Source organism: Novispirillum itersonii (genome assembly GCF_014205675.1).
In the GTDB taxonomy this organism is placed as follows: domain Bacteria; phylum Pseudomonadota; class Alphaproteobacteria; order Rhodospirillales; family Rhodospirillaceae; genus Novispirillum; species Novispirillum itersonii_A.
The window spans coordinates 1-114828 of record NZ_JACIIX010000014.1 but is presented as its reverse complement, the minus strand read 5'-3'; the positions used below and the strand labels follow the sequence as shown (position 1 = coordinate 114828).

General features: G+C 64.4%; 103 protein-coding genes and 2 tRNA genes (1 of these 105 only partly in view). 51 read left to right on the top strand and 54 right to left on the bottom strand.

All coding sequences use genetic code 11. The features are described 5' to 3' along the window. The 7 genes from FHS48_RS16615 to FHS48_RS16585 all read left to right on the top strand — a co-directional run. On the top strand, window positions 1-926 hold the 3' portion of the coding sequence (locus tag FHS48_RS16615) for a cytochrome ubiquinol oxidase subunit I (RefSeq protein WP_184265076.1). Its footprint begins 421 nt before the window's first position; 926 of the gene's 1347 nt are visible here — the last part of the coding sequence; its start codon lies off the left edge, out of view; the stop codon is at window positions 924-926. 19 nt (window positions 927-945) lie between these two features. Then, the gene (locus FHS48_RS16610) at window positions 946-1953 is read left to right on the top strand and encodes a cytochrome d ubiquinol oxidase subunit II (RefSeq protein ID WP_184265074.1); all 1008 of its coding nucleotides are present in this window, start codon (window positions 946-948) and stop codon (window positions 1951-1953) included. Between the two features lie 237 nt (window positions 1954-2190). Next, the gene (locus FHS48_RS16605; RefSeq protein ID WP_184265072.1) at window positions 2191-3939 is read left to right on the top strand and encodes an acyl-CoA dehydrogenase; all 1749 of its coding nucleotides are present in this window, start codon (window positions 2191-2193) and stop codon (window positions 3937-3939) included. A gap of 289 nt (window positions 3940-4228) precedes the next feature. Beyond that, window positions 4229-4690 (top strand): hypothetical protein, encoded by a 462-nt coding sequence (locus FHS48_RS16600; RefSeq protein WP_184265070.1) that lies wholly within the window; start codon window positions 4229-4231, stop codon window positions 4688-4690. 187 nt (window positions 4691-4877) lie between these two features. Further along, on the top strand, window positions 4878-6641 hold the full coding sequence (locus tag FHS48_RS16595) for an SLC13 family permease (protein ID WP_184265067.1): 1764 nt from the start codon (window positions 4878-4880) through the stop codon (window positions 6639-6641). A 91-nt stretch (window positions 6642-6732) separates the two neighbouring features. After that, window positions 6733-6809: transfer RNA gene (locus FHS48_RS16590), tRNA-Met, on the top strand. Window positions 6810-6968: 159 nt separating this feature from the next. After that, window positions 6969-7045: transfer RNA gene (locus tag FHS48_RS16585), tRNA-Met, on the top strand. 67 nt (window positions 7046-7112) lie between these two features. On the opposite strand, the gene FHS48_RS16580 is transcribed toward FHS48_RS16585, so the two are convergent. Genes FHS48_RS16580 through FHS48_RS16570 form a run of 3 tightly spaced genes read right to left on the bottom strand, consistent with a single transcriptional unit; the run spans window position 7113 to window position 10283 of the window. After that, window positions 7113-8231, bottom strand: coding sequence for an ABC transporter substrate-binding protein (locus FHS48_RS16580; RefSeq protein WP_184265065.1), 1119 nt, complete (start codon window positions 8229-8231; stop codon window positions 7113-7115). After that, window positions 8231-9622, bottom strand: coding sequence for a sensor histidine kinase (locus FHS48_RS16575; RefSeq protein WP_184265063.1), 1392 nt, complete (start codon window positions 9620-9622; stop codon window positions 8231-8233). Before FHS48_RS16575 ends, FHS48_RS16580 begins: the two co-directional genes overlap by 1 nt. Then, a complete protein-coding gene (locus FHS48_RS16570) occupies window positions 9609-10283 on the bottom strand; it encodes a response regulator transcription factor (protein WP_184265061.1) in 675 nt (224 codons plus the stop codon). The genes FHS48_RS16575 and FHS48_RS16570 overlap by 14 nt, the downstream gene beginning before the upstream one ends. Window positions 10284-10508: 225 nt before the next feature. Between FHS48_RS16570 and FHS48_RS16565 the strand changes: the two genes are divergently transcribed. From FHS48_RS16565 to FHS48_RS16555, 3 genes are all read left to right on the top strand, one after another. Further along, window positions 10509-11480: a Bug family tripartite tricarboxylate transporter substrate binding protein gene (locus tag FHS48_RS16565; protein WP_184265058.1), complete on the top strand. Its 972-nt coding sequence runs from the start codon at window positions 10509-10511 to the stop codon at window positions 11478-11480. A gap of 255 nt (window positions 11481-11735) precedes the next feature. Continuing rightward, window positions 11736-12194 carry a tripartite tricarboxylate transporter TctB family protein gene (locus tag FHS48_RS16560; protein WP_184265056.1) on the top strand — a complete coding sequence of 153 codons (459 nt, stop codon included), beginning with the start codon at window positions 11736-11738 and terminating at the stop codon, window positions 12192-12194. A gap of 36 nt (window positions 12195-12230) precedes the next feature. Next, the gene (locus tag FHS48_RS16555) at window positions 12231-13751 is read left to right on the top strand and encodes a tripartite tricarboxylate transporter permease (protein ID WP_184265053.1); all 1521 of its coding nucleotides are present in this window, start codon (window positions 12231-12233) and stop codon (window positions 13749-13751) included. An 83-nt stretch (window positions 13752-13834) separates the two neighbouring features. Here the strand turns inward: FHS48_RS16555 and FHS48_RS20525 are convergent, their stop codons facing one another. Continuing rightward, on the bottom strand, window positions 13835-19678 hold the full coding sequence (locus tag FHS48_RS20525; protein WP_184265051.1) for an ATP-binding protein: 5844 nt from the start codon (window positions 19676-19678) through the stop codon (window positions 13835-13837). A gap of 382 nt (window positions 19679-20060) precedes the next feature. Between FHS48_RS20525 and FHS48_RS16545 the strand changes: the two genes are divergently transcribed. After that, window positions 20061-20309, top strand: coding sequence for a hypothetical protein (locus tag FHS48_RS16545; protein ID WP_184265049.1), 249 nt, complete (start codon window positions 20061-20063; stop codon window positions 20307-20309). A 223-nt stretch (window positions 20310-20532) separates the two neighbouring features. Here the strand turns inward: FHS48_RS16545 and FHS48_RS16540 are convergent, their stop codons facing one another. The 18 genes from FHS48_RS16540 to FHS48_RS16455 all read right to left on the bottom strand — a co-directional run bounded on the left by FHS48_RS16540 (window position 20533) and on the right by FHS48_RS16455 (window position 39211). Continuing rightward, window positions 20533-21621: a BMP family ABC transporter substrate-binding protein gene (locus FHS48_RS16540; RefSeq protein ID WP_184265047.1), complete on the bottom strand. Its 1089-nt coding sequence runs from the start codon at window positions 21619-21621 to the stop codon at window positions 20533-20535. A 103-nt stretch (window positions 21622-21724) separates the two neighbouring features. Beyond that, the gene (locus tag FHS48_RS16535) at window positions 21725-22615 is read right to left on the bottom strand and encodes an ABC transporter permease (protein ID WP_184265088.1); all 891 of its coding nucleotides are present in this window, start codon (window positions 22613-22615) and stop codon (window positions 21725-21727) included. Between the two features lie 41 nt (window positions 22616-22656). Beyond that, window positions 22657-23754 (bottom strand): ABC transporter permease, encoded by a 1098-nt coding sequence (locus tag FHS48_RS16530; protein WP_260402536.1) that lies wholly within the window; start codon window positions 23752-23754, stop codon window positions 22657-22659. Continuing rightward, window positions 23744-25300, bottom strand: a complete 1557-nt coding sequence (locus FHS48_RS16525; RefSeq protein WP_184265046.1) for an ABC transporter ATP-binding protein — start codon at window positions 25298-25300, stop codon at window positions 23744-23746. Before FHS48_RS16525 ends, FHS48_RS16530 begins: the two co-directional genes overlap by 11 nt. Window positions 25301-25507: 207 nt before the next feature. Further along, entirely contained in the window at window positions 25508-26566 is a 1059-nt protein-coding gene (gene folP, locus FHS48_RS16520) for a dihydropteroate synthase (protein WP_260402535.1), read from the bottom strand. A 58-nt stretch (window positions 26567-26624) separates the two neighbouring features. Further along, window positions 26625-28550, bottom strand: a complete 1926-nt coding sequence (gene ftsH, locus FHS48_RS16515; RefSeq protein ID WP_184265042.1) for an ATP-dependent zinc metalloprotease FtsH — start codon at window positions 28548-28550, stop codon at window positions 26625-26627. 151 nt (window positions 28551-28701) lie between these two features. After that, the gene (tilS, locus tag FHS48_RS16510; protein ID WP_184265039.1) at window positions 28702-30051 is read right to left on the bottom strand and encodes a tRNA lysidine(34) synthetase TilS; all 1350 of its coding nucleotides are present in this window, start codon (window positions 30049-30051) and stop codon (window positions 28702-28704) included. Continuing rightward, a complete protein-coding gene (gene ybgF / locus FHS48_RS16505) occupies window positions 30036-30977 on the bottom strand; it encodes a tol-pal system protein YbgF (RefSeq protein WP_184265037.1) in 942 nt (313 codons plus the stop codon). The genes tilS and ybgF overlap by 16 nt, the downstream gene beginning before the upstream one ends. Window positions 30978-31451: 474 nt before the next feature. Beyond that, window positions 31452-31943 (bottom strand): peptidoglycan-associated lipoprotein Pal, encoded by a 492-nt coding sequence (gene pal, locus FHS48_RS16500; protein WP_184265035.1) that lies wholly within the window; start codon window positions 31941-31943, stop codon window positions 31452-31454. 176 nt (window positions 31944-32119) lie between these two features. After that, window positions 32120-33451, bottom strand: coding sequence for a Tol-Pal system beta propeller repeat protein TolB (gene tolB / locus FHS48_RS16495; protein WP_416046521.1), 1332 nt, complete (start codon window positions 33449-33451; stop codon window positions 32120-32122). A 115-nt stretch (window positions 33452-33566) separates the two neighbouring features. After that, window positions 33567-34529 (bottom strand): cell envelope integrity TolA family protein, encoded by a 963-nt coding sequence (locus FHS48_RS20520; RefSeq protein WP_184265031.1) that lies wholly within the window; start codon window positions 34527-34529, stop codon window positions 33567-33569. Window positions 34530-34542: 13 nt separating this feature from the next. Continuing rightward, window positions 34543-34989 carry an ExbD/TolR family protein gene (locus FHS48_RS16485; RefSeq protein ID WP_184265029.1) on the bottom strand — a complete coding sequence of 149 codons (447 nt, stop codon included), beginning with the start codon at window positions 34987-34989 and terminating at the stop codon, window positions 34543-34545. A gap of 32 nt (window positions 34990-35021) precedes the next feature. Beyond that, a complete protein-coding gene (gene tolQ / locus FHS48_RS16480) occupies window positions 35022-35732 on the bottom strand; it encodes a protein TolQ (RefSeq protein ID WP_184265027.1) in 711 nt (236 codons plus the stop codon). 18 nt (window positions 35733-35750) lie between these two features. Beyond that, the gene (ybgC, locus tag FHS48_RS16475) at window positions 35751-36233 is read right to left on the bottom strand and encodes a tol-pal system-associated acyl-CoA thioesterase (RefSeq protein ID WP_184265025.1); all 483 of its coding nucleotides are present in this window, start codon (window positions 36231-36233) and stop codon (window positions 35751-35753) included. Further along, the gene (gene ruvB, locus FHS48_RS16470) at window positions 36230-37273 is read right to left on the bottom strand and encodes a Holliday junction branch migration DNA helicase RuvB (protein WP_184265084.1); all 1044 of its coding nucleotides are present in this window, start codon (window positions 37271-37273) and stop codon (window positions 36230-36232) included. Before ruvB ends, ybgC begins: the two co-directional genes overlap by 4 nt. 21 nt (window positions 37274-37294) lie before the next feature. After that, entirely contained in the window at window positions 37295-37921 is a 627-nt protein-coding gene (gene ruvA, locus FHS48_RS16465) for a Holliday junction branch migration protein RuvA (protein ID WP_184265023.1), read from the bottom strand. Then, window positions 37918-38460 carry a crossover junction endodeoxyribonuclease RuvC gene (gene ruvC, locus FHS48_RS16460; RefSeq protein WP_184265021.1) on the bottom strand — a complete coding sequence of 181 codons (543 nt, stop codon included), beginning with the start codon at window positions 38458-38460 and terminating at the stop codon, window positions 37918-37920. Before ruvC ends, ruvA begins: the two co-directional genes overlap by 4 nt. Before the next feature lie 13 nt (window positions 38461-38473). Then, window positions 38474-39211: a YebC/PmpR family DNA-binding transcriptional regulator gene (locus tag FHS48_RS16455; RefSeq protein WP_184265019.1), complete on the bottom strand. Its 738-nt coding sequence runs from the start codon at window positions 39209-39211 to the stop codon at window positions 38474-38476. Window positions 39212-39830: 619 nt separating this feature from the next. On the opposite strand from FHS48_RS16455, the gene FHS48_RS16450 reads away from it, so the two are divergent. Next, window positions 39831-41975 carry a methyl-accepting chemotaxis protein gene (locus FHS48_RS16450; RefSeq protein ID WP_184265017.1) on the top strand — a complete coding sequence of 715 codons (2145 nt, stop codon included), beginning with the start codon at window positions 39831-39833 and terminating at the stop codon, window positions 41973-41975. 65 nt (window positions 41976-42040) lie between these two features. Here the strand turns inward: FHS48_RS16450 and FHS48_RS16445 are convergent, their stop codons facing one another. Further along, window positions 42041-43903 (bottom strand): ABC transporter ATP-binding protein/permease, encoded by a 1863-nt coding sequence (locus tag FHS48_RS16445; protein ID WP_184265015.1) that lies wholly within the window; start codon window positions 43901-43903, stop codon window positions 42041-42043. 509 nt (window positions 43904-44412) lie between these two features. Between FHS48_RS16445 and FHS48_RS16440 the strand changes: the two genes are divergently transcribed. Together FHS48_RS16440 and FHS48_RS16435 are read left to right on the top strand one after the other, a co-directional pair. Further along, complete coding sequence (locus FHS48_RS16440) at window positions 44413-45000, top strand: methyl-accepting chemotaxis domain-containing protein (protein WP_184265013.1); 588 nt, start codon at window positions 44413-44415, stop codon at window positions 44998-45000. A 252-nt stretch (window positions 45001-45252) separates the two neighbouring features. After that, window positions 45253-46119 (top strand): branched-chain amino acid aminotransferase, encoded by an 867-nt coding sequence (locus FHS48_RS16435; protein WP_184265011.1) that lies wholly within the window; start codon window positions 45253-45255, stop codon window positions 46117-46119. Between the two features lie 81 nt (window positions 46120-46200). Here the strand turns inward: FHS48_RS16435 and purN are convergent, their stop codons facing one another. Continuing rightward, entirely contained in the window at window positions 46201-46857 is a 657-nt protein-coding gene (purN, locus tag FHS48_RS16430; RefSeq protein WP_184265009.1) for a phosphoribosylglycinamide formyltransferase, read from the bottom strand. Then, complete coding sequence (purM, locus tag FHS48_RS16425; RefSeq protein ID WP_184265008.1) at window positions 46857-47936, bottom strand: phosphoribosylformylglycinamidine cyclo-ligase; 1080 nt, start codon at window positions 47934-47936, stop codon at window positions 46857-46859. Before purM ends, purN begins: the two co-directional genes overlap by 1 nt. On the opposite strand from purM, the gene FHS48_RS16420 reads away from it, so the two are divergent. The 3 genes from FHS48_RS16420 to FHS48_RS16410 all read left to right on the top strand — a co-directional run bounded on the left by FHS48_RS16420 (window position 47936) and on the right by FHS48_RS16410 (window position 51234). Beyond that, entirely contained in the window at window positions 47936-49240 is a 1305-nt protein-coding gene (locus tag FHS48_RS16420; RefSeq protein WP_184265006.1) for a DUF2066 domain-containing protein, read from the top strand. The genes purM and FHS48_RS16420 overlap by 1 nt on opposite strands. Window positions 49241-49384: 144 nt before the next feature. Next, on the top strand, window positions 49385-50566 hold the full coding sequence (locus FHS48_RS16415) for an AI-2E family transporter (protein ID WP_260402534.1): 1182 nt from the start codon (window positions 49385-49387) through the stop codon (window positions 50564-50566). Next, window positions 50563-51234 (top strand): HdaA/DnaA family protein, encoded by a 672-nt coding sequence (locus FHS48_RS16410; RefSeq protein WP_184265003.1) that lies wholly within the window; start codon window positions 50563-50565, stop codon window positions 51232-51234. Before FHS48_RS16415 ends, FHS48_RS16410 begins: the two co-directional genes overlap by 4 nt. A 54-nt stretch (window positions 51235-51288) precedes the next feature. Here the strand turns inward: FHS48_RS16410 and FHS48_RS16405 are convergent, their stop codons facing one another. The 6 genes from FHS48_RS16405 to FHS48_RS16380 all read right to left on the bottom strand — a co-directional run bounded on the left by FHS48_RS16405 (window position 51289) and on the right by FHS48_RS16380 (window position 58918). Further along, a complete protein-coding gene (locus FHS48_RS16405; protein WP_184265082.1) occupies window positions 51289-51618 on the bottom strand; it encodes a DHCW motif cupin fold protein in 330 nt (109 codons plus the stop codon). A gap of 125 nt (window positions 51619-51743) precedes the next feature. Beyond that, window positions 51744-53135: a phosphoglucomutase/phosphomannomutase PgmG gene (gene pgmG / locus FHS48_RS16400; protein WP_184265001.1), complete on the bottom strand. Its 1392-nt coding sequence runs from the start codon at window positions 53133-53135 to the stop codon at window positions 51744-51746. A gap of 10 nt (window positions 53136-53145) precedes the next feature. Further along, window positions 53146-54774 carry an alpha-D-glucose phosphate-specific phosphoglucomutase gene (locus FHS48_RS16395; protein WP_184264999.1) on the bottom strand — a complete coding sequence of 543 codons (1629 nt, stop codon included), beginning with the start codon at window positions 54772-54774 and terminating at the stop codon, window positions 53146-53148. 208 nt (window positions 54775-54982) lie between these two features. Next, on the bottom strand, window positions 54983-56299 hold the full coding sequence (locus FHS48_RS16390) for a UDP-glucose dehydrogenase family protein (RefSeq protein ID WP_184264997.1): 1317 nt from the start codon (window positions 56297-56299) through the stop codon (window positions 54983-54985). Window positions 56300-56422: 123 nt separating this feature from the next. After that, window positions 56423-57304 (bottom strand): UTP--glucose-1-phosphate uridylyltransferase, encoded by an 882-nt coding sequence (locus FHS48_RS16385; protein WP_184264995.1) that lies wholly within the window; start codon window positions 57302-57304, stop codon window positions 56423-56425. A 234-nt stretch (window positions 57305-57538) separates the two neighbouring features. Next, window positions 57539-58918 carry a hypothetical protein gene (locus FHS48_RS16380; protein WP_184264993.1) on the bottom strand — a complete coding sequence of 460 codons (1380 nt, stop codon included), beginning with the start codon at window positions 58916-58918 and terminating at the stop codon, window positions 57539-57541. A gap of 429 nt (window positions 58919-59347) precedes the next feature. Here FHS48_RS16380 and FHS48_RS16375 point away from each other — a divergent pair, with 429 nt between their 5' ends. From FHS48_RS16375 to FHS48_RS16330, 10 genes are all read left to right on the top strand, one after another. Next, a complete protein-coding gene (locus FHS48_RS16375; protein ID WP_184264991.1) occupies window positions 59348-60511 on the top strand; it encodes an isovaleryl-CoA dehydrogenase in 1164 nt (387 codons plus the stop codon). Window positions 60512-60543: 32 nt separating this feature from the next. Continuing rightward, the gene (locus FHS48_RS16370; RefSeq protein ID WP_184264989.1) at window positions 60544-61734 is read left to right on the top strand and encodes an acetyl-CoA C-acyltransferase; all 1191 of its coding nucleotides are present in this window, start codon (window positions 60544-60546) and stop codon (window positions 61732-61734) included. Window positions 61735-61835: 101 nt separating this feature from the next. Further along, complete coding sequence (locus tag FHS48_RS16365; protein WP_184264988.1) at window positions 61836-62444, top strand: carbonic anhydrase; 609 nt, start codon at window positions 61836-61838, stop codon at window positions 62442-62444. A 149-nt stretch (window positions 62445-62593) separates the two neighbouring features. After that, the gene (locus FHS48_RS16360) at window positions 62594-63733 is read left to right on the top strand and encodes an acyl-CoA dehydrogenase (RefSeq protein ID WP_184264987.1); all 1140 of its coding nucleotides are present in this window, start codon (window positions 62594-62596) and stop codon (window positions 63731-63733) included. A 35-nt stretch (window positions 63734-63768) separates the two neighbouring features. Further along, window positions 63769-64377: a 2-hydroxychromene-2-carboxylate isomerase gene (locus tag FHS48_RS16355; protein WP_184264986.1), complete on the top strand. Its 609-nt coding sequence runs from the start codon at window positions 63769-63771 to the stop codon at window positions 64375-64377. Between the two features lie 13 nt (window positions 64378-64390). After that, a complete protein-coding gene (locus FHS48_RS16350; RefSeq protein ID WP_184264985.1) occupies window positions 64391-64789 on the top strand; it encodes a rhodanese-like domain-containing protein in 399 nt (132 codons plus the stop codon). 140 nt (window positions 64790-64929) lie between these two features. Further along, a complete protein-coding gene (locus FHS48_RS16345; protein WP_184264984.1) occupies window positions 64930-66540 on the top strand; it encodes a carboxyl transferase domain-containing protein in 1611 nt (536 codons plus the stop codon). Between the two features lie 17 nt (window positions 66541-66557). After that, complete coding sequence (locus FHS48_RS16340) at window positions 66558-67349, top strand: enoyl-CoA hydratase/isomerase family protein (protein ID WP_184264983.1); 792 nt, start codon at window positions 66558-66560, stop codon at window positions 67347-67349. A gap of 4 nt (window positions 67350-67353) precedes the next feature. Beyond that, window positions 67354-69360, top strand: coding sequence for an acetyl-CoA carboxylase biotin carboxylase subunit (locus FHS48_RS16335; RefSeq protein ID WP_184264982.1), 2007 nt, complete (start codon window positions 67354-67356; stop codon window positions 69358-69360). Further along, window positions 69357-70277, top strand: coding sequence for a hydroxymethylglutaryl-CoA lyase (locus tag FHS48_RS16330; protein ID WP_184264981.1), 921 nt, complete (start codon window positions 69357-69359; stop codon window positions 70275-70277). Before FHS48_RS16335 ends, FHS48_RS16330 begins: the two co-directional genes overlap by 4 nt. A gap of 77 nt (window positions 70278-70354) precedes the next feature. On the opposite strand, the gene FHS48_RS16325 is transcribed toward FHS48_RS16330, so the two are convergent. The 8 genes from FHS48_RS16325 to deoC form a co-directional block, all read right to left on the bottom strand. After that, a complete protein-coding gene (locus FHS48_RS16325) occupies window positions 70355-71986 on the bottom strand; it encodes an FGGY-family carbohydrate kinase (protein ID WP_184264980.1) in 1632 nt (543 codons plus the stop codon). A 22-nt stretch (window positions 71987-72008) separates the two neighbouring features. Beyond that, the gene (gene rbsK, locus FHS48_RS16320) at window positions 72009-72935 is read right to left on the bottom strand and encodes a ribokinase (protein WP_184264979.1); all 927 of its coding nucleotides are present in this window, start codon (window positions 72933-72935) and stop codon (window positions 72009-72011) included. A 39-nt stretch (window positions 72936-72974) separates the two neighbouring features. Continuing rightward, a complete protein-coding gene (locus FHS48_RS16315; protein WP_184264978.1) occupies window positions 72975-74060 on the bottom strand; it encodes an aldose 1-epimerase family protein in 1086 nt (361 codons plus the stop codon). A gap of 56 nt (window positions 74061-74116) precedes the next feature. Beyond that, window positions 74117-75133 (bottom strand): ABC transporter permease, encoded by a 1017-nt coding sequence (locus FHS48_RS16310; protein WP_184264977.1) that lies wholly within the window; start codon window positions 75131-75133, stop codon window positions 74117-74119. Between the two features lie 11 nt (window positions 75134-75144). Continuing rightward, complete coding sequence (locus FHS48_RS16305) at window positions 75145-76122, bottom strand: ABC transporter permease (protein ID WP_184264976.1); 978 nt, start codon at window positions 76120-76122, stop codon at window positions 75145-75147. 11 nt (window positions 76123-76133) lie between these two features. Then, entirely contained in the window at window positions 76134-77636 is a 1503-nt protein-coding gene (locus tag FHS48_RS16300; RefSeq protein WP_184264975.1) for a sugar ABC transporter ATP-binding protein, read from the bottom strand. Window positions 77637-77807: 171 nt separating this feature from the next. Beyond that, window positions 77808-78854 (bottom strand): autoinducer 2 ABC transporter substrate-binding protein, encoded by a 1047-nt coding sequence (locus tag FHS48_RS16295; protein WP_184264974.1) that lies wholly within the window; start codon window positions 78852-78854, stop codon window positions 77808-77810. Between the two features lie 138 nt (window positions 78855-78992). Further along, window positions 78993-79667, bottom strand: a complete 675-nt coding sequence (gene deoC, locus FHS48_RS16290; protein ID WP_184264973.1) for a deoxyribose-phosphate aldolase — start codon at window positions 79665-79667, stop codon at window positions 78993-78995. A 313-nt stretch (window positions 79668-79980) separates the two neighbouring features. Between deoC and FHS48_RS16285 the strand changes: the two genes are divergently transcribed. Continuing rightward, on the top strand, window positions 79981-80748 hold the full coding sequence (locus FHS48_RS16285; RefSeq protein ID WP_184264971.1) for a DeoR/GlpR family DNA-binding transcription regulator: 768 nt from the start codon (window positions 79981-79983) through the stop codon (window positions 80746-80748). Between the two features lie 8 nt (window positions 80749-80756). Here FHS48_RS16285 and FHS48_RS16280 read toward each other — a convergent pair whose 3' ends face one another. Beyond that, complete coding sequence (locus tag FHS48_RS16280) at window positions 80757-81227, bottom strand: DMT family transporter (protein ID WP_184264969.1); 471 nt, start codon at window positions 81225-81227, stop codon at window positions 80757-80759. Between the two features lie 311 nt (window positions 81228-81538). Between FHS48_RS16280 and FHS48_RS16275 the strand changes: the two genes are divergently transcribed. The 5 genes from FHS48_RS16275 to FHS48_RS16255 all read left to right on the top strand — a co-directional run bounded on the left by FHS48_RS16275 (window position 81539) and on the right by FHS48_RS16255 (window position 86151). Further along, entirely contained in the window at window positions 81539-82504 is a 966-nt protein-coding gene (locus FHS48_RS16275; protein WP_184264967.1) for an amino acid ABC transporter permease, read from the top strand. 14 nt (window positions 82505-82518) lie between these two features. Then, a complete protein-coding gene (locus tag FHS48_RS16270) occupies window positions 82519-83313 on the top strand; it encodes an amino acid ABC transporter ATP-binding protein (RefSeq protein WP_184264965.1) in 795 nt (264 codons plus the stop codon). Window positions 83314-83430: 117 nt separating this feature from the next. After that, window positions 83431-84255: a transporter substrate-binding domain-containing protein gene (locus tag FHS48_RS16265; RefSeq protein WP_184264963.1), complete on the top strand. Its 825-nt coding sequence runs from the start codon at window positions 83431-83433 to the stop codon at window positions 84253-84255. Between the two features lie 84 nt (window positions 84256-84339). Then, window positions 84340-85635 carry an NAD(P)/FAD-dependent oxidoreductase gene (locus FHS48_RS16260; protein ID WP_184264960.1) on the top strand — a complete coding sequence of 432 codons (1296 nt, stop codon included), beginning with the start codon at window positions 84340-84342 and terminating at the stop codon, window positions 85633-85635. Between the two features lie 24 nt (window positions 85636-85659). Beyond that, complete coding sequence (locus tag FHS48_RS16255; protein ID WP_184264958.1) at window positions 85660-86151, top strand: Lrp/AsnC family transcriptional regulator; 492 nt, start codon at window positions 85660-85662, stop codon at window positions 86149-86151. A 3-nt stretch (window positions 86152-86154) separates the two neighbouring features. Here the strand turns inward: FHS48_RS16255 and FHS48_RS16250 are convergent, their stop codons facing one another. Continuing rightward, window positions 86155-86613, bottom strand: coding sequence for a L,D-transpeptidase family protein (locus FHS48_RS16250; RefSeq protein WP_184264956.1), 459 nt, complete (start codon window positions 86611-86613; stop codon window positions 86155-86157). A gap of 135 nt (window positions 86614-86748) precedes the next feature. Here FHS48_RS16250 and FHS48_RS16245 point away from each other — a divergent pair, with 135 nt between their 5' ends. The 6 genes from FHS48_RS16245 to FHS48_RS16220 all read left to right on the top strand — a co-directional run bounded on the left by FHS48_RS16245 (window position 86749) and on the right by FHS48_RS16220 (window position 90865). Then, on the top strand, window positions 86749-87216 hold the full coding sequence (locus FHS48_RS16245) for a DUF1203 domain-containing protein (RefSeq protein WP_184264954.1): 468 nt from the start codon (window positions 86749-86751) through the stop codon (window positions 87214-87216). A gap of 101 nt (window positions 87217-87317) precedes the next feature. After that, window positions 87318-87800, top strand: a complete 483-nt coding sequence (locus FHS48_RS16240) for a hypothetical protein (RefSeq protein WP_184264952.1) — start codon at window positions 87318-87320, stop codon at window positions 87798-87800. Beyond that, window positions 87790-88533 (top strand): response regulator transcription factor, encoded by a 744-nt coding sequence (locus FHS48_RS16235; RefSeq protein ID WP_184264950.1) that lies wholly within the window; start codon window positions 87790-87792, stop codon window positions 88531-88533. The genes FHS48_RS16240 and FHS48_RS16235 overlap by 11 nt, the downstream gene beginning before the upstream one ends. Then, a complete protein-coding gene (locus FHS48_RS16230; protein WP_184264948.1) occupies window positions 88520-90022 on the top strand; it encodes a sensor histidine kinase in 1503 nt (500 codons plus the stop codon). The genes FHS48_RS16235 and FHS48_RS16230 overlap by 14 nt, the downstream gene beginning before the upstream one ends. Before the next feature lie 143 nt (window positions 90023-90165). Next, window positions 90166-90390, top strand: coding sequence for a hypothetical protein (locus FHS48_RS16225; RefSeq protein ID WP_184264946.1), 225 nt, complete (start codon window positions 90166-90168; stop codon window positions 90388-90390). A gap of 154 nt (window positions 90391-90544) precedes the next feature. Next, a complete protein-coding gene (locus FHS48_RS16220) occupies window positions 90545-90865 on the top strand; it encodes a hypothetical protein (protein ID WP_184264944.1) in 321 nt (106 codons plus the stop codon). Window positions 90866-90951: 86 nt separating this feature from the next. Here the strand turns inward: FHS48_RS16220 and FHS48_RS16215 are convergent, their stop codons facing one another. The 12 genes from FHS48_RS16215 to FHS48_RS16160 form a co-directional block, all read right to left on the bottom strand. Next, entirely contained in the window at window positions 90952-91902 is a 951-nt protein-coding gene (locus FHS48_RS16215; protein WP_184264942.1) for an ornithine cyclodeaminase family protein, read from the bottom strand. Window positions 91903-91906: 4 nt separating this feature from the next. Next, window positions 91907-93049, bottom strand: coding sequence for an aminotransferase class I/II-fold pyridoxal phosphate-dependent enzyme (locus FHS48_RS16210; protein ID WP_184264940.1), 1143 nt, complete (start codon window positions 93047-93049; stop codon window positions 91907-91909). Then, window positions 93042-93701, bottom strand: a complete 660-nt coding sequence (locus tag FHS48_RS16205) for a helix-turn-helix transcriptional regulator (protein ID WP_184264938.1) — start codon at window positions 93699-93701, stop codon at window positions 93042-93044. The genes FHS48_RS16210 and FHS48_RS16205 overlap by 8 nt, the downstream gene beginning before the upstream one ends. 201 nt (window positions 93702-93902) lie before the next feature. Next, the gene (locus FHS48_RS16200) at window positions 93903-95030 is read right to left on the bottom strand and encodes an NAD(P)/FAD-dependent oxidoreductase (RefSeq protein WP_184264936.1); all 1128 of its coding nucleotides are present in this window, start codon (window positions 95028-95030) and stop codon (window positions 93903-93905) included. 34 nt (window positions 95031-95064) lie between these two features. Then, window positions 95065-96018, bottom strand: coding sequence for an agmatinase (gene speB / locus FHS48_RS16195; RefSeq protein WP_184264934.1), 954 nt, complete (start codon window positions 96016-96018; stop codon window positions 95065-95067). Next, window positions 96015-97538 (bottom strand): M81 family metallopeptidase, encoded by a 1524-nt coding sequence (locus FHS48_RS16190; RefSeq protein ID WP_184264932.1) that lies wholly within the window; start codon window positions 97536-97538, stop codon window positions 96015-96017. The genes speB and FHS48_RS16190 overlap by 4 nt, the downstream gene beginning before the upstream one ends. After that, window positions 97528-98556: an ABC transporter ATP-binding protein gene (locus FHS48_RS16185; protein WP_184264930.1), complete on the bottom strand. Its 1029-nt coding sequence runs from the start codon at window positions 98554-98556 to the stop codon at window positions 97528-97530. Before FHS48_RS16185 ends, FHS48_RS16190 begins: the two co-directional genes overlap by 11 nt. Next, a complete protein-coding gene (locus FHS48_RS16180) occupies window positions 98553-99518 on the bottom strand; it encodes an ABC transporter ATP-binding protein (protein WP_184264928.1) in 966 nt (321 codons plus the stop codon). The genes FHS48_RS16185 and FHS48_RS16180 overlap by 4 nt, the downstream gene beginning before the upstream one ends. A gap of 3 nt (window positions 99519-99521) precedes the next feature. Continuing rightward, a complete protein-coding gene (locus FHS48_RS16175) occupies window positions 99522-100394 on the bottom strand; it encodes an ABC transporter permease (RefSeq protein WP_184264926.1) in 873 nt (290 codons plus the stop codon). Next, window positions 100394-101320, bottom strand: coding sequence for an ABC transporter permease (locus tag FHS48_RS16170; protein WP_184264924.1), 927 nt, complete (start codon window positions 101318-101320; stop codon window positions 100394-100396). Before FHS48_RS16170 ends, FHS48_RS16175 begins: the two co-directional genes overlap by 1 nt. Before the next feature lie 106 nt (window positions 101321-101426). After that, window positions 101427-103019 (bottom strand): ABC transporter substrate-binding protein, encoded by a 1593-nt coding sequence (locus FHS48_RS16165; protein WP_184264922.1) that lies wholly within the window; start codon window positions 103017-103019, stop codon window positions 101427-101429. A 122-nt stretch (window positions 103020-103141) separates the two neighbouring features. After that, the gene (locus FHS48_RS16160; protein ID WP_184264920.1) at window positions 103142-104008 is read right to left on the bottom strand and encodes a MurR/RpiR family transcriptional regulator; all 867 of its coding nucleotides are present in this window, start codon (window positions 104006-104008) and stop codon (window positions 103142-103144) included. A gap of 344 nt (window positions 104009-104352) precedes the next feature. Here FHS48_RS16160 and FHS48_RS20625 point away from each other — a divergent pair, with 344 nt between their 5' ends. The 10 genes from FHS48_RS20625 to FHS48_RS16110 all read left to right on the top strand — a co-directional run bounded on the left by FHS48_RS20625 (window position 104353) and on the right by FHS48_RS16110 (window position 112796). After that, window positions 104353-104769, top strand: a complete 417-nt coding sequence (locus FHS48_RS20625) for a lasso peptide biosynthesis B2 protein (protein WP_184264918.1) — start codon at window positions 104353-104355, stop codon at window positions 104767-104769. Between the two features lie 239 nt (window positions 104770-105008). Then, window positions 105009-105404 (top strand): hypothetical protein, encoded by a 396-nt coding sequence (locus tag FHS48_RS16150; protein ID WP_184264916.1) that lies wholly within the window; start codon window positions 105009-105011, stop codon window positions 105402-105404. Continuing rightward, window positions 105401-107386 carry a type I DNA topoisomerase gene (topA, locus tag FHS48_RS16145; RefSeq protein WP_184264915.1) on the top strand — a complete coding sequence of 662 codons (1986 nt, stop codon included), beginning with the start codon at window positions 105401-105403 and terminating at the stop codon, window positions 107384-107386. The genes FHS48_RS16150 and topA overlap by 4 nt, the downstream gene beginning before the upstream one ends. 4 nt (window positions 107387-107390) lie before the next feature. Next, window positions 107391-108131: a P-loop NTPase family protein gene (locus FHS48_RS16140; protein ID WP_184264913.1), complete on the top strand. Its 741-nt coding sequence runs from the start codon at window positions 107391-107393 to the stop codon at window positions 108129-108131. Between the two features lie 13 nt (window positions 108132-108144). Beyond that, window positions 108145-108363 (top strand): hypothetical protein, encoded by a 219-nt coding sequence (locus tag FHS48_RS16135; RefSeq protein ID WP_184264911.1) that lies wholly within the window; start codon window positions 108145-108147, stop codon window positions 108361-108363. Next, the gene (locus FHS48_RS16130) at window positions 108363-108914 is read left to right on the top strand and encodes a hypothetical protein (protein WP_184264909.1); all 552 of its coding nucleotides are present in this window, start codon (window positions 108363-108365) and stop codon (window positions 108912-108914) included. Before FHS48_RS16135 ends, FHS48_RS16130 begins: the two co-directional genes overlap by 1 nt. 13 nt (window positions 108915-108927) lie before the next feature. Further along, window positions 108928-109248 (top strand): TrbC/VirB2 family protein, encoded by a 321-nt coding sequence (locus FHS48_RS16125; RefSeq protein ID WP_184264907.1) that lies wholly within the window; start codon window positions 108928-108930, stop codon window positions 109246-109248. Continuing rightward, window positions 109248-109580, top strand: coding sequence for a hypothetical protein (locus FHS48_RS16120; RefSeq protein WP_184264905.1), 333 nt, complete (start codon window positions 109248-109250; stop codon window positions 109578-109580). The genes FHS48_RS16125 and FHS48_RS16120 overlap by 1 nt, the downstream gene beginning before the upstream one ends. Continuing rightward, on the top strand, window positions 109570-111945 hold the full coding sequence (locus FHS48_RS16115; RefSeq protein WP_184264903.1) for a VirB4 family type IV secretion system protein: 2376 nt from the start codon (window positions 109570-109572) through the stop codon (window positions 111943-111945). Before FHS48_RS16120 ends, FHS48_RS16115 begins: the two co-directional genes overlap by 11 nt. Further along, window positions 111927-112796 (top strand): hypothetical protein, encoded by an 870-nt coding sequence (locus FHS48_RS16110; RefSeq protein WP_184264901.1) that lies wholly within the window; start codon window positions 111927-111929, stop codon window positions 112794-112796. Before FHS48_RS16115 ends, FHS48_RS16110 begins: the two co-directional genes overlap by 19 nt. Before the next feature lie 11 nt (window positions 112797-112807). On the opposite strand, the gene FHS48_RS16105 is transcribed toward FHS48_RS16110, so the two are convergent. Then, a complete protein-coding gene (locus FHS48_RS16105) occupies window positions 112808-113401 on the bottom strand; it encodes a hypothetical protein (protein WP_184264899.1) in 594 nt (197 codons plus the stop codon). Between FHS48_RS16105 and FHS48_RS16100 the strand changes: the two genes are divergently transcribed. Both FHS48_RS16100 and FHS48_RS16095 read left to right on the top strand, forming a co-directional pair. After that, window positions 113364-114521: a hypothetical protein gene (locus FHS48_RS16100; RefSeq protein ID WP_184264897.1), complete on the top strand. Its 1158-nt coding sequence runs from the start codon at window positions 113364-113366 to the stop codon at window positions 114519-114521. The genes FHS48_RS16105 and FHS48_RS16100 overlap by 38 nt on opposite strands. A 62-nt stretch (window positions 114522-114583) precedes the next feature. After that, on the top strand, window positions 114584-114787 hold the full coding sequence (locus FHS48_RS16095; RefSeq protein ID WP_184264895.1) for a hypothetical protein: 204 nt from the start codon (window positions 114584-114586) through the stop codon (window positions 114785-114787). Window positions 114788-114828: the final 41 nt, after the last annotated feature.

Here is a 114828-nt window from a genome sequence, read left to right as displayed (position 1 = left end):
TCTGGATCCTGTCGGCCAATTCGTGGATGCAGACCCCGCAGGGCCATGAAATCCGAGATGGCGTCGCCCATGTCGCCGACTGGATGCAGGTGATCTTCAATCCGTCATTCCCCTACCGTCTGGCGCATATGCTGCTGGCCAGCTTCCTGACCGGGGCCTTCCTGATCGCCGGTCTGTCGGCGTGGCGCTGGCTGAAGGGCGACCGGTCCGATGCCGTCCGCACCGCCCTGAAAACCGGGCTGGTCCTTGGCGCGGTGCTGATGCCGGTACAGATTGTCGCCGGAGACATGCACGGCCTGAACACGCTGGAACACCAGCCGCAGAAGGTCGCGGCCATGGAAGGCAACTGGGAAACCGGCAGCAAGGTTCCGCTGCTGCTGTTCGCGCTGCCTGATGAGGCCAGCCGCAGCAACCGCTTTGAAATCGGCCTGCCGGGAGTCGCCAGCCTGATCCTGAAGCATGACCCCAACGGGGTGGTGCCCGGCCTGAATGACTACGTCGGCAATCATCCGCCGGTGGCCCCTGTCTTCTGGTCATTCCGGGTGATGGTCGGCACCGGCATGGCGATGCTGCTGGTGTCATGGGCAACGCTGTGGCACCTGCGCCGCCGCCGGGGCGACCTCTCCGGCCTGATGGCGAAGGTTCTGGTCGGCATGACCTTCTCCGGCTGGGTGGCAACACTGGCGGGCTGGTATGTCACCGAAATCGGCCGCCAGCCGTGGCTGGTGACCGGGGTGCTGCGCACCGCCGAGGCGGCCTCCGCCGTGCCACCCGCCCATATCGGGCTCAGTCTGGCGGTCTATCTGCTGACCTATGCCGGGTTGCTGGTGGCCTATATCGGCACCCTGTTCCATCTGGCCGGAAAAGCCGCACAGCCGGGCTCCGCCGCCCCGTCCCCCACCCTTGCGCCGCTGCCGGCGGAATAACCGGACGGAGGATCTGACCATGGATACCTTTCTGAACGCCCACAGCCTGCCGCTGATCTTCACCGCCCTGATGGCGGTGGCGGTTCTGGCCTATGTGATTCTCGATGGCTACGATCTTGGCATCGGCATCCTGCTAGGGCTGGCCCCCGATGCCGAAAAGGATGTGATGATTGCCGCCATCGGTCCGTTCTGGGATGCCAACGAAACCTGGCTGGTGCTGGCGGTCGGGCTGCTGCTGGTGGCCTTTCCGATGGCGCAGGGGGCGATCCTCGGCACCCTGTATCTGCCGGTTCTTGTGCTGCTGATCGGCCTGATCCTGCGCGGTGTTGCCTTTGATTTCCGCACCAAGGCCCGGGCCGGGCACAAGCAGCGCTGGAACCGCCTGTTCGCGGTGGGGTCCATCGCCGCCACACTGGCGCAGGGCTACATGCTGGGGCGCTTCATCACCGGCCTGACATCATCAGCTACCGCCGAAGCCTTCTCGGCCCTGACCGCGGTCTGCCTGCTCGCCGCCTACGCCCTTCTCGGGGCCGGATGGCTGATCCTGAAGACCGAGGGCCCGCTGCAACGTCGGGCGCTGGGCTGGGCCCGCCCGGCCCTGATCCTCAGCGCCATCGGACTGGCTGCGGTTTCGGTGGTGACGCCGCTGGTCAACCCGATGGTGGCGGACCGCTGGTTCAGCCTGCCGGAATTTCTGCTGCTGGCCCCGGTACCGCTGATGGCGGCGGCCCTCTGTCTCGGGCTGTTCCTGCTGCTGCCGCGCCTGCCCCGGCAGGATGACCGCTGGTGCTGGCTGCCCTTTGCCCTGACGGTCGGGATCATCGCCCTCGGTTTTCTCGGGATCGCCTACAGCTTTTTCCCGTGGATCGTGCCGGGACGGATGACCGTCTGGCAGGCTGCCAGCTCGCCGGAAGCCCTGATGGCCATTCTGGTGGTGGCCGCCCCGATCCTGCCGGTGATTCTGGTCTACTCGCTGTTTTCCTATCGGGTGTTCTGGGGAAAGACCGGAGCCTTGCGCTACGATTGATCCCGCCGGGCCTGCCTGCCCGGCCCACCCGATGCACGCCGCCCGATCCCCCATCGGGCGGCGTGTCTGCTTTTGTCTGTATCTGCTTTTCTGGACCCCATGCGGAATACACCTGCCGGGATTGCGGCAATGTCACTTGCGCAATGCAGCATATTCCCGCACTGTGGAGACGGGTTAAAGAGCACTTAAACATACCGTGCCTGCCCCTTGCGCCACACCCGTCCTGGAGGAAACACCATGGCGACCTACGCCGCCCCCCTGAAAGATATCCAGCTTGCCATGCAGATCGCCGGTCTGAAGACCGTCGCCGCCCTGCCCGGCTATGAAGAAGCCACCGACGACCTGATCGCGGCGGTGCTGGAGGAAGCCGGACGTCTGGGTGCGCAGGAACTGGCCCCCCTGAACAAGGACAGCGACAGCTTCGGCGTGAAGCTGGACAACGGTGCCGTCACCGTGCATCCGGCCCTGAAGGACTTCTACACCCAGCAGTATCTGGAAGGCGGCTGGAACGCCCTGCCGTTCTCCCCCGATTACGGCGGGCAGGGCCTGCCGTGGCTGGTCGCCGCCGCCGTTCAGGAAATCTGGCAGTCCGCCAACATGGCCTTCGGCCTGTGCCCGATGCTCAATCAGGGCGCGGTGGACCTGCTGACCGAACATGGATCGGACGAACAGAAAGCCCTGTACCTGCCGAAGATGATCTCCGGCGAGTGGACCGGCACCATGAACCTGACCGAGCCGCAGGCCGGGTCCGACCTGTCTCAGGTCAAGACCCGCGCGGTGCGCGACGGCGATCATTACCGCATCACCGGCACCAAGATCTTCATCACCTATGGGGATCACGATCTGACCGACAACATCATCCACATGGTTCTTGCCCGCCTGCCGGATGCGCCGGAGGGGGTGAAGGGGATCTCCCTGTTCATCGTGCCGAAGGTGCTGGTCAACGCCGATGGCAGCCTTGGTGCCCGCAACGATGTGGTCTGCGCCAGCCTTGAACACAAGCTGGGCATCCATGCCAGCCCGACGGCGGTGATGAGCTTCGGCGAAACCGACGGGGCGATCGGCTATCTGGTCGGCGAGGAGAACAAGGGCCTCGCCTATATGTTCACCATGATGAACAACGCCCGCCTCAACGTCGGCCTTCAGGGCTATGCGGTGGCGGAACGCGCCACCCAGCATGCGGTGTCCTACGCCAAGGAGCGGATCCAGTCGCGTCCGGTGGTCGGGGCCTTCTCCGGCGGCGCGCCGATCATCAACCACCCGGACGTGCGGCGCATGCTGATCAGCATGAAGGCACAGGTGCAGGCCGCCCGCCTGCTGACCTATACCGCCATCGCCACCCTCGACGTATCGATCAAGGCTGCCGATGCCGAAACCGCCAGCCGTGCCGCCAACCGCGTCGCCCTGCTGACCCCGCTGGTCAAGCTGTGGGGCACCGAAATCGGCGTCTCCGTCGCCAGTGAAGGGGTGCAGGTGTTCGGCGGCATGGGCTTCATCGAGGAAACCGGGGCCGCCCAGTTCTACCGCGATGCCCGCATTGCCCCGATCTATGAAGGCACCAACGGCATTCAGGCGGCGGACTTTGTCGGCCGCAAGGTGCAGAAGGACAAGGGCGCGGAACTGCTGGCGCTGGTGGCCGATCTGCGCGCCGGACTGACCGGCCTTGACGCCGGGCTGACCGCCGCCCTCAACGCTGCCCTTGACCGGGTGGAGCGTACCGCCGCCTTCATCACCGCTGCGGCCCCGGCGGATGCCTATGCCGCCTCGGTTCCATTCTCCCGCCTTGCCGCCATGGCGGTCGGGGGCTGCCTGCTCCTACAGGCCGCCGACGCCGCCAAGGCCGACAGCGACCCGCTGTATGCGCAGGAAAAGCAGGTGGTGGCCCAGTACTTCATCCGGCATCTGCTGCCGCAGACTGCGGCGCTGGAAGCGGAAGTTCTGGCCGGGGGTGACGCGGTGATGGCCCTGCCGGTCGATGCCTTCTGATCCATCGGATCCCCGTCTCTGACCGGAAAGGGCTCTTCAGGAGCCCTTTCTGCTGTTCAGCCGGGCGGCATCCACACTCCTCTGTTGCTCCTGACCGAACAATCCACAGCGTTCCGACACAATCGGCGGGGAAATCCCCTGCCGGTGTTGAGAATGCTTGCAAGCTACCGCAGCGCACACCATGATCCGCTCTCAGGCTGCTGCCCTTCCTCCGCCGCTCCGCCCCCTCTGAGCTGGCCTGTCTGGGGAAGACAGCCCTTTCTCTGCCCCACAGACCGAGTTTCCGATCATGTCCCTGTCTCCGTCCCGCATGACCCGTGGCACCCGGCTGCTGCTGATCAGCCTGCTCGCGACCCTGATCGTCCTGACCGGCGGTGGAACCAAGGTTGCGCTGGACCTGCGCGACCGGAACGCCCGGATCACCGCCCTTGAGGCGGAGCTGGAGCAGACCCGGCAGCGGCTGGCCGCCACCGAGGTTTCCCTGAGCGAACGCAGCACCCAGCTGGCGGTGACGGAGAAAGAAAAGGCAGACCTGACCAAAAAGCTGGACGCCAGCTATGCGGCGGTCAGCGTCGGCGGCCGGGTTGATTTTCCGGTGCTGCGTGGCATGGCCCGCGAGGGTGATACCGTCGCCACCTTCGCCAAGCGGGAAGGCACCACCCCGGACGTGGTACTGGCCCTGAATCCGTGGCTGAAGGGCCACAAGGGGCCGCTGGCTGACCGTGCCTCGCTGTGGATCCCCAAGCGCTGAGTCCCCATCGCCGGTTGTTGTGAAAACTTTAATTATAAGCCTGATCAAACCCTTCCATAGTCTGGCCTTATGGTTTCATTTGCCAAGCCGGGCACGGATGCGTTAAGCCGGTTATGACACGCCCGTGCCGCCCCGTGCGGCACCCCGCGGGGGGATGGGGGCAACCGTCCGTAACCGGGAGAACCGGATGACATTGACTCAGGGTCTGGCCCTTGCCGTTCTGGCAGTTACCATCGGCCTGTTCATCTGGGACCGTCTGCGCTACGACGTTGTAGCGATGCTGTCCCTTCTGGCCGGAATTGCCACCGGCATCGTACCGATGAAGTCCGCCTTCAGCGGCTTTGCCGATCAGGTGGTGATCGTCATGGCCTCGGCTCTGGTGGTCAGCACCGCCCTCGCCCGCTCCGGCATTGTCGAACGGCTGACCCGCCCCCTGCAAAGCCGCCTGACCACCCCGGATACCCAGGCGGCGGTTCTGGTCGGGGCGGTGACCTTCCTGTCCGCCTTCATGAAGAACATCGGGGCGCTGGCCCTGTTCATTCCGGTTGCCCTGCGCCTGTCGAAACGGGCGGGATTTTCCCCGTCTCTGCTGCTGATGCCACTGGCCTTCGGGTCCCTGATCGGCGGCCTGATCACCCTGATCGGCACCTCCCCCAACATCGTGATCTCCCGCATCCGCGGCGAAGTGACCGGCCAGCCGTTCTCGATGTTTGATTACGCCCCGGTCGGCCTTGGCATTGCCGTTCTGGGCGTGGTGTTCCTGACCTTCGGCTGGCGGCTGCTGCCGAAGGAGCGTCAGGCCCGGGCCTCCGCCGAGGACCAGTTCCAGATCGAGGATTATCTGGCTGAGGTGCAGATTCAGCCGGGGTCAGCCCTGATCGGCAGCACGGTCTCCGATATTGAGCGGCTGTTTTCCGAAGGGGCAATCACGGTTGCCGCCATCATCCGCGATCAGGGCCAACGCTATATCCCCGGCGAACACTGGGAGTTCTCGGAAGGCGATATCGTGGTGCTGGAAGGGGATCCGGTTGCCCTGAAGTCCTTCCTGTCCAACGCCGGTCTGTCGCTGCTGGAACAGGCGGAGGGCCGCCCGGCCAAGTCCTCCTTCGTCTTGCAGGAAGCGGTGATCAGCCCACATTCTCTTCTGGTCGGCACCAATCAGGAGAAAGTGCATATCCGCTCCCGCTTCGGGGTCAATGTGCTGGCGGTCAGCCGGGGCGGACGGCATCTGGTCTCCCGCCTGCGGCAGCTGGAGTTTCAGGTCGGCGACGTCCTGATGATCGAAGGGCCGGAACAGACCGTTCCCACCGCCCTTCAGGCCATGGGCCTGCTGCCGCTGGCCCAGCGCAATCTGGCGATGGAACGCAAACCGGCCCTGATGCCGCTGCTGATTCTGGCGGTGGCGATGGTGGCGATGGCGCTGGAAGTGGTGCCGGTCGCGGTCGGCTTCTTTGCCACCGCCGTGGCAATGATCGTCACCGGCTCCATCACCCCCCGCGAAGCCTACGAGGCGGTCGACTGGTCACTGGTGGTGATGCTGGGGGCGCTGATCCCGGTCTCAGACGCCGTGCAGGGCACCGGAGCCTCCGACCTGATCGCCGGTGGTCTGGCGCAGGTGGCACACATGCTGCCCTCCATCGGTGTCATCGGCCTGATGATGCTGACTGCCATGGCCCTGACCCCGTTCCTGAACAACGCCGCCACCGCGCTGGTGATGGGGCCGATCGCCGCCAGTCTGGCCATTCAGCTTGGCATCAATCCCGATGCGGTGCTGATGGCGGTGGCGGTCGGGGCCGCCTGCGACTTCCTGACCCCGATCGGGCACCAGTGCAACACGCTGGTGATGGGCCCCGGTGGCTACCGTTTCGGCGATTACTGGCGTCTGGGATTGCCCCTGACCTGTCTGGTTCTGGTGGTCGGGACCATGCTGATTGATCTGGTCTGGACCTGACAGACGGCAAAATCAAACTGTCACTTTTCGGTCTTGACACTGGTTTTTGCCCCGATTATAAGGGCGCTCCCACCACGGTGGGGCCGGTTACGGCGGAGTAGCTCAGTTGGTTAGAGCACGGGAATCATAATCCTGGGGTCGGGGGTTCAAATCCCTCCTCCGCTACCAAATATAAAAAGCAGGTCTTCGGGCCTGCTTTTTTCTTTTCAGCCCTTCCACGACCCGCCACCGACGAAACACCGGAAGACTCCGGCCGTGAATTTTTCGTCTTTACAGCACGATAGGGAGCGATTATAAGGGCGCTCCCACCACGGTGGGGCCGGTTATGGCGGAGTAGCTCAGTTGGTTAGAGCACGGGAATCATAATCCTGGGGTCGGGGGTTCAAATCCCTCCTCCGCTACCAAACACAAAAAAGCAGGTCTTCGGACCTGCTTTTTTGTGTTTCAGGCCCGGCCCATCTGGGCCACCCCTCATTCATAATTGGACCATACAGGCCCGGCCTGAAGCGACCGTGAGTCCACCATGATCGCGGTCCAGTCGGCGATAAAGCGGTCCCGCCCCAACTTATCCTGCGTCACCAGCAAGGATGGCCCGATCCTGATCGGCCGCCCGACCCCCGACCCCAGCGGTGACGGCGGTAGCGTAATGCCAGAAACCTGAGGATCCTCCCACGGAAAAGAAATACCCTCCTTCTCCGCCGTCGCCTTCCCCTGCGGGGACAACAGATAATCGAGAAACCGCCCGCCCAGATCCCCTGATCCCGCATATTTCGGCAGCATGGCCCCCCGGCTGAGAATATGGGTGTAGTCCCGCATCACGCTGATCCGCAGCTTAGGATTCCGCCGCTGTGCCGCGTAGGCGTAGGAGCCAAGAATATTGTAGCCGATGAACAGCCGCCCGGCCTCAACCTCGCGCAAGACCTCGGAGTTACAGCAGTACAGACCGGCCTCAACCCGGCTCATGCTTTCAACCAACCGCCCATAGATCGTCGGGGCCAGCTGAGAATCCAGATAGGCCAGCAGATAGCCGATACCCGATGCCCGCAGGTCATAGGTGCCGATCCGGCGGAAAAACACCGTCGGTTTACGGCGCAGCAAGTCTGCCAGATCGGCATGGGACCGCGGCACATCTTCCGGATCAACAAAATCACTGTGGTAAATCAGCACCGCCGGTTCATGCGTGAAGCCGTACACCTCGTTCCGCCACTGCATCCAGTCCGGCACCGGATCGGTCAGGGCCGAACGGTGCGGGCGGGCACAGCCATCATTGGCCAGCCGGACCAGATGATCGACCGAGGACGACACCAGAACATCGGCGATACTCTCCCCCCGACGGCAGGCGGCATCGGCCTCTTCATACAGGTCGTTGGTGACGTAATCGGAATACTCCACCGAGACGCCGGGGTTCTCGGCCTGAAACCCATTGATCAGCGGCAGGATCGCCGTCGTATCCATCGCTCCGATAATCTTCAGGCGTCCGCTCTCCTTCCCCGGTGCCGGAAAGGACGATGTCACCCCTTCAGCAGCGGAGGCCGACAGCGGGGCGGCCATCATCAGGCCGAACGCGGCCCACAGAACCGGAAGGCGCATCAGTCCCGCTCCTCCTGCCACAATGGAATCGTCAGCAACACGCTGAAACAGCGGTCCGGCAGCTTCTCGCGGAAGCCGATCTCGCCGCCATGGGCGGTGGCGACCTCCACGGCGATGGAAAACCCCAGACCGGTACTGCCTTCGCTGGCCTTGGTGGTCATGAAGCGCTTGACCACCAGCGGCCATTTTTCCGGCGGAATCCCCGGCCCGTCATCGGTGATCTCCACCTGTGCCCGGCCTTCAGCCACCCCGACCCGCACCGCCAGCAGGGCCACGCTGCCATGGCACAACGCGTTGGAGATCAGATTGACAATCGCTTCCCGCAGGCTGACCACATCGCCTGCCACCCACAGCTGCGGCTGGTCAGCTTCAAACGACACCACGATATCCGGGTTGACGGTGATCGGGATCGCCGTGCGGTACGCCTGCCGGGCAATCAGCACCAGATCAACCTTCTCCAGATTCACCGTACTGGCCCGGTGAATCACCATGGCATGGCTGAGCAGCTGACCGGTCAGGCGGGAGAGTTCATTGGTGCGGGTGCGGATCCGTTCCACCGACTGCAACCCTGCCGGAGACACCTCCCGCTCATCCAGCATATCAATCTGGGCCGACAGCGCCGTCAGCGGGGTGCGGATCTGGTGGGCCGCGTCGGCGATAAAGCGTTGCAGCAGGACCACCCGCTGATCCAGACGCTCCATAAAATGGTTGATCGACCCCAGAAACGGCCGCAACTCCTTCGGGGCATTCAAAGTCAGCGGTGTCAGGTCCTGCGGATCGCGGCGGGAAATCATCTCGCCCAGCGCGGTGATCGGCTGAAGTGAGTAGCGGACCGCCAGAATCGTCGCCGCCAGCGCCAGCGCACTCATCAACGCCACCAGCAGCATGGCCCGCCCGGTGATTTCCTGCGTCAGCTCGCTGCGGGCAGCGGTGGTCTGCGCCACCAGCACATAAGCCCAGCCGGACAGCGGCGGGTCTGACAGCACCCGGGAGACCACCACCAGCCGCACCGGGGTGCCGCGGTACTCGTCATTCAGGAACACCGGTTTCTGGCGGGCGGCGGTGTAATCAATATACCCGGCCAGATCGCCGTAGCCGGTCAGGGTCTGCCCTTCGGTATCAATCAGGCGGTAGAAAATCCGGTCTTCCGGGGCCAGACCCAGCATCTCAAACGCCGACTGCGGCAGGCTGGCGGTCAGCTTCCCGTCTTCAATCGACAGGCTGCCCGCCATCTGTAATGCCGCCCCCAGCAGCAGGTGATCAAAAGTCTGGTTGGCGGCACTGCGCCCGTAATACCACGCGGCGGAAATCATCAGCGCCGCCCCGAACGACAGGATCAGCGTCACCCGCAGCGCCAGACGGCTGAACAGCGATGTTTCATGCCGTATCATCGGGCACCATCTGATAACCGATGCCCCGGTGGGTGATGATCCGCACCCGGGCCCCCTCGATCTTTTTGCGCAGACGGCTGACATACAGCTCGATCGCATTGCTGTTGACGGTTTCGTCAAAGCCATAGAGCTGATCCATCAGATCCGCCTTACTGAACATCCGCCCCGGCCGCGACGCCAGAATCTCCAGAATGGTGATCTCCCGCCGCTTCAGCTGAATTTCCCGGTTGCCGACCCGCACTGACCGGCTCTGACGGTCAAGGATCAGGTCTCCGCAGGCAATCACGTTGGTGGCATCGCCGCCCCGGCGGCGCAGCAGCACCCGGACCCGGGCTTCCAGCTCGCGGAAATCAAAGGGCTTCACCAGATAATCATCAGCCCCGAGATCCAGCGCCCCCACCCGGTCCTCCACCTCCGACCGTGCGGTCAGGATCAGCACCGGCATGGTTTTCCGCGAGGCCCGGATCCGCTTCAGGATCCCAAAACCATCCAGCCCCGGCAGCATGACATCCAGAATCACCAGATCGTAATCGGTGAAATCGAGAATATCCGCTGCCGCCTGCCCGTCGGTTTCCCAGTCAATGACATGACCGGTGGTTTCCAGACGGCGCCGGATTGCCTCCCCGACATCGCGGGTATCTTCGACCAAGAGAATGCGCATGCCCCGACCATAGAGCAAAGATCCACCGTCCGGCAAGACCGCCATCCGCATAACGCTTACCTGTCATGCGACAGGGGCATAGGTGACAGCATGATGACAGGTTCGGGGGGCAGTCTTTTTTCCAGCGTTGATCCGCTGCCCCGATGACGGGGCACAGACCAAAACGTTCAGGCCGGTCAACACCGGCTCAACCCGGATCTACCGGGATCATTCGGGAGTGAAACCATGAAGCGTTCTATTATCGGACTTCTGGCGATTGCCGGTGCCTTTGCCGCCGTGACCCTGCCCGCGCAGGCCGAACCGGCCAAGCCGGAATGTCTGGCCGGAGCCAAGCCGGGCGGCGGCTTTGACCTGACCTGCCGCCTTGCTGCCAACTCCATGCTGGAAACCAAGATCATTTCCAAGCCGATGGCCGTGACCTACATGGAAGGCGGCGTCGGGGCGATTGCCTACAACCACGTTATCGGCAAGCGCAACACGGACGGCAACCTGATCACCGCCGCCTCCAGCGGCTCCGCCCTGCTGATCGCACAGGGCAAGTTCGGCCAGTATGACGAAACTGCCGTGCGCTGGCTGGGTGCGGTCGGTGCCGATTACGGCGTTCTGGTGGTGGCTGCCGACTCGCCGTACAAGACCCTTGCCGACCTGATCGCCGCCTATAAGGAAAACCCGACCCAGTTCGCCATCGCCGGCGGTGGTGCCGTCGGATCGCAGGACTGGATGAAGGGCGCCCTGCTGGCCAAGGCTGCCGGTCAGGAAGCCAAACAGATGCGTTACGTCGCCCTGGAAGGCGGCGGCGCGGTGCTGACCGCGCTGGAAGGCGGCCATGTCAAGGTCGGTGCCGGTGATGCCGCCGAAATGGCCCAGCACCATGCCGCCGGAAAGGTCCGTGTTCTGGCGGTGATGTCGCCGAAGCGCCTGCCGGGGTCCCTGCAAGATGTTCCGACCGCCCGCGAGCAGGGCATGAACATCGACTGGCCGGTGTGGCGTGGTTACTACGTCGGCAAGAATGTCTCTGATGCCGATTACAAGTGGTGGGCCGCCGCCCTGTCGAAGCTGGCCCAGACCCCGGAATTCGCCAAGGAACGCGAAGCCCGTGGCCTGTTTGAATACACCATGATCGGCGAGCCGTTCGAAGAACAGGTCAAGGCCGATGTCGTCCGCTTCAAGACCATGATCAAGGAAGCCGGGCTGTAAGCTCCGCCCCGGTCCTTGTTAATCCTGCGATGGCCGGAGTGTCTGCTCCGGCCATCATGGTCTGCCTTACGGTCGGCGCAGGGTTTTCCCTGCCGGATCCGCAGACGGCCCTCTCTCCTTTTCTGTCAAGACCGACAGCACCGGCCCGGTGACGCCTGATGCGGAGACCGGTACCCCGGTCTGCCGGTCTCTCCCGTTCACATCATGCACCGTCCTGCCCGTGCCCGGGCGCCGGAGTGTGCGGAAGGAACAGTCATGTCCCATCTTTCTACTCATCCCAGACGAACCGGTCTGATCGGCGCCGCCTGCCTGCTGCTTCTGGCGCTGGCCTATGGCATCGGCGGCAGCACCATTACCTATGCCTTCGCCTCCGATCCCCTCGGCCCCCGGGTGTTTCCGGTCATCCTTGCCATCGCGCTGGCCGTGCTGTGCATCTTTTATGCCCGCACCCCCGGTGATGCCGAGGAATTCCCGCGCGGCCTGACCATGGTCCGCATCATGGCGATCCCGGTGACCCTGATCGTCTTCTGCCTGCTGATGGAAACCATCGGCTTCCCGATCATGGTGTTCTGCATCGTCACCATCATCAGTGCCCTGTTCGGGGCCTCCTTCGTGTTGTCCGCCATCGGCGGAGTCATTCAGGCGGCCCTGTGGTGGTTTATCTTCTCCTATCTGCTTGAAGTCTATCTGCCCGTCGGCAGCCTGTTCGGCTGACGTCCAGCCCACCCCGGGACATAAAGAGTCACATCCATGAATCTCGATTATCTCTGGAGCGGGTTTGCCGTCGCACTGTCGGCACAGAACCTGCTGATCGGCCTGATCGGTGCCTTTATCGGCACCATGGTCGGCGCCCTGCCCGCCATCGGCCCCATCAACGGCATCGCCCTGCTGCTGCCGATCGCCTATACCATGGGCCTGCCGCCGGAAAGCACCATGATCCTGCTGGCTGCCGTTTATTGCGGCGCGGAATACGGCGGACGCATTTCCTCGATCCTGCTCAACGTGCCGGGGGATGCCGGAGCGGTGATGACGGCGATGGACGGCAACCCGATGGCCCGTCAGGGCCGCGCCGGGGAAGCCCTGATGCTGTCCGGGATCGCTTCTTTTGCCGGTGGCATGATCGGGGCAACCGGTCTTGCCCTGTTTGCCCCGTTGCTGGCCAGCATTGCCATCGGTTTCGGTCCGGCTGAATACTTTGTGCTGATGGTCTTTGCCTTCGCCACCCTGGGGTCGATGGTCGGCAGCGCCCCGGCCAAAACCCTGATCGGCTGTGTGCTGGGCCTGATGCTGGCCACCGTTGGCCTTGACGCCACCTCCGGGGCCTACCGCTTTACGTTCAATGAACCGGAACTGGGCGATGGCATCGAATTTGTGGTGCTGGTGATCGGCCTGTTCTCCATCTCTGAAGCGCTGCTGATTCTGGAAAACCAGACCAAGGGCCACACCGTCATCCGCGAAATGGGGCGGATGCTGGCCCGCTGGAGCGACATCGTCAAGATCACCGGGGCCACCCTGCGTGGATCGATCATCGGTTTCGTGGTCGGTGTTCTGCCGGGAACCGGGGCATCGGTGTCCAGCTCGGTGTCCTACACCACCGAAAAGCGCATATCCAACAGCCACGACACCTTCGGCAAGGGCGACGTGCGCGGTCTGGCCGCCCCGGAATCGGCGAACAACGCCACTGCCTGCGGTGCCTTCGTACCGATGCTGACCCTCGGCGTGCCGGGGTCCGGGACCACGGCGGTGATGCTGGGCGCGCTGATGCTCTACAACATCCAGCCCGGCCCGATGCTGATCGCCGAGCGGCCGGAAATCGTCGGCGGCCTGATCGCCTCCCTGTTCATCGGCAACATCCTGCTGCTGGTTCTCAACCTGCCGCTGGTGAACATCTTCGCCCGCATCCTGACCCTGCCGAACTGGATTCTGGTGCCCGGCATCCTGACCCTGTCGGTGGTCGGGGTTTACTCCACCCATTCCTCCATTTTCTCAGTCATACTGATGCTGGGGATCGGGATGGTCGGCTGGCTGCTGCGCAAGGGCGGCTTTGACATGGCCCCGATCATTCTGGGCTTCGTGCTGGGCCGGGTGATGGAAGTGAACCTGCGCAACGCACTGGCCATCAGCGGCGGGGATATCGGCATCCTGTTCCAGAGCAAGATTTCCCTGATCCTGTGGGCCATGGCCATCGGTATCGCCTTTGTCCCGGTCCTGCTGGCCCGCCGCGCTAAAAAACGCCGGATCGCCGCCGAACAGGTGGAGCAGTCCGCTTAAGACACTCCGTTCTATGGTTCCCTTGACCCTGCTGACCGCCGGTCTGCCTGTGTGCAGACCGGCGGTTTCCGTTTGCGGCCCCCTCAGACCGGCTCCACCGGCGCGGAGTCTGCGGCCACCTGTTCCGTAATCACCGGAACCACAGCCACCGGCACCCGCACCACCATCCGCGTGCCGCCACCGGGGTTTTCCTCGCTGACCACAGACCCGTGCAGCAGGCCGGTCACCAGATTGAAGACAATATGCAGACCGAGGCCACTGCCGCCGACCCCACGCCGGGTGGTGAAGAACGGATCAAAGATCCGGTTGCGGACATCGGCGGGAATCCCCCGGCCATCATCGGAATAGACCATCTCGACAATCCCCGGCTGGGGCATCGACACCACCACCCGCAGCCGCCCGTGCTGGCCCGGCAAAAAGGCATGGTCAATCGAGTTGGTGACGAAATTGGTCAATATCTGCGACCACGCCCCGGGATAACTTTCCACCACCAACCGCTGCGGGCACGACAGGCTGAGGGTATGGCCCGCCTTGCGCAGCATCGGCGTAAAGCTGCGGATCACTTCCCACAGATAGTCCTCAACATTAAAGCGGCGACGGTCGCCGCTGCTCTGGTCCACGGCGATCTGCTTGAAGCTGGTGATCAGGTCAGCCGCCCGGCGGATATTGGTTTCCATCAGCGCGGTGGTTTCCGCCGCCTGCTCCACATACTGCTGCAACTGCGACCGCCGCAGGACATCAGAGGTCAGCGCGGTTGACAGTTCCCGCGTCCGTTCGGACAGGAAGGAGGCCGCCGTCAGGGTAATCCCCACCGGCGTGTTGATCTCATGCGCCACCCCGGCGACCAGCTCCCCGAGGGAGGCCATTTTTTCCGCCTGAATCAGACTGTCCTGCGCGCTGCGCAGATCCTCCAGCGCCGCCTCGGCATCGCGCCGGGCCTGCATCAGTTCCCGCTCGCGGCGGCGTTCTTCGGTGACATCCAGATAAATCTGCACTTCCCCGCCATCTGCCATAAAGCGGCGGCGCACCTGTATGTGCAGATCCCCGGCCAGCTCCACCTCCGCCGCCAGCTTATCCGGATAGACTGACCGCCCGGCCGCCGCCCGTTCCATCAGGATTCCGGCCAGCCGTTCCGACAGCACGCCGGAAGCAATGGTTGAGGAAATCAGCGCCGCCTGCGACACCCCCCGGCGCTGCAACGCCGGAGGAAACCCGAACAGCTCCATCGCCCGGTTGTTCCACACCATCATCCGGCCTTCAGCGTCAAACAGGATCAGGCCGTCGCTCATATTATCCAGCGTCGCTTCCAGCAGCCGGGTTTTTTCCGTCGCCTCCCGCGACCGTTCCTCCACCTGCCGTTCCAGATCCCGGTTCAGTGCCGCCATGTTTTCGTAGAACTGCGAATTTTCCAGCGACACCATCACCTGTGCCGCCAGCAGGCGCAGCACCTCCAGCCGGTCGGTGGTGAACAGCCCGGTGACGAGATTGTTCTCCAGATACAGCACGCCGGTCAGATCCCCCCGCTGATACAGCGGCATCGCCAGCACCGACAGCGGACGGACCCGGGTCACATAGGGATCCGCCGTAAAATCCCCGCCCCGGACCGCGTTCTCCAGCACCACGGTTTCCCCGGAGCGGATGACAAAGTTAAAAATCCCCCGCGAAAACGGCAGAAAGTCAGCCGGAAGGTCATCGTTGACCGGAATTTGCATGCGGTGGACCAGAAAACGGTCGCTTTCCGCCTCGCCATCCACCTCAATCACCCAGCCGGAGGCCCCTTTCAGCAGCAGGACGCCGCGCTGCGCCCCCACCGCCCCCATGGTGATCCGCATCAGCCGTTCCAGAAGGTCCGGCCGGTGAATTTCCCCGGAAATCGCCTGAGCCGCCCGGACCACCGCCATCAGATCCGTCTGCCCGGCGGCCCGGCGCTGGGCCGGGGTCCCGGCCGGGGAAGCCCCGCCCCAGGCCGCCGCCGATGCCATACCCCGCCACAGGCCATCCGGCGTTTCCCGCCAGCTGGTGCGCAGGCGCTCGGACAGTCCGGCCGCCCCCCAGACATCCAGCGTCTCAAACACCTGCCGCCGCAGCATCCCTGCCACCGCCGTCCGCAGCCCCTGCTCATGGAAAGCTGCCGCCGCGCACAACACCAGCACCTCTTCCCCGGTATTGCCGTTATCCCGCGCCGCCTGTAGGGCCCGGGCATAGAGATCGGAGGCATCCTGACTGTCGCTGATGCGGGCATCCTCGGCCCGCAGCAGAAGCAGCCGGTGCAGGTGCTGCACCGGGCATTCCGCCGTCCAGACCTCAAACTGCCGGATCGCCTGCCGCAGACGGCGACGGCGGCGGCGCAGACCGCTGCGGTCAGCCAGACGTGTGCCGACAAAGGCACCATAAAACACCTGCACGGAGCGGGACACCGTCCCTTCCGCCCGGGCTGACAGTGGATCCGCCGCGGCCAGCGCCTCCATCGCCTGCGGAAAGGCTTCCGCCGCCGTCAGGACGATCACCGTCAACAGCAGGGTCCCATAGGCGACCAGCGGATTCCCCGCCGCCAGCAGAGAGCGGATATCCTCCTGCGTCTCGGTCCAGACCACCACCGGATCCGCCAGAGCGCCGGGCTCCGTCAGCCGGACCAGAAACCGGCTGACCGCCCCCACATAAGCCCCGGCAATCGCATTGGGGTACCGGCGCAGAAACACGGCCGCCCGCGTCGCCTCCATCCCCAGATCCCGCAGGGACACGCCGGAGAAAACCCCCTGCTCCAGTGCCGCCGCCAACGCATAGGCGGCGGTTTCCGTATCCCCGGTCTCCATCGCCAGACGGTGGCAGTCCAGCAGGCCGCGCCGGGTCTGCTGTAACGGCTCCTGCCAGTGCAGACCAAGGTAATAGAGCGGCAGCAAGGCCCGCGCCTTCAGGGCCGCCCCCGGACTCTCCCGCAGCAGGGTGATCCCCCGGGAGGCCAGACGGAACGCCTGCTCGCGGTCCCCGCGGGAGGCACAGACCGAGGTCAGCATGGCATGGGCATAGCCCAGATGCAGACAATCCCCAATCCGCAGCGCCAGCTCGATCACCCGCAGGGCATAGACCGGAGCCAGATCCGGACGGCTGATATGCCGGGCGGCGGAAACCGCCAGCAACAGGCGCAAGGCAGCCTCAGCCCGGGGGTTGTCGGCCCGGGATTTCCGGCCGGGGGCATCCGCCAGAAAACGCTCCGTCAGCCGCAGGCGGATCAGCGCCGCCAGACGGCAGAAGCCGCCGAGGCGGGACGAAACCGGATAACCGAGCGCGGTCGCCCCCCGCAGGGCCGCATCAACCGCCGCCGCCGGGTCGGTGCGTGCCGACAGCGACAACACCCGCAGCTCAGTCGCCCGGGTGGTGTCCAGAGGATCAAGGGGCTGCGCCAGAACCCTGTCCAGACTGCGGTCCAGATCCGCCCATTCCCGCAGGACATAGGCCGCTTCCGCCGCCACGACGTGCAGGTCAAGGCACAGGGCAGGCTGATGCTGCCAGGCCTCCGCACCCAGAAAGCCAATCCCGCTGCGGGCATAGCTGAGTGCCGACGAAAACCCGGCGGAGGCCATCGCCGTCCGGGCCGCCTGTAGGTTCAGACGGGCCATCCGATCCTGCTCCGCCGGATCATAGACCTCTGCCGCAGCGGCGTTGATCTGGTCGAGAGCCCGGAACAGAGAGGGGCCGGACGGCGCCTCCCCCAAAGCCGCCAGCCGTATCCTGCCGAGGCTGGCATGGCGACGGGCGCGGCTGTCCTCCGTATCCGTCGCCCCGACCATATCGCGGATGCGGTCATGCTGAAACCGGAACCGCCCCCCGGCGGCGGCAGTCGGTTCGGCCCCCTCCTCGGGGTCATGTCCGCCTTCGCCCAGCGGCATCACCAACCCTCCGGCAACGGTTTCCCGCAGGGCTCCCTCAACCGCCCCCGCCTGCACCTCCAGAGCCTGCCGGATCTCCTCCGGGTCGAAAACCATGCCGATACAGGCCGCCACCTGTAGGACCGTCCGGGTAAAAGGCGAAATCTCCCGCAGGGACTGCGCCAGAAAGCCGATCAGGCTCTCCGGGGCCGGAAGGTGGGGGACCATCGCCGGATCCCACCGCCACAGATCGGCCCCACCATCAAACCGCAGCACCCGCCGTTCGTGCAGCGTTGCGATGAACCGTTGCAGGAACAGAGGATTGCCGAAGGTGCGGCGGATGCACAGCTCTGCCAGCTGCGGGCCGTTTTCCAGTGCCGGAACGAACGACCGCTCCAGCAGGGTCAGCGCATCCGCCGCAGTCAGGGGACCGGGGCAGAGCGTGCGGACCGGAATGGCAGCCTGTTCGACCGCCTCGAGAAAAGCCGCCACAGCGGGGCTGTCCTGCTCGACAGTGCCGTCAGGGAGGGACGCCACCACAACCACCGCACGCAGCGCCTGTTCCTGCAGCACATACAACAACAGATCAAGCGTGGACCGGTCCGCATGATGCAGATCATCAAGGATCAGCAGCAGGACCTGCCCCGGCTCCAGCAGGGCCTGTAAAAACCGCACGAAGACCGCCCGGAAAGCGTCCCCCGGAAGGTCTCCGCCCTGCCCGGACGGTGCCTGATGGTGCCCGATCAGGACGGACAGCGGCGGCATCGCCGCCGTCAGCATCCACACCGGGCCGCTGTCGTCGCGCCCCAGCGCCGCTTCCAGACGGGTGCGGACAGACCTCAGATCCCGCTCTCCCCCGGCCAGATTCTGCCGCAGGATCCGGGAGAAGGCCGTCATGATCACCCCAAAGGGAACATGGCCCTGCTGACTGTCAAACTGCCCGCGCACCACCAGCGCCGAAGAGGCCGCATCACAGCGGCTGACCGCCTCCAGCAATGCAGACTTTCCGCCCCCGGAGGCGGCGCGGATCAGCTGAAGAGAGCCCCGCCCCTTCATCGCATGCAGCAGGGCATCCCGGAGGCTGTCCTGCTCTGACCGGCGGCCCGGCAGATCTCCGGCCGGATCCGTTTCCACCGTGCGGTGCCGCCGGGGAGCAACAGAGGGGACGGAAGGCTCGCGAAGAGAACCGAGACAGTGTTCCAGAGCGCTGCGGATCTCGCTGCCCCGCTGATACCTGCGGTCAGGATCCTTCTCCAGAAGGCGCATGACCACCTGCGCGGTTTCCGCCGATATCCGGGAATCCAGCACATCCGGGGCTTCCGGTGTGCGCCCCAGATGAGCATGCAGAAGATCCTGCGGATCCGTGTCGCCGAATGGCAGGCGCCCGGTCAGCAGCGCATAGAGCAGAACACCGCTGCTGTAGTAATCCGCCCGTAGATCAACCGGCCGCTGTAGAAATCCGGTCAGTTCCGGCGCAACGCAGGAGGAATCAGGTGGATCGCCGTAACGCTGCCACAGCTCTCCCGCCGGGGCCGCCGCTCCCTGCCCGATCAGCCGCACCTGTCCGTCAGGATCAAGCAGAACATGGGAAGGATGCAGGCCGCCAAGAACCAGTCCGCTCCGATGCAGCGGCCCCAGAGCCGTCATCAGCCCGATGCCGAACCGCAGGGCCGCCGCCTCATCCCAGTGTCCGGGCGGCCCCTTGTCGCCGGAGCTGAACGGCAACCGCAGCACCCGGGCCCCGGTATCCGCCATCACCAGAACCGGCCCGCCCCCCCGGACCGGGGTACCATTGGCCATCAAAACCCCAAAGGAAGAGGTTTCCAGTGCCAATACCGGCGGTGCCCCGGCACCGGACAACTGCCAGAGCACATCATGCTGCCGCGACAGCTGGGCCGTCAGCTCGGACAGGGTTTCCTCCGGGTCAACCGTCAGCACCGCCGCATCAGCCGGAAGCTTCAGAATCACCGGGCGCCCCGGCCCGTCATCGGCGCGCAGCCAGCCGCGCCAGACCGCAAACCGTCCACCCACATGCAGGCATTCATCAAAAACATATGGCATTATGGTGACGGACCCTGTTTACCCCGGACGGTGTACCCCCAGAGGACGCACCCACAGAGGACGCACCCACAGAGTCAGAAAATCCAGCCCTTTTGGCAAGCCACCTGTTACAGATTGGACAAAACCAGCCACAATACGCACCCTGCCCCTACAGCACCGCCAGAATCGGCAAATCCCGCAGGCAAGTGACCGGTCCGCACAGGCCAGCCCCCCTGCGCTAGCCTGACCGTTGCACTTAAAATCATTTTCAAAACTTAAGGTTCCAAACTCAAGTTTTCTCTCCCCCCACGCGGCAGAACCCTTTAATATTGCATCATTGGGGGGATGTACCGGGGAAACGTCGGGTTTCCGGCGCATGTGGCAGTCATATATCGAGGATAAAATGGCACGCAAAACCGTTGAGCTTGGGCAGCGTTTTCAGGATGTGGGCAATCCGCGCGTGCTTTGGGAAGTTGAATTCCTGTATACCGACGGCCATGGAGTTCCCCATGCCCGTCTGCGCAATGTACAGACCCGGGTTGATGCCCGCACCTACAGCTGTGCGGTCCTGAACGACCCGCGCCGCTTCAAGCTGGTGGCGTCTGTCCCCACTGCGGCACAGCCCCCCGTGGCGGCTGCCCCCGAGGCCTGAGCCCGGGAAAGACTGCCACCGGGTTCCTGCGGCCTGAGACAGGTTTTCTGAGAGACAGATCAAAGGCCGCCCGCCGGGGCGGCCTTTGGCTTTGGGGCTCCGGGATTTTTCCGCCGGAGTCTTTTTCCGCAGTCCTTCCCTCACCATACTGAAAAAGCCGCTCCGGATCGTCTCCGGAGCGGCTTTTCCCTCTGGCTATCCTGCCCGGCGGGCTGGATAGGGCTTACTTCGGCAGTTTGCCCTGCACGCCTTCGACGTACCAATCCATCGACAGCAGGTCCTTGTCGGTCAGGGCCGCACCGGCCTTAACCCGTTCCTTACCGTCCTGATCCTTGATCGGACCGGCAAACGGATCCAGGGTCCCGCCCTCAATCCCGGTCTTCACGTCCATCGCCGCCTTCTGCACGTCCGCCGGGATCGCCGGGTTCAGCGCGCCAAGCTTAACCATCCCGGCCTTGAAGCCGCCCCAGGTGGTCTCAGCCTTCCACTTGCCGTCCATCACCGCCTGAACGCGGGAGATGTAATAGCCCGACCAGTCATCAATGATGGAGGTCAGCAGGCGCTTCGGGCCGAACTTGGCCATGTCAGAGGCCTGACCGAAGGCCCAGACACCCTTTTCTTCCGCCACCTGCACCGCAGCCGGGCTGTCGGTGTGCTGGGTGATGATGTCAGCCCCCTGCGCGATCAGGGTCTCGGCGGCTTCGCGTTCCTTGCCCGGATCATACCAGGAGTTGACCCAGATCACCTTGACCTGAACGTTCGGGTTCACCTTGCGGGCGGCCAGCGTGACGGCATTGATGCCACGCACCACTTCCGGAATCGGGAAGGAACCGATGTAGCCGATGACGTTGGTCTTGGTCATGTGACCGGCAATGGTGCCGATCACCGCCCGGCCTTCATGGAAGCGGGCGTCGTAGATGCCAAGGTTGTCAGCGGTCTTGTAGCCGGTGGCGTGTTCAAACTTGGTCTTCGGGAACTTCTTCGCCACCTTGAGGGTCGGATTCATGAACCCGAAGGAGGTGGTGAACACCAGATCATAGCCCTGCTGGCCGAACTGGGCGATCACGCGTTCCGCATCAGCGCCTTCCGCCACGTCTTCGACATAGGCGGTCTTGATCTTGTCGCCGAAGTGGGCTTCCAGCGCCTTGCGGCCAACATCGTGCTGATACGACCAGCCGAGGTCACCGACCGGACCGACGTAGACGAAACCGACCTTCAGCGGATCAGCCGCCTGCGCGGTGGCAGCGCCGCCCAGCAGGCCCGCCAGAACGGCAGCAACAGCCGCCAGACGGGTTCCCTTGAACATTCCCATTCCTCACGCTCCTGTCAGCGGGCCTGCCAGCGGACGGGACTTTCCCCCGTGGCATCAGCCGGAAAACATCACGACACACCCCATCCGGGCCAGGATTTCCCCCTTAGCCTTCCGGATGAAATACCTTGCCGATACTGGCCGGTGCGTTCAGGCGGATCCGCGTACTGTCGCGGGAAATCAGCACCAGCACCACAATGGTCGCCAGATACGGCAGCATCGACAGCACCTGCGACGGCAGATCGACCCCCATCCCCTGCACATGCAGCTGAATGATGGTGATACCACCGAACAGCCAGGCCCCCAGCAGGGCGCGCCACGGCCGCCAGGTGGCGAACACCACCAGCGCCAGTGCGATCCAGCCGCGCCCGGCGGTCATCCCTTCCACCCACATCGGGGTATAAACCAGCGACAGGTAGGCCCCGGCCAGACCGCAGCAGGCACCGCCGAACAGCACCGCCCCCAGACGGATCAGCCGCACCGGATAGCCGATGGCATGGGCGGCATGCGGGCTTTCCCCCACCGCGCGCACCACCAGACCGGCCCGGGCCCGGGCGAAAAACCACCAGATGACCCCGGTCAGAGCCAGCGTCAGGTAGACCATCGGATCCTGCCCGAACACCAGTTTGCCGATCAGCGGAATCTGCGACAGGGCGCCCAGTGATACCGCCGCCATCGGCTCCACCGTCTGGCCGACAAACCCCTGCCCGACGAATGCCGACAGGCCGATCCCGAAAATGGTCAGGGCCAGCCCGGTCGCCACCTGATTGGTCAGCAGATACAGGGTCAGGAAGCCAAACAGCAGGGCCATCGCCATCCCGGCCAGCATCGCCGCCAGCAGACCGAAGGTCATCGAGCCGGTGGAGACCGTTGCCGCAAACGCCGCCACCGCGCCGGTCAGCATCATCCCTTCAACGCCGAGGTTCAGCACACCGGACTTTTCCGTCACCAGTTCCCCCAGCGCCGCCAGCGCCAGCGGCACGGCGGCCCGCATCATCGCCACCAGCAGCAGGGCGGTGGCATCCAGCAGTTCAATACTCACGCCTTCGCCTCCTGCTGCGGGCGGCCGAAGCGCACCCGGTACCGGATCAGAACATCAGACGCCAGCAGGAAGAACAGCAGCATCCCCTGAAACACCCCGGTGACAGCCAGCGGCAGGCCCATGCCGATCTGGACGGCCTCGCCCCCCAGATAGGACAGTGCCATCAGCAGCGCTGCCAGCAGGATCCCCACCGGATGCAGGCGGCCGAGAAAGGCGACGATGATCGCGGTAAACCCGTACCCCGGCGACACCGTCGGCTGAAGCTGCCCGATCGGTCCGGCCACTTCCGACACCCCGGCCAGACCCGCCAGCGCCCCGGACACCAGAAACGACAGCCACACCACCTTGCGCTGGCTGAATCCGGCATAGCCCCCGGCGGCAGGCGTCAGGCCCATCACCTTGATCTGGAAGCCGACAAAGGTGCGGGCAATGATGAACCAGCCACCGACCACCGCCGCCAGCGCAAACAGCGCGCCGAAGTGCAGGCGGGTTTCCGCCAGCAGCACCGGCAGCAGGGCCGAATCACTGAATATCCGCGATTCCGGGAAGTTGAACCCCTCCGGATCGCGCCACGGGCCATGCACCAGCAGGCTGAGAATCAGGGTCGCCACATAGGTCAGCATCAGGCTGACCAGAATTTCCGAAGCGTGGAACCGGGTCTTCAGGAAGGCCGGAATAGCCCCCCACAGCATGCCGCCAACCATTCCGGCCACGACCATCAGCGGCAGGATCCACCAGCCTTCCATGTCGTAGCAGGCCAGCGCCACACCCCCACCGAAAATCGCCCCGAAGGTCAGCTGCCCTTCGGCCCCGATGTTCCAGACGTTGCCCCGGAACCCCAGCGCCAGACCGATGGCACACAGGGCCAGCGGCGTGGCTTTCACCACCAGTTCCCCCAGCCCGTAGGCCGTGGTCAGCGGCGAGATAAAGAACGTATACAGCGCTTCCGGCGCATTGAAGCCCAGCACCTGAAACAGCAGGCCCCCGGCCAGCAGGGTCACCACCAGCGCCAGCAGCGGTGTCAGATACACCATCGACGGAGAGGCATGCCCACGCGGTTCCAGACGCGGCATGAACGACGGCTTATGCGCCATGATCGTCCTCCCACTCGTCAGCAGAGTCAAACAGGCCGCCCATCAGCAGCCCCACCTGCTCCACCGTGGTTTCCCGGGCGGCACGCAGGGACGACAGGCGGCCATGGCACATCACCGCAATGCGGTCGGCGATGGTGAACAGCTCATCCAGATCCTGACTGACCACCAGCACCGCCGCCCCCTGATCGCGCAGATCGAGCAGCGCCTGATGGATCTGCGCGGCCGCCCCGGCATCCACCCCCCAGGTCGGCTGGGCGCAGATCAGCAGTTTCGGCTTTTGCAGGATTTCGCGGCCAATGATGAATTTTTGCAGGTTGCCGCCGGACAGTGACCGCGCTTCCGCCCGCCGCCCGTGGGTGCGGACGTTGAAGGCCTGAATAATGCGGTCCGCGTAGGCATTAACCTTGCGGAAGGAGATCAGCCCCCGGCTGACCAACGCCTGCCGCCCATAGCCGGACAGCAGGGCATTGTCGGCCAGCGACAGATCCGGGACCGCCCCCCGGCCCAGACGTTCTTCCGGCACAAAACCCATGCCGAGATCACGGCGGCGCTTCGGCCCGAGACGCCCCACCGGCTGCCCATTGATATGGATGGCATCGTGGTCGGCACTGCGGTGTTCGCCGGAGAGGGCGGCCATCAGCTCGTTCTGGCCATTGCCTGCCACCCCGGCGATACCGACGATCTCACCGCTGTGCACCGACAGCGAGATGTCCTTCAGGTCAACCCCGAACGGCTGAAGAGAGCCGAGGCTGAGGTTAGTCACCTGAAGCCGCGCCTCGCCCCGGCGGGTGCCGGAAATGCTGCTGCGGGCGGTTTTCAGCTCGGTCCCGATCATCATCTGCGCCAGTGCCCGGGCGCTGTTTTCGCGCGGATCGCAGGATCCCACCACGTCCCCGGCGCGCAGAACCGTCGCCTGAGAGCACAGGGCGCGGATTTCTTCCAGCTTGTGGGAAATGTAGAGGATGGTACAGCCCTCGTCGCGCAGGCGGCGCAGGGTCTCAAACAGGGTATCGGCCTCCTGCGGGGTCAGCACCGAGGTCGGCTCATCCATGATCAGCAGGCGCGGATTCTGCAACAGGCAGCGGGTGATCTCCACCCGCTGGCGTTCCCCCACCGACAGATCATGCACATGGCGCTGCGGATCCAGCGGCAGGCCATAGCGCTGCGACACTTCGGCAATCCGGGTTGCCAGATCCTCCAGCGGTTCCCTGGCATTGATACCAAGGGCAATATTCTCGGTGACGGTCAGCGACTCAAACAGCGAAAAATGCTGGAACACCATGCCGATGCCAAGGGCACGCGCCTGTGCCGGGCTGCCGATGTGCACCGGCTGGCCATCCCACAGGATCTCGCCGCTGTCAGCCTGCTGAACGCCGTAGACGATTTTGACCAGAGTCGACTTGCCAGCCCCATTTTCCCCGAGCAGGGCATGGATTTCCCCCGGCTGCAAGGTCAGAGAGACCGCCTTGTTGGCGTGACAGCCGGGAAAACGCTTGTCAATGCGCCGCAGCTGTAGGCGCGGCGGGGGAAGCTGATCCGTCTGCACTCGTTGAAACCGTCTGCAAAGATCGAAAAAACGGACGCCGCCCCTGCTCTTTTCCGAGAAGGACGGCGATCCCTGACGACACGCGTCACATGAAGCTGTTGTGACATGCGAAAAATAAAAGACAGCCTGCATGCCGTCCAGAGGATTCACATGCCGGGGACGGGGATTTTTTGCAGCAGCGAACCCCCGCCCTCCCGTCAGCGAAAATCAGGCCTGCCAGACTCGCAGCGCCTGCACGGTTTCCCCGACATCATGCACACGCACGATCTGCACCCCTTGCTCCCAGCCACGGATGGCCGCCGTCAGCGACCCCGGCAGGCGGTCCTTCGGCAGAGGGACTCCGGCAAGGCGCCCGATGAAGCTTTTGCGGGACGCCCCCAGCAGGACCGGACAGCCCAGACCGTGCAACATGCCAAGGCTGCGCATCAGCGCCGCGTTGTGCTCCACGGTCTTCCCGAAACCGATCCCGGGATCGACGCACAGATCCTGCCGGGCGATTCCCGCCGCCAGACAGGCCTCCACCCGCGCCGCCAGCGACTCGAAGACCGCCACCGGCGCATGCGGGTAGGACGGATCCGCCTGCATGGTCCGGGGGTCTTCCCCCTGCATGTGCATCAACATCACCGGTTTGCCGAGGCGGACCGCCATCGGCAGGCTGTCCGGGTCCCCCAGCAGGGCAGTGACATCGTTCAGGATCGCCGCCCCGGCAGCCACCGCCGCCTGCATCACCACGGCGTGGCGGGTATCAATCGACACCACCGCCCCCCGGTTGGCCAGTTCGCGGATCACCGGCACCACCCGGGCGATCTCCTCCTGCGGCGACACCGGATCAGCCCCCGGCCGGGTCGATTCGCCACCGACATCAAGGATCGTCGCCCCGGCGTCCAGCATGGCGAGACCCCGGCTGACGGCGACCGCAGAATCGGCGTGGTCTCCGCCGTCCGAGAAACTGTCCGGGGTGACATTGACAATCCCCATCACATGGGGCCGTGCCATATCCAGCCCGGCGAAGGCCGGACGCAGCCCTTCAGTCGCCGACAGGCGGCGCTTGACCGTCGCCCACAGCGCTTCCCCGCCCTCCCGCGCCCAGCCGGTCAGGCTGTCACGGGTGCAGTCCACCTGCGTGATCTCCGCCGGGCCGGTTTGCAGCCACACCCGCCACGCCAGAATTGCCCGCCCGGACGCAGGAACCCCGCCCCCCAGCGGCACCAGCCACAGCGGCGGAACACCGGCAGCCGCCAAAGACTGATCTCCGGCGGCTGTCATGGAAAAACCCCGCGGCAAGGCGGGGTTTTCCACAACCGTAAAGGTCGACGTCATCCGGTTACTGCCCCGGCTGCGGTTCCGGTCCCGACACCGGCGGAACCGAAGTCGGCACCGAGGACTTGCGCGGCGCGGCAGTGTCTCCGCCGGTGCTGCCGGTGCTGGAGCCATTGCCATCCCGCACCACCGGCTCGCCGTTCATCACCGCCCGCAGTTCCTTCCCGGAGAGGGTTTCGTACTCCAGCAGGGCCTGTGCGATCCGCTCCAGCTGGTCGCGGTTCTCCGTGATGATGTCGTAGGCGCGCTTGTAACCCTTTTCGACCAAACGGCGGATTTCCAGATCAACCTCACGGGCGGTCTGCTCGGAAATGTTCTTGTGGGTGGTCACAGAATGACCAAGGAACACTTCCCCTTCCGGTTCGCCGTACGCGATCGGGCCGAGAGATTCCGACATCCCCCATTCCGTCACCATGCGGCGGGCCCGGTCGGTCGCCATCTTGATATCCTGCGCGGCACCGCTGGTCACCTTATCCGCACCGAACACCACTTCTTCGGCAATCCGACCCGCCATGGCGATGGCAAGGAAGGATTCGAGATAGGCCCGGTTGGCGGAATAACGGTCCCGTTCCGGCAGGCTCTGCACCAGACCCAGCGCCCGGCCACGCGGCACGATGGTCGCCTTGTGAATCGGGTCATAATCCGGGGAATGCAGGGTCACCAGCGCATGGCCGCCTTCATGGTAGGCCGTCAGCTTCTTTTCATCTTCGGTCATGACCATGGAACGGCGTTCCGCCCCCATCAGGACCTTATCCTTGGCTTCTTCAAAATCGGACTGCGACACCACGCGCTTGCCCTTACGGGCGGCGAGCAGCGCAGCTTCATTGACCAAATTCGACAGATCCGCACCGGAGAACCCGGGGGTGCCACGGGCAATCACCCGCACATCCACATCCGGCCCCAGCGGGGTCTTACGGGTATGCACCTTCAGGATCTTTTCACGGCCGCCCACATCGGGATTCGGCACCACCACCTGACGGTCGAAACGGCCGGGGCGCAGCAGCGCCGGATCCAGCACATCCGGGCGGTTGGTGGCCGCCACAAGGATCACGCCCTCGTTGGCCTCGAAACCATCCATTTCCACCAGCAGCTGGTTCAGGGTCTGCTCCCGCTCATCATTCCCGCCGCCGAGACCGGCACCACGGTGGCGGCCCACCGCGTCGATTTCGTCGATGAAAATGATACACGGCGCATTCTTCTTGCCCTGATCGAACATGTCGCGGACACGGCTGGCACCGACACCGACAAACATTTCCACGAAATCAGAGCCGGAGATGGTGAAGAACGGCACATTGGCTTCCCCGGCGATGGCACGGGCCAGCAGGGTCTTACCGGTACCCGGGGGGCCGACCAGCAGCACGCCCTTCGGGATCTTGCCGCCAAGACGCTGGAACTTCTGCGGATCGCGCAGGAATTCCACGACCTCTTCCAGTTCCTGCTTGGCTTCGTCGATGCCCGCCACGTCTTCAAAGGTGACGCGGCCGGATTTCTCGGTCAGCAGCCGGGCCTTGGACTTCCCGAAGCCCATGGCCCCGCGTGAGCCGCCCTGCATCTGACGCATGAAGAAAATCCACACGCCGATCAACAGCAGCATCGGGAACCACGAGATCAGGATCCCCCAGAAGGTCGGGGATTCATCATCCCGCGGCATCGCGTTGATGCGCACATTGTGATCCCGCAGGGAGCTGACGATGTTCGCCCCTTCCGGCACATACACCGAGAAGGTCTGCCCGGTCTGCATCTGCCCGGTCACCCGGTCACCCTGAATGGTGACACTGGAGATATCGTTGCGGTCCACGTGCTCCATGAATTCGGAGAACGCCAGCGACGAGGCGTTGGTACGCGGCGTCGAGGTCTGGAACAGGTTGAACAGCGCCACCAGAAGCACGGCGATGATCACCCACAGCAGCAGATTCTTGCTGAAATTCAAGGGACAGCCCTTCCGTACCAAAAGCCGGGCCGGGATCGTGACCGGTCGGCGGACAAACTTATAACTCTTCACATAAGACGGGCCTGCGCGGACGCAAGGATTCCGTCATATCTGTCAACCGCTGTGACCAAAACGCCACAGCAATCCCAATTCAGGGGACCGCCCGCCGGATCAATCCGGCCGGGCTGACCGGATGCACCGGGGCAAACCGGACCTCCGGCAACGCGAAGGACCCCCTGTCCTGAAACTCCTGCCCTATGGAATAGCCCAGATGCGGCACCGATACCAGTATCCGATCGGACCATAAGGAGGGAAGAGTGGGCAGTGAACGCCGGGGCAGGCCCACAGCGTCCCCCGGTGCGCAGGCAGCACGGCGCACAGCCTGCACTCCCCCCTGCCCCAGAGGGCGCAGGATCAGCGAAACGGCCGGAGCTGATTCGCGACTCGCCTGAGGCCATGACACGCGAAACCGCCGGTCCCAGACCACAGACTCGCCCCATCGCAGAACCTGAGGACGGACCGACCGCATCTCCCGCCAGATCCACAGGCAGCCCCGTTCCGCGACAATCCGGCAGCCACCCAGCGTCATGTCCTGCCCCCAGCAGGACAAAGCCCGCTCCAGACGCTCAGCCCGGGGCGGATAGACCTGACCGCCAACACAGGCCAGAAGGCCCGACAGAGCCCGCAGGCTGACCTCTTCCGGCTGATCGCGCCAACGGGCTGGAGCGGTGATGCAGGCAACGCCCGATGGGAACAGGCTCACCGTTTCAGCAAGCAGCCGCACGGACAGCGCATCAAGCCCTTCCCGGCTGCGGGCCAGTGTCCGCGCCGTTTCAGCAAGCCGCCCCGGCGTCAGACCTTCACCCGAGAGGGCCGGGAGCAGTTTCCGCATCCGCACACGGGCATAAGCCACGGAGTCGTTCGACGGATCACAGATCCAGTCCTGTCCGCAGGAGTGCAGTGTGGCCACCAGCCGGGCCTTAGGAAGGGGCAGCAGCGGACGCAAAATCCGGCACTCCGCCGTGTGCGTGACCGCCGCCATTGCACTCAGGCCACTGACCCCACTGCCCCGGGCCAGACGCAGCAGCAGGGTTTCAGCCTGATCTTCCCGGTGATGGGCCAGCAGCAGATGCAGAATGCCATGGGCGGCGCACCAGTCCTGCAACAGCGCATAGCGATTCCGCCGGGCCCAGTGCTGGATATCCCCTTGGGGGGCGGGAGCCGTAACGGTCAGGATGCGATGCGGAATACCGTAACCCGCCAGCCAGCGCCCGACCTGAACCGCCTCCTCTACGGCCTCAGCGCGGAGTCCGTGGTTAACGGTCAGCGCCGTCACCGTCCCCCCCTGCCGCCGCGCCCAGCGGTCCGCCAGAAGACACAGGGCAAGGCTGTCCGCGCCCCCGGAAACGGCAATGGCCAGACCGGGTGCCGTTTCAAACGGACCCAGTCCAGCCATCAGAGCCGAAAAGTCGCTGTCGCTGACCGTCAGGTCTTCGGGCACTTCAGGCGGTCCCGTTCCGATTCCGCCCGGCGCTTGGTCACATCCGACGCCGTCGGATATTCCTTCGGGATCCGGGTCAGCGCCGCACAGGCCTCTTTGGTCTGGTTCAGGGCGCCCATCGACAGGCCAAGCTTCAGCAGATTATCCGGAGCCTTGTTGTTCTTCGGATAATTCCGGTACCCATCAAGGAAGGCCACGGCAGCGTTCTTGAAGTCCTGACGGACGTAGAAAGTCTCGCCCAGCCAATACTGGGCGTTTCCGGCCAGATCATGCTTGGGGTTCTGCTTCACGAACGCCTCAAGCGCATTCTGGGCCCCGGCATAATCGCCGTTGCGCAGCAGCGTGGAGGCGTAATTGTACTGCTGCTCCGGGCTTCCTGCCGGAAGACCGGCCGGGGCCGCCTGCGGTGCCGCGGGCTTGTTGGCCGCCGACTGCGGCAGCACACCGAAAACGCCGGGCTGCCCACCGGTCGCCGCCGGGGCCGGAGTGGACGGAGCCCCGGCTGCCGGAGCCGCCGCTGGGGCTGCGGCCTGTGCCCCGCCGCCATGCTGTTCCAGCTGTTGCAGGCGGAAATCCATGTCCTTGGAAATATTATCGACCCGGGTGTTGACCCGCGCCACCGAATGCTGAGTTTCCTCCATCCGGCCGGTCAGGTCGGCCATCTGCCGCTCAACCTCGGCCAGACGCAGCATCAGCTGAGACGCGGCATCGCCCCCCATCGCGGCACCGCCACCGGCCGGAACGGCAATGCCATTGCCGCCGGACTGGCGCTGTAGCATCGAAAGGTCACGCTCCAGCTTCTGGATCCGTTCCGCCATGTCGCTGATATCCTGCGCACCGGCTGCGGTCGGCAGAACCGTCAGGCACAGGACAAGGCCAGACACCGCAGACGCCATGCGCCCACGGGCCGACAGGATAGGAAGCATCTGAGCGACACCCATTCTCTTCACCCGCTGCAAGTTTCACACCGTTTCCGGCCTATTTCAGGGCCGCAGACTTCCGGACCGGCAACGGCCCGCCCCCGGCTGTCAGGCCGGAAGCTGTCTTACGGCGCCGACAATGACATGGGGATTACTTTTTTTCTATGAACCCGTGCCGGATTTCGGTGCAGAAATTCCACACCGGACGGCAGAAAAACCACACAGACGGATCTCCGTCACCGGATCGCGACCGCGCTGGCAAAGATTTACCGTCTCAGCCAACCAGTACAGCATGGCAAAACCATGACGCCCTCCGGGACAACCGATAAGTCGCGGGCAGATCATCCGGCAGACCGTAAAAACGGCGACGCCTGCGTCTGTCCACCTTCCCGGTCGGGAGAGCGGACGGACGCAGGCGCCATGATGCCGTTTCCGTCAATCAGTCCTGTACCGCATCAAGCGGTACGGCGCTGCTCCGGATTACTGCAGGACGGAAACGCCACGGCGGTTCTTGGCCCAGCAGGCTTCGGTGGAGTCACCGCATTCCGGACGTTCCTTACCGTAGGAAACGACCTTCAGACGGTCAGCCTTGACACCCTGAGCGCCCAGGAACGCCTTCACGGCGTTGGCACGGCGTTCGCCCAGAGCAAGGTTGTATTCGCGGGTGCCGCGTTCGTCAGCGTGGCCTTCGACGACGACAGCGTACTTGGTGTACTTGTTCAGCCAAGCAGCCTGGTTCTTCAGGACAGCCTGACCTTCAGCGCTCAGGTTGTACTGGTCGAAGCCGAACAGGACGCGGTCACCGACCACAACCTTGAATTCTTCGACGGAACCCGGAGCCGGGGCAGTCTTGCCAGCGGTGGTCGGGGCGGTGTTGCCGGTGGCGGACTTGCTACCAGCATCTTCAGAGGCGGTCGAGCACGCAGCGAGCAGCGCAGCAGCAGCGACGACAGGCAGCAGACGGAACTTCATCTTATTTCCCCTCGACTTCTTTAGCATGGGGTTTGAGTTCATTATGCGCAGTCGGGAGAGCAAGGCTCCGGCTGCGCCAAAGCGACGGGCACCTTCCTACCGGTGCCCATCGCGTGGCTTATATAGCCTTTTTGCGGCAGCGTACAGAGGGTCTTTACAGCTTTTTTATTCTGATATCAGGGAAGAAGGGGCGACCACGCCGGATCCGAGGAACCCTGCGGGGTCACAAGGCGCCGTTCGTTGAATCCGGTCAGGTCAATGCTGAACAGTTGCGGTGCAGCACCGTTGGCTTCCTGACGGTAGTACATCAGCACGCGGCCATTGGGGGCCCAGGTCGGGCCTTCCATCAGGAACCCATTGGAAAGCATACGTTCCCCGGTCCCATCAGGACGCATCACACCGATGTAGAACTCCCCGCCCTTCATCTTGGTGAAGGCAATCAGATCCCCGCGCGGCGACCACACCGGAGTGGCGTAGCGGCCATCGCCGAAGGAGATGCGGCGGACGTTATTGCCCTGCGAGTCCATCACATAAAGCTGCTGGGCACCGCCCCGGTCAGAGTTGAAAACAATCTGCTGACCGTCCGGCGAATAGCTCGGCGAGGTGTCGATCGCCGGGTGGTTGGTCAGGCGGGAGGTGCGCCGAGTCCGCAGATCCATGTCATACAGCTCGGAGTTCCCGTCCTTGGCCATCGACATCACGACCTTGTTGCCGTCCGGCGAGAAGCGCGGGGCAAAGGTCATCCCCGGGAAGTCCCCGAGCAGTTCCTGACGGCCGGTGTCGATATTGAGCAGATACACGCGGGGCGACCCGTTGTAATAGCTCATATAGGTGATTTCCTGCGCCGTCGGCGAGAAGCGCGGGGTCAGCACGATGTTGGAGCCATCGGACAGATAATGATGGTTTGCGCCGTCCTGATCCATGATCGCCAGACGCTTGACGCGCTTGGTGGCCGGGCCGGTTTCGGAGACATAGACAACACGGGTATCAAAGTAGCCGTCCTCGCCGGTGACCCGCTTATAGATCTCGTCGGCGATGATGTGAGAGACGCGGCGCCAGTTTTCCGGCTGGGTCACATAGGCCTGCCCCTTCATCTGTTCGCCGCCGTAGATATCCCACAGGCGGAAGGCCAGACGCAGGCGGCCGTCAGGCTGCGGCTCCACCACGCCCTGCACCAGAAGCTGGGCGTTGATGGTGCGCCAGTCGGTGAAGCGCGGCTGGGTGTCCAGCGACGGCAGATCCTGAATGAACGCCGCCTTGTTGATCGGCGCAAACAGGCCGGACCGTTCAAGGTCGGCGCTGATGACGGTGGCGACATCACCGCCGAATCGACCGGCATCACCGGGACCGGCAAAGTCCGGAATGGCGATCGGCATCGGCTCGACCTTGCCGCGGGTGATATCGATCTTCACCTCGGCACGGGCAGTGTGCGGGGCAACAGCCGCCGCCAGGGCGACGCCCGCGACGGCCAGCCCAAACAGCGCCGCACCCATGCGGCGCAGAGACATCTGACGGACACTCTTCATCATCGCTGCGCTGGTCCTCTCACATCGCCCCGGAAGCAGGGCCTTACGAACACGGGCGCCTGACCGTGGCAGGCGCACCCTTGACATCTTTACACGGTCACAACCGGTCCCGGGGAGCGAAACTCAGCTCAAGGACCTTGAATTCCTCGTACTTCTGGTTCGGATACTTCAACGGCTGCGACTTCAGGACCGCCCGCTTGGCGGTATCGGCCATCGCCCGGTATCCCGAGTCGGTGTTGTACCGCACGGTATCGGCAACATCCACCTTCGAAACCGTCCCATCGGGGTTCATGTAAACCCGCAGCACGATCACCATGGACTCGATGCCCTTGGCACCGACGTCAAAGACCCAGTTCTGTTCAATCTGGGCACGGATGGCATCCTTCTCGCTCATCGTCGCCCGATCGGCGACCGGAGCATTGAGGATGCGCGGAGAATTGGCCGAATTCGTGGCCCCCTGAGTCGGGGCCGACGGCGCGGCCTGCGACGGCGGCGGCGTACTGGCCTTCGGCTGCTGGCGGTACTTCTCGACGTTCTTCATCAGGTCCTTGAACGGATCCTCCTCCACCGGTTTTTTCGGCGGGGTTTTCTCCGGCTCAGGCTTCGGCGGCTTCGGCGGCTCGGGCTTGGGATCCGGCTTTTTCGGTTCCGGCGGCAAGGTCGGGTCAACCTGTTCCGATTTCGGCGGCTCAGGCTTCGGCGGTTCCGGTTTCGGCGGCTGTGGCTGCGGCTTTGGCGGCTCCACCGGCTTGGGCGGTTCCGGCTTCGGCGGCTCGGGCTTCGGCGGCTCCGGTTTCGGGGGTTCGGGCTTCGGCTCCACCTTCGGCGGCTCCGGCTTGGGCTCCACCTTCTGGGCCACCTGCTCTTTCTGCTTGGCGCTCGGCGGCGGCGCAGCGGTCCGCTCAGCGATTTCCACCAGATCAATCACAATCGGCGCGTCCTCAACCGGCATGTCGCGGCTGAGGAACGGCAGCCCCAGATAAGACAGGGCACCGACCAGCACGTGCACACTGACCGAAAGGATCAGGCTACGGCGCAGTCCGGAGTCGTGGTCGGACACGGGCCCCTACTCCTTACTTCTTGGCTTTGGCGCTGGCGGGCTGGGTAATCAGGGCGGCCTTGGTAAAGCCACCCGCATACAGGGCCCCCAGGGCCTGCATCACCACGCCGTACTGGCTGGCGGCATCCCCGCGCACATAGATCCGCACATCCGGATTGGATCCGGCGATGGCCTTCACCTTCTCCGGCAGCTGTTCCAGCGTCACCGGGCTGTCGTTCAGGAACAGCTTGCCGTCCCCCTGCACGGTAACGTAGAGCGGCTTGTTATCCTGCTCATTCATGGCCGGGGCCTTGGCCTTGGGCAGATCAACGGTCACCCCGGTGGTCACCAGCGGCGCGGTGACCATGAAGATCACCAGCAGCACCAGCATCACGTCGACCATCGGTGTGACGTTGATATCCCCCATCGGCCTGCGTTTGCGGCGCCCGCCACGGCCACCGCCACCCACATTCATGCCCATGCCTGCGGTCTCCTGCTCGTCAGATCAGCGGTTCAGCCACGCTCATCGAGCTGACGGGACAGAATCGCCCCGAACTCGCCGGCGAAGTTTTCCAGACGCTGGGCAAAACGGTCCATGTCGGAGGAAATCTTGTTGTAGGCCAGCACAGCCGGAATCGCCGCCACCAGACCGATGGCGGTGGCGAACAGGGCTTCGGCGATCCCCGGCGCAACGGTGGCCAGGCTGGTATCCTTGCTGGCACCGATGGCGGCGAAGGAATTCATGATCCCCCACACCGTGCCGAACAGCCCGATGAACGGGGCCACCGACCCGGTGGAGGCCAGAAAACCGACCCGTTTTTCCAGCCCTTCCATCTCGCGGGTGACGGTGATGTGCATCACCCGTTCCAGCCGCTGGGCCAGACGGACCCGCATGGTGACATCCCCGGCGGTATTGCGGCCGGAGGAGCGCCGCCATTCCCGCATCGCGGCAACGAAAACCGCTGACATCGGATCCAGCGGCCGGTTGCCGATCCGCTCGAACAGGTCTTCCAGCGAACCGCCGGACCAGAACCGTTCCTCGAAATCGTCAGCCAGCGTCACAACGCGGCGCATTTTCATCGCCTTGTCGATAATGATCGCCCAACTCCAGACCGAGGCCCCCACCAGGGAGAGCATCACCATCTTGACGATGATGTCCGCCTGAAGGAACAGGCCGATCATCGACAGATCGTGCGAGGCAGCAGGAAGAGACGAGGCATCCATGGTGATGTTTCCGAGCCTTCAAAGAGTCTGTGATTCGGAGGGTTCTACTACAGGAACAGCCGGTCTGACCAGCAGCGCCCGCACAGCGGCGGGAATTCTGGCCGGGCGGCCATCAGCCACCCCGCCGACCCGCATACAGGCCAGCGTGACCTGAACCCGGACAAGGGTTTCCCCGTTCAGGGTGATATCCTGCCCGATAACAAGGGTTGCCCCGGTGACATCCGCGACCTGGCTGACCACCACCAGTGCATCATCCAGACGCGCCGGGCGGCGGTAATCGGCAGTGCAGTGCCGCACGGCAAAGGCCACACCGTCCTGCTCCAGCATCCGCCGCTGCTCGATCCCCAGCAGGCGGACCATCTCGGAGCGGGCGCGTTCGGCAAACTTCAGGTAATTGGCGTAATAGACAATCCCCGCCGTATCGGTGTCTTCGTAATAGACCCGCAGCGGGTACAGGTGCGTTCCGTCGGCCAACCGGCCGGAGGTGGGAAGAACGATCATGCCCCCTCCTGATCCGGGTCAAGCAGGTCAAGCTGGCTTTTGGCCGCTTTCGGAACGGACAGCCCCAGATGACCAAACCCCGAGTCCGTCAGCATCCGCCCGCGCGGTGTGCGCTGGATCAGGCCCTGCTGCAACAGAAACGGCTCGATCACTTCTTCCAGTGTGTCACGTTCCTCAGACAGCGCCGCCGCCAACGTATCCACCCCGACCGGACCGCCGCCGTAATTCTCGGCAATGCACTTCAGGTACCGGCGGTCCATGGCATCCAGCCCGCGCTTATCCACTTCCAGCCGCCCCAGCGCCGCATCGGCGATGAAGGCGTTGACCGGCAGACGCTTCGCCACCACGGCAAAGTCACGCACCCGGCGCAGCAGACGCCCGGCCACACGCGGCGTGCCGCGGGACCGCCGCGCCACTTCCAGCGCACCGTCATCGGTGATCGGCAGATCAAGAATGGCAGCGGCACGGCGCACGATGGCGAGCAACTCCTCCGGTTCATAAAAATTCAGCCGCAGCGGAATCCCGAACCGGTCCCGCAGCGGAGTCGTCAGCAGTCCGGAGCGGGTGGTGGCCCCGACCAGCGTAAACGGCTGAAGGTCAATCCGCACACTGCGGGCAGACGGTCCATCCCCGATAATCAGATCGAGCTGGAAATCCTCCATCGCCGGATACAACACTTCCTCTATGGCAGGATTAAGGCGATGGATTTCGTCGATGAAAAGAACGTCATTGCGCTCCAGATTTGTCAGAAGCGCTGCCAGATCCCCGGCTTTGGCAATCATCGGGCCGGAGGTGGCGCGGAAACCAACCCCAAGCTCCCGCGACACAATCTGCGCCAGCGTGGTCTTGCCCAGCCCCGGCGGGCCGAACAGCAGCACATGGTCCATCGCCTCGCCCCGGGCGCGGGCCGCCTGCACGAACACCGACAGGTTCTCGCAGACCTGCCGCTGCCCGATGAAATCCTCCAGCCGCTGCGGCCGGATGTGGCTGTCATCGCCTTCCTGCTTACCGGCGGCGATCAGGCGGTCAGACCCGGCCATCTCATCGGTGCGGGCCATCGGTTATGCCCCCTTACCGAGATCGCGCAGGGCCGCCCCGATCAGGACCGAGACCGCAGCCCCCTGCCCCAGCGTCGCAGCCGCCCGGCCAACCGCCGCAAAGGCATCGAGACGGGCATACCCCAGATTGACCAAGGCCGACACCGCATCTTCCAGCACCGACGGTTCGGCAATCGCCTCCTTCGGTGTGGTCATCACCACACCGGCCACCGGCGCGCCCAGCGACAGGCTGGAGACCTTGTCCTTCAGCTCGGAGGCAATCCGCGCCGCCAGCTTCGGCCCGACCCCCGCCGCCCGGCTGAGGGTCGCCTTATCCTGTGCGGCAATCGCCTGTGACAGCTGGGTGATATCGCCGACCGACAGCAGCGCCAGCGCCACCTTGGCCCCCACCCCCTGCACCGTCAGCAGCAGCCGGAAGAACGACCGTTCCGCCTCGCTGATAAAGCCATAAAGGTGGATATGATCTTCCCGGACGTGGGTTTCGACCACCAGCGCCGCCGCCTCCCCTGCCGCAGGCAGCCGCGACAGGGTCCGGGCGGAACAGAACACCAGATAGCCGACGCCGTTAACGTCCAGCACCACCCAGTCATCGCCGCTGCTGTCCACCAGCCCTTTGAGTTTGGCAATCATCGGCGCCGCTTCCCCGCCTGTTTAAGCTCTGCCTGCAAGATGGCCTGCCCCAAAGTCTGCGCCGAAGCCCGGTGATGGGCATGGCAGACCGCCACCGCCAACGCGTCAGCCGCATCCGGCGAGGCAATCATGCAGCCCGGCAACAGGGTGCGGATCATCATCTGCACCTGTTCCTTCGCCGCTGCGCCGGTACCGACCACCGCTTTCTTCACCTGCGACGGCTGATATTCCGCCACCGGCAGACCATGGCGGGCCGGAACCAGCAGGGATACCCCGCGCGCCTGCCCCAGCTTCAGGGTCGACAGCGGGTTGCGGTTGACGAAAGTCTCCTCAACCGCCGCCTCGTCCGGGGCGTAAGCGGCGATCACCTGCGCCACCCCGTCATACAGCTGGGACAGCCGCTCGGCTAAAGACAACGTATCGTCGGACCGCACCACTCCATCGGCAATCACCCGCAGGCGGTTGCCATCCGCCTCAATCACGCCCCAGCCGGTATTGCGCAGACCGGGATCAAGGCCAAGGATACGGACCGACGCCACGCTCTGCCCTTACTCAGCCCAGCTTTTCGAGGATCTCGTCAGAGATCTCTTCGTTGGAGAACACACGCTGAACGTCATCATTGTCTTCCAGCGCATCGAGGAACTTGAACAGGCTGCGGGCGGCATCTTCATCCAGCGCGGCGGTGTTCAGGGCCTTCCAGTCCAGACGGGCGGTCTGGGCTTCGCCGAGCGAGGCTTCCAGCGCCGACCGCACTTCGCCCAGCATATCCGGGCCGCAGTAGATGGCGTGTTCTTCATCATTGGTGACAACGTCGTCGGCACCGGCCTCAATGGCGGCTTCCAGCACCGCATCGGCCGATCCGGCGGCCAGCGGATAGGAGATGTAGCCGACCCGCTCATAGTTGAACTGCACCGGGGTCAGCGAGCCACCGGCCTTGGAGAAGATCGAGCGCACTTCCGAAGCGGTGCGGTTGCGGTTGTCGGTCAGCGCCTCGACGATCACCGCCACGTTGCCCGGGCCCATACCCTCGTAGCGGATTTCTTCGTAATCCTCACCTTCGCCACCGGCCTGCGCCTTCTTCAGGGCGCGCTCGATATTATCCTTCGGCACGGAATTGCGGCGGGCTTCCAGAATGGCTGCACGCAGGCGCGGGTTGCCTTCAGGTTCCGGGCCGCCGGTCTTGGCGGCAACGTAGATTTCCTTGGCCAGCTTGGTGAACAGCTTGGCACGCTTGGCATCCTGCGCACCCTTGCGGTGCATGATGTTCTTAAATTTGGAATGACCAGCCATAACTCACGATCCCTGCTGAGGGCGCCGACGGAGGGCAGAAGTTTCAGAAATTCCGGCATCGGAACCGGGGCAGGAAGCCCCGCATCCCGAACGGAGAAACCCGGCGCAACGCACTCCCGCCCCACCCTGTACGGGCGGCGCTGTGGGAGATCATCAGACCGGGTCCCGGAAAAAGCGCTGCACTATGGCAGCATCGCCCCGCCGATGGCAAGAGCGGCGATGGATCGCCGAGAACAATTGCGGAACCCCGGACATTCTTCTTACCGCTCCCGGAGATGTGAAGGGCCACAGTCTGATCAGGCTGTTACCGTCAGATCACCCCACCCGGCGCCGCAGCCCCGGTAACACCCTGACCTATACGGCAGTAGCAGAGACGCTGCCGGAAGGTATACGAATGCACTGGGGTATTTCTTCTTCTTCCCGGCCCCGTTTGGCCCGGGATTGGCGTAAGGCATACAGTGCCGACAAACAGAACTGTCACATTAGGGTTTCTTGCAAAACCCACGACAGACAGGCCGAATTAAGGCCACGGCAGGGAGAAAGGATACGGGCCTGCTCAGGCCCACGTCTGAATAAGTCACTCTGGATCGACGACAGGAATGATTACGGAACCCCGCGCATGACCCTGACCCGCATTTCCACCCGCCTACCGGGCCTGATCAGCCTGCTGACCCTGATCGCCGTGATTGTCACCAGCGTCGTCGCTTATCTCCAGCAGTCGGCGGAACTGGCCCGGCAGGCCGATTTGCGCCTGAGCGGCCAGCTGAACACCATCGTCCGGGCACTGGATGACACCCTTGACGGCATCCACGATGACGCCGTCCTGCTGTCAACCAATCCGGCGATTGCCAACGCCCTGCTGGAAATGTCGGAAAGCTTCTCCAGCGTCGGGTCCAATCCGGGGGAAACCCTGCGCGGGCTGTATGTGACCAAAAACCCCAACGCCGACGGCGAGAAGGAAAAGCTGAACAAAGCCAGCGATGGCTCGTCCTACTCCATGGCGCATGATAAATGGCACCCATGGTACCGCCATGCCCGTACCGAACGTGGCTATGCTGACATCCTGCTGATTGATCCCAACGGCACCATTGTTTACAGCGTCATCAAGGGGGCGGACTACGCCACCTCCCTGAAGGCAGGCCCGGCCAGCACCTCGGCCCTCGCCAGCCTGTTCAAGGAGATTGAGGCCAACCCGAAAACCGGGGAGGTTTCCTATACCGACTTCACCCTGTATGCCCCCGCCAAAGGGGCACCGATGGCCTTTGTCGGCGCCCCGGTGATTGACGGTTTCGGGGAATTCCTCGGTGCCCTCGTGTTTGCCGTGCCTGCCGCAACAGTGGAAAGCGTCCTGCGCAGTGCCTCCGGCATGGGGGAAACCGGGGACATCTATCTGGTCGGCGCCGACCACAAAATGCGCAGCGAAAGCCGGTTCTCCAAGGAACCGCAGATCCTGAGCCGGATGGTGGAAAACAAGGCCGTCACCGAAGCTCTTGCCGGGCACAACGGCATGACCACTGCCGAAAATGCCGCCGGAACCGAGGTGATCGCCGCCTATGCCCCGCTGTCGGTGCTGGGCACCACCTATGCGGTGATCGCGGAAATTGCCCATGATGAGATCCTTGAACCGGTGATGGCGATGCGCCGGACCCTGACCCTGTCCGGCGGCCTGATCGGCCTGCTGGTGGTCGGCATCGGCGTTCTGTTCTCGCTGTCGATCACCCGGCCGCTGGTGCGGATGACCGGGGCGATGAACGCGCTGGCCACCGGCGCTCTGGAGACCGCAATCCCCGACCGCAGCCGCCGCGATGAAATCGGTGACATGGCGGCCTCCATGCAGGTGTTCAAGGAGAACATGCAGCAGGTGGAACGCCTGAAGGCCGAGGAAGAAAGCAACAAGGCCCGGGCGGAACAGCAGCGGAAAGCGGATATGCACGCCCTCGCCGATGCCTTCGAGGCCAAGGTCCGCAGCGTGGTGGATACCGTCAGCGATGCCGCCGCACTGATGAACGGACAGGCCACCGCCCTCAGCGGGATGGCCGCCCAGACCCAGAGCCAGTCCGCCGCCGTTGCCGCCGCCACCGAGGAAGCCTCGGCCAATGTGCAGACCGTCGCCGCCGGGGCTGAAGAGCTGTCAGCCTCGATCGGCGAAATCGCCCGGCAGGTGGAGCAGTCGCGGCTGGCGGCCGATAACGCCACCCGGCAGGCACAGGATGCGCAGGACATGGTGCAGGCAATGGTCCGCACCTCGGAAAGCATCGGAGAAGTGCTGACCCTGATCGGCACCATTGCCGGTCAGACCAACCTGCTGGCCCTGAACGCTACCATCGAAGCCGCCCGCGCCGGAGACGCCGGGAAAGGGTTTGCCGTGGTTGCCAACGAGGTGAAGGCGCTGGCCAACCAAACTGCCTCCGCCACCGAGGAAATCGCCCGCCAGATTGCCGGAGTGCAGGACCAGACCCGCACCGCCGTGCAGATGATTGATTCGATTGCCGTCGCCGTCCGGTCGATGAGCGAGGTGTCGGCGGTGATTGCCGCCGCCGTCGAGCAGCAGAACGCCGCCACGCTGGAAATCGCCCGCAACACCCAGCAGGCCTCAGCGGGAACGTCGGAGGTGACACAGCACATTCAGGGGGTGACGCAGGCCGCCTCGGAAACCGGGGCTGCGGCTGAACAGGTGTCCTCCGCCGCTGCGGACGTCAACCGTCAGTCCGAGATCCTGCGGCAGGAAGTGGACGGCTTTATCACCAATATCCGGAACAGTTAAGGGCTCCGCTCCCTTCCGGCAGATCCCCCGGCCCCGCCTGTGCGGGGCCGTCTGCTTTTCAGGGCTTATTGCCCGAACGGCACCGTCTGCACCACCGGGGTCTCCGCCACCTCTGCATGGCTGTTGACCCGGCTGATAGTCAGGATCCGGTCGAAACCGCCATCAAACGGCACCGGCCGCCCCATGATCAGAATTCCGGCGGAAGCAAAATCGCGCTGTAAGATCCGCAACATGGCGTGCTCATCTTCCGGGATCAGGCCATCGGTGGCATCCTGCAGGCAGATCCAGCGCGGCTGGGTCAGCAGTAGACGGGCAAACCCAAGGCGCTGCTGATCCCCCACCGGCAGCACGTTTTCCCACGTTGCCTCGGCCTCCAGAGACGGGATCAGATCCTCCAGCCCCACCCGCTTCAGCACGGCAACGATCTGTTCATCGCCATAATGCTCCGGCGGCATCGGGTAACAGACCACCGCCCGCAGATCGCCGATCGGCAGATAGGGGCGCTGCGGCATGAAGAACAGGTCTTCCCGCTGCGGCAGATCCAGACGCCCGCTGCCCCACGGCCACAGGCGGGCAACCACCTTGAACAGCTTGTTGACCATCGCCGGGTCGCCGGTGATCAGCATTTTCTGGCCTGCGGAGATCTGCCCGTCAAAGGGGGCGATCACCAGCGTCCCGTCCGGCTCCAGAACCTGAAGCCGGGAGAACCCGAACACCGGATCAGACGTCCGCCGCAGGGCAATGGTCGGACCCTCCGACACCATATTGCGGCGCGACAGCGCCAGCATGGCATCGTGCAGGCCCAGCACACGCTCCACCGATGCCCGCCATTCCGCCACTTTCGACAGGTTATCGATCGGCCATGACAGCGCGGCGATCATCTGCTGGAACGCCTGCGCCGTCTGCATCAACCCGCCGAGGGTAATCGCCCCGGAGATATAGCGCGGGGCCGCGATAAGCACCGGAAACACCTGCGATAACACCGACCAGCTGGCGGTGAAGAAGAAAATATTGGTCAGCGCCCCGGTCTGACGGTCCCACGCCCGCGATACCCCCCGGAACAGAAGGTTCAGGCGGCGGCGCTCATCCGGTTCGCCATGCAGAACGGCAATCGCCAGCGAATTTTCCCGGGCGTGGACCAGACCGAAGCGGAAATTCGCCTCATCGGTCTGACGGCGGTTGACCGCCCGCACCAGCGGCCGGCCCAGAAAGAACGCCACCGAGGTGCCGATGGTCGCATAGATCAGCGCCACCCAGACCAGATGCCCCGGCAGATAGAGATCAACACCAAACAGGGTAATCTCCGGCGATCCCGACAGGGTCCACAGAATTTGCGTGAAGCTGATCAGGATCAGCACCGCATACAGCAGGGAATGGGCCAGATCGACCGCATATTCCGTGGCAATGCGGATATCTTCGGCAATGCGGCCATCGGGGTTGTCATGCTCCCCTTCAATCAGGGTGGCCTGATAATGGCGGCCTGCGGCCATCCATTCATCCAGCAACCGCCGCGACAGCCAGCCGCGCCAAGCCACCTGAAGGCGGCGCTTGGTGCGCAGGTGAACGGCAACGATCATCACATTGCCGCCGATAATCACCAGCAGCGCTCCGATCAGGGTCATGAACATCGGGAACGCCCGCTGCTCCAGCGCATCAAACAGGCGTTCACTCCACACATTCAGGGCCACCGGAACGGAAACCTGCCCGATGGTCAGAATCACCAGCGCCACGGTCCAGCCAATGGCTTTCCAGCGGTCGCGGGACCGCCAGTAAGGACCGGCCAGAGCCAGAATATCGCGGAACAGGGACCGCCAGCTGCGCATGGCCGGTCCGGAACGGCGCCCTGACCCGCCGGGAGCCCCGGCAGTCTGTCCGTCGGAGCCGTCCGTTTCCGGGGTCTCCGCCGGAGTATCCGTCTGTGATGTCATCGGCGCTCCGGCACCCGTTCTTCCCCTGTGGCCCGGCGGCTTCTCCGGCATTCCGGCGGACTCCGGGAGACCGGTCTTCCTGCGGAACACATTCTGGGCCGCGCTCGGCGCGTATCTCTCTGATTACCTTTGTCCCACACCCCGGTCAATCAAACGTTCACAATGAGAGCTGAGGGCAAACGTTCATAATGAGAGCAGACAGGCGGGGAGAGCAGACAGGCGGGCACGGGACTGAGCCGGAAGAACCAGTCGGCAAAGATTCATCGGCTTGCCCTGTCATTTGTGTTGCGTTGCCATGGCGGCAGATTATTCTTCATGAAGCAGGGGTTATCCGACCCATAGGGAAGGGCTGCGGCATCCGGTCAGAAAGACCGGTTTACCGACGGAGCTGCCTGCCACAGAACGCTTGGCCAACTGTAAAGCCTGCCGATCGGGACAGATCCGTCTCCGGCGGCCGCCATCAAAAAAACTGGGGTGGTACTGGAATGCATGACACTCAAGACACTGTAATGACTGCGCAGGCCGTTTCGACCACCGCACAGTCCCGCTTTGACAGTGCTGTCGCCGACATGTTTACCCAGTGCGACACCGCCCTTCATGCGTTTGTCCGGCTGCGGGAACTGTCGGAAGACATGCGGATCCTGTCGCTGAACGCCGAACTGGCCGCCGGCCGCGCCGGGACTGCCGGGGTCGCGGTGCGCGCCCTGACCCAGTACACCCGCCAGCTGGTCAGCCAGCTGAACCGGGTGCAGGAAGACATGCATTCCCTTCAGGGCAAGGCGCAGGAACTGGCCAAGGGTGCCAGCGCCGAAAGCGATACTGACGATGATGTTGTCGGATCGCTGGCCGAACATGCCAAGCAGATTTCCGTTCACGCCCAGACCATCCGCCGGATTGCCGAACAGTCCAACGGGATCGCCACCAACATCGCCATCGAGGCGGCCGGTGCCGGGCGTTACGAGCCGGAATTCCGCACTGTGGCGAACACCATGAAGCGCTACATCACCGATCTGCGGGCGATGGTCGATGACTCTGACCGTGCCGTGAAGACGGTTCTGGATGCGGCGGAACGGCTGAGCATGCGCCGTAAGGGCTGATCTTACCCGCTTCTGAGACTGCCGTCAGACGCCCCGCCCTGTGCGGGGCGTCTGCCTTTTCACCCCATCCCGAAAGCCCCGGCGAACAGACAGGGGCCGGAAAACATCCGGCTCAGAAAGGACTGGTTCTTCAGCAGGATTGGACAAAGGGCAGCCGCCCTGCTTATCCTGAAACCTCTCCTCTCCGATGTGGTTTCCCGGTTCATCCGCTGACCCGGCCACATCCAAAAAATCCAGCAAGGCAGGTGTCCGATGTCCGGTGTTTCCCCTTCCTCCGCGCCGCTGCTTGTCTATGCCGACGGTCATTGGCATCTTGGCAACCCCGGCCTGCTGGGTCCGCACAGCCACGCCGTCTGGCTTGGCTCGTCGGTCTTTGACGGAGCCCGCTATTTTGAAGGAATGGCCCCGGACCTGCTGCTGCACTGCGAGCGCGCCGTGCGCTCCGCCCGTGTTCTCGGCCTGCAACCGATGCTGACCGGAGCCGAAATCGCCGAGCTGGCGTGGGAAGGGATCCGCCGCTGCGGGCTGGACAGCACCCTGTACATCAAGCCGGTGTTCTGGGGCGAAGACGGGATGCTGGTCCCCAATCCGGCCTCCACCCGCTTTGCCCTGTGCCTGTTTGATGCGCCGATGCCGCCGGAGGACGCCGGATTCTCCGCCTGCCTGTCCAGCTTCCGCCGCCCGGCCCGCGACATGGCCCCGACCGAAGCCAAAGCGGCCTGCCTGTACCCCAACGTCACCCGCTGCGTGGTGGAAGCCCACAACAAGGGCTTCGACACCGCCGTGGTGCCGGACCCGTCGGGTAACGTGGCGGAGTTTGCCTATACCAACCTGTTCTTCACCAAGAACGGCGTCGTCCACACTCCGGTACCGAACGGGACCTTCCTGAACGGTCTGACCCGTCAGCGCATCATCACCCTGTTCCGGCAGGTCGGGGTTGAGGTGCAGGAACGCTCTGTCACCTTCACCGAGGTGCTTCAGGCCGACGAAGTGTTCTCCACCGGCAACTATGCCAAGGTCCAGCCCTGCCTGCGGGTTGAGGACCGGGGCTACGCCATCGGCCCGCTGTACCGCAAGGCGCGGGAACTGTACTGGGCCTTCGCCCGCAGCAGTGCCTGAGCGGGAGCGCCCTGAAAAAACAGCAGGCCCTGCCGGAGGTCTTCCGGCAGGGCCTGTATCACATCTGAAAGGAACCGGCCGTTACTGCGGCAACGGATTGGCCAGCGCCCCACCGGCAGCAGCACCGGTGATGCGGACGATGTCGCCGTCGATCACCGCTTTTCCTTCGGCGATCAGCCGCAGGGCCAGCGGATACAGCCGGTGTTCCTGCTCCAGCACCCGGGCCGCCAGCGTGTCCGGGGTATCTTCCGGCAGAACCGGCACCGCCGCCTGCGCCAGAATCGGGCCGTCATCCAGCGCCGGGCGGACGAAATGCACGGTACAGCCGTGCAGTTTCACCCCGGCGGTCAGGGCCTGTTCATGGGTATGCAGCCCCTTGAAGGACGGCAGCAGCGACGGGTGGATGTTGATCATCCGCCCCTCCCATCCCCGGACAAAGCCTTCTGACAGCAGGCGCATGAACCCGGCCAGACAGACGAAACCCACCCCGGCATCGCGCAGGCGGGCATCGACGGCAGCGTCAAACGCTTCCCGGCTCGGATAGTCCTTATGCCGGATCAGCGAGGTCGGGATCCCGGCCTGTTCCGCCCGTTCCAGCGCATAGGCCCCGGCACTGTTCGACAGGACATGGACGATCTCGACCGGGAACGACGGGTCGGCACAGGCATCAATCAGGGCCTGAAGATTGGATCCCCGCCCCGACGCCAGAACCCCGACCCGCAGTTTCCGATCCGTCATCAGAGACCCCACGCCCCGGCCAGACCGTCCATCCGGACCGCCTCGCCATCGTTGCGGTCCGCCAGACGGCCAATCACCCGGGCGGTTTCCCCATGTTCGGCGAACACCGCCAGTGCGGCTTCGGCCCGGTCGGCCGGAACCACGACGACCATACCGATGCCGCAGTTGAAGGTGCGGGCCATTTCCGGGGCAGAGATGCCACCGGTTTCGGCCAGCCAGCGGAACACCGGCGGCAGCGGCAGCGCCGCCACGTCGAGATCAGCGGCAATCGCATCCGGCAGCACACGCGGAATGTTTTCCGTGTAGCCACCGCCGGTGATGTGGGCCAGCGCCTTGACGTGACCGGCGCGGATCGCGGCCAGACAGCTCTTCACATAAATCCGGGTCGGGGTCAGCAGGGCTTCGCCCAGCGACTTTTCCGGGGCGAACGGGGCCGGAGCCTCATAGGACAGCCCGGACCGCTCCACGATGCGGCGCACCAGCGAATAGCCGTTGGAGTGCACCCCGGTGGAGGCCAGACCGATCAGCACGTCACCGGCGGCACAGGTGGTGCCGTCGATCATTTCGCCGCGCTCGGCAGCCCCGACGGCAAACCCGGCCAGATCGTAATCCCCGGACTTGTACATGCCCGGCATTTCAGCGGTTTCGCCGCCGATCAGGGCGCAGCCCGCCTGAAGGCAGCCTTCGCTGATCCCGGCGATCACGTCGCGCGCCTGCGCCACATCCAGCTTGCCGGTGGCAAAGTAGTCGAGGAAGAACAGCGGTTCCGCCCCCTGCACCACCAGATCATTGACACACATCGCCACCAGGTCGATACCAACGGTATCGTGGCGGTTGGCATCAATCGCCACTTTCAGCTTGGTGCCGACGCCATCGTTGGCGGCGCACAGAATCGGGTCTTTGAAACCCGCCGCCTTCAGGTCGAACAGACCGCCGAACCCCCCGAGGGCCGAATCGGCCCCGGAGCGGGCGGTTGCTTTGGCGAGCGGCTTGATGGCTTGCACAAGAGCGTTTCCGGCGTCAATGTCAACGCCAGCATCCTTGTAGCTAAGTCCGGTGGTCTTGGAAGGAGTAGACAATGGCGCCCTCGCGCTGGTTCGGTGATTTGAAGATGGGAGGCATGGCCTTCTCGGGTGGGAACATACTGCAACGCTCCGGCATTGCAACGCCCGTTGCCATGTCTCCGCGCCGGATGGCTGCGCTGGCAGGCATTTTTGTCGCAGTTTCCGCGCTCTCCGTCGCGGTGGACGGCCCGGCGGCACAGGCCCAGACCCCGGCGCTGGCGGCGTCCGCCAGTGCTTCCGCCGATCTGATGGGCGTTTACACCATCACCGGAGTCCCGGTGGATGCCACCGCCGGAAATGCGGTGCAGGCCCGGGAACGGGCGGTGGCGGACGGCCAGAAAGCCGCCTTCCGGCAGCTGGCAGCCCGCCTGTCCGGCCCGGCAGCCCGCGACTCCGTAAGTCTGCCGACAGATGCCGAACTGCCCTCGCTGGTGCTGGGTGTGGCTGTGGAGACTGAAAAGACCTCCTCCGTCCGCTATTTTGGCACCATCAGTGTCAGCTTCTTCCCCGATACCGCCAAAAAGCGGTTGCAGGCCGCCGGTCTGCCGGTGTTTGACACCCCGGCCAGACCGATGGTGGTGCTGCCGATCTTTCAGGCGGCCCCGGATGCCCCGCCGCAGCTGTTTGACGACCGCAGCCCGTGGAAGACCGTGTGGTCGGGGCGCCCGCGCTCCGGCCTGACCCCGCTGATCGTTCCGTCAGGCGACCTCAGTGATAGTGCCGCCCTTGATGCCACCAAGGCGCTGGCGCTGGATCAGGCCGGGCTGACCACCCTGATGCGCCGTTACCACACCGAAGATGCGGTGGTGGTGAAAGCGGTGCTGACCGGCGACGGCGCCAACCGCCGCATCGACCTGTCCCTCGCCCGGCCGGGCGGACAGTTCCAGCCGCTGAACGGGGTCCCGGCCCCGACCAGCAGCAGCCTGACCGCCGCCCTTGATGCCGCCAGCGATGCCATTGCCGACTGGCTGGATGGCCAGTGGCGGTCTCAGGCCGGATCGGCGGTGTCGCTGGTCGGGTCGGGCAGCATGTCCATCACCGTGCCCCTGCCCGGCGGCCTTCCCGACTGGCTGAGCGTCCGTCAGGCCCTGTCACAGCAGGTGGTCAGCAGCTGGACCCTGCAAAGCCTGAGCAGCCGCGAGGCGATGATTTCCCTGACCCACCGGGGGGCCGCATCCGATCTGGTTCAGGCCATGGCCCAGAATGGCCTGACGCTGGCCGATGACGGCACCGGGCACTGGGTGCTGAGCAAGGGGGTACCGCCTGCCGCCGGGCAAAGTGCCGCTCCCGGCCAGCCGCCAACCGTGGTGATCCAGTAACCGGCCACCACAGGCCCAAGATGCTTTTCCGGCCCGGAGTTTGCCAGTAAGCTGCCGGGCCGGAAGCATTTTCCGGCCCTGACAGGGCGATACGCCCCATATTCCACGGCCCCCACGGCCCCAGCAAACCGGTGTGCCCCGATCATGACTGCCCCGTCTCCCGCCTCACCGGATCCGACCGACCCGGACTCTCCGCTCCCCTCTCCCCTGCCGAGCATTGAACGGCACGCCCTGTTCTGGGCATCGGTCATCATCGGCACCCTGATCGGGGTTTATCTGCTGCGGTCTGTGCTGCTGCCGTTCGTTGCCGGGGCGGCAGTCGCCTATTTTCTGGATCCGGTTGCCGATGTGCTGGAACGGCGGGGGCTGTCGCGCACACTGGCCACCGCCACCATCACCGCCCTGTTCCTGCTGCTGGTCGCCGGGGTGCTTCTGGTTCTGGCTCCGGCCATCGAGTCGCAGGTGGTCGGCTTCCTGCACCGGGTGCCGGATTATCTGCATGCGATCGAAGACCGCATTGCCCCCCTGTGGGCGCAGGCGGCAAAAATCCTGCCCAAGGCCCAGATCCAGAGCCTGACCGACAGTGCCAAGGGCATGATCGGTCAGGGGGCCTCATGGTTCCTCGGGCTGATCGGTAAGGTGCTCACCAGCGGTCTGGCGCTGGTTAACCTGCTGTCGCTGCTGGTGATTGCCCCGGTGGTGTCGTTTTACCTGCTGCGCGACTGGGACCGGATCGTCAGCCAGATTGACTCCCTGCTGCCGCGCCGCCACGCCGGAACCATCCGCACGCTGGCAGCGGAGGCCGACAGCGTGCTGGCCGGATTTGTCCGTGGGCAGGCAACGGTCTGTCTGGCCCTCGGCACGTTTTATGCCGTCGGCCTGACGCTGGTCGGGCTGGATCTCGGGCTGGTGGTCGGGCTGTCGGCGGGGCTGATCTCGTTCATTCCCTATGTCGGGACCGTCCTTGGTTTTGTGGTGTCGATGGGGCTGGCGCTGGCCCAGTTTTCCGACACCCTGCCGATTGTTCTGGTCGGGGCGGTGTTTGTCAGCGGGCAGTTCCTTGAAGGCAATTTCCTGTCACCATGGCTGGTGGGGGAACGGGTTGGCCTGCATCCGGTGTGGATGATCTTCGCCCTGCTGTCCGGCGGCACCCTGTTCGGCTTTGTCGGCATTCTGCTGGCGGTGCCGGTGGCGGCGGTGATCGGGGTTCTGGTCCGGCATTTTCTGAAACGCTACCGGGACAGCGCCTACTACCACGGCGGCCGGTCGCCAGAGACGCATGAAGGCCCCGAAAACGATGACGGTGTGGAGGCCGCCGGAGGATGACGCAAATTCAGCTTCCCCTGCCGTTCGGCCATCGCCCGGCCTTGGGCCGGGACGATTTTCTGGTTGCCGACCACAGCGCCGTGGCCCTCGGCTGGCTGGACCGCTGGCCGGACTGGCCCGCCCCGGCCCTGCTGCTGTGGGGGCCGCCCGGCTGTGGCAAGACCCACCTCGCCCATGTCTTCGCCACCGCCAGCGGAGCCTGCATTGTCACCGGCGATCCCGGCCTGCGGCTGGATCCGCCATTCCTGCTGACCGCCCCGGCGGTGGTGATTGATGATGCCGACCGGGTCAGCGACGAAACCGGCCTGTTCCACCTTTACAATGCCGCCCGCGATGCCGGGAAATTCATTCTGCTGACCGCCCGCACCCCGGCCAGCCGCTGGAACATCGCCCTGCCGGATCTGCGCAGCCGCCTACAGGCAGCCCCGGTGGCGGAAATCGGTTCGCCGGATGATCCGGTGATTGCCGGGGTGTTGGTCAAGCTGTTTGCCGACCGCCAGATCAAGATCGGTGCCGAGGTGATCGACTATCTGCTGCGCCATATGGACCGCAGCTTTGAAGCCGCCTACCGCACGGTTGCCGCCGCCGACGCGCTGTCTCTGGCGGAAAAGCGCCCGGTGACCGTCCCCCTGCTGCGGCGGATTTTGCAGGATAGCGACCCCTCCTGACAGCAAAAACCCCGGCGGAGAGGATCCACCGGGGTTTTTGCTGACACAACGGGATCAGTCGACGATGAACAGCCGGGCTCCGGTTTCCGTACGGGAGCGGTGGGCCTCGGCGTTATCAGCAACCTGATAGCTCATCCCCGGCCCCAGCGTGATCACCCGGCCATCGTCCAGTTCCGTCACCAGTTCGCCATCCATGACAAACAGCACATGCCCCTTCGAGCACCAATGGTCAGCAAGGTAGCCCGGCGAATAATCCACCATCCGGACGCGGATCTCGCCGAACTGGCGGGTTCGCCAGCGGGCAAACCCCTGTTCCCCCGGATGGATCGTCGCCTCAACCTGTAGCCAGTCCACGGTTGCGAACGGGATGTTACTGATTTTCATCATGTCCTCTCGGCTATCAGGGCACCCTGGTCTCAGGGCACCCGCTCAAGGACATCATCGTAAACAGGAAGCGGCATCAGACCGTCACGGTAATTTCTCAACCGCAGGCCAACGCAGGATTGGCCTCAGACCGGCAGATCCGGCGCCCGCACCCCGGCCCGCTCCAACGCCGAAGTCAGCGCCGCCATCAGGCGGGATAACCCGGCCTGATCCGGGGCTTCCGCCCGCGCCACCAGCACCGCCTGGGTGTTGGAAGCCCGCAGCAGCCACCAGCCATCGGGAGTGCTGACCCGCACCCCATCGACCAGCGACATCTCCGCCCCTTCAGCCTCTAACGCTGCCTGAACCGCTGTCATCACCGCGAATTTCTGCTCATCCGGACAGTCAAAGCGCAGCTCCGGGGTGTTCACCCAGCGCGGCATCCGGTCAAACCGCGCCGTCAGCGGCTCCGACAGCCGGGCGATGATCCCCAGAAAGCGGACAGCCGCATACAGGGCATCATCAAAGCCATACCAGCGGTCAGCAAAGAAGATATGCCCGCTCATCTCCCCGGCCAGCACCGCCCCGGTTTCCGCCAGTTTGGTCTTGATCAGGGAGTGACCGGTCTTCCACATCACCGGCTGCCCGCCCATGCGGCGGACTTCGTCAAACAGGGCCTGACTGGCTTTGACATCGGCAATCACCGTGGCCCCGGGCCGCTGACGGAGGACGTCTTCGGCCAGAATTTGCAGGATCTGATCCCCCCACAGGATCCGCCCCAGCCCATCGACCACGCCGATGCGGTCACCGTCGCCGTCAAAGGCAATGCCGAGATCAGCCCCCTCATCCCGCACCACCGCAATCAACTGTTCCAGCGTGTGCGGGTCGGTCGGATCGGGATGATGGGCCGGGAACGTGCCGTTAATCGTCGCGTTCAGCAGGATATGCCGTCCGGGCAAGCGCGCCGAAAGGGCGGTCATCACCTGCCCCGCCGCGCCGTTCCCGGCATCCCACACCACGGTCAGGGGGCGCCCCCCGCCATCCCAGTCCTGTACCAGACGGTCGGTATAGTCGGCAAACACCGGCCAGTCTGAAACCGTCCCGCTGCTGGCGTTCTCCGGAAATCCGGCGGCGGCCAGCGCCCCGATCCGGCGGATCTCAGCGCCAAACAGCGGCTTTCCCGCCCGCATCATCTTGAAGCCGTTATGGTCCGGCGGATTATGCGATCCGGTGACCATCACCGCCACCGCCGTGCCGGAAACCGTCGCGGCGTAATACAGCATCGGCGACGGACCACAGCCAATCCGGCGCACCGCACAACCACTGTCCATGAGGCCGCGCACGACCTCCGCTTCCAGCTCCGGGCTGGACAGACGGCCATCCCGGCCGACCACGGCGGTCTTCTCCCCGGTTTCGGCCGCCAGAACGCCCAGCGCCCGGCCGATGGCATAGGCATCCGCCGGGAACAGGGTGTGGCCGACAATCCCGCGGATATCGTATTCCCGCAGGATCGTCGGATGGAACTGATGCGCGGTCACGCCGGGCCGGTCAGGTGATCACCGTCGGGGCATCCCGACCGGTGCGGGCGACAATACCGGCCACATCATCGGCCAGCGCGATCAGGTCAGCCAGAGCCTCCTGCGTCGGCTGGTCATGCCGGGTGGCATCGGCCTCATAACGCTCAACATACAGGCGCAGCGTCGCCCCGCTGGTGCCGGTCCCCGACAGGCGGAACACCACCCGCGAACCGTCGGTGAACAGGACGCGGATGCCCTGCGCCGTCGAGACCGATCCGTCCACCGGATCGGTATAAGCAAAATCATCACACAGGGCGACGGTGTAGCCCCGCAGCACCGTTCCGGCCAGACCGGGGGCGGCGGCCCGCAGATGCGCCATCAGGCCATTGGCGGCATCGCTGTCGACACCTTCATAGTCATGGCGGGAGTAATAGTTGCGCCCATACTCCGCCCAGTGGTGACGGACAATCGCCTCAACACTGTCCTTGCGGCTGGCCAGCACGTTCAGCCACATCAGCACCGCCCACAGCCCGTCTTTCTCGCGGACGTGATCAGACCCGGTGCCAAAGCTTTCCTCGCCACACAGGGTGACCTTCCCGGCATCCAGCAGATTGCCGAAGAACTTCCAGCCGGTCGGGGTCTCGAAGCACGGCACCCCCAGCCGGGCAGCCACCCGGTCCGCCGCCCCGGAGGTCGGCATCGACCGTGCCACCCCGGCAATCCCCCTGGCGTAGGCCGGGCACAGGGTGGCATTGGCCGCCAGCACGGCCAGACTGTCCGACGGGGTGACAAAGAAGTTGCGGCCCAGCACCATGTTGCGGTCGCCGTCGCCGTCAGACGCCGCCCCGAAATCCGGGGCATTGGCGCCAAACATCTCCGCCACCAGCTCCTCGGCGTAGACCAGATTCGGGTCCGGGTGCCCGCCGCCAAAATCTTCCAGCGGCATACCGTTGATGACGGTCCCGGCGGGAGCCCCCAGCCGCTTTTCCAGAATTTCCCGGGCATAGGGGCCGGTCACGGCGTGCATCGCATCAAACCGCAGCCGGAAGCCCCCGGCGATCAGGGAGCGGATCGCCGCAAAATCAAACAGGCTTTCCATCAGGTCAGCATAATCAGCCACCGGGTCAATCACCTGCACGGTCAGACCGTCGACCTGCGTTTCGCCGAGGGTGTCCAGATCCACATCCGGGGCATCGACCAGACGGTATTCAGTCAGGCTGCGGGTGCGGGCATAGACCGCATCGGTCAGGGCTTCCGGGGCGGGTCCCCCGTTCCCGGCGTTGTACTTGATGCCGAAATCTTCCTCCGGGCCACCCGGATTGTGGCTGGCGGACAGGATCAGCCCACCAAAAGCCTGATACTTGCGGATAATGCAGGAGGCCGCCGGAGTGGACAGAATACCACCCTGCCCGACCAGTGCCCGGCTGAAGCCATGGGCCGCCGCCATCTTCAGGATGGTCTGGATCGCCGTGCGGTTATGGTAGCGGCCATCGCCGCCGACCACCAGCACCGCCCCCGCCGGAACCGGCCCCAGAGTATCAAACACCGCCTGCACAAAGTTTTCCAGATAGTGCGGCTGGGCAAACACCTTGACCTTCTTGCGCAGGCCGGAAGTTCCCGGCTTCTGGCCGTCAAACGGAGTGGTGGCGACGATACGCATGGGCTGTTTCCTGTGTCCCGAAGGTTTGGCCTGCGTCTGCGGCAGGCCTGATAACCCTAATGGAAATACGAGATAAAAGGAAAGATCGCGGTGCCGGAGGCACGGCAGAAAGGCGACAGGCAAACGGGGGCCACCGGAGTCCCCGGACCGGCCCCCGTCCGCAGATCAGACAGGCAAGGATCTGTGCGCCCCGATCCGTACGCCCGGATCAGCGCGGCTTGACCGGACGGCCGATGCTTTCGTAACGGAACCCGGCTGCGGCCATATCCTGCGGCGAATAAACGTTGCGCAGGTCAATCAGCGCCGGTTCCTTCAGCAGGGCTTTCACCTTGGCAAGGTTGAGATTGCGGAACTGGTTCCATTCAGTCACCAGCGCCGCAACATCGGCCCCGTCCATCGCCTCGTAGGCATCCTTGCAGTAGACCACGCCCGGCAGCAGCCTGGCCGCCTCGTGCATCCCTTCCGGATCAAAGGCGCGGACCGTCGCCCCGGCCGCCTGAAGGGCCGGGACAATATCCAGCGACGGGGAATCGCGCATGTCATCGGTGTTGGGCTTAAAGGTCAGGCCCAGCACGGCAATGGTCTTCCCCGCCACATCGCCCCCGGCAAAGGCGATGATACGGTCAGCCATCTGACGCTTGCGTTTGGCGTTGATGTCAACCACGGTCTCGATGATCCGCAGCGGCGCCCCGACATCCTGCGCGGTCTGCACCAGCGCCATAGTGTCCTTCGGGAAGCAGGACCCGCCGTAGCCCGGACCGGGGTGCAGGAACTTCTTGCCGATACGGCCATCCAGCCCGATGCCCTTGGCGACATCATGAACGTTGGCCCCAACCTTCTCGCACAGATCGGCGATCTCGTTGATGAAGGTGATCTTCATCGCCAGGAAGGTGTTGGCGGCATACTTGGTCAGCTCGCTGGTTTCCAGCGAGGTGAACATGATCGGGGTTTCGATCAGGAACAGGGCGCGGTAGAGCTGACGCATCGCCTCGCGGGAGCGGTCGGTTTCCGCCCCGATCACCACGCGGTCCGGCCGCATGAAATCCTCGATCGCCGAGCCTTCGCGCAGGAATTCCGGGTTCGACACCACATCGAAATCCGCATCAGGGCGGGTTTCGCGGATCACCCGTTCCACCTCGCGGCCGGTGCCGACCGGGACGGTCGACTTGGTGACAATCACGGTGTAGCCCTCGATCGCCTCGGCAATCTCGCGGGCAGCGGCATAGACATAAGACAGATCGGCATGGCCGCCGCCCCGGCGGGTCGGCGTGCCGACGGCGATAAACACCGCATCGGCATCCTTCACCGCCGCCTTCAGGTCGGTGGTGAAGCTCAGGCGTCCGGCCTCGACATTGCGGGCCACCAGATCATCCAGACCCGGCTCGTAAATCGGGATCTCGTTGCGATGCAGCCGTTCGATCTTGCTGCTGTCCTTATCCACACACACCACTTCGGTGCCGAATTCGGAGAAACAGGCCCCGGACACCAGCCCGACGTAGCCCGTGCCGATCATGGCAATACGCATACGAAACGTCCCTGAAGATCAGAAAAACAAAGCCCGCCGGGTTCTTGCCCCAGCAGAAACCACGCCCATGAAGGAAGGCCCGGCCTGAGCGCTTATAGCACAGAAGGCCGGGCCGTGTCCCCCTTACAGCTTGGTCGAATAGTCCTTGATGACCTCGGTCAGGCGACCGCGCATCGAGGACCGCTGAAGACCGAAGGCGATATTGGCTTCGATGAAGCCAACCTTGTCACCACAGTCAAACCGGGTGCCGTCGAAACGGTAGCCATGCAGCGGCACCTTGCCGATGGTGGCGGCGATGGCGTCGGTCAGCTGGATTTCGCCACCGGCCCCCTTCGGGGTGTTTTCCAGAGTGCGCATCACCAGCGGATCCAGCACATAGCGGCCGATCACCGCCAGATTGGACGGCGCGTTCTCCGGCTTCGGCTTTTCCACCATGCCCTTGGCGACGGCCAGACGGCCATTGTCAGAGGCAATATCGAGGATGCCGTACTTGTCGGTCTTGTCGTGCGGCACTTCTTCCACGGCCAGCATGTTGCCGCCACCGGTTTCCTGCCACGCCTCGATCAGCTGGCCGATGCACGGGCGGTCAGCCATCACCAGATCGTCCGGCAGGATGACGGCAAAGGGCTCATCACCGACAAAGGAGCGGGCACACCACACGGCATGACCCAGACCCAGCGGTTCCTGCTGGCGGGTGGAAACGATGGTCCCCGGCTCCGGCAGGCCGCCCAGCAGTTCGTCCAGCGGTTCCGTCTTGCCGCGTTCCCGCAGCAGGCTTTCCAGTTCCGGGGCGTGGTCAAAATGATCGACCAGCACCGCCTTCCCGCGGCCGGTGACAAAGATGCAGTATTCGATACCAGCCTTCCGCGCCTCTTCCACCGCGTACTGGATCAGCGGCTTATCGACGATCGGCAGCATTTCCTTGGCCACCAGCTTGGTGGCAGGCAGGAAGCGCGTCCCCAGACCGGCGACAGGGAACACCGCCTTACGAACACGACGAGTCATAATGTCCTTTCGCGGATCAGCGTCCGCACCTGATTATGCGTTGCAGGTTCCCCGTCAGGCGGCCGATGCCGCCGGAGCCCCCGGTATTTTATCGTCCTGATGCCCGGCCTTGACGGCACCTTCCACTGCCAGCCGGACACCCTGATTATCTTCTGCCATGGTGGCGAAACCGTGGCAACAGATGTTGTTTTTCAAGGGACCGGCGCCACGGGAACGCCGCAATGCAGCATCGGATCAGCGGAACTTGATGTACTGGACGATATGCTTGTCCAGCATGTCGGAGTTCTGCACCAGCGTCCGGATTTCCGGCTCCGCCTTCAGCTGGCCGCTGCGGCGCATGTCCTCGACATCCTTGCGCAGGTTGTTCAGCGCCCGCACCCCTTCCGGCGTCTTCAGGGCCTCTTCAAAGAACCTGCGGCCGACACCGGGCTTGGAGAACAGCCCTTCACAGATAAACAGCGCCTGCCCGAAGCTGCCGGGGCGCGGCCCCGACAGCCCGAGTGCCCGGAAGACATCCGGGGTCATAAATTCCAGATAGCGGTCAAGGAACAGCCGGACCTCATCAATGCGGTGCTTGCGCTCCACCTTCTCGCTGCGGCGGATGTCAGCGACAACCCTGCCGATGCCTTCAATGATATCCGGCGGCTCCGACATCAGGGAGGTGAAGTAGGACCCGAAAATTTTATCCGCAGCGGCAATATCGGTTTCGAATCGGTTGCCCGCCACCTTGGGCTCGCCGCGCGATGCCCGTTCTTCATTGATGCGGTCGGTAATGTCGCGGATTTCCCAGGAGCCGATCGCCGCCATCGATTCCGCACTGGTGACAACGCCAAGGGCCTCGCCGAGATCCAGCATCTGCTCGACACAGGTAAAGGTGGTGCCGATCGACCGGATCACGCCGGGATCCCACTTGACGATATTCTTGAACCCGGCCCGGAACACCTGCCGCAGCGCCCGCAGATGAAAGGCCTTCAGGGTCGCCAGCGCATAGATCTGTTCGTTTTCCAGACTGCCAAGGATCTGCCCCATGGAACTGCCAAAGCCCATGGTCAGTTCGGTCAGCGCCAGCATATCAAAATGCGACAGCAGCCGGACCTTCACCATCATCTGCGGATCGGTGATCGACCCAATCATCCGCCGCTGAACCTTGGGGTTGGAGGCAAAAATCTGCACCAGCGCCAGATTGATGAAGTAGGTCATGCCCTGCTCCACCGTCAGGCCACAGGCCCCCATCGCCGTCTTGACCTTCTCCGGCGGGATCGCCTTGCCCTGATCATCCAGCAGACGGAAGACGTTGGACTTCCACGCCGACAGAAACAGCCGCAGGCCCCGCTCAATCGCCTCATCGGAACTAAGCGCGTCTTCGAAAGACAGCCCGGCCAGACGCTTTTCAGCATCGGCCACAGCCCTGTCCTCAAGGCGTTGCAGCAGCGGATAGAACTGCGCCGCGACCCGCACCAGACGGTTGATGCGCTGGGCTTCCATCCGGTTCTGCGCGCCACGGATCATGCCCCGCAGCGGCGGCGGAATCAGGCGCAGCAGCGGGCCATCGCCTTCGCTGTCACCGACAACCAGCACCGCCGTGTCGAGCCGGGCCCTCGCTTCTGTTTCCACTGTGTGCCTGCTCCCGTCGTTAGTGTCCCTGCCTGAATCCGGCACATTCTATCCGGTACAGGGTTAACCCCCTGTTACCACACCGCCCTCCTGTTATCACACCATGGCGGCTGCGGTCGCCCCCCGCAATCACACCCCCGGCCAGAAAGTGCGGCAGGCCGGTGCACAGACAGCAGACCCATAGTAGGATTATCACAGATACCACAGCCGCCCGGCCCCGGTCATGCATGGGGGGCAGCCCGACGCGACAAAATAACGCTGCTGCCCGTCGGCATTATTGACGTTTACGTAAACGGAAAGTAGGATTGCCGCCATCGGAGCCGACGGATAACAAGAAGGGTCATTCTGCGCCCCACCCCACGGCTTCTCTCAGGAAACGTCTGCCCCCGGCCCCGCTCCGGGCGGCATCCAGAAAGGGACCGCACAGCCATGACCCTGCCGAGCCTGAATTTTGATCTGGGTGAATCCGCCGACATGATCCGCGACTCCGTGCGGAAATTCTCGGACGCGGAAATTGCCCCGCGCGCGGCGGAGATCGACCGCACCAACCAGTTCCCGATGGACCTGTGGCGCAAGTTCGGTGACCTCGGCGTGCTCGGCATCACGGTCGAGGAAGAATACGGCGGTGCCGGTCTCGGCTATCTGGAGCATGTGGTGGCGATGGAGGAAATCTCCCGCGCCTCGGCCTCGGTCGGCCTGTCCTACGGCGCCCACTCCAACCTGTGCGTCAACCAGATCCGCCGCAACGGCAACGCCGATCAGAAGCAGCGCTACCTGCCGAAACTGATCTCCGGCGAACACGTCGGCGCGCTGGCGATGTCGGAACCGGGATCGGGGTCTGACGTGGTGTCGATGAAGCTGCGCGCCGAGAAGAAGGGCGACCGCTACGTCCTGAACGGCAACAAGATGTGGATCACCAACGGCCCGGATGCCGATACGCTGGTGGTCTACGCCAAGACCGACATCAACGCCGGGCCGAAAGGCATCACCGCCTTCCTGATCGAAAAGGGCTTCAAGGGCTTTTCCACCGCCCAGAAGCTGGACAAGCTGGGCATGCGCGGGTCCAACACCTGTGAACTGGTGTTTGAGGACTGCGAAGTGCCGGAAGAAAACGTGCTGGGGGCTGTCAACGGCGGCGTGCGCGTGCTGATGTCCGGCCTTGATTACGAACGCGCCGTGCTGGCCGCCGGTCCGACCGGCATCATGATGGCCTGCATGGATATCGTTGTGCCCTATATCCACGAACGCAAGCAGTTCGGGCAGGCCATCGGCGAATTCCAGCTGATGCAGGGCAAGATCGCCGACATGTACACCACCATGAACGCCTGCCGGTCCTATGTGTACATGGTGGCCAAGGCCTGCGACCGTGGCGAAACCACCCGCAAGGATGCCGCCGGGGTGATCCTTTACGCCGCCGAAAAGGCGACGTGGATGGCGCTGGAGGCGATCCAGACTCTGGGCGGCAACGGCTACATCAACGAATACGCCACCGGCCGCCTGCTGCGTGATGCCAAGCTGTACGAGATCGGGGCCGGAACCAGCGAAATCCGCCGCATGCTGATCGGCCGCGAACTGTTCGCCGAAACCGCCTGATCCTTCCGCCCCCGACTTCAAGGATTTTGACCATGAGCGTTTCTGATCCGATCGTGATCGTCGGTGCCGCCCGCACGCCGATGGGCGGTTTTCAGGGGGAACTGGCACCCCTGCGCTGCCCGGAGCTGGGCAGCATTGCCATCCGTGCCGCCCTGTCCCGTGCCGGAGTTTCCGGCGACAGCATTGATGAGGTGGTGATGGGCTGCGTTCTGCCCGCCGGTCAGGGGCAGGCCCCGGCCCGGCAGGCCTCCCGCGGGGCCGGGGTGCATGATGCCGCCGGCTGCACCACCATCAACAAGATGTGCGGCTCCGGCATGCGGGCCGCCATGTTCGCCCACGACATGCTGCTGGCCGGTTCGGCCACTGTCATGGTGGCGGGCGGCATGGAAAGCATGACCAACGCCCCTTACCTGCTGGATAAGGCCCGTGGCGGCTATCGCATGGGCCACGGCGCGGTGCTGGACCACATGTTCCTCGACGGGCTGGAAGATGCCTATGACCGCGGCCGCCTGATGGGCACCTTCGCCGAGGATACCGCCGGGCACTACGGCTTCACCCGCGAACAGCAGGATGCCTTCGCCATTGCCAGTCTGGAACGGGCGCAGAAGGCCACCGCCTCCGGGGCCGCTGCCGCCGAAATCGAGGCTGTCACCGTGTCCTCCCGCAAGGGCGACGTGGTGATCAGCACCGACGAGCAGCCGCGCAATGCCAAAATCGACAAAATCCCGACCCTGAAGCCCGCCTTCCGCAAGGATGGCACCGTCACCGCCGCCAATTCCTCCTCCATCTCCGACGGGGCGGCGGCGCTGGTGCTGATGCGGCGCTCGGAAGCGGAAAAGCGCGGCCTGACCCCGCTGGCGGCGATCACCGGCCATGCCACCGATGCCCGGGAACCGCGCTGGTTCACCACCGCCCCGGTCGGGTCGATCCAGAAGGTGCTGGCCAAAACCGGCTGGACCACCAAGGACGTGGACCTGTGGGAAATCAACGAGGCCTTCGCCGTGGTAACCATGGTCGCCATGCACGACCTGAAGCTGGCGCATGACACCGTCAATATCTATGGCGGGGCCTGCGCGCTGGGCCACCCGATCGGCGCGTCCGGGGCGCGGATTCTGGTGACCCTGATCAACGCCCTGAAGCAGAACGGCCTGAAGCGCGGTGTGGCATCCCTGTGCATCGGCGGCGGCGAAGCCACCGCCGTGGCGCTGGAACTGGTCGGCTGATGCGGTGCGGCCCGGTCCGGCACCCCCGGACCGGGCGCTATGCTGCGGAGCGGAAAACGGTTACTGTACGGCCGTTTTCTGGTTCTGACGGAGAGAGAAGCGTGTTGAAGACCATTGACCGGATGATTGCCGGATTCCGCAGCTTCAAGGCCGCTTATTACGAACAGCGCCCGGAACGGGTGATGACGCTGGTGGAAGGGTCGCAGAGCCCGGAAGTCGTGCTGATCGCCTGCTCCGACAGCCGTGTTGACCCGGCGATCCTGACCAATGCCGAGCCGGGGGAACTGTTCGTTGTCCGCAACGTCGCCGCACTGGTGCCGCCGTTTGAAAACGATGGCCGCTACCACGGCACCTCGGCGGCGCTGGAATATGCGGTGCGGGATCTGAAGGTCTCTGACGCGGTGATTCTCTCCCATTCCAACTGTGGTGGCGTCAAGGCGCTGGTGGCGGCCCGGAACGGCAGTGTCTCCGACCGCACCTTCATCAATCCGTGGATGTCGCTGATGGGCGAATGTGCCACCGACGCCGACCCCGACGTGGTGAGCAAGGAATCCCTGAAGCGGTCGCTGGCCAACCTGCGGACCTTCCCGTTCGTGCAGGCTGCCGAAGCGGCCGGCTACCTGCGCCTGCACGGCTGGTGGTTTGATATGAAAGCCGGGGTTCTGTACGCCCTGAATGAGAAGACCGGGGAGTTTGAAGCGCGGGCCTGATCCTGCCCTGCGCCTCCCCCGGTGTTTTGAGTCTGTTTTTTTGCTGCGTATCCGGTGCCCCGGCCCCTGACGGACCGGGGATGGACCCAAGAAAACGCCGCCCGCCCGTATCAGGGCCGGAACCGGCATCAAACTCTGGTGGAGGACCAATGCATCTCGATGAACAGCATCTGATGGTGCGGGAAACGGCCCGTGCCTTCGCGCAGGCCGAACTTGCCCCCCATGCCGAGGCCTGGGGCCGCGAACACCGCTTCCCCAAAGAAGCCATCGCCCAACTGGGGGAGCTGGGCTTCATGGGGATGGTGGTGCCGGAGGAATGGGGCGGCGCCGGGATGGACAACGTCTCCTATGCGCTGGCGCTGGAAGAAATCGCCGCCGGATGCGGCGCGGTCTCAACCATCATGAGCGTGCACAACTCCGTCGGCTGCATGCCGATCCTCAAGTTCGGCACCGATGCCCAGAAGGAACAGTGGCTCAAGCCGCTGGCCGCCGGAAACATGCTGGGGGCCTTCTGCCTGACCGAACCGCAGGCCGGATCCGATGCCGCTGACCTGAAGACCCGGGCGGTGCGCGACGGTGACCACTGGGTGCTGAACGGCACCAAGATGTTCATCACCTCCGGGCAGAATGCCGATGTTGCCATCGTTTTTGCCGTCACCGATCCGGCGGCGGGCAAAAAGGGCATCTCCGCCTTCATCGTGCCGACCGCCACCCCCGGCTGGGAGGTGGTGCGGGTGGAACAGAAGCTCGGCCAGCATGCCTCCGACACCTGCCAGATTGCTTTCAACGACCTGCGGATTCCGCACGGCCTGATGCTGGGCAAGGAAGGCGAAGGCTACCGGATCGCACTGGCCAATCTGGAAGGCGGACGGATCGGCATTGCCATGCAGTCGGTCGGCATGGCCCGCGCCGCCTATGAATTCGCCCGCGAGTACGCCAAGGAGCGCAAAACCTTCGGCAAGCCGATCATCGAACATCAGGCGGTGGCCTTCCGGCTGGCCGACATGAAGGTGAAGATCGAGGCCGCCCGCCATCTGGTGCTGGAAGCCGCCCGCCTGCGCGACGCCGGGGAACCCTGCCTGACCGAAGCCTGCATGGCCAAGCTCTACGCCTCGGAAATGGCGGAACAGGTCTGCTCGGCAGCAATCCAGACCCTCGGCGGATACGGCTATGTGGCTGATTATCCGGTGGAACGCATTTACCGCGACGTCCGCGTCTGTCAGATCTATGAAGGCACCAGCGACGTGCAGCGCATGGTCATTGCCCGCGCCATCGCCGCTGAAGCCTGATCTGACCCCCACGCCCAAAGGACGGACACCGCACCATGGCGAAGAAAACCCCGATCGAGTTCTGGTTCGATTTCTCCAGCCCCTATGCCTATCTGGCGGCGATGCAGATTGCCGACATGGCGGAAGAGCATGACCGCACCGTGGTGTGGCGGCCGTTCCTGCTGGGGGTGGTGTTTAAGGAAAACGGCTCGGCCCCGCTGACCAAGCAGCCGATGAAGGCCGCCTACATGAACCATGATGTCGAGCGGTTCGCCCGCCTGTACGACATCGACTTCAAGTGGCCGGGCACCTTCCCGCTGCCGACGCAGGCCGCCGCCCGCGCCTACTACTGGCTGGAACAGCAGAACCCCGCTCTCGCCGCCGACTTTGTGGCGGTGGTGTTTGATGCCCTGTTCGCCCGCAACCGCGACATCAGCGACCCCGCCACCGTGCTGGACATCGCCGAAAAAATGGGGGCCGACCGCGCCGCCCTTGCCGCCGCGCTGGACGACGACGCGGTGAAGGACAAGCTGAAGGCCGTCTGCGCCGAAGCGGTGGAACGCGGCATTTTCGGTGCCCCGATGACCATCGTTGACGGCGAGATGTTCTGGGGGGCCGACCGCCTGTGGATGGTCGAGGAATGGCTGGAAAGCGGCGGCTGGTAAGGGAGGATCCCCGATGGCGGTGACCAAAGGCTACAAGGCGCTGCTGGACGAGGCCTACGCACAGGTGCAGACCGTGCCGCTGGCCGAGGCCCGGGCCCTGTTCGGTGACCCCGACGTGGTGTTCATCGACATCCGCGACGTGCGGGAACTGGAACGCGACGGCATGATCCCCGGGGCCTTCCACGCCCCGCGCGGCATGCTGGAATTCTGGGTCGATCCGGACAGCCCGTATTTCAAGCCGGTCTTCGGCGAAGACCGCCGGTTCCTGCTGTACTGCGCCTCGGCGTGGCGGTCGGCGCTGTCAGCCAAGACCCTTCAGGACATGGGCCTGCCGTTCGTCTGCCATCTGGAAGGCGGCTTCAAGGCGTGGAAAGACAGCGGCGGCCCGGTCGGGCCGCGCAGCCCCGGCTGACACCCTTCGCACCCCGCCGGGGGCACAACCCCGGCGGGACCTGCCGATCAACAGTGTACCCTTAAAAAACAACAACGCGACCTCTGGAACGCGATCTCTGGACCGTATTTTCTGGACCGTGACCTCTGGGAGAGAAACGGATGACCGTTCTCAAATCATCCATCAACACCCGCTCGGAAGAGTTCAAGACCAACGCCGCCCATATGCAGGGGCTGGTCGATGACCTGCGTCAGGTGGTCGCTGCCGTCAAACAGGGCGGCGGTGCCAAGGCGCGAGACAAGCATACCGCCCGTGGCAAGCTGCTGCCCCGTGACCGCGTGCGGGAGCTGCTGGATGTCGGGTCCCCGTTCCTTGAATTCAGCCAGCTTGCCGCCCACGGCATGTATGAGGACGGCGGCGTCCCCGCTGCCGGGGTGATCACCGGCATCGGCCGCGTCAACGGTGTGGAATGCGTGGTGGTCGCCAATGATGCCACCGTCAAGGGCGGCACCTATTACCCGATGACGGTGAAGAAGCATCTGCGGGCGCAGGAAATCGCCCGCGAGAACAATCTTCCCTGCGTCTATCTGGTCGACAGTGGCGGGGCATTCCTGCCCCGTCAGGACGAGGTGTTCCCCGACAAGGAACACTTCGGGCGGATCTTCTACAATCAGGCCAACCTGTCGGCGGCGGGCATCCCGCAGATTGCCGTGGTGATGGGCTCCTGCACCGCCGGGGGGGCCTATGTGCCCGCCATGTGCGATGAAAGCGTGATCGTCCGCAATCAGGGCACCATTTTCCTCGGTGGTCCGCCGCTGGTGAAGGCCGCCACCGGCGAGATCGTCTCCGCCGAGGATCTGGGCGGGGCCGATGTCCACTGCAAGGTGTCGGGCGTCACCGACCATTACGCGCAGGATGACCGTCACGCCCTGTCGATCGCCCGGCGGATTGTCGGCAACCTGAACCGCACCAAACGCCCGCAGGTTGACATCGCCACCCCGGAAGAGCCGCTGTACGATCCGTCGGAAATCTACGGCATCATCCCCAAGGACACCCGCAAGCCGTTCGACGTGCGCGAAATCATCGCCCGCATCGTGGATGGATCGCGGTTTGACGAATTCAAGGCCCAGTACGGCACCACGCTGGTCACCGGTTTTGCCCGCATTTTCGGCTATCCGGTCGGCATCGTCGCCAACAACGGCATCCTGTTCTCCGAAAGCGCCCAGAAGGGGGCCCACTTCGTCGAACTGTGCAACCAGCGCGGCATTCCGCTGGTGTTCCTCCAGAACATCACCGGCTTCATGGTCGGCCGCAAGTATGAGTCCGGCGGTATCGCCAAGGACGGGGCGAAGATGGTCACCGCCGTCTCCTGCGCCAGCGTGCCGAAATTCACCGTGCTGATCGGCGGATCGTTCGGGGCCGGGAACTATGGCATGTGCGGCCGTGCCTATGGCCCGCGCTTCCTGTGGATGTGGCCGAACGGCCGGATCTCGGTGATGGGCGGCGAACAGGCGGCCGGGGTGCTGGCCACCGTGCGCCGCGATGCCATGGATGCGCAGGGTAAGGTCTGGGCCGCAGAAGACGAAGAGGCTTTCAAGGCCCCGATCCGCGAACAGTACGAAACGCAGGGCCACCCCTATTACGCCTCCGCCCGCCTGTGGGATGACGGCGTGGTGGACCCCGCCGCCACCCGCATGACGCTGGGCCTTGGCCTGTCGGCGGCGCTGAACGCCCCGATCGGGGAAACCCGCTACGGCGTGTTCCGGATGTGACCGGGGGAGACCACAGCATGAGCACCGAAACCCTTCTGGTCGAAACCGACGGGCGCGGCGTCTGCCGCGTCACCATGAACCGCGCCGACCTGCACAACGCTTTTGACGATGTGCTGATCGCCCGCCTGACCGACACCTTCACCGCCCTGTCCGCTGATCCCGCCGTGCGGGTGGTGGTGTTGCAGGGCGCGGGCAAAAGCTTCTCCGCCGGGGCTGACCTGAACTGGATGAAGCGGATGGTCGCCTATAGCCGCGACGAAAACTTCGCCGATGCCCTCGGGCTGGCGCGGATGCTGCACGCCATCCATGCCTGCGCCAAACCGGTGATTGCCCGGGTGCATGGCCCGGCTTTCGGCGGCGGGGTCGGTCTGGTCGCCGCCTGCGATATCGCCATTGCCGGTCCCAGAGCCTCGTTCTGCCTGTCGGAAGTGAAGCTGGGGCTGATCCCCGCCGCCATTTCGCCCTATGTGGTGCAGGCGCTGGGGGCACGGGCCTGCCGCCGCTACTTCCAGACCGCCGAACGGTTTGATGCGCAGGAAGCGCACCGGCTGGGGCTGGTCCACGACATCACCGACGAGGAAAGCTTCGACGGTGCGGTGGACGCGATGATCACCACCCTGCTGGCCAACGGCCCCCGGGCCATGGCCGCCGCCAAGTCGCTGATTGATGCCGTCACCGATCAGCCGATCACCGATGCCCTGTTGCAGGAAACCGCCGGGCGGATTGCCGATATCCGGGTTTCCGATGAAGGGCAGGAAGGCCTCGGGGCTTTCCTTGAAAAGCGCAAAGCCGCGTGGGTGGAGGGATAAACCGATGTTTTCCAAGATTCTGATCGCCAACCGTGGCGAAATTGCCTGCCGCGTTATCAAGACTGCCCGCCGCCTTGGTATCAAGACCGTTGCCGTCTATTCCGAAGCCGATGCCAACGCCCTGCATGTGAAAATGGCGGACGAGGCCTATTGCCTCGGCCCGGCAGCAGCAGCGGAAAGCTATCTGGTGATCGACAAAGTGATTGCCGCCTGCAAGGCCAGCGGCGCACAGGCGGTGCACCCGGGCTATGGGTTCCTGTCGGAAAACGCCCGCTTTGCCGAGGCCCTGAAGGCCAACACCATCGTGTTCATCGGCCCGCCGGTGAAGGCGATTGAGGTGATGGGATCGAAGTCGGACTCCAAGCGGGTGATGGAACCCGCCGGGGTGCCGCTGGTGCCCGGCTATCACGGGCAGGATCAGGACGATGCGCTGCTGGCCCGTGAGGCCGACCGTATCGGCTATCCGGTGCTGGTCAAGGCCTCCGCCGGGGGCGGCGGCAAGGGCATGCGCGTGGTGCGTGCCGCGTCCGAGCTGGCCGCCGCCATCGCCGGGGCCCGCCGCGAAGCCAAGGCCGCCTTCGGCGATGACAGCCTGCTGATCGAAAAGTACCTCGACCACCCGCGCCATGTGGAAATGCAGGTGTTCGGCGATACCCACGGCAATTACGTTCACCTGTTTGAACGCGACTGCTCGCTCCAGCGCCGCCACCAGAAGGTGATCGAGGAAGCCCCGGCCCCGGCCCTGCCCGCCGATGTGCGCCGCAAGCTGGGCGATGCCGCCGTTGCCGCCGCCCGGGCCGTCGATTACGTCGGGGCCGGAACCGTGGAATTCCTGTATCAGGACGGGGAGTTCTATTTCATCGAAATGAACACCCGCCTTCAGGTGGAACACCCGGTGACGGAAATGATCACCGGGCAGGATCTGGTGGAATGGCAGCTCCGCGTTGCCTCCGGCGAGCCGCTGCCGCTGACGCAGGATCAACTGGTGCCGCGCGGCCATGCGTTCGAGGCCCGGGTCTATGCCGAAGACCCGCAGAAGGACTTCCTGCCCTCCATCGGCACCCTGTCGCACCTGCGCCCGCCGGTGGAAACCGCCGGGGTGCGGGTGGATACCGGGGTGTTGCAGGGCGATGCGGTGTCGATGCATTACGACCCGATGATCGCCAAGCTGATCGTCTGGGATCACGACCGTGACAGCGCCCTGCGCCGCCTGCAAACCGCGCTGGCGGACTATCAGGTGGTCGGGGTGGCGACCAACATCGCCTTCCTGTCGGCGGTGGCGGCCCATCCGGCCTTTGCCGGGCTGGACATCTCCACCAAATTCATTGATGCCCACCGCGCCGACCTGATCCCCGAGCCGGGCAAGGCCAGCGACACCCAGCTGGCCTATGCGGTGCTGGATACCCTGCTGCGGCGGGAAGACGAGGCCCGGCAGCAGGCCGCCGCCTCGGCCGATCCGCACAGCCCGTGGCATTCCACCGATGGCTGGCGCCTGAATGACGACAACCACCATGATTTCGTGTTCCTTGATGGCGAGGCCGAGGTCAAGGTGGTGGTGCATTACCGGGGTCAGGGCCGCTGGCAGATTGATCTGCCGGGCGGCGCGGTGCAGGCCCGGGCTGAACGCGACAGCCACGGCGACCTGCTGGCGGACCTCGACGGGGTGCGCCAGCGCGCCACCGTGGTGCGGCTGGGCAACGATCTGGTGATCATGGCCAACGGCCATCAGCACCGTCTGACGCTGGAGGACCCGGCGGCGCGGGCCGGTCAGGATGCCGGTCACGGCGGATCGCTGACCGCCCCGATGCCGGGCAAGGTGATTCAGGTTCTGGTTGCCGAAGGGGAGACCGTTACCGCCGGTCAGGCCCTGATGGTGCTGGAAGCGATGAAGATGGAACACACCATCACCGCCCCGCAGGCCGGGACCGTCGCCAGCATCGCCTTCGCCCCCGGTGATCAGGTCACCGATGGCGTCACCCTGCTGGTGATCGACGACGGAGAGAACACATGAACCTGCCCGCCCGCGTCAAAATCGTCGATGTCGGGCCGCGCGACGGCCTCCAGAATGAAAAGGGCGTGGTCCCGACCGAAGCCAAGGTGGCGCTGATTGCCGCCCTGGCTGATGCCGGGCTGCCGGTGGTGGAAAGCGGCAGCTTCGTGTCCCCCAAGTGGGTGCCGCAGATGGCTGACACCCCGGAGGTTCTGGCCCGGATCCCCCGGAAAGCCGGTGTCTCCTATCCGGTGCTGGTGCCTAACCTGAAGGGGCTGGACGCCGCCGAAGCCGCCGTCGGGGTCGAGGAAATCGCCATTTTCGGCGCGGCCTCGGAAACCTTTTCGCAGAAGAACATCAACTGTTCGATCGCCGAAAGCCTCGACCGCTTCGCCCCGGTGATGGAGCGGGCCAAGGCCCGGGGCTGGCGGGTGCGCGGCTATGTGTCCTGCGTTCTCGGCTGCCCCTACGAAGGGGACATCGCACCGCAGAAGGTGGCGGAAGTGGCGGCAGCCCTGTACCGCATGGGCTGCTATGAAGTGTCGCTCGGTGATACCATCGGTACCGGCACCCCGCTGAAGGCGCGGCGGATGATCGAAGCCGTGGCGGCCGAAGTGCCGCTGGAGCAACTGGCGGCCCACTTCCACGACACCTGGGGGCAGGCGCTGGCCAATCTGCTGGCAGTGCTGGAGATGGGGGTGTCGGTGATCGACAGTTCCGTCGCCGGACTGGGCGGCTGCCCCTACGCCAAGGGGGCCAGCGGCAACGTCGCCACCGAGGACGTGGTGTATCTGCTGAATGGCCTTGGCATCGAAACCGGGGTGGATCTGGATGCGCTGGCCCGGGCCGGATGGGCGATTTCGTCCGTTCTCGGCCGGACACCGGGATCGAAGGTATCGCAAGCCCTGCTGGCAAAGAGCCAGGGCCCAGAAGCCTGAGACCTCAGACAGACCAAAAGACCCCTGAGACACACCCAGAAGTAAACAGGCCGGAACCACCCGTTCCGGCCTGCTTTTTACTCTGCCGCCATCAGCGCCCGATAGGCCATCTGGTCGTCATACATCCGCTGGAACACCCGGTATTTGCGGTCATAGAAGTCCCGTACCGCCGGATCCGCCGGGATGCTGTGGCCGACATGGCTCATCGTCTCCATCGCCGCCGTGACATCGGCATACGCCCCGGCAGCCACCGCCCCCAGCATCGCCGAACCCAGCAACACCGCTTCCGGTTCCTGCGGCAGCACCACCGTGCAACCGGTGGCATCGGCATGGGCCTGCATGAACAGCGGGTTCTTGGTGCCGCCGCCACAGGCCAGAACGGTATCCACCGCATACCCGGCCCGGTTCATTTCGGCGATGATATGGCGGGTACCCAGCGCAATCGCCTGCACCGTCGCCAGATACAGCAACGCCAGCTCCTCGACGCTGTCGCTCAGGCGCAGGCCGCTGACCATCCCGCGCAACGAGGCATCGGCCCGGGGCGAGCGGTTGCCGTGGAAGTCCGGCTGCACATGGATGTCTGCCGCCAGCAGCGCCACCGGACACCCGGCCACGGCCGCCATCCCCTCCAGCCGGGCATTGAGCAGAGCATAAACGGTGGTGCCATGCTGGCTGGCCTGTTCCGCCAGTTCAGCATGGCGGGCGTGCCCCTTGACCACATGATCAACCAACGCCCCGGTCGCCGACTGCCCGCCTTCGTTCAGCCACAGGCCGGGCAGCATTGCCGAGTAGTAAGGCCCCCACACTCCGGGGATAAAGCGGGCCTGCGGGCTGACCGCCATATGGCAGGTGGAGGTTCCGCCAATCAGGGCAATCCGGCGGTCAAAGGCAGCCGGATCCGCCGCATCCACCCCGGCCCCGATGATCCCGACCCCACCGGCATGGGCATCAATCAGCGACGTGCCGACGGCAATCCCCGCCGTCAGCCCCAGATCCGCCGCCGCCTGCGCCGACAGGCCGCCATCCACCGGCTGCCCGACCGGACCGACCCGGGTGCCAAGGCGCCGATGGCCCTCCGTCACCAGATCTCCCAGCCCGACCGCCGACAGATAGCCATCATCCCAGCGGCCCTCATGCCCGAGATAGGTCCATTTGCAGGCCAGCGAACACAGCGAGCGTTGATCCGAGCCGGTGGCCCGCCATGTCAGGTAATCCGGCAGATCGAAGAAATGCGCCGCCCGCGCCCATGTCTCCGGCAGATGTTCCTTCAGCCACAGCAGCTTGGGGGTCTGCATTTCCGGAGAAATCCGGCCACCGACATAGCGCAGCACAGCATGGCCCCCGGCGTTGATCCGCTCCGTCTGTTCCAGCGCCCGGTGATCCATCCAGACGATGACATTGCGGGCATCATCGCCCTCCGGCGACACCGTCACCGGCTGCCCGGCGGCATCAACCACCGCCATCGAACAGGTGGCGTCAAACCCCAGCCCGATCACCTGCGGCGGCTCCGTGCAGGCGGCAACCGCCTGCCGCACCGCCCGGCACACCGCCTGCCAGATATCGTCCGACGACTGCTCGGCACGGTCAGCGTCGGGTTTCCACATCCGGATCGGATGCACTGCCATGCCCAGCCGCCGCCCGGCCAGATCAAACACTCCGGCACGGGCACTGCCGGTGCCGACATCAACGCCGATAACCGCGCGGGTCATGGGGTTTTCTCCCGGTCAGAGATCACAGGGTGGCGCAGAAAGCCTCAAACGCCGCCTCATCGACGTAGGACTTCTGGGTCCCCGGCCGCAGGATGCTGTTGGCGGCATAGCGCACCGCCTTGTGCAGGGCCGCCTCAACGTCGCCGGTCTGCACGTAATAGCGGGCGAAACAGCCGATGAAGGCATCCCCGGCCCCGGTGGTATCCACCGGCGTCACCTTGACCGGGGCAATGTGCTTCGCCGGAGCCTCGCCGGTGACCAGCAGCGCCCCACGGGAGCCCAGTGTGACAATCACGGTATGCACCCCGCGCTGGATCAGGGCGCGGGCCGCCAGTTCCGCATCGTGTTCATTGTTGACCGCCATCCCGGAGATGGTGGCCAGCTCGGTCTGGTTCGGCACCAGGAACGTCGCCTTCTCGATCCGGCGCGGATCCAGTTCCGCCGGGGCCGGGGCCGGATTGACCAGCGTCGGAATGCCGTGCCGGGCCCCGAAGTCGATGGTGTGGTAGACTGTCTCCAGCGGAATTTCCAGCTGCATCAGGATCAGCGAGCAGTCCTTCAGCGCCTCCGCCGCGCGGTCAACATCCGCCGGAGACAGCAGGGCATTGGCCCCTTTGATGATCAGGATGCTGTTTTCGCCCGACGGCTCGACAAAAATCGGGGCCACCCCGCTGGAGGTGCCGGGCACCCGCTCGACAAAGCGGGTATCAATGCCGGAGGTCTGGAAATTGCGGATGGTGTTATCGGCGAAGATGTCATCCCCGACCTTGGTCACCATCATCACCTCCGCCCCCAGCCGGGCGGCGGCGATGGCCTGATTGGCCCCCTTGCCGCCACAGCCCATCTCAAAGCGCGGGGCCTCGATGGTTTCCCCCGGCAGCGGCATGCGGTCGGTGTAGGTGATCAGATCGACCATATTGCTGCCGACAACGGCGATTTTACCGGACATGGTGGCGTCCTCCCCTCTTTCTCAGGTCGTCTGTAATGGTTAAAGGGCCTTGATGGCGGCTTCCGCCACCGTCGCTTCCGCGTCAGTCAGATAGCCGGTGCGGACGGTGAACTCCCGCACCGCTCCCCCGGCCAGCGTCTGCACCGATCCCTTGGCTTTTTCGGCCGTGTACCCTTCCGGTTCGCAGGTAGACGGCAGGGCGAAGGCCGCCACCTTCTGGTCACTGTTGACCAGCACCCAGCGCACCGTTTTCGGGAAATCAGTGGTGTTATAGGCAATGTGGAAGGCATCCCCTTCCCGCCGCCGCATCATCAGGGCGGTCCGGCCCGCCGCATCGGTCTTCAGACCCCGGATGTAGAACACCTGTTCCGGGTCGTAGCGGTGCGGTTCATCCAGCACCTCCATCACTGCCGGATCCTCCGCCAGTGCCGACAGCAGGCCGTCGTAGGCCGGGCTGCGCGGCACATGGGCCGGGACCTTGGTCCGCACCACGGTGGTCTGCGGCAGGAACGGGGCCGGTTGCACGATCTGTGCCCCTTCGCAGAAGGCGAAGTTGACGTGGCACATGTACATCAGGTCCATCGGGGCAGCAGACAGGTTTTCCACCTGCATCACGATGTCAAACAGGGTGCTGTCCGGGCGCAGCACCACCCGGGGGCTGGCACCATAATGGGCCCCGAAGCCCATCACATATTCCCGCCGCCCGGTGACGGCAACATACGGTCCTTCGGCATCGGCCCCGATTTCCAGACCGGCGGCATCCATCGGCGCACAGGGCATTTCGCCGTGCAGCAGGTGGCTGTCCTCCGGCCCCGGGCAGCCGTTGCGCAGCAGACCGGAATGGAAGGCAAAGCAGCCATAGGTGCCGACGATTTCCTGCGCCGGGCGCGGCATGCTGAACATGTTGGCCAGCGTCAGGTCAACACCGTCAAACACCGCATCCCAGATCATCTGGCCATAATACGGCAGGACCACCAGATGGCCGCGCCGGTTGGTCAGCCGCAGCCCTTCAATGCCGCTGTCGTAGCGGAACAGGCTGACGGTGATGCCGTGGGCTTCCGCCACCACCCGTTCCCGCTCCCCGAAAAAGGACTTCTGAAGGTGAAGTGTGCTGTGCACAGCCATAGTATCCCTCCCCGCGCCCCGGTTCCGCCGGGGCGCACGCCAGAACGACAGACCGGTTAACGGCCCCGGTTTTTCCACGCATTCAGGGCGATCACCAGCAGCAGGAACGCGCCCCAGATGAAATCGACCAGATGGTTGGAAAACCGCAGGATGGTAAAGCCGCTGGACAGCAGCATCAGGGCGATCACCGCGATCGACACCCCGATCACCGAGCCCTTGCCGCCCGCCGGGTTGGTTCCGCCCAGCACGGCGATCAGCACCGCCTGCAACAGGTAAGATGTTCCATAATCCGACTTGGCGGCGTTGGTCCGCCCGGACAGCATGATCCCGGCGATGGAGCCGAGCACCCCGGTCAGGATGTAGCTGTACAGCACCATCCGTTCCCGCTTCAATCCGGCGAACAGGGCCGCCTTGGGGTTGGTGCCGATCAGCATCAGGTTGATGCCGAAGGTGGTGCGGGTCAGCACCCACGCCAGCAGCACCATCAGCACCAGAAACAGCACGAACGGGGTGGCAAGGCCAAGGATCTTGCCATTGCCGATGAAGGACCACATGTCGGGGAACCCGACGATGGCCGGACCACCGGTCAGCACCACCGCCAGACCGGTGTAGACCTGCCCGGTGCCCAGCGTCGCCAGAATGGGCGTGATGTTCATCCGGGTGATCAGCAGCCCGTTGATGGCCCCGGCCACCGCCCCGGTGGCGATGGCAACGCCGATGCCCAGCAGCACGGTGGGAAAACCGGTGCCTGCCACGCCGCTGTCCCCGGCGATTTTATGGAATATCACCCCGGCCAGAATGCCTGACAGGTTGGCAATACCGACCACCGACAGGTCAATGCCGCCGGTCAGCATGGCAATCATCATCGCAATCGCCAGCAGCCCCAGTTCCGGGAACAGGTAGGTCAGGGATTCAAAATTGTAGTACCGCAGGAACTTGTCAGGGCTGAGGGCGGTCATGACCACAAAGATCAGCACCGTCATCAGCAGAAGCTGGACAATATTGTTGTCACGGTTGATCAGGCGGCGGATGTCGAAACCGTTTTTCGGGCCGCTGTTCAGTTCGGTGTTCATTCCGGCCTCCCTCACGCCTGACGGCGGCGGTCACGCCACGCCGTCAGGGCGGTGGCAATGATGATGATGATGCCGACGGCCACACGCTGCCATGTGGTATCGACCTTCATGATGATCAGGCTGTTCTTGACCATCACCAGCATGAACACCCCCAGCATGGTCCCCAGCACCGATCCCCGGCCACCGAAGATCGACGCCCCGCCCAGCACCACGGCGGCGATCACGTCCAGCTCCAGCCCGACGAAGTCACGCGGATTGGCCAGCCAGATCATGCCGCTGTGCAGCAGACCGGCAAACCCGGCCAGCGCCCCGGCGACGGCATAAACGAAGAACACCGTCTTGGCCGGATTGAACCCGGCGCGGCGGGCTGCCTCGGCATCACCGCCGTAGGCATAGACGCTGCGCCCGATCATGGTGTAGCGCAGCACCAGATGCATCAGCAGGGCCAGCCCGCCATAAACCAGCACCATCGCCGTCAGGCCATAGGTGGTGCCGTCCGGCTTGCTCAGGCTGATGATGTCAGTCTTGGCAAATTCCAGCAGCGACTGCGGCATGGCGTTGATGTTGATCATGCTGGTGCCGACCACCCCCAGCAGGAAGCCACGCACCATGCCGGACGTGCCCAGCGTGACGATCAGCGGAATCATCCGGAAATTATGGACAAACACGGCGTTGACGCAGCCGAAGGCCATGCCCATCAGGGTGGCCATTGCCATCGGCAGGGCGACACCATCCATGCCCAGCGCGATCATCGCCTTGACGGTCAGATACATCGCCGCCACGGCAAAGGCGGGAAAGGAGACATCAATGCCCCCGGAAATCATCACCAGCAGGACGCCCAGCGCCATAATGCCGATGATGACGTTGGAGCGCAGGAGACTGAACAGGTTATCCAGCCCCCAGAACGCCGGATTGATCAGACCGATGAGGATCATGGCGAGCATAAGGATGCCCGCGATGACCACTTCCGAACGGCGGAACCAGGCCATCGTTCCCCTCCTCAGGTAAAAGTCTTGAGCGTTTCGCCGATCCGGTCTTCCGAGGTGGTGGCACTCTCCACCTCCTCGACAAACCGGCCGCGATGCATCAGGACGATACGGTTACAGTTCTGCACCAGTTCGGGCACATCATCGGAGATCATCAGCACCGCCAGCCCGTGCTGCACGGCCAGATCGCGGATCTTGTGATGGATTTCCGCCTTCGACCCAACGTCAACGCCGACAGTCGGGCCGTTCAGGATCAGGATCCGGGCATCGGTCAGCAGCCAGCGACCGATCACCACCCGCTGCTGGTTGCCGCCGGAGAGCTGGTTGACCGCCTGCTCGCCGGAGCGGGCGGCAATCTGCATGGCCCGGAACATGCCGCCGGTCAGTTCCTCCGCCTTGCGGCGGTTGATCACCCAGCGCGGGGCCAGCCGTTCATAACAGGTGGCCAGCATGTTGCGGTTGATGCTCTGCGGCAGGAACAGCCCTTCGCTCAGGCGGTCTTCCGGCACATAGGCAATCCCGGCCTCGATGGCGTCATGCACGCTGCGCAGGCGCACCGGCTTGCCATCCACCAGAATCTCGCCGCCATAACCCGGTTTCATGCCAAACAGGGTCAGCGCCGCTTCGGTCCGGCCGGAGCCGAGCAGACCGGACAGGCCGACAATCTCGCCGGGACGGATGCTCAGGCTCAGGTCCTGCAGGACACCGGGCAGGCTGACATTGCGCATTTCCAGCCGCGGGGCCGGAACCGTTCCGGCGGGCGGGGTCCAGACATAGGGCTGATGGCGGATGTCGGTGCCGGTCATATGGCGGGTGATGGTCGGCTCGTCGAATTCAGAGATCGGGCCTTCGGCGACCTTCCTGCCGTTGCGCACCACGGTCAGGCGTTCGCTGATTTCCAGCATCTCGCGCATCTTGTGGCTGACGAACAGGATGGCGATGCCCCGGGCCTGAATATCCCGCACGATGCGGAACAGGGTTTCCACCTCCTTGCGGGTCAGGGCGGTGGTCGGTTCATCCATGATGATCAGGCGGGCGTCGGACATCAGGGCCCGGGCAATCGCCACCAGCTGCTTACCCGCCGTCGGCAGGCTGGCCACTTCAGCGTCCAGATCCAGATCGACCCCCAGCCGCTTGACCGCCTCCTCGGCGATGGCGCGGGTCTCGCGCCAGTTCATCAGGTGGCGGCGGTTGCCGAGATGCACGTTCATCGCCAGATTCTCGGCGACCGTCAGGTTCCCGAACAGCGAGAAATCCTGATAGATCACCTGTACCCCCTGCGCGATGGCGCTGATCGGGGTCAGTTTCTGGCACGGCTTGCCGTTCAGGTAAATCTCGCCGCCATCGGGCTGGTACACCCCGGAAATCACCTTGATGACGGTGGATTTCCCGGAGCCGTTTTCCCCGGCCAGACAGTGGATTTCCCCGGTCCGGATGGTCAGGGAAAGATTATCGAGGGCGACAACGCCGGAAAATTCTTTCCGGATATTGCGCAGGTCTAAGAAGATGTCCGACATGACCGGTTCCGCCACTTGGGGTCTTTTCTGTGGGCCTGCCCGGACCGGATCCCCTGACGGAGACCCTTCCGGCGGCAACGGGGCAGCGGCTTTCGCCCTGCCCCGCAGTACCTTGGCGCGTCACCGTTCCCCGGCCGGGACAAGCGGCCCGGGAACGGCTGCGGACAGGGATCAGAAGTTATACTTACCCATGTTTTCCTTGGTCACACCGACCCAGCCCTGACCATAAACCAGATTGCCCGTGGCACCGGCCGGAGTGGACAGGTTGTTGTAGCCCGGCAGACGCAGATCCAGACCGGCCTTAATGTCGCCGCCCTTACCGGTCAGCGCCTTCACCGCCAGAATGTTCATGGCATAACCGGCCACCGCCGGATCCCAGAACTGGATGTACTGGATGTTGCCCTTGGTCAGGTATTCCCCGGCCACCGACACCAGACCGGTCCCGGCGAAGAACAGCTTGCCGTTCAGGTTACGTTCGGAAATCAGGCGACCGGCCCCGGCAGAGGTCGGCATCGGACCCCCGACAATCCCCTTGATATCGGGATAGGTGGTCAGCACTTCCTTCAGCTTGTTGTAGTCGGTGTTGGCATCGTCATAGGTTTCCAGCCGGTTGGTGACCAGCTGCATCTTCGGGAAGTGTTCCTTCTGGTAGGCAACGGCACCGTCGATCCATTCGTTCTGCGACTTGGAGGTCAGACTGCCGACGGTGGCGACATACTTGCCTTCACCGCCCATATAACCGCCCAGAACTTCCATCAGCTTGGCGCCGTAAGCCTTGTTGTCGAAGGCTTCCAGAATGTAGTCGGCATTCTTGATGTTCGACGCTTCATGGGCGATCACGACGATGCCACGGTCACGCGCCTTCTTCAGCACCGGTTCCACCGCTTCCACCGAGAACGGCACGATGCAGATGGCGTCCACGCCCTGTGCGATCAGGTTTTCGATCAGCTGCACCTGCGCGGCGGCGTCGGCCTGACTGGGGCCGACCATCCAGGTGTCATGCTTGGTATCGGCGCCAAACTGCTTCACGCCGTCGCGCATACGGTCAAACCACGCAATCCCGTCCACCTTGACGACGGTGGCGATGCTGTAGGTCTTGCCGGTGGTCTTGGCGGTGAAGGTCTGGATGTTGTCCGGGGTCGGCACCGGCTCCGACGCCAGAGCCGGGCTGATGGCCAGCGCACCGGCAACCAGCAGGGAGGACAGGAACTTTTTCATGGTGGATAACTCCTGAGGACGTGTTTCCCGGTTTCTCTGGTACCTGAGATCCGGCCCGGACGGACCGGCGAGAGAGGCCCCTGCATTGATGCAGGCGGTTGTTGATGGGCCGGGAAGGATCTTCCCGGCGGGAACGGATCAGAGGAACGAAACCCCGGCGCTGGCCCCGATGCGCGACGCACCGGCCTCCACCATTTCCAGGGCCGTTTCGCGGGTACGGATCCCGCCGGAGGCCTTGACCCCCAGCGCATCCCCCACGGTCTGCCGCATCAGTGCGACGTCGGCCACGGTGGCCCCGCCGCTGGAAAAACCCGTTGAGGTCTTGACGTAATCGGCCCCGGCCTCGGCACTCAGGCGGCAGGCCGCCACCTTCTCGGCGTCGGTCAGCAGGCAGGCCTCGATGATCACCTTCAGCAGGGCATCGCCGCAGGCAGCCTTGACCGCCGCGATATCGGCCCGCACCGCATCCAGCTGCCCGGCCTTCAGCAGGCCGACCGGGATCACCATGTCCACTTCCTGCGCACCATGGGCCACCACCCAGCGGGTTTCCGCCACCTTGACCTCGGTCGGCATCGCCCCCAGCGGGAAGCCGATCACGGCGCAGGCGGCCACCGCGCTGCCGGCCAGACGGCGGGCGACCTCCGGAAGGTACAGGGCGTTGACACACACTGCCTTGAACTGATGACGCACCGCCTCCTCACACAGGCGGGCGATATCGCCCGGGGTGGCCTCGGGCTTCAGCAGGGTGTGATCAATCACCGAAGCCAGCAGCGGGCCGGTCAGATCAGCGGTGTTGGGGGCAGGAAAAGTCATCCCATGATACTCCGTGGCGCCCGGGGGGCCGGAGCCTGTCAGTTCGGCGGCTCAGTACGGCGGGGGCGCATCATCAATGTTAACATCTTAACATTTTGTGGTAGGATCGTTCCACACGAACTTCATGAGCGTCAACGGCAAAAATCGCTTAAGCTTTATATTGCAACGCAATATGCGCCCGATGAACCATAGAAACGCAAGGCTCTGACGGGCTAAACTGTGATCTCGTGTAATCATTATAACAAAAATCCGGCTCCCGCTCCGGCAGTGCAGCACGGCAAAAAACACCAGAGTCAGAACAGAGGGATGTGCCATGTCAGCGAAACGGCAGCAGCGAATCGACCGTCTGCGCGACGCCCTGGAGGCCCGCGACGTCCTGCGGCTGAAAGATGCCGCCGAAATGCTGGGGGTCTCGGAAATGACGGTCCGGCGGGATATCGCCGCCTGTGACGGCTGCCTGACCTATCTGGGCGGCTATATCGTCACCCCTCCGGCCGCCTCAGCAGCCAAGGGCTATGTGTTCGATCAGGAACAGTCGAGCCATACCGAGGCCAAACGCGCCGCCAGTCAGGCCGCCGCCGCCCTGATCCAGCCGCATGAGACCATTTTTCTGGACTGCGGCACCACCATCCCGCATCTGGCCGCCGCCCTGCCCGATGACATCCGGCTGACGGTGATCTGTTACGCCATCAACGTGGCGGAAATCGTCTGCCGCAGGCCGGGATTGCAGGTGATCCTGCTCGGCGGGGTCTATCATCCGTCCTCGGCTTCCTTCTCCGGGGCCGCCGGACTGACCCAGCTGGAAGGCTTGCGGATCGACAAGGCCTTCATTTCCGCCGGGGGAGTCCATGGCACCCGGGGGGTCAGTTGCTCCAACAGCCATGAAGTGGCGATCAAGCAGACCGCCATGGCCAATGCCCTGACCAAGGTGCTGGTGGTGGACGCCACCAAGATTGACGCCGTAAAGCCGTTCTACTTCACGCCGCTGGATCAGTTTGACATCGTCACCGCCGACACCGGGGTCTCCCCCGATGCGGCAGAAATGATCCGGCAGTGCGGTCCACGCCTGATCCTCGGATAACCGGACTCTCAGGTCTCGGTGGTGTTGGCGATATACAGCACCACCACCCCGGCAATCACCAGCCCGACCGCCAGCAGCCGCAGGCCGCTGACCGGGCGCAGCGGAAAGCCCATCCAGCCGTACTGATCCATCAGCAGCGACAGCACCATCTGCCCGGCAATCACCGCCGCCATGAACATGCTGGCCCCCATCACCGGCGACAGGGTCAGCGCCGCCGTCAGGTAAAACACCCCGGCCAGACCGCCGGTCCACAGCCACCACGGCCCGGCCAGCGCCGCCCCAAAGGCCGGGAACGGCACCCGCAGCACCAGCAGCAACGGAATCATCACCAGCAGACTGACAGTCAGAGAAGCGGTGGTGGCCAGCAGGGGATGGCCCAGCGCCCGGCCCAGCGCGGCATTGGCCCCGCCCTGAAGCGGCACAATCGCTCCGGCGGTCAGGGCGGCCAGCAGGGTCAACAGAGTGGTCAGAACGGACATGATGGGAACTCGCTGTTTTTGTTGGGGGAGTCAGAAACGCTCCCCGGATCGTTTCCGATTCCTGCCCAAAAGAACAGTCTTTCCCGCAGGCCGGGTGCCTGACCGGAATAACCCGGCGCTTTGCCTGCAAAACGCCGTCCGGAAAAGCAGATCGCAGGGTTTATTCAAAATACGACGGGTTTTTCCGGAAATTTTCATCAGAACGCCGGGTTCTTCCCGGCGGCCTGCTCCCGCAAGATCATTGTAACAACAAAACCCGTCCTCCCCAGATAACCGACGGGTCCGGCTTCGCAGTCATGGGACACCCCCTTATGTATCAAGACAACGTAATCCGGCCCCGGATGACGGACAGCCCGGCATTTCTCGGCGGAACCGCCGCCGTGGTCTTCGCCGCCGCCTGTCTGTCCGGTGCCGGTCAATCCGGCCTTGGCGGCCTGCTGGCCCCGGTGGTCAACAGCCTGTCGGCCCCGGCCCTGCGCACCGTGGCCGTTGCCCTGACCCTGGCACTGGCCTTTACCGCCAATATCCACCTGATCGGCAAGCTGCCGCTGCGCGGGCAGGTCATCGCCGTGTGGACGGAACTCCTGCTGCTGTTTCTGGTGTTCTTCGACAGCTTTGATCTGTCCTACAGTTTCATCGGCACCAAGGTCGGCTTCATGATCACACAGGGGGTGCTGACCACCGTCTATGTGTCGGCGATCTCCATCGCCTTTGCCTTCGTGTTCGCCCTGCTGGGATCAACCGCCAAACTGTCCGGCAACGGTTTTGCCGTGGCGGTCGCCTCGTTCTACACCTCCTTCTTCCGGGGGGTGCCGCTGCTGATCCAGATCTACCTGATCTATCTTGGTATTCCGCAGCTTGGCTATGTCGTCGATGCCATCCCCGCCGGGGTGATGGCCCTGTCGCTGTGCTACGGCGCCTATATGACCGAAATCTTCCGCGCCGGGATCATGAGCATCCCCAAGGGCCAGTGGGAGGCCAGCCGGGCGCTGGGCCTGACCCCGTGGCACACCCTGTCCCGCATCATCCTGCCGCAGTCGATGCGCCTGATCATTCCGCCGACCGGCAACCAGTTCATAGCCATGCTGAAGGACAGCTCGCTGGTGTCGGTGATCGGGGTGTGGGAACTGATGTTTCTGGCCCGCACGCAGGGCCGGGCCGAATTCCGGCATCTGGAAATGCTGATCACCGCCGCCGTCCTCTACTGGGCCCTGTCCTTTGTGCTGGAACGGGTGCAGGCCCATCTGGAAAAGCGGTTCAACCGCGCCCACCGCTGACCGGAGGCCCCGCCATGATCTCCCCCACTGCCCAGCCCTCCACCGCCCTGCTCTCCCCCGGGCCACTCACCACCGGGCCCATCGTTTCGGTGCAGGACCTGAAAAAATGGTACGGCCCGTTCCACGCCCTGAAAGGCATCGATCTTGATGTCGCTGTCGGCGAAACCGTGGTGATCTGCGGCCCGTCCGGATCCGGAAAATCCACCTTCATCCGCTGCCTGAACCTGCTGGAAGATTTTCAGGAAGGCCGGGTGGTGATTGACGGCCAGCCCCTGACCCGGGAGCCCGCCGCCGTGGCGGCCATCCGCCGCAGTGTCGGCATGGTGTTCCAGCAGTTCAACCTGTTCCCGCATCTGACGGTGCTGGAAAACCTGATGCTGGCACCGCGACTGGTCCATAAAACCCCGGAGCAGGAGGCCCGCGCCACCGCACTGGCCTATCTCAACCGGGTCCACATCGGGGCACAGGCCGACAAATACCCCGATCAGCTTTCCGGCGGACAGCAGCAGCGGGTGGCGATTGCCCGCGCCCTGTGCATGCGTCCGCGGATCCTGCTGTTTGACGAACCGACCTCAGCCCTTGACCCGGAAATGGTCAAGGAAGTGCTGGAAGTGATGGGCGAACTGGCCGGGGATGGCATCACCATGCTGTGCGTCACCCACGAAATGGGCTTTGCCCGCCGGGTTGCTGACCGGGTGATCTTCATGGATCACGGCCAGATTGTTGAACAGGGGCCACCGGGGCAATTCTTCGATGCGCCGCAGCATCCCCGGGCCCGGGAATTCCTGTCCCAGATCCTCAGCCACTGATCCCGGATCACCCTGCCAAAGTTCCTCCCGCCGGTCTCCGGACCGGCGGCCCTGCCCGCCTGCGCCCGCAGGCCTGCCAAAACACACAAAAAATCACCCCAACAGGAGGTTTATCCGATGAAACGCCTTGCCTTTGCCGCCGCCCTCGCCGGTCTGCTTGCCGCCGGAACCGCCCACGCCGGAGAGGTGCTGAACCGCATCACCCAGTCCAAGACCATGACGGTCGCCACCGCCGCCAACTGGCCGCCGCAGTCCTTCGTCGGCCCCGATAACACCCTGCAGGGCTTCGACGTCGACGTGGCGAAGGAAATCGCCAAACGTCTGGGGGCCGAAGCCAAGTTTGTCACTCCGGAATGGGGTATCATCACCGCCGGGCGCTGGTCGGGCCGCTGGGATATCTCCGTCGGGTCGATGACCCCGACCACCGAACGCACCCGCATCCTCGACTTCCCGGCGGTGTATTACTACACCCCCTATGTTTTCGCCGTGCACCAGTCTTCCCCCGCCGCCAGCCGCGCCGACCTGAACGGCAAGGTGATCGGGGTCGAGGCCGGAACCACCACCGAAGACTATATCAACGGCCGCCTGAAGATTGATGCGGTCGGCGTACCGCCCTTCACCGTCGATGTCAAACCGAAAGAAGTCCGCACCTACGGCGACAGCATGGGGCCGCTGGATGACCTGCGCCTTGGCAACGGCACCCGTCTGGATGCCACGGTCTCGGCCCTGCCGACCATCACCGGCGCGGTCAAGCGCGGCTACCCGGTGAAGGCGCTGGCCGACAAGCCCGCCTATTACGAGCCGCTGGCCATCGCCATCGACAAGGGGGACGCCGACTTCGGCAGCCGCCTGACCGCCATCGTCGATCAGATGAAGGCTGACGGCACCCTGAAGACCCTGTCCCAGAAGTGGTACGGCGACGACCTGACCACCCTGCGCTGATCTGCATCCTCCCTGCTCCCGCCGGGCCGGTCTGCGGTCCGGCGGGGGATCCCTGACGGTTCCCTCACTCTGGATACCTGCATCATGTCCGCCTATCCCAACAGCTTCTATGCCGCCACCCGTATCACCGCCCCGGAGCGTCCGCCCCTGCGCGGACGCCGCACGGCGGATGTCTGTGTCGTCGGCGGCGGGCTGGCGGGCCTCAGCACGGCGTGGGAACTGGTGCAGCGTGGCCGGTCGGTGGTGCTGCTGGAGCAGCAGCGGGTGGCGTGGGGGGCCTCGGGCCGCAACGGCGGCTTTGTCCTTCAGGGCTGGTCGGAAGGACTGGGGGCGATTGAAAAACGCTGTGGCACCGATGCCGCCAAGGCGCTGTTCCGCCTGTCGCTGGAAGGGGTGGACATCGTCCGCGAGACCATCAGCCGCCATGCCCTGCCCGGCTGTGCCCCCACCACCGGCAAGCTGAGCGTGGTGCGTTACGACAACGCCGACGGCCTGCAACGCTTCCGCGACCGGGTGGCGGCGGAGTTCGGCTTTGAGTTTGACTACCTTGACACCGCGCGGGTCCGCGACGTGCTGCGGACCCAGCGCTATTTTCAGGCCCTGCGGGATCCGCACGGCTTCCACTTCCACCCCCTCAACTTCTGCCTTGGCCTCGCCGGACTGATCGAACAGGCGGGCGGCGTGATCCACGAAGGCACCGCCATGACCGGCATCCGCCGCAGTGGCGCCACCCTACAGGTGGACACCCCCGAGGGCGGCGTCGACTGCGGGGCGGTGGTCTACTGCTGTGGCGGCTATGGCGGCCCGGAATTCGGGCGTCTGCGCCGGTCGTTCCTGCCGATTGCCACCTATGTGGTGCTGACCGAACGGCTGGGGGACCGCCTGCACGACGTGATGCGCACCACCGATGCGGTCGGCGATGACCGGCGGGCATCTGACTACTACCGGGTGGTGGACGGCGACCGCCTGCTGTGGGGCGGGCGGATCACCACCCGCGATGAGCAGGACGAGGCCCGGCTGTCGGCGATGCTGACCCGCGATATCCTTGATGTCTTCCCGCAGCTGGAGGGCATCCGCATCGAACAGGCCTGGTCCGGCCTGATGGGATACGCCCGCCACAAGATGCCGCATATCCGCGAGCTGGAACCGGGGATCTGGTCCTGTGCCTCCTTCGGCGGCCATGGTATGAACACCGCCCCCATCGGTGGCCGGGTGGTGGCGGAAGCCCTGTGCGGCGAAAGTGACCGCGTCCGCCTGTTCAGCCCCTATGGGCTGGACTGGAACGGCGGCCCGTTCGGCCCCCCGGCGGCACAGACCGTCTATGCCGGACTGAAGCTGATGGACTACATTCAGGAAACCCGCTCTGCCCGGCGGGCCTGAAACACCCCGCTCAGGACTCCCCCGATGCCCGTTGATACACTGCCCCCGGCTGATGATTCCCAACCCGCCCCGCGCCTGCAACTGACGGAGAAAGACCGCCAGCTGCTGACCCTGCTGCAACAGAACGCGCGGGAACCGACCGCCTCCCTCGCCCGTAAGCTGGGGGTGTCGCGGTCAGCGGTGCAGGAACGGATTGCCCGGCTGGAGTCCGCCGGGGTCATCACCGGCTATACGGTGCGGATCGACCACAGCCGGGTGACCAATACGGTCAACTGCCTGACCATGACCGCCTGCACCAACAAGAGCTATGCCGATGTGATGGCCGCCCTGAAAAAGATGGATGCGGTACAGGCGGTCTATGCGGTATCGGGGGACTGGGATTTCATCATCCACATTTCCACCGACACGTTGCAGGCCCTGAATGCCAACCTGACCCAGATCAACCAGATCAAAGGGGTGGCCCGCACCTCTTCCTACATCGTGATGGAAACCAAGCTGGACCGCCGCCTGCCCTGACGGTCAGGGGCGGATCTCCACCGGGGTTCCGTCAGGCACCAATGCCCAGATGTCGCGGATCTCGGCATCGGTGACGGCGACACAACCCGCCGTCCAGTTGCGCAGCCGGTGCAGCGGGCCGATCCAGCCGCGCCCGTTGGGCAGGCCATGGATCATGATATCGCACCCCGGATTTTCTCCCCGCGCCGCCGCCGCCGCCCGGTCAGCGGCATCGGGATAGCTGATGCGCAGCGACAGGTGATAGGCACTGCGTGGATTACGCCCGGCGATGTGATAGGTCCCTTCCGGGGTCAGACGGTCGCCCTCCTTCCGCTTCGGGCCGGGGCCACCGCTGCCGGTGGACACCCGGTAGCAGCCGATCACCTGACCATCCCGCAGCAGGGTCATCCGCCGGGCCGCCTTTTCGATGACGATGCGGTCAGCCTGCTGTTCTGCGGGGGCCGGTGCGGGCGGCGAAACCATGGTCAGGATGTCCTGTTGCGGGGTCGGGACCCCAGAAAGCCAAAAATCAGAACCAATCGCAAGCTTCGGGTGGGGGGCGTCACTGTCCGTCGGCAGGATCGGGGCTTTCCCCTTCCTGAAACGACAGGACCGACCATGACTTTCCGCATCACCGGCCTTGATCCCGCCCCGTTCCGGCCCCTGTTTGACCTGACCGACGACGCCCTTGCCGCACAGGGGATTGTCCGCTGCACCGCACCGGCAGACAGTGGCTGGCCCTGCCGGGTCAGCCTGCGGGATGCCGCCCCCGGCGAGACCCTGCTGCTGCTGAGCTATCCACACCAGCCCGCCCTGTCCCCCTACCGGGCCAGCGGGCCAGTGTTTGTCCGGCAGGCGGCGGAAACCCGCTTTGATGCCACCGGCACCCTGCCGCCGGTGGCCCCGCCCCGGCTGCTGTCGGTCCGGGCCTATGACGCCCGGGATCACATTGAGGACGCCGAGGTGGTTGACGGGCAGCACCTGACCGCCGAAATCAACCGGATGTTCGCCAAGCCGGCCGTACAGTACCTGCATGTCCACTATGCCCGGCGCGGCTGTTTTGCCTTCCGGGTTGATCGGGCCTGACGGATTGCTCCGCCCGGACTATGATCCCGGTCATAGTCCGGGCGGCTGTCTCCGGCCAGACTGTTGCCCCTGCCCCAGACCCTTCCGGAGGTTTCCCCACCGTGCCCGTCCGCCCCGCCAGCCACCGTCTGCGCACCTTTGGTGCGGTTGTCGTCTTCAGCACCCTGCTGGCGGCCTGTTCCTCCGGCCCGGCGCAGGAGCCGCCGCCCGCCCGCCCGGCCCCGGAGAAAAGCGCCGGAAAACCGGCCCCGAAGCCGACGCCCAAGCCCGGCACCACAGCCAGACCGGCACCGCAGGGCAAGCCGGACCGGGGGGTTCCGCCGCCGCCGCCGGACCTGACCGGCATGACCCTGCCCAGCGTGACCGCCCTGATCGGCCCGGCGGCATCCGAAGCCCGGCAGTCCCTTGGCGTGACCCGCACCTACCGCGATGCCAGCCGCAAGGATGGCTGCACGCTGACGCTGGTGTTCTACCCCGATGTCAGCGGTGGCCCCGACCGGGTGGCAACGCAGGATACCGGTGGCCGTGACCCCGGCGACTGCCTGCGGCAGTTGCAGATGGCCGGGGGGCGCCATGGCGGCTGAGCCCTCTCCTCCCCTGATCGGAATCATCGATGATGACCCGCTGTTCCGCGAAACCGTCGCCGGAAACCTGAGCGACGCCGGATACCGGGTGCAGGACTGGCCCGGGGGAGAGGCGTTTTTTCAGGCCATCCGCGACGGCATCCGCCCCGATCTGCTGCTGCTGGACTGGAAAATGCCCGGCCAGAACGGGATTGAGGTGCTGCGGCAGATGCGGGCCGAGGCCCTGACCCTGCCGGTGATCTTCCTGACGGTGCTGAGTGACCAGATTTTCGAGGAAGCCGCCCTGACCGGCGGGGCGGTGGACTTCGTCGAAAAATCCCGCAGCTTCACCATTCTGGAACGGCGGATCCGGCTGTGCCTTGACCGTGGCACCACCGGCGACAGCCCGCCCGCCCCGGAACAGACCCGCATCGGCCCCCTGCTGCTGGACCACCCGATCCGCCGCGCCCGGTGGCGGGGCCAGCCGGTGGACCTGACCGTCACCGAATTTGCCATGGTGGCGGCCCTGGCAGCCAAGGCCGGGCGCGATGTCAGCTACCGCGACCTCTATGATTCCGGGCGCGGCAAAGGCTTCCACGCCGGGGCCGGAGAAACCGGCTACCGCACCAATGTGCGGGCTGCGATCAAACGGATCCGCGAGAAGTTCCGCGCCCTTGACCCGGATTTTGAGCAGATCGGCAATTACCCCGGCTTCGGCTACGTCTGGCAGGTGTCCGCCGATGACCGGGGCTGACACCTCCCCCCGGCGGCCCCGGCTGCTGCGCTCTTTTGCCGTCAAGCTGGCGGTGACGGCGGTGATTTTCGCCGTGGTGCCGGGCATGCTCTACAGCCAGCTGGAGCAGACCGAACGCCAGCGCTCCGCCCTGATGCTGCAACTGGTGCAGGAACAGGGGCGGCTGGTCGGCGAGGCCCTGTCCCCGCTGCTCGACCGGTTTTCCCCCCGCGAGGCCCCGGCACTGGAAGCCGTGGTGCGCCGCCTGACCGAAGGCACGGTGGCGGTCAAGGTGCTGTTCCGCCCCGCAACCCTACAGGATGCCAGCGGCTTCCTGCTGGTCGCCGCCGCCCCGGAAACCGACGCCGCGCAGGCCCGCCAGACCATGGCCCAGCTGGTTGCCAACGGCGTGCTGTCGCATCTGGATGCTTCGTGCAGCGGCAATGCCCCGCTGGCCCTGCATCTGCCCACCGGCCCCGAAGCCCCTTCGGGGGATCTGCTGACCTATCTGGCCCCGCGCCGCACGGCGGCAGGCTGCTGGGTGGTGCTGACCGCCCAGCCGAGCGGATCGCTGCCGGAACAGTTGATCGGCCGACCCTACTGGCAATCGCCGGACCTGCGGGTGGCGGCATCGGTCTATCTGCTGATGGCGGTGCTGGTGCTGTCGCTGTTCACCGATGCGTGGCGGGATCTGCGGCGCTTCCGCTCGGTCGCCCGGGCGGTGATGCGGGGGGATGGCCGGGCTTCCTTTGCCGCAACCGGCACGGTGGCGGAACTGACCGATGTCGCCGCCGATCTGGATGCGATGGTCAGCACCCTGAAGCGGTCAGAAACCCTGCTGCGGCAGGCTGCCGAGGAAAACGCCCATGCCCTGAAAGGTCCGCTGGCGGTGATCGCGCAGGCCACCGAGCCGCTGGAGCGTGCCATCCCGGCAGACAATACCCGCGCCCGGCGCTCCCTGTCCCTGATCGGGCAGTCAGTCAACCGGCTGGATGCGCTGGTCTCGGCAATCCGCCGTACCGATGAGGCGATTGCCGGACTGATCGACGTTCCCCGCCAGCCGGTGGCGCTGTCCGCCCTGCTGGCCGATCTGGCACAGGGCTATACCCGGCTGGCGGCGGAACGGTCGCTGCGGCTGGACAGCGCCATCCCCCCCGGTATCACCGTCACCGGCGGCTGCGACCTGCTGGAGGTGACAGCAGAAAACCTGCTCGACAATGCGCTGGACTTCGCCCCGCCCGGCACCGCCCTGTCGCTGACCCTGCGGCGGGACCGGGGGATGGCGGTGTTCTGCGTCCGGGATCACGGCCCCGGCGTGGCGGAGGCCGATCTGGAGCGGATCTTTGAACGGCATGTCAGCCAGCGCCCCGATCATCCGGCCGGGCCGGACCATTACGGCCTTGGCCTGTGGATCGTCCGCCGCAATGCCGAAGCCCTCGGCGGGCGGGCGTGGGCGGAGAATGCTCCCGGCGGCGGGCTGGCGGTTTCCGTCGCCCTGCCGCTGGCCTGAGCAGGCCAGCCGGTCACAGGACTGTCACAGCGTTCTCACCCCCCTGTCGCAGGGGGCGCGGTAGTCTGACGGCATGGGGTGATCCCCAACCCGTTCTGACTTTATCCCAATCCGTTCTGACTTTATCAGTGTGAGATCTGACCATGACCAACCGCCCCCTGACCTCCGTCACCGCCGCGCTGGTACTGGCCTTTGCCCTGTCCGGCTGCGCCAATATGACCAACACCCAGCAGCGCGCCCTGTCCGGCGGCGCCATCGGGGCCGCCGGGGGGGCCGCCGTCGCTGCCATCGCCGGGGGCGGGCTTGTCACCGGGGCCCTGATCGGGGCCGGGGGTGGGGCCGCCATCGGGGCCCTGACCGGCAAGTAATCACGGTTCTGCCGCAGTTTCTTCCCATAAGCCGCCATCATCCCCGTGCAGAGTGAGACTGTGGACGGCGCGGCGTCCGGTCAGGGGCCCCGGTGGCCGCCTGTTCCGGCCCCCGCCTGACCGTCCCGGTCTCCGTCGCAGAAAGGCTTGCGCCATGTCTTCCCTCGCCCGTTTCTCCCTGCGGGCCATGCTGTTGGCCGCAGTGGGTCTGACCACCCTGTCCGCTCCGGCCTTTGCGGATCCGCCATGGAAGCAGGACCGCGGCCGCGACTGGTCCGACCATGATCGCGGTCGCCATGGCCGGGGCTGGGATGATCGCCGGGATGTCCGCCGGGGTCCCCCCGCCTACGGCCCGCGCCCCTATGTGGTGCTGGAACGCGAACGCTACGTGTATATCGAGCCGCCGCCGCGTCGGGTCTATGTGATGCCGCCGCCGCGCCCGGACGTAACGGTGGTGATTCCGTTAAATTTCTGACCGTTTCCTGTTCAGCCTCTGTTGTGTGTTCCCTCTCCCAGCCAGCCTCTGCGGCCCGCCCCACACGGCGGGCCGTCTTTTTTGGGTCAGGCCAGCCGCCGCCACAGCAGGGCCGCGATGGCCAGATCCTGCACGCCAAGGCCGGTCAGATCGGCAACGGTCAGCCCCCCGTCCGGCAAGGCCCTCTCCCCGGCCAGAACTGCCCCCAATGGCACAGCCGCGTCAGCCGGAACCACCCCGGCCCGCACCGCAACGCCAAAATCCCCGTGGTCCAGACACTGGCCGGGATCATCGGCGATGATCGCCGCCGCCCCGGCCAGAACAGCCGGATCCAGTTCCGACTTGCCGGGACCGTCAGCCCCCAGCGCCACCACATGCAGCGGGCCGCTGAGGTGATCTGCCCTCAGGACCGGCTGCTGCGCCGGGGTGCAGGTGACCACCACCCGGGCCGCCCGGCAAAGGGTGGTGCGGTCCGCCACCGGGGCGGCGTCAAGACCACCGGCCCGCAGACGGCAGGCCAACGCCTCCGCCCGTTGCGGATTCCGGCCCCAGATCAGGACCCGGCGCAGCGGGGTCAGCGCCGTGATCCAGCGGGCCTGTAACGCCGCCTGTTCCCCGGTGCCGATGATGCCGAGCGTCATCCCTGCGTCCAGCGGCAACAGGGATGCGGCAATCACTCCGGCCGCCGCCGTCCGCCATGCCGTCAGCAGCCCGTCGTCCCGGATCAGGGCTTCCGGTGCGCCGGTGGTGCTGTTGAACAGCAGAACCGCCCCGGTGTTGACCGCAAGGCCCCGCTGCGGATTGTCATAAAACCCGGCGGCCACCTTGACCGCAAACACCGGCTCCGCCGCCGAGGCTGCCGCCTTGACGTGGCAATCCCCGGTCAGGCGGCCATCCTGCCCGGAAAACAGCAGCGCCATCGGCGGCGGACACTGGCTGCCCCCCTGATGGTGACGGATCAGGGCCGTCCGGACTGCCGCCGTCACCGCCTGCGGGGTCAGAACGGCGCGGATCTCCTCCGCCGTGATGATCCGCATGGCCTTATCCCGGTGTAACGCTGTTGCCCCGGCGGTCGAGGAAGCGCCGCAGGGCCGTCAGCCCGTCGGCGATGCCCTTGCGGCCAAACCCGATGCGGAAATGCCCTTCCGGGGCGGTGATCAGCTCAGACCGGTAGATCGACGACGGCAGCAGCAGCACGCCTTCCTCCTCCAGCAGGTCGTGACAGAAGGTCTCCACGCCATCCCGCCCCAGATACTTCGGATAGCCGATACAGCCGCCATCGGGGTGCCGCCAGTCGAACAGACCGGGATAATCGGCAAAGAACCGGTCCAGCTCTGCCAGATTATCGGCGATCAGGGCGCGGTTGCGGGCCAGGATCCGGTCCCGCACCCCCAGCGCCAGCACGGTCAGCCGCTCTGACGGGGCGGAATTGCAGATCGACAGGTAGTATTTGTACCGCTGGATCCGGTCCAGCAGTGCCGTATCCGGGCAGGCCAGCCAACCGATGCGCAGCCCCGGCAGGCCATAGGCCTTGGACATCACATTCAGCGAAATCCCGCGTTCATACACATCCGCCACCTGCGGCAGACACCGGGCTTCGTCCCGCTCCAGAAGACGATAAACCTCGTCACTGAACAGCCAGATCCCGTGCTGGCGGCACAGGTCCACCAGCGCGTCAAAGGTGGCCCGGTCCGGCACCGCCCCGGTCGGGTTATTGGGGAAATTGATCGACATCAGCCGGGTATTGGGGCGGATCGCCGCCCGCACCGCGTCCAGATCCAGCCGCCAGCCCTCTTCAGCCCGCAGCGGCACCCCGGTCACGGCGCAGATCTCCAGCGGCAGGGTTTCCGCAGCCTGATAGTTCGGCACCACGACAATGGCATGGTCCTGCGGGGTCAGCAGCACCCGTATGGCGGCATAAATCCCTTCCTCCGCCCCGGCAAAGCACAGGATCTGCGACGGCGACAGGGTATCGTAGGTGGCCGCCACCGCCGCCAGCACATCGGGGGATCCCTTGGGTTCGGTATACCCCAGCCAGCCGTCAAGCAGGCTCTCTGCCGCCCCCGGCCCGGCCAGCGCCAGCAGATCGGCCACCGACAGGCTTTCCGCATCCGAGGCGGTCATGTGATACCGGGCCTTGAATTCCCAGTGGCTGAAATGCACTTCCAGCGCGAAATCACGCATGGCTGCCTCCTCTTTCCGTAATGTCGTCGTCGGTGCCACCGTCGCGCACCTGCTTCAGGGCCGCGTACAGGCTGGCCCGCGAAATGCCAAGGATCCGGGCGACATGGTCCGCCGCCCCCCGGATCCGGAGGATCCCCGCCGCCTCCAGCGCCCGCAGCACCGCCACCCGGTCGGCGCGGTCAGCGGCGGCAAAGCTGCGGCCCCGGGCCGCCAGCGTCTCGGCAATCAGGCTGTGCGCGGCCTCCCGCCAGTCCCCCGTCACCAGCGGCTGGGCCGCCGGATCCCCGAAGGCTCCGGTCAGCGACCGCAGCAGCTCAGCCGCCGCCTCGATCTCGCCGGTCTTCATATTGATGCACAGCAGGCCGATAGCCCGCCCGCCGTCATCGCGGATCACGGCCGACACCGACTTCAGCCGCTGCCCGTCCCAGTGCCGTTTGCCATAGGGGCCGATCACATCCTGCCCGGCCCCATCAATCTGCGGGGCCTCCTCCGCCAGCAGCGATGGATCTCCGGCAACACGGTTGGAGAATGCCCCGGCAATGTGGGCGATGGTGTCGGTGGCCAGATCATGCAGCACCACTTCCAGCCGCCCCGGAAACAGGGTGGCCACGGCATCGCAGACCGGAAACAGGCGGGAGAGGATCGTCTTCATGACACCGGCATACTCCGATTCTGGATCAAGAGTCAAATATTGGATTTTTTGTCTAAATTTCATCCAGAAAAAGGCCCCGTGCCAAAGCACGGGGCCACACCATCCGGCCATACCCGGGACACGTGCCAGGGGAGACATCTGGCCCCGGGAGAGGCAATCCTGCCGCTACGCCCTCCGCGTTTCCGCGCCGCAGCGGCAGGATCAGGCCAGACGGTCCGGGCGGAAGACATCCATCGGCAGACCAAGGGCCAGAAGGTCAGCCGGGGGCTCCCCCGTCAGGAATTCAGACGCGGCCCAGGCCGACAGCGCCGGAGAAGTGAGGATACCGCTGCCACCCTGCCCGGCCAGCCAGAAGAAATCCGGGTCCTGCGGGCTGAATCCGATCACCTGCCGCCGGTCCGGGGCAAAAGTGCGCAGACCGGCCCATTTATGACTGATGGTCTGCACCGGCAGGGTGGTCGATTCCTGAAGGTAATGGGCGGCATAGGCCACATCCAGATCCTCCGGCTGGGCATCGCAGGCGGCGGACGGATGTTCATCGGCGGGCGAGACCATCAGCTTTCCGGCTTCCGGCTTGAAGTAGAAAGTCTCGTCCAGTTCGTTGACGCTGGGCAGCGCCCCGACATCAATGCCAGCCGGAACATCGACGGTGATCGCGGTCCGCCGCATCGGGGTCAGCCCCAGCGGGGTCAGTCCCGCCAGCTCCGCCAGCGGATCGGCCCACGCCCCGGCGGCATTGACCAGCTTGCGGGCCAATACCGGCCCGGCCGGGGTTTCCAGCCGGTAACAGCCGTTTTCCCGGATCACCGCCGTCACATCCTGCCCGGTCCGGAACTCCGCCCCGGCCCGGCGGGCAAAGCGGATGAAGCCCTGAAGCAGGCTTTCCACTTCCATATCCCAGCTTAAGGGATCGTACAGCGCCCCGCCCAGCCAGTCCGGCCGCAGGAACGGCACCATCGCCACCGCTTCCTCCACCGTCAGCAGCCGGGAGTCCGGGGAATGGACCCGGGTTTCCGTCAGGGCGGTCTCAACCAGCTCCGCCTTATCCGCCGGGGCGATGTTGACGGTGCCGCGGTGGCGCAGCAGCGGCACTTCGGTGAACCCATCCGGCGGGGTGTTCAGAAAATCCCATGAGGCATCGCACAGCAGGCCGACCACCTCGTTCTGGAACTGGCGGGAATATTCCGCCGCCGACCGCCCGGTGGAGTGATAGCCAAAGGCGCTTTCCCGCTCCAGCACCACCACCGAGCGGTGCGGGGCCAGACGATAGGCCATGGAGGCCCCTGCGATGCCGCCACCGACGATCGCCACATCAAACACAGCAGTCATGGAACCTTACTCCGTACAAATCCGGCCCCGGCGCTTACCCCTTGCGGTGGTGGGCACACAGGCACAGGAACTCCTGAATCAGGGTTGCGCCCAGCAGGGCGGTGATTTCGGCGCTGTCGTAGGCCGGGGCGACCTCCACCAGATCCATGCCGACAAAGCGGACCGGACTGTCTTTCAGGCCGCGCAGGATATCGAACACCTCGCCCGGGGTCAGACCGTCGGACACCGGGGTTCCGGTGCCGGGGGCAAAGGCCGGGTCCATGCTGTCGATATCAAATGTCAGATAGGCCGGGGCCCCCGCGGTCACGCGGGTGATCTCGTCAATCACCGCCTGCACGCCGTTGTGGCGGACCCACGGGCGATACAACACGGTGATCGGGTCGGTATGGTCATACTGGGTGCGGATCCCGATCTGGATCGACCGCGCCGGATCAATCAGGCCGTCACGCATGGCATGATGCACAAAGGTGCCGTGGTCGAGGTAAGGGCTGTCCGCCGTATCCCGGTGGGCATCAAAGTGCACCAGCGCCAGCGGTCCATGCGTCTCAGCATGGGCCTTCAGCAGCGGATAGGTCACCAGATGGTCCCCACCCAGCCCGATCACTCCGGCCCCGGCGGCGACAATCCGCCCCGCTACAGCCGCCGTGTTCTCCAGCATCTGTTCGGCCCGGCCCCGGTGGTAATTGACGTCGCCGTAATCAACCACCGCCAGCGTGGCGAAGGGATCCAGCCCCCACGGCCACACCTCTCCGCCCCAGCCGACCTGACTGCTGGCGTTGCGCAGGGCATTCGGCCCCATCCGCGCCCCGGAACGGCCGGAGGTGGCGAGATCGAACGGTACGCCCAGCACCGCGAAATCCACCCCGTCCAGATCCCGGCTGAAGCGGCGGCGCAGGAAGCTGCGGGTGCCCGAATAGGGCATTTCCCGCTCTGTCCCGTACAGGCCGTCGTGATCGAAAGCCTGATCGCCGGACTCGCGCCGGGTCATGCCCCGGCCTCTGCCAGCCGCCGCACCCGCTCCGGCAGCACCAGATCACGGTCGAGCGGAAACAGCGGACGCGGTGCCCGCACATAGGGCAGACGGGCATAATCCAGCGTGCACAGCGCGCCGCTGTCGCAGACGATCACCTTTCCGGCGATCGGCTCAAAGGCAGCGCGGAAATGCTGCATCGACTTCAGGGCCACCACCTGCTTCTGGGTCGGATCAATGCCGAAGGACCGGAACAGCTGCTGGTCGAACATCTGGATCGCCACGCTGGTGATCAGCACATCCACCCCGCCGACCCGCAGCACCGCCACCGGGCCGAAATCCATGGCGATACCGCCCATCATCGGGCCGTCGCCGACGCACTTGCCATCAGCCAGCAGGCGCAGGGTGCCCGTCACGGTCAGCGGGCCGCCGCCGAAGCGGGCATCACATTTGCCGCCAATGGCCAGCGTCACGGTGGAGCCGACCGCCTGACCGTGCAGCCATTCCGCCGCCTGCGGATCGACCAGCGGACCGAAGCAGGCGTTTTCCACCCCGGCTTTCAGCAGGGCTTCCAGCAGGGCCGGGGCATCGCCATAGGCACCGCCGCCGGGGTTATCGGCATAATCGGCAATGATCAGCGGCTTCCCGGGATTGCCCCAGGCCACGGCCTGTTCCGCCGCCTGATCAACGGTCCAGTAGGTGTTGATCGGGGCGAACCGGCCGTTCCAGATATCGTCGGCGATGCCTTCGGCAAACTCCTGATGCGTCGCCAGATCGCCCTGACAGGTGACCAGAACGGTCGGGCCGACTTCCGACATGTCGCCGCTGGCAAACCCGGCATTGATGCTGACCACAAACACATCGGGATGCTGTTCGTAGGCTTTTGCCTGTTCCAGCCGGGCAATCATCGGGCCGACATCGGTGCGCCCGCCGTTGACTTCCTCCAGCATCGGCCGCCAGGCCCGCAGGGTGCGGGGGCGGATCTCGCCGCGCAGGGTCCGGTCAAGAACCGCCCCGGCATGGGCCGCCGCTTCCCGCAGGTCGATATGCGGATAGGTCTTGTAAGACACGATGATCTGGGCCAGCGCACACATGCGGGTGCTGACATTGGCGTGCAGATCCAGCGTGATGGCAATCGGCACATCCGGGCCAACGGCAGCGCGGATCCGCTCCAGCAGCTCCCCTTCCCCATCCTCATGGTCCACCGTCGCCATCGCCCCGTGCAGGGCCAGCAGAATGCCGTCAGGCTTCTCCCGCCGGGCCGCCTCGACGATTTCCCCGGCGTAGGCGTCAAACGCCTCCCGCGTCACCGGCCCGTTGGGACCGGCGTGGGCGCTGACCGCGTGGACCAGATTCCAGCCGAAGGCCTCGCGGGAGTCCAGCATCCCCGCCGCCCCGGAGTTGGTGCCCCGCAGAATGCGCAGCGCCTCTTCCCCCCGGTACACTCCGGCTTTCTCAAACTGCTCAAGGCCGGTCAGACGGGTGCTGAAAGTATTGCTTTCATGCAGGAATTCGGCGGAAAGAACCTTAAACGGCATGGGGAGTCTCCTGAGAGGGGGCCGTACCGGACCGGGGAGTCTGGGTGTCCGGCAACGGGGAATCCGGGAAGTGACAGGCGGCCTGATGACGGGTGCCGACGCTGCCCAGTTCAGGGCGTGTCTGTCGGCACAGGTCCTGCGCCTTCGGGCAGCGGGCCTGAAAGGCGCAGCCGGGCGGCAGGTCGTATCCGCTGGGGATTTCGCCGGTGATGCGGACGATGCTGCGCCGCTGGGTCGGGTCCGGCTCGAACGAGCTTTCGAGCAGGGCCCGGGTATAGGGATGCGCCGGGGTTGCCCCCTTCGGCATCACCTCCACCACCCGGCCCAGATACATCACCATGATGCGGTCACAGAAGTACCGGACCAGCGCCAGATCGTGGGAAATGAACAGGTAGGTCAGGGTCTGCTGGCCCCGCAGCGACTGCAAAAGCTGGATCACCTGTGCCTGCACCGACACGTCCAGCGAGGCCGTCGGCTCATCCAGCACCAGCAGCGAGGGTTGCAGGGCCAGCGCCCGGGCAATGCCCACCCGCTGCTTCTGCCCGCCGGACAGATGATGCGGATGACTTTCCGCCAGAACCGGATTGAGGGACACCATCGCCATCAGGCGGTCAACGGTGTCCTGCTCCTGTGCCGTGGTCAGGGAGACACCCTGCACCCGGAACGGTTCCAGCAGGGCCTCCCGGATGGTCAGGCGCGGATTGATCGAGGAATAGGGATCCTGAAACACCATCTGAAACCGGCGGCGCAGCGGCCGCAGGGCCTTTTCCGGCAGGGCGGCGATGTCCTCGCCCTCAAACCGGATGCTTCCGGACGACGGCTCCATCAGCCGCAGCACCACCCGGGCCAGTGTCGACTTGCCGCAGCCGGATTCCCCGACCACCCCGACGGTTTCCCCGGCCTGAATATCAAACGATACGCTGCTGACGGCGTGGAACTGGCGCGGCTTCCGCCACAGCCCGCCGCCCGAGCGGAAGGTTTTACAGAGATCGGTAACGGACAGAATGGGCGTGGTCATGACGCCTCTCCCGGCTGATCGGTCAGGAAACAGGCGGAGGCATGATTGTCCCCGGCAGCGGACAGGGGCGGAACCTCGGTGAAGCAGCGGCTGACCGCCTGCGCACAGCGCGGGTGGAACCGGCAGCCCGACGGCATTGCCGCCACACTGGGCACCACCCCGGGGATGCCGACCAGATCCCCCGGTGCCATATCATGGCGGGGAATACAGCCGATCAGCGCCCGGGTATACGGGTGGCGCGGGCTGGCAAAAATCGCCTCGACCGGGCCGGTCTCGACAATCCGGCCACAGTACATCACCGCCACCCGGTCGCAGGTGCGGGCGACCACCCCCATATCGTGGGTGATCAGCACCAGCCCGAGATCGCGTTCCTGCACCAGCTCAATCAGCAACTGGATGATCTGCGCCTGCACGGTCACATCCAGCGCCGTCGTCGGTTCATCGGCAATCAGCAGATCCGGTTCCCCGGCCAGCGCCATGGCAATTACGATGCGCTGGCGCAGCCCACCGGAAAGCTGGTGCGGATACAGGGTATAGACCATTTCCGCATTGGGGATCCGCAGACGGTCCATCAGCGCCAGCGTGCGGGCTTTGGCTTCAGTTCTATCGACCGGCAGGTGCAGCAGCGCCGCCTGATCGATCTGCTGACCGACGCGGACCACCGGGTCCAGCGAGGTCATCGGATTCTGGGTCACCAGTGCCACTTTGCCGCCCCGGATCTTCCGGTAGGCTTTCGGCGACAGGCTGCCAAGATCGGTGCCGTCGAAGTGGATGCTCCCCCCCGACACCCGGCCACCGGACAGCGGCAGCAGACCCATCACCGCCATGGCGGACAGAGATTTCCCCGACCCGGATTCCCCGACCAACCCCAGCACCTCGCCCCGGTTGACGGAGAAACTGACCCCGGCCAGCGCCTGAAGGCGGCCGAACTGGACCTGAAGATTTTCAACAGACAACAGCATCCGTCAGGCCCTCCGGATCCGGTTTTTCACATCCAGCGCCGCCAGAATGGCATCGCCGTACACGTTGATGAAAATGACCGACAGCGCCACGAACAGGCCGGGGATGATCACCACCCACGGGGCGTTAAACAGCTGGGCGGAGCCACTGCTCATCATCGCCCCCCAGCTGGGGGTCGGCGGCTGTGCCCCCATGCCGAAGAACCCGAGGGTCGCTTCCAGCAGGATGGCATCGCCGGTGGTCAGCATCGCCACCACAATCACCGGGGCCAGCGCATTGGGCAGCAGGTGACGCAGCAGGATATGGGCATGACCGGCGCCAAGGCAGCGGCTGACCTCGACAAAGGTTTCCCCCTTCAGGGCCCGCACCTGGGTGCGGGTCAGGCGGGTGAACTGGGCCAGATAGGCAACGGCGATGGCAATTACCGTGCTGTTCAGGCCGGGACCGAGGATCGCCACCAGCACCAGCGCCAGCAGGATTTCCGGGAAGCACCACGTCAGGTCGATCGCCGCCATGGTGATACGGTCAAACCGCCCGCCGAAGTACCCGCACAGCGCCCCGATCAGGATCCCGGCCGAAGCCGACAGCGCCACCGCCGTCAGGCCAACCGACAGGGAAATCCGCGCCCCATAAATCACCCGGGACAGGACATCGCGGCCAAACTCATCGGTCCCGAACCAGTTTTCCGCTGATGGCGGCAGGCCGATGCGGGCCAAATCCTGCGCATCATAGGCATAAGGGGCCAGCAGCGGCGCAAACAGCGCCACAAAAATGAACAGGCCAAGTCCGGCACCGCAGATCGCCCCGCCGATCCCCCCGAAGGGTTTTCCCAGCAGGCGCAGGGTTGCGGCCCCCTGTGTTTTCAAAGACAGGCTCATTACCGGCTCTCCTCCCGCTGGCGCGGATCCATTGCCGCCTGCACCAGATCCCCCAGCAGCGTGCCGATCATCACCGCCATCGCCAGCATCAGCAGGCATCCCTGCACCACCGGATAATCACGCTGCCCCAGCGCCCGGATCAGCAGGGACCCGATGCCCGGACGGGCAAACACATATTCCACCGTCACCGACCCGCCGACGATCAGGCCGATCCGCAGGCTGAGAAGGGTGACCACCGGGATCAGGGCATGGCGCAGCACATGGCGCACCTGCACCGCCCACGCCGGAACGCCCTTGGCATGCAGCAGCGTGACGAAATCCTGTCGGCCGATATCCATCATCGACACCCGGGTCACCCGCGCCACCAGCGCCATACCGCCCAGACCGACCGTTACCACCGGCAGGATCAGCGCCGTCCAGTGCTTGGCCCCAGACACCGGCAGCCAGCCCAGCGTCACCGCAAACAGCAGGATCAGCAGCAGCCCCAGCCAGAAAGCCGGAACGGTGGAGCCCAGCAGGACCACCCCCATGATCGACTTATCGACCAGCGTGTTCCGCCACGCCGCAGCAATCGCCCCGGTGGTGATGCCCACCAGCGCCGAGAAGCACAGCGCCAGACCGCCAAGGGTCAGGCTGTAACCGATATTTTCACGGATCAGATCCATCACCGGGCGACGCAGGACGATGGCGCTGCCAAAATCCCCCTGAAGCACCAGCGTCAGCCAACGCCAGTACTGGAGATACAGCGGCTGATCAAGGCCATAACGGGCCGCAATCAACGCCTTTTGCTCCGGCGTTACCCCGATGCGGACCAGATTGTCGATCGGGTCCCCGGGCACCAGATGGACGATCATGAACACCACGACCGTCACGAAGAAGAATACCGGGATCAGCGCCAGAATGCGCCGAAGGACATAGTCAGCCACTGTCCTGTTCCTTTTTTGTCAGGACCGGCCTTCCCGCCCCGGACGGCGGGACAGGCCGGAACAGGCCGGGAAAGGGCGGCATCCCCCCCTTCCCCGGCAGCGGTCATCAGTCGTTGACTTTGGTGTCGATGATCGAGGCGGCAGTGAATTTCGGCCCCCGGATCTTTTCCGGCACCGTCAGGCGGGTCTTGTTATAGGCCAGCGTGCGGTCGGGTTCGTAAATCGGCACCACCGGATACTGCGACAGAACGTACTCGTGGTAGATCTTGAAATTGGCGATGCGCTCTTCCGTGGTCTTCGAGCCGGTCAGCGCCGCCTTGCGCAGCTCCTCGCCCTTCGGATCCTTCCACATCGACACATTGGGGTAGCCCTGACGTTCCGCTGACAGGAACCAGTCAAGGATATCGGCGTTGTTCCAGCCGTAGGACCGGACCGCCAGCTGATGCTGATTCTTCTTGTACTGATCCCGGATTGAGGACACATCGAACACGCCGATCTCGCCGTTCATCCCGATGGCCTTCAGCTGAGCCTGAATGACTTCGGTCATGCGCTTGAATTCGGTATCGCCCTGCGTCCACAGCTTAACCGTCAGCGGCTTGCCGTCTTTTTCACGGATACCGTTCGGTCCCTTTTTCCAGCCTGCCTCATCCAGAAGCTGATTGGCCTGCCGCAGATCGTGACGGATCTCAAACTGCGGATTGATCTTCGATTCCGGCAGAGAAGAAATCAGGAAGGTGTGGGCCGGCTTGCCGACACCCCGGTACAGACGGCTGACGATCTCTTCCTGATTGACCGCCAGAGCAGTGGCCTTGCGGACCTTCAGGTCGGTAAACGGCTCAGCGCTGGTGTTGATCGGCATATAGAAGATGCCATAGCTCGGCAGCGCCTTGGTCTCGACATCCTTCACGCTCTTGTACTGCGACAGCAGGGCGTTGGGAACGTCGACGACCATATCGACGCCGCCGGTCTTCAGCTCAAGGTAGGACGCCGCTTCATCAACGATTTCCCGCAGCAGCAGCTTTTCGATGTGGGCTTTACCACGGTTGGCGGCCAGCTCGCTGCCCCATTTGTAATCCTCGTTGCGGATCAGCAGGGTTTCGACGCCGGTGGTGAAATGATCCAGCTTGTAGGGACCGGTGCCGACTGCGACAGTGACGCCATAGGTATCCCCGGCGGCCTCATAGGCCTTCGGGCTGGGCACGCCCATAAAGCCGCTGGCCAGATTATACAGCAGGTTGGCATCCGGGTGCTTCATGACGAAACGGACGGTGTAATCGTCAACGATTTCCACCTTGTCAACGGCCGCCACCAGATAATCGTTGTCGGTCCCGGCAAACTTCGGGATCCACCACGCAATGGTCTTGGCGTTGAACGGCTCGCCGTCGTGGAAGGTCACGCCCTGACGCAGCTTAAAGGTCCACAGCATCCCGTCCGGGCTGCTTTCCCACGATTCCGCCAGATGCGGATGATAGGTCTGGTCGGCGTCCTGCTCGATCAGACGGTCATAGATCAGCTCGTGCGCCAGCGTATCCAGCGTGGTCTTGACCGGGTTAAGGGTCGGGGCCCCGTTATGGGAATTGGGGAACACGAAAACGGCTTCCGACGCCGCCACCGCCGCGCTCAGCGGGGCAAGCGCCACGCCGCAGGCCAGCGTGGCCGATAACAAGGCAAGTTTCAGGCGCGAAGTGCTGTGGGTCATTGTGATGATATCCCTGTTCAGAGGACGTGTGGCATGACGGGCTTTGGCCCAGTTTCTGCCGGGCGTTCGTGTCGCCCGTTATGGCGTGTCAACGCGGACCACGTCCGACGCTGCACGGCTTGTTATTTCGGTATGGCGGTGCTGTAGCCGGTGTACTTTTTGTAGCACTCGGCCATCTTGTTCAGACGTTCCTCAACCCCGGCGCCAAGCTCGCTGAAGACGGCATTCACCGTCAGCTGGACCAGCGACACCATCGGGCCAAGGGAATCCCAGAAATGATTCAGGACGGTGGGGACCAGAAACACCTCATCCGCCTGCGACGGAGACCAGTCACAGAAGGTATCGGAAATCACGGAAACCGGAATTCCATGCGCCTTTGCATCGACGGCCAGCAGGTGACTCAGGCGCGAATAGCGGCGGGTATCAAGGATGACCAGCATGATTTCGGACGGATCCGTCAGCAGGACATCGACAAAGTTCCCGGCGGTCATATCCACCAGCGTGATCCCATCCCGCAGATACTGCAACTGATGGACCAGCAGGGAAGCCACACCGCGTTCCGTCTGAAACCCGGCAACCAAAACCCGCTTCCGGCTGGCGATCCGCTTGATGAATGTTGCAAATTCCGGGGAGTGGGCAATTTCATGCACCCGGACAATAGCAGAAATTTCCAGTTCCAGTCCCCGCGCCTGCTCGCGGTCTCCGGCGCGGGTCCGCCCCTCAAATTCCTGCAATCGGTCACCGACCAGCCACGGACTGTCTCCCAGATCCGCCTTCAGCAGGGCTTTCAACTCTTTGAAATGACGGAATCCGAGGCTGCGGCAGAACCGGCCGACCGTCAGCTCACTGACCCCGACTTTCAGGGCCAACGTTGCAGCCGTCTCAAACGGCAATTCTGTCAGGTTGGCCAGCATGTAGTTGGCGATGTTGCGGCCCGCTGGGGTCGCTTCCTGAAGACTTTCCTGTAGTCTTTCTTTGATCGACGTCATCGCCCACCCCTCAGAATGTCCAGCAACCGCCTGTAATCCATAGGGATCTTGGCTGCTGTTAGAATCATGGTGGGCATAAAACTAACCTAACGTCAAACATGTTAGTTTTATAACTGCTAAATTAACAGGCACCTTTTGCAAGCGCCTTTTTTTCCATCGCTGCGCCGCAACAATGATGATGGTTTTTCTAACATCTGACCTTCACGCCTGACATCCGCCAGCACTGAAAAGGCCTGAACCGACCATCACTGATTCGCCTCTGGGTTCTGTAACGGAAACAGGCCACGCCATGCCGCTGGCATGCTAAACTCACGCCTGTTCCATTTCTCATCATCTTTGGGCCCATGACCCCTAAATCTCTCCTCCTTTCCGTCGAAACCGTCTCAGCCCTTGCCATCGCATGGTGTGCGGTTTTCGTTCTTCCGTTTCGATGGACCCATAAAATGTTGGGACAGGCCCGCCCACCGGCCGACACGTCTCCTCTTCCCCCATCCGGGCAAATGAGCCGGGCAGTCTGGGTTGGGATCCGCGTCCGGCGGATCGCCGACCGCCTGCCTTGGCATAGCACCTGCTTGGTAAGAGCCATCGCCGGACAGCTTCTTTTGAAACGGCGGGGTCTGCATGGAGGGGTGATCCGGCTTGGCGTCAAAAAGGAAAACAATACCCTCGCGGCGCATGCATGGCTGATCTATGGCCCCCAAACCCTCCTTGGGGGTGAAGAGGCCATTAGCTATGTGCCGCTGTCTGATCTTGGAGAGTAAGCGGAAAGCCGTCTTCCGCGCCCCGGCCAGCCCCTTGCCCCGGCAAGAAGGAAAACCATCACCCCGAAACGCAAAAGCCCCCCAGCGTAAGCTGGAGGGCTTTTGAGGTATGTGGTTGCGGGGGACCGCGAATTACGGGTTTTTGCCGGTTCTGGCAGAGTTTCTGCCGCCGCAGATCTCTTAAACACCACACCCTGTTGAGCGTGTCAATAACCACCAACCAATAATGGGTGGGAACTATGGCACGACAAAAGGCACGCTGGGGCGAAGCCAAAACCGCGATTGCGGTAGTAATTACCCCTTATCTGGACCAGATAAGGCGCGGTGCGTCCGTTGCGAAGATTTATCAGGAGCTGGCAGCTCAGGGAAAAACAGACGGTTTTTCCAAGGATGCCCTCTATCACTTCCTCCGCAATCAAAGAGGTAAGTCCCCGCACGGAAAGGCGAAAAAGGGATCACAACCCGCATCCAAAGCTGTGACCCCGACCGCCCCCCGCCCCCCGCAGGCCACCATCCTGCCCGCGTCGGCGGTTGTCTCCGGTGATCTCCCGCCTTCCCTTTTTGGGGAGGTCAATCTGGAAGACTGGGCGGAACAGATGCTGGGCGGCGATGCTGAAGCGGAGGGCGGCGAATGAGCACCCTCGTGATCGTCGAGAGCCCCGGCAAGGTCAAAAAGATTTCCTCCATCCTCGGGGATGGCTACACCGTCATGGCGTCCGTGGGCCACGTCCGGGACCTGCCCCAGAATAAAATGGGCGTCGAGCCGCCCCGGTTTGTCCCACAGTACGAACCGTCTGAACGCGGCGCGGAAATCCTCGCAAAGCTCGGTGCGGCTGTCCGTCGTTCCAGCCGTGTACTGCTGGCGACTGACCCGGATCGCGAAGGCGAAGCCATCGCGTGGCATCTGGCCGACGCCCTCGGCCTGAAGGACCCGGAACGCATTACCTGCGCCGCCATCACCCCGGAAAAGGTGCTGGAAGCGGTCGCCAATCCCCGAAAAATTGACTTTGCCCGCGTCCGCTCACAGGAAGCCCGGCGCGTGGCAGATCGCCTGTTCGGCTACATGGTCAGCCCGGTTCTGTCGGATCAGGCCGGACAGAACCTGTCCGCCGGGCGGGTCCAGTCCCCGGCGGTGCGGCTGGTGGTCGAACGGGAACGCGAAATCCGCGCCTTCAAGGCGGTTGACCACTTCGGGGCGGAACTGGCGTTTGACGGTGGCTGGTTTGCCACGCTGGACACCAAGCCGCTGATCGGGAAGGACGAGGCTTATCTGCTGGATGGCGCGGTCGCGACGGCTGCCGCCTCGGCCCGGTCCCTGACGGTCAAAGCCTATGAGGACAAGACCGCTGGCCGTGCCCCGTCTGCCCCGTTCACCACCTCGACCCTTCAGCAGGCAGCCGGAACCCGGCTGAAGCTGACCCCGAAGCAGACCATGGAGCTGGCCCAGAAGCTCTACGAGCAAGGGGCCATCACCTATCACCGCACCGACAATCCCAATCTGGATGCGGCGGGCATTGAAGACATTGCCGCCTATGCCAAGACGGCGGGACTTCCGCTGTCCGCCAAAAAGCGGACATGGAAGGCCAAGGACGGCGCACAGGAAGGGCACGAGGCTATCCGCCCGACCCATGCCGATGCCCTGACCGGCGGACAGACCCCGCAGGAACAGGCCCTGTATCAACTGATCTGGCAACGGGCCGTCGCCTCCCAGCTGGCAGAGGCCACCTATGCCGTCCGGTCGGCTGTCCTGACGGCTGACGTCGAAGGCAAGACCTTTGCCTTCAACGCCACCGGGCGCACCCTGACTGACAAGGGTTGGATGACCCTCTATGCCGAGGACACCTCGGAGGATGACGACAAGGAAGAGGATGCCAAGAACCCGGTTCCGGCCCTGACGGTCGGCGCGGTGGTGACGGCAACCGGCGGCAAGGTGCTGCGGAAGAAGACCAAGCCCCCCAGCCGCTACAAGCTGCCGTCTCTGGTGGCGGCGCTGGAAAAACACGGGATCGGTCGGCCGAGCACCTACGCCAGCATCTTGGAGGCCGTCATGGCGCGCGGCTACATCACCGATGGGAAGCAGGGGCTTCAGCCCACCCCCATCGGGGAGCTGGTCTATGACGGCCTGACCGGGGCCAAGATGCAGTTTATCGAGCTGGCCTATACCGCCCAGCTTGAAGACCAGCTCGACGACATTGCCAGCGGCAAAGCCAAATATGCCGACGTGTTGCAAGGGGTTTATGACCGTCTGCAAACGGACCTGTCCGCCCTGAGCGGCGCGAACTTCTCCCCCGCACATCCCTGTCCCAACTGCGGAAAGGCCCTGCGCCGCCGCAAGGGCGACAAGGGCTTCTATTGGTCCTGCACCGGCTATCCCGACTGCAAGACCACTTTTCCCGACGACAAGGGGAAGCCCGGCACCCGCAAAGCTGCGGCAGTGCTGTCCGGCCATTCCTGCCCGTCGTGTGGGAAGGCACTGGCCCGACGGACCGGGACCAGCACCAAAACCAAGAAGCCGTATGACTTCTTTTCCTGCACCGGATATCCGGCCTGCACGGCCCGTTTTGACACCAAAAACGGCGCTCCGGATTTCCAGAAAAACAATCAAAACAAAGGGTAATCAAATGGCACAGATCCACATGACGCTTCAGGGTAAGGGCGGCGTCGGCAAGAGCTTCATTTCCGCGCTGCTGGCCCAGCACTACCTGTCTCGGGGGATCACCCCCCACTGCTTTGATACCGACCCGGTGAACCAGACCTTCGGCGGTTATGCCGCCTTCAACACACGCGTGACCCGGCTTGGCGATCACGACGGCGAGGTGAACCCCCGCTTCTTTGACAAGCTGATCGAAGAGCTGGTGCAGCTTCCCGAAGATGCCGTGGCGGTGATCGACAATGGCGCAGCCACCTTCCTGCCGCTGGTCGCGTACATGACCGAGGCCGGGATCATCGACCTTCTCGAAGGGGCCGGGCACAGCGTCTATCTGCACACCGTGATTACCGGCGGACAGGCCCTGAACGATACGTCCGAGGGCTTCCTGAAGCTGGCCTCCTCCCTCCCGGACGGTCAGCTGGTGGTTTGGCTGAATGAGTATTTCGGGCGGATTGAGTTCCCCACCTCGAAAGGGATTCTGCGCTTCGACCAGACGCCGTTTTACGTTCGGGTCAAGGACCGCATCCACGCCCTGATTACCTTGCCGGAAGTCCGCAAGGAAACCGTGGGCGAAGACGTCAAGAAGATGGCGGTGGCCCGGCTGACCTTTGCGGAGGCCATCAGCTCGGAGCGGTTCGGGATTGTGGAACGAACCCGCCTGAAGCGGACGTGGGAAGCCCTGAACACCAACATCACCACTGCCAACTTCTGAGGAAGCCGCAGCCATGATGGTGCATGACCTCACCCTGTTTGTTTCGTGGATGTTGGCCGACTTTCTGTCGGCCTTTCCCCGGTCGATCATCCTGATCCTGACGCCGGACTTCCCGGTGCAGGTGCCGTGGTCGCTGATGCAAACCATTGCGCTTGCGATGGGCGCAGGCTTTGCGGTCAGTGCCATCGTGGCGGCTCTCGCCGTGGTCGCCCTGCGCGGAGGGCGGGACTGATGGGATCGCCCTTTGACGACGACGACACCGAAGAGCTGGTGGACGATACCGGAGCGGTGTCTTCCACCGCCCCGGAAGCTGCGCCTTCCCCCAACGCCAGCGGAACCGCTGCCGGTGGCCCCGCCGCCCGGTACGTTGCCCCAAAGAACCGGGAACAGCTGCGGCAGATCCTGATGATGGACACAGGTATCCCGGTGTCTCCCGACGATCCGGTGCTGCTGGTCTACGCCATTCACCGCGTGTCTCTGGATGAACTGACCGCTGTGATGTCGGCCCTGCTGGCAGAGGCACGGGAAGCCATTGAAGCCGCCTCCACCAAGGCTGCGGCAGAGATGACAAGCGCCTTGCAGATCCAGACCAAGGATCTCCGCGAACAGATCACCTCCGACACCCTGCGCGAACGCCTGAAGGCGATGCAGGAAACAGCGGTGCTCGGCAACGAGGCCGTCGCCGGGATGAGACGGATGGTCCGTTGGGGAGCCGTGATTACCACCCTGACCATTCTGGCGGCGGGGGTGGTCCTCGCCGTTTTAACGGTTTCTCTCTCATAAGGATTACAAAAGCATGCCCTCTCTGACCTTGCGCTTTAACCGCCGCACTGCTTCCCGGGTCGCCCTGCTGGCCGGGCTGATGGTGCTGGCGGCCAACCCGGCCTTTGCCGCCGAGGGCTGGGAAGAACCGATGGTCAAACTTCTGGAAACCGTCTCAGGCGGGACCGGGAAAATCGTCGTCTCGGTGCTCGGCCTTGGCCTGATGGCTTACGGGGCTTATTCGGCGTTCACCGGTGAGTTCAACATCAAGAAACTGGCCGGGATGGTGATCGGCGGGGCTATCTGCGTGGCCGCTCCGCACATGGCTTCGCTCATTCTGGGGGCCATCACCTGATGAAAGCCTCAAGCGCGGTCCTGATCCTGTCGCAGAAGCCTTCTGTGGTGGTGGGTATTGCCCCCCAGCTTTTCGTTCTGGCGGTGCTGTCGGGAATGATCCCGGTGGCCCTGTCGGTGGTGGTCGATATCGGCGGCGGGATCGCCATGCTGGCCGGTGTCCCCATGATTGTGGGGATGTGGGCCTTCTTCTGGCAGCGGTCCCGCAAGGATCATCACATTGACCGCGTTTGGCTGGTGGCACCGCGCTTCTGGTTCCGGGGTCGGCGGCTTGTCCGCCGCCCCGGTCGCTATCGTCAACTGGTCAGTGGGGAACAGCGTCATGCTGGATGATCTGATTGCGACCGGTCTTGTCGCCGGTCTGGCCGGGGCAGCGGTGATCCCGGCCCTGCGGCGGAAAGCTTTCGGCAGGGTCAAGGAAGACTGGCTGGCCGGAGAGCTGAAGCTGGATACCGTCCGTGATGGCGTCACTGTCATCAATAAGGATGGCAGCCAGACGCGGGCATGGCAGATCCGGGGCGTCAGCTATGACGCCAAGCTTGATGCTGAACAGATCAGCCTGCTCCTGATGCGCACTGAACTGATCCGGGATCTTGGGCGGCTCGGACTGTCGGTGCGGCTGGTCGCCAGCAAACGCCGCCGCCCGCTGGATGTGGCGGCAACGTGGCCGTGCCCGACACTGGCGGAAATCGGAGCCGCCGAGGCTGCCCGCTATACGTCCAGTCATGAGGTGGACTGGTATCTGATCGCGTCCGGCCATTCCTCGCAGGCGTTGATGGACGCGGATCAGAAAATCGTCTCCATCCTTAAAACCTATGAGGCCGTCGCGCTCCGCCAGCCGGAGGACCTGACGCAGCCGTGCCTGCTGACCGGCCTGCTGAACGGTCTGGTCTGCGGCGAATACCGCCGTGACCTGCTGCCGCAGTCTTCCAACCTGTCAGGCCGTATCCACGGCGCGGAAATGAAATTCGACCGCGACACCGGCACCATCCGCGCTGAAGGCGAGGAACGCGCCTACATGCGGATCATCAGCATCACCCAGTGGCCGGATACCGTTTCAGGGCGCTGGATGGGGCAGTTGCTGGGGCTGGACGCGGACCTTGAGATTTCGCAGGTCTGCGAACCCTGGGACGCCAATCGCGCCCTTGCTGTGATGAAGCGCGAAGAGAACGCGCTGAGTAACGGTTGGCTGCGGAACCCGGCAAGACAGGAGGAAGTTGACATCATCCTGAATGGCCTGAACGCCGGAACGATGATGCTGTTTGTCTCTCAGATGCAGGTGATCGCCCGTGCCACCAGCCCGGAGGCACTGGACGCACTCGTGCGCCAGATCACCGCTATCCTCGGTACCCTGCACATCTCCTACGCCATCGAAACCAGCGGTGCCCCGGCGGTGTGGTTCAGCCGCCTGCCGGAAGCCGCCAAGCCGACACTCTATCCCGGTGGGAAGCTGATGCGTCCACTGACCCTGCGGGATGAAAACGTCGGAGCCCTGTGGCCGTTTGTTCACGCCGCGTCCGGGATGCCTGCCAACCCCTTCGGGAAAGGCGCGGTGCGTCTGTTCCGGACACCCTCAGGGCAGGTTTACCAGTTCCAGTTCCACGTTTCCGCCGAGCCGGAGAGCCGGGGAAACTTCGTTGTCTTCGCGCCGCCCGGCGGCGGTAAGTCTACTTTGATCCTGCATCTGCTTGGCGGTCTGGCGAAGTGGCCCGGCGTCCTCTCCGTTGTCTTGGATTCTAAGGAAGGTGCCCGGTTTATGGTTGAGGCCCTTGGTGGGCTGTATCAGGGCTTCGATCAACTGGCGCTCAATCCTCTGGATGTCGGCGCAGAGAGCAAGAAAAACCGGCAACGGATCTACTCGATCCTCAGCGCCATGTGCGGATCCATGGCGCTGTCATCAGACGACAAGGTTCATCTGGATCATGCCGTGGATCTGGCCTTCCGGCTGGATCCGCCGCATCGCACCCTGACCGAAATCTTTGACCTCCCGTTCCCGCAGAACACCGATCTCCGGCGGCAAATGGCCCGCTGGGTGGTGGACCCCAAAGGCCAGCGGGGGCAATACAGCCATGTGTTCAACTCTGAACATGACAGCCTCGGCGGGCTGCTGAGGAACCATCTGGTCGGCATCAACATGAACGAGGCGCTCGATGACCCTGATCTGGGTCCTCCTGTCGTGGCGCATCTGGCGCAGGCCCTGAGCCAGTCGGCTGCGGCAGCCTCGCGGGGCTTTGTGATCTTTATCGACGAAGCAGCCAAGCTGATGCAGAACCCCGGCTTCGCGGCGCTGGCGGCGGAAATGTACCGCGAATATCGCAAGCTGAATGGCGCGGTCGGCATGGCCTTTCAGGATCCGGCAGCCCTGCTGAGGTCCCCGGTAGCGGAAGCGATCATTGAAGGCTCTGCCACGATGATTTTCATGCCGAACTCACAGGCAAACCCGGATCAGCTCCGCAGCCTCGGCCTGAACGAAGAACAGGTGGCGTTTGTCTGTGGCCGCACAATCACGGCAGGGCAGCGGCAGGCGCTGGTGCTGCGGCGGGATGCCGCCTCCGGATTGGATGAAAGCGCCATCCTTGATGTGAACCTCGGTTATCTCGGCGATGCCCTGCGGTTCTACCGGGCAGGCACCGCCCCGAACCGGCACCTTGCCAGCCTCAAAGCCCAGTGGGGGGACCAATGGCTGACACACCTGTGAAAACTGGCCTGCTGACCCGTGGCCTGCGCTGGGTGAAGCGCACCTGCACGATCATTGGGATGATCGTGATGCTGGGTGTCGCCGGAACAGTCATCGCTCCGTCCCCGTCCAAGGCAGCGATGGCGGTGATCGACCAGTCGGTGCTGGCGCAGGCAATTGAGGAGGTCAAGGCGGCGAAGCAGCAGCTTGTGGCGGCCTTTGAGCAAATCAAATGGTTGACCGACATTTTTGACACGCTCAACGACACGGTGAAGCTGATCCAGAACGAGCTGGACGCCATCGGACGTCTGGGGCGGATCGAACTGCCGTGGGTCAACCTGATGAAATCGTCGCAGAACCTGCGGCGGGATATCGCGTGCCTGATCCCGGACCCCAAGAAATGGGGTGTCACATTCAAGGACCTAAACTTCCGGTCGATCTGCGAAGGCAAGAACGCCTATGAGCGGATCCTGTATGTGCCCCGCGACAAGGACGATGAAACCATTCCGTGGACGGAACGGGCACGGCTGCGCAAGGAAGCGCAGGAACGCCGCCGGGCGCTGTTCATCCAGCTTTCAACGGAGGCAATGGCAGCGGCGCATCTGACCCGCGAAAATGATCTGAAGGAGATTCCGCAAGGCATTGACGATCTGGAAGATGCCGGGAAGCGGGCGGAAGACATGAATGGCCGTCTGAATGTTCTCGTCCATGCCTTGGCGATGGTCAACAAGCAGTTGGCGAACATCCAGAAAATGCAGGCGATGCAGCTTCAGATCTCCACGGCCCACTTCGTGGCCACCGGGGTGCCGGTGTCGGCCAATGCAGCACCGACACCGCAGAACCCCGCCCAGTCCGGGGGGAATGGGCCATGACCGGGACTGCATCACTTTTTCTGAGAAGCCATGTGAGCACGCCAGTCTTCGTCACGTTTCCGCCGGATGGGGCCGCGCCAGTCGGGGGCGCTATTGCAGTCGGTCTTCAGCAGAGCCATCGCCGGATCCCGGTTGCAGCCCTCCCATCCGGCGTTGTCATTCCAAACACCGCTTCCCTTGTTCTGGACGTGGAACTTGCTCCAACCGTCATGAAAATCACTGAAAAAATAGGCGATTTGCTGAAAATCGTAACAGTCCTTGATGATCTTCTGTTCCGCCTCCGGGAGAGCCTTAAACTCTTCCGAGTACGTCACTTTCTTTCCTCCAACCGTCGCCGCCTTAAATTTCCGCTCCCATTTTGCAGCCGGACCAGCATCGCACTGCTTTCCAACAGCGATGAAAGCTTCGTGGGTTTTCAGGTCACGCCAATAACTGATGGCCTTTTCGACGCTGAAGAAGTCGTCGGCTGTCAGATCCCTAACCTTCAGGGGCCAGAACGAGGAGCGGTTAAAGCCCCTGTCATCAGCATGTGCCGGGATCACAAAGAGCAGAACGAGGGAGGCGACAATGGCATATAGCGATGAAGAAAAGACTCTCGAATGCATCTTCTGCCCTGCGGTCAACAAATACGTCACGCTCGCTAACTCCTTTTCTCAGGATCTGTCGGCAACTCTCAGCACACCGATCATCGCCATTTTTGGCGCACTGGTTGGCGTCTGGCTATCCATTGCCGGGATTAGAATCATCCTTGGGTCGATGGATAGCAGAAAATTCGCGCTGGAAGGAGCCTACATTATCATAGCCGCCGGATTGCTGTCCTCACAGGGAACGCAGATGGCGAACACAATTTATGCAGCATCGCTGTCAACGATGGCTGGGGCCTCCGCAATGGTTCTGACAACAGGGCCGTTAGGAAAACAGATCAAGGATGCCAATGTTTCTGTTTCCTCTTCGGCTGATACGTCAGGCAGCCAGATCGCCAATCTCGACGGTCTGGGGATGCTTGTTTACACGGCGGAGAACGGAGTCTTTGGTCTCTTCTCCATGGCAGGTGCCATCTGGGATCAGGGTGGCTTCACTAACCCTCTGCCTTTAGTCGCCGCTACGATGATGGTTCTGCCTTACGCCTTATTGATGGTGGCCTATGCCGCACAGGTACTGATCTGCGTGTTCCGCGTCCTGATGATCTCCCTGTTCAGCCCTATGCTGGTCGCCGCCCTCGGGTTTGATTTCCTGCGGGCGATGACATGGAGCGGCCTGCGGGCTCTGCTGGCATCCTTCATGGTGCTGTTCGCCTCTACTGCCGCCTTGGCCGTCTGTCTCTACGGTGTGGCAACGCTTGGGATTGGCAAAGCCGAGCCAACCTCAGCGGTCGCGCCACTGGCAGAGTTCGACAGCGTCGGCCTGTGGCTGGTGATCATCCTCGGCTGGTGCGGGATGGCCTTTCAGTCCGAAGGCGTGGGCCTCGCCAACAGCATCACCGGGGCACAGCTGACGAACACCGCCGCCGGGATCCTGACCGCCGGGGCCACGGCAACCGGTCTTGGGTTCCTGAAATTCGGCCAGAAGCGGGCGTTCCAGATAGCCGGAAACGTCGCGCCCTTCGCCCAGCAGGGTATCGACATGCTGCGCGGGAAACCTTCAGCGGGCGGTGGCGGCGGAAACTCTGGCGGCAGCAGCCTGCGGGACCGTGTGAATACCCCAGGTATCGACAAGGGTAGCTAACAGCCCCGGCGCGTCGGCCAAGCTCTTCAAAATCTTCTGAAATTCACCGAGGAGGCTGTGTTATGCAGACCGCTAAGACTCTGATTCTGAATCTTTTTCTCGCCTTTACCGTGTCCGCCTGCGGCGCGGTCAACCGCGACACCGAACTTCCGAAGAACGGCACCGGGTCGGACGAGATGAAACCCTCGCCCTGCGCCTGCCAGCCGATCCCCTGGACTTGCCCGGAAAAAGTGGAGAGGGAACCGGGCTTTATGCGGCCAGCTTAAGAGCGGTGCTCTCGAACTGGATGGGGCTCATATAGCCTAAG

Bases quoted from the DNA above. Each gene is read 5' to 3' on its own strand.
- FHS48_RS16610 (WP_184265074.1), top strand. From the start codon at position 946: ATGGATACCTTTCTGAACGCCCACAGCCTGCCGCTGATCTTCACCGCC.
- FHS48_RS16605 (WP_184265072.1), top strand. From the start codon at position 2,191: ATGGCGACCTACGCCGCCCCCCTGAAAGATATCCAGCTTGCCATGCAG.
- FHS48_RS16600 (WP_184265070.1), top strand. From the start codon at position 4,229: ATGTCCCTGTCTCCGTCCCGCATGACCCGTGGCACCCGGCTGCTGCTG.
- FHS48_RS16595 (WP_184265067.1), top strand. From the start codon at position 4,878: ATGACATTGACTCAGGGTCTGGCCCTTGCCGTTCTGGCAGTTACCATC.
- FHS48_RS16580 (WP_184265065.1), bottom strand. From the start codon at position 8,231: ATGCGCCTTCCGGTTCTGTGGGCCGCGTTCGGCCTGATGATGGCCGCC.
- FHS48_RS16575 (WP_184265063.1), bottom strand. From the start codon at position 9,622: ATGATACGGCATGAAACATCGCTGTTCAGCCGTCTGGCGCTGCGGGTG.
- FHS48_RS16570 (WP_184265061.1), bottom strand. From the start codon at position 10,283: ATGCGCATTCTCTTGGTCGAAGATACCCGCGATGTCGGGGAGGCAATC.
- FHS48_RS16565 (WP_184265058.1), top strand. From the start codon at position 10,509: ATGAAGCGTTCTATTATCGGACTTCTGGCGATTGCCGGTGCCTTTGCC.
- FHS48_RS16560 (WP_184265056.1), top strand. From the start codon at position 11,736: ATGTCCCATCTTTCTACTCATCCCAGACGAACCGGTCTGATCGGCGCC.
- FHS48_RS16555 (WP_184265053.1), top strand. From the start codon at position 12,231: ATGAATCTCGATTATCTCTGGAGCGGGTTTGCCGTCGCACTGTCGGCA.
- FHS48_RS20525 (WP_184265051.1), bottom strand. From the start codon at position 19,678: ATGCCATATGTTTTTGATGAATGCCTGCATGTGGGTGGACGGTTTGCG.
- FHS48_RS16545 (WP_184265049.1), top strand. From the start codon at position 20,061: ATGGCACGCAAAACCGTTGAGCTTGGGCAGCGTTTTCAGGATGTGGGC.
- FHS48_RS16540 (WP_184265047.1), bottom strand. From the start codon at position 21,621: ATGGGAATGTTCAAGGGAACCCGTCTGGCGGCTGTTGCTGCCGTTCTG.
- FHS48_RS16535 (WP_184265088.1), bottom strand. From the start codon at position 22,615: ATGATGCGGGCCGCCGTGCCGCTGGCGCTGGCGGCGCTGGGGGAACTG.
- FHS48_RS16530 (WP_260402536.1), bottom strand. From the start codon at position 23,754: ATGGCGCATAAGCCGTCGTTCATGCCGCGTCTGGAACCGCGTGGGCAT.
- folP (WP_260402535.1), bottom strand. From the start codon at position 26,566: ATGACAGCCGCCGGAGATCAGTCTTTGGCGGCTGCCGGTGTTCCGCCG.
- ybgF (WP_184265037.1), bottom strand. From the start codon at position 30,977: ATGCTTCCTATCCTGTCGGCCCGTGGGCGCATGGCGTCTGCGGTGTCT.
- pal (WP_184265035.1), bottom strand. From the start codon at position 31,943: ATGAAGTTCCGTCTGCTGCCTGTCGTCGCTGCTGCTGCGCTGCTCGCT.
- tolB (WP_416046521.1), bottom strand. From the start codon at position 33,451: ATGTCTCTGCGCCGCATGGGTGCGGCGCTGTTTGGGCTGGCCGTCGCG.
- FHS48_RS16485 (WP_184265029.1), bottom strand. From the start codon at position 34,989: ATGGGCATGAATGTGGGTGGCGGTGGCCGTGGCGGGCGCCGCAAACGC.
- tolQ (WP_184265027.1), bottom strand. From the start codon at position 35,732: ATGGATGCCTCGTCTCTTCCTGCTGCCTCGCACGATCTGTCGATGATC.
- ybgC (WP_184265025.1), bottom strand. From the start codon at position 36,233: ATGATCGTTCTTCCCACCTCCGGCCGGTTGGCCGACGGAACGCACCTG.
- ruvB (WP_184265084.1), bottom strand. From the start codon at position 37,273: ATGGCCGGGTCTGACCGCCTGATCGCCGCCGGTAAGCAGGAAGGCGAT.
- ruvA (WP_184265023.1), bottom strand. From the start codon at position 37,921: ATGATTGCCAAACTCAAAGGGCTGGTGGACAGCAGCGGCGATGACTGG.
- FHS48_RS16455 (WP_184265019.1), bottom strand. From the start codon at position 39,211: ATGGCTGGTCATTCCAAATTTAAGAACATCATGCACCGCAAGGGTGCG.
- FHS48_RS16450 (WP_184265017.1), top strand. From the start codon at position 39,831: ATGACCCTGACCCGCATTTCCACCCGCCTACCGGGCCTGATCAGCCTG.
- FHS48_RS16445 (WP_184265015.1), bottom strand. From the start codon at position 43,903: ATGACATCACAGACGGATACTCCGGCGGAGACCCCGGAAACGGACGGC.
- FHS48_RS16440 (WP_184265013.1), top strand. From the start codon at position 44,413: ATGACTGCGCAGGCCGTTTCGACCACCGCACAGTCCCGCTTTGACAGT.
- FHS48_RS16435 (WP_184265011.1), top strand. From the start codon at position 45,253: ATGTCCGGTGTTTCCCCTTCCTCCGCGCCGCTGCTTGTCTATGCCGAC.
- purN (WP_184265009.1), bottom strand. From the start codon at position 46,857: ATGACGGATCGGAAACTGCGGGTCGGGGTTCTGGCGTCGGGGCGGGGA.
- FHS48_RS16420 (WP_184265006.1), top strand. From the start codon at position 47,936: ATGGCGCCCTCGCGCTGGTTCGGTGATTTGAAGATGGGAGGCATGGCC.
- FHS48_RS16415 (WP_260402534.1), top strand. From the start codon at position 49,385: ATGACTGCCCCGTCTCCCGCCTCACCGGATCCGACCGACCCGGACTCT.
- FHS48_RS16410 (WP_184265003.1), top strand. From the start codon at position 50,563: ATGACGCAAATTCAGCTTCCCCTGCCGTTCGGCCATCGCCCGGCCTTG.
- FHS48_RS16405 (WP_184265082.1), bottom strand. From the start codon at position 51,618: ATGAAAATCAGTAACATCCCGTTCGCAACCGTGGACTGGCTACAGGTT.
- FHS48_RS16395 (WP_184264999.1), bottom strand. From the start codon at position 54,774: ATGCGTATCGTCGCCACCACTCCGTTTGACGGCCAGAAGCCGGGAACT.
- FHS48_RS16390 (WP_184264997.1), bottom strand. From the start codon at position 56,299: ATGCGTATTGCCATGATCGGCACGGGCTACGTCGGGCTGGTGTCCGGG.
- FHS48_RS16385 (WP_184264995.1), bottom strand. From the start codon at position 57,304: ATGACTCGTCGTGTTCGTAAGGCGGTGTTCCCTGTCGCCGGTCTGGGG.
- FHS48_RS16375 (WP_184264991.1), top strand. From the start codon at position 59,348: ATGACCCTGCCGAGCCTGAATTTTGATCTGGGTGAATCCGCCGACATG.
- FHS48_RS16370 (WP_184264989.1), top strand. From the start codon at position 60,544: ATGAGCGTTTCTGATCCGATCGTGATCGTCGGTGCCGCCCGCACGCCG.
- FHS48_RS16360 (WP_184264987.1), top strand. From the start codon at position 62,594: ATGCATCTCGATGAACAGCATCTGATGGTGCGGGAAACGGCCCGTGCC.
- FHS48_RS16355 (WP_184264986.1), top strand. From the start codon at position 63,769: ATGGCGAAGAAAACCCCGATCGAGTTCTGGTTCGATTTCTCCAGCCCC.
- FHS48_RS16350 (WP_184264985.1), top strand. From the start codon at position 64,391: ATGGCGGTGACCAAAGGCTACAAGGCGCTGCTGGACGAGGCCTACGCA.
- FHS48_RS16345 (WP_184264984.1), top strand. From the start codon at position 64,930: ATGACCGTTCTCAAATCATCCATCAACACCCGCTCGGAAGAGTTCAAG.
- FHS48_RS16340 (WP_184264983.1), top strand. From the start codon at position 66,558: ATGAGCACCGAAACCCTTCTGGTCGAAACCGACGGGCGCGGCGTCTGC.
- FHS48_RS16335 (WP_184264982.1), top strand. From the start codon at position 67,354: ATGTTTTCCAAGATTCTGATCGCCAACCGTGGCGAAATTGCCTGCCGC.
- FHS48_RS16330 (WP_184264981.1), top strand. From the start codon at position 69,357: ATGAACCTGCCCGCCCGCGTCAAAATCGTCGATGTCGGGCCGCGCGAC.
- FHS48_RS16325 (WP_184264980.1), bottom strand. From the start codon at position 71,986: ATGACCCGCGCGGTTATCGGCGTTGATGTCGGCACCGGCAGTGCCCGT.
- rbsK (WP_184264979.1), bottom strand. From the start codon at position 72,935: ATGTCCGGTAAAATCGCCGTTGTCGGCAGCAATATGGTCGATCTGATC.
- FHS48_RS16315 (WP_184264978.1), bottom strand. From the start codon at position 74,060: ATGGCTGTGCACAGCACACTTCACCTTCAGAAGTCCTTTTTCGGGGAG.
- FHS48_RS16310 (WP_184264977.1), bottom strand. From the start codon at position 75,133: ATGAACACCGAACTGAACAGCGGCCCGAAAAACGGTTTCGACATCCGC.
- FHS48_RS16305 (WP_184264976.1), bottom strand. From the start codon at position 76,122: ATGGCCTGGTTCCGCCGTTCGGAAGTGGTCATCGCGGGCATCCTTATG.
- FHS48_RS16300 (WP_184264975.1), bottom strand. From the start codon at position 77,636: ATGTCGGACATCTTCTTAGACCTGCGCAATATCCGGAAAGAATTTTCC.
- FHS48_RS16295 (WP_184264974.1), bottom strand. From the start codon at position 78,854: ATGAAAAAGTTCCTGTCCTCCCTGCTGGTTGCCGGTGCGCTGGCCATC.
- deoC (WP_184264973.1), bottom strand. From the start codon at position 79,667: ATGACTTTTCCTGCCCCCAACACCGCTGATCTGACCGGCCCGCTGCTG.
- FHS48_RS16285 (WP_184264971.1), top strand. From the start codon at position 79,981: ATGTCAGCGAAACGGCAGCAGCGAATCGACCGTCTGCGCGACGCCCTG.
- FHS48_RS16280 (WP_184264969.1), bottom strand. From the start codon at position 81,227: ATGTCCGTTCTGACCACTCTGTTGACCCTGCTGGCCGCCCTGACCGCC.
- FHS48_RS16275 (WP_184264967.1), top strand. From the start codon at position 81,539: ATGTATCAAGACAACGTAATCCGGCCCCGGATGACGGACAGCCCGGCA.
- FHS48_RS16270 (WP_184264965.1), top strand. From the start codon at position 82,519: ATGATCTCCCCCACTGCCCAGCCCTCCACCGCCCTGCTCTCCCCCGGG.
- FHS48_RS16265 (WP_184264963.1), top strand. From the start codon at position 83,431: ATGAAACGCCTTGCCTTTGCCGCCGCCCTCGCCGGTCTGCTTGCCGCC.
- FHS48_RS16260 (WP_184264960.1), top strand. From the start codon at position 84,340: ATGTCCGCCTATCCCAACAGCTTCTATGCCGCCACCCGTATCACCGCC.
- FHS48_RS16255 (WP_184264958.1), top strand. From the start codon at position 85,660: ATGCCCGTTGATACACTGCCCCCGGCTGATGATTCCCAACCCGCCCCG.
- FHS48_RS16250 (WP_184264956.1), bottom strand. From the start codon at position 86,613: ATGGTTTCGCCGCCCGCACCGGCCCCCGCAGAACAGCAGGCTGACCGC.
- FHS48_RS16245 (WP_184264954.1), top strand. From the start codon at position 86,749: ATGACTTTCCGCATCACCGGCCTTGATCCCGCCCCGTTCCGGCCCCTG.
- FHS48_RS16235 (WP_184264950.1), top strand. From the start codon at position 87,790: ATGGCGGCTGAGCCCTCTCCTCCCCTGATCGGAATCATCGATGATGAC.
- FHS48_RS16230 (WP_184264948.1), top strand. From the start codon at position 88,520: ATGACCGGGGCTGACACCTCCCCCCGGCGGCCCCGGCTGCTGCGCTCT.
- FHS48_RS16225 (WP_184264946.1), top strand. From the start codon at position 90,166: ATGACCAACCGCCCCCTGACCTCCGTCACCGCCGCGCTGGTACTGGCC.
- FHS48_RS16220 (WP_184264944.1), top strand. From the start codon at position 90,545: ATGTCTTCCCTCGCCCGTTTCTCCCTGCGGGCCATGCTGTTGGCCGCA.
- FHS48_RS16215 (WP_184264942.1), bottom strand. From the start codon at position 91,902: ATGCGGATCATCACGGCGGAGGAGATCCGCGCCGTTCTGACCCCGCAG.
- FHS48_RS16210 (WP_184264940.1), bottom strand. From the start codon at position 93,049: ATGCGTGATTTCGCGCTGGAAGTGCATTTCAGCCACTGGGAATTCAAG.
- FHS48_RS16205 (WP_184264938.1), bottom strand. From the start codon at position 93,701: ATGAAGACGATCCTCTCCCGCCTGTTTCCGGTCTGCGATGCCGTGGCC.
- FHS48_RS16200 (WP_184264936.1), bottom strand. From the start codon at position 95,030: ATGACTGCTGTGTTTGATGTGGCGATCGTCGGTGGCGGCATCGCAGGG.
- speB (WP_184264934.1), bottom strand. From the start codon at position 96,018: ATGACCCGGCGCGAGTCCGGCGATCAGGCTTTCGATCACGACGGCCTG.
- FHS48_RS16190 (WP_184264932.1), bottom strand. From the start codon at position 97,538: ATGCCGTTTAAGGTTCTTTCCGCCGAATTCCTGCATGAAAGCAATACT.
- FHS48_RS16185 (WP_184264930.1), bottom strand. From the start codon at position 98,556: ATGACCACGCCCATTCTGTCCGTTACCGATCTCTGTAAAACCTTCCGC.
- FHS48_RS16180 (WP_184264928.1), bottom strand. From the start codon at position 99,518: ATGCTGTTGTCTGTTGAAAATCTTCAGGTCCAGTTCGGCCGCCTTCAG.
- FHS48_RS16175 (WP_184264926.1), bottom strand. From the start codon at position 100,394: ATGAGCCTGTCTTTGAAAACACAGGGGGCCGCAACCCTGCGCCTGCTG.
- FHS48_RS16165 (WP_184264922.1), bottom strand. From the start codon at position 103,019: ATGACCCACAGCACTTCGCGCCTGAAACTTGCCTTGTTATCGGCCACG.
- FHS48_RS16160 (WP_184264920.1), bottom strand. From the start codon at position 104,008: ATGACGTCGATCAAAGAAAGACTACAGGAAAGTCTTCAGGAAGCGACC.
- FHS48_RS20625 (WP_184264918.1), top strand. From the start codon at position 104,353: ATGACCCCTAAATCTCTCCTCCTTTCCGTCGAAACCGTCTCAGCCCTT.
- FHS48_RS16150 (WP_184264916.1), top strand. From the start codon at position 105,009: ATGGCACGACAAAAGGCACGCTGGGGCGAAGCCAAAACCGCGATTGCG.
- topA (WP_184264915.1), top strand. From the start codon at position 105,401: ATGAGCACCCTCGTGATCGTCGAGAGCCCCGGCAAGGTCAAAAAGATT.
- FHS48_RS16140 (WP_184264913.1), top strand. From the start codon at position 107,391: ATGGCACAGATCCACATGACGCTTCAGGGTAAGGGCGGCGTCGGCAAG.
- FHS48_RS16135 (WP_184264911.1), top strand. From the start codon at position 108,145: ATGATGGTGCATGACCTCACCCTGTTTGTTTCGTGGATGTTGGCCGAC.
- FHS48_RS16130 (WP_184264909.1), top strand. From the start codon at position 108,363: ATGGGATCGCCCTTTGACGACGACGACACCGAAGAGCTGGTGGACGAT.
- FHS48_RS16125 (WP_184264907.1), top strand. From the start codon at position 108,928: ATGCCCTCTCTGACCTTGCGCTTTAACCGCCGCACTGCTTCCCGGGTC.
- FHS48_RS16120 (WP_184264905.1), top strand. From the start codon at position 109,248: ATGAAAGCCTCAAGCGCGGTCCTGATCCTGTCGCAGAAGCCTTCTGTG.
- FHS48_RS16115 (WP_184264903.1), top strand. From the start codon at position 109,570: ATGCTGGATGATCTGATTGCGACCGGTCTTGTCGCCGGTCTGGCCGGG.
- FHS48_RS16110 (WP_184264901.1), top strand. From the start codon at position 111,927: ATGGCTGACACACCTGTGAAAACTGGCCTGCTGACCCGTGGCCTGCGC.
- FHS48_RS16100 (WP_184264897.1), top strand. From the start codon at position 113,364: ATGGCATATAGCGATGAAGAAAAGACTCTCGAATGCATCTTCTGCCCT.
- FHS48_RS16105 (WP_184264899.1), bottom strand. From the start codon at position 113,401: ATGCATTCGAGAGTCTTTTCTTCATCGCTATATGCCATTGTCGCCTCC.
- FHS48_RS16095 (WP_184264895.1), top strand. From the start codon at position 114,584: ATGCAGACCGCTAAGACTCTGATTCTGAATCTTTTTCTCGCCTTTACC.